98 protein-coding genes and 1 other RNA gene are annotated in these 99,273 nt (G+C 73.0%); 48 read left to right on the top strand and 51 right to left on the bottom strand.

The genetic code is table 11. The features are described from left to right. Nucleotides 1–246 precede the first annotated feature (246 nt). From G514_RS26230 to G514_RS0111130, 4 genes are all read left to right on the top strand, one after another. Nucleotides 247–1,623, top strand: a complete 1,377-nt coding sequence (locus tag G514_RS26230; RefSeq protein WP_051247343.1) for an MFS transporter — start codon at nucleotides 247–249, stop codon at nucleotides 1,621–1,623. Between the two features lie 82 nt (nucleotides 1,624–1,705). Beyond that, entirely contained in the window at nucleotides 1,706–2,311 is a 606-nt protein-coding gene (locus tag G514_RS0111140; protein ID WP_028651812.1) for a sulfite oxidase-like oxidoreductase, read from the top strand. 2 nt (nucleotides 2,312–2,313) lie between these two features. Then, on the top strand, nucleotides 2,314–3,027 hold the full coding sequence (locus G514_RS0111135) for an FAD-binding oxidoreductase (protein ID WP_245582173.1): 714 nt from the start codon (nucleotides 2,314–2,316) through the stop codon (nucleotides 3,025–3,027). Between the two features lie 29 nt (nucleotides 3,028–3,056). After that, nucleotides 3,057–4,259, top strand: a complete 1,203-nt coding sequence (locus G514_RS0111130; RefSeq protein WP_028651810.1) for a cysteine desulfurase-like protein — start codon at nucleotides 3,057–3,059, stop codon at nucleotides 4,257–4,259. Between the two features lie 45 nt (nucleotides 4,260–4,304). On the opposite strand, the gene G514_RS0111125 is transcribed toward G514_RS0111130, so the two are convergent. Further along, nucleotides 4,305–4,493, bottom strand: a complete 189-nt coding sequence (locus G514_RS0111125) for a hypothetical protein (RefSeq protein WP_028651809.1) — start codon at nucleotides 4,491–4,493, stop codon at nucleotides 4,305–4,307. A gap of 398 nt (nucleotides 4,494–4,891) precedes the next feature. Between G514_RS0111125 and G514_RS0111120 the strand changes: the two genes are divergently transcribed. After that, the gene (locus G514_RS0111120) at nucleotides 4,892–6,004 is read left to right on the top strand and encodes an LLM class flavin-dependent oxidoreductase (RefSeq protein ID WP_028651808.1); all 1,113 of its coding nucleotides are present in this window, start codon (nucleotides 4,892–4,894) and stop codon (nucleotides 6,002–6,004) included. Continuing rightward, complete coding sequence (locus tag G514_RS0111115; RefSeq protein ID WP_028651807.1) at nucleotides 6,001–6,594, top strand: CE1759 family FMN reductase; 594 nt, start codon at nucleotides 6,001–6,003, stop codon at nucleotides 6,592–6,594. The genes G514_RS0111120 and G514_RS0111115 overlap by 4 nt, the downstream gene beginning before the upstream one ends. Nucleotides 6,595–6,609: 15 nt before the next feature. Here G514_RS0111115 and G514_RS0111110 read toward each other — a convergent pair whose 3' ends face one another. Continuing rightward, nucleotides 6,610–7,131, bottom strand: coding sequence for a hemerythrin domain-containing protein (locus G514_RS0111110; RefSeq protein WP_028651806.1), 522 nt, complete (start codon nucleotides 7,129–7,131; stop codon nucleotides 6,610–6,612). 103 nt (nucleotides 7,132–7,234) lie between these two features. Here G514_RS0111110 and G514_RS0111105 point away from each other — a divergent pair, with 103 nt between their 5' ends. Continuing rightward, nucleotides 7,235–7,894, top strand: a complete 660-nt coding sequence (locus G514_RS0111105) for a cyclase family protein (RefSeq protein ID WP_028651805.1) — start codon at nucleotides 7,235–7,237, stop codon at nucleotides 7,892–7,894. Here G514_RS0111105 and G514_RS26225 read toward each other — a convergent pair. Continuing rightward, nucleotides 7,891–8,196 carry a MerR family transcriptional regulator gene (locus G514_RS26225; protein WP_036564585.1) on the bottom strand — a complete coding sequence of 102 codons (306 nt, stop codon included), beginning with the start codon at nucleotides 8,194–8,196 and terminating at the stop codon, nucleotides 7,891–7,893. The two genes, G514_RS0111105 and G514_RS26225, sit on opposite strands and share 4 nt — an antisense overlap. 127 nt (nucleotides 8,197–8,323) lie before the next feature. On the opposite strand from G514_RS26225, the gene G514_RS0111095 reads away from it, so the two are divergent. Next, the gene (locus G514_RS0111095; RefSeq protein WP_028651804.1) at nucleotides 8,324–8,773 is read left to right on the top strand and encodes an Hsp20/alpha crystallin family protein; all 450 of its coding nucleotides are present in this window, start codon (nucleotides 8,324–8,326) and stop codon (nucleotides 8,771–8,773) included. Nucleotides 8,774–8,994: 221 nt separating this feature from the next. Here the strand turns inward: G514_RS0111095 and ppsA are convergent, their stop codons facing one another. The 3 genes from ppsA to G514_RS26220 are packed head-to-tail and all read right to left on the bottom strand — an operon-like array spanning nucleotide 8,995 to nucleotide 13,423. Further along, a complete protein-coding gene (gene ppsA, locus G514_RS0111090) occupies nucleotides 8,995–11,412 on the bottom strand; it encodes a phosphoenolpyruvate synthase (RefSeq protein ID WP_028651803.1) in 2,418 nt (805 codons plus the stop codon). Further along, nucleotides 11,409–12,263, bottom strand: coding sequence for a pyruvate, water dikinase regulatory protein (locus G514_RS0111085; protein ID WP_036564581.1), 855 nt, complete (start codon nucleotides 12,261–12,263; stop codon nucleotides 11,409–11,411). Before G514_RS0111085 ends, ppsA begins: the two co-directional genes overlap by 4 nt. A gap of 53 nt (nucleotides 12,264–12,316) precedes the next feature. Next, nucleotides 12,317–13,423, bottom strand: coding sequence for a threonine aldolase family protein (locus G514_RS26220; RefSeq protein ID WP_051247341.1), 1,107 nt, complete (start codon nucleotides 13,421–13,423; stop codon nucleotides 12,317–12,319). A gap of 79 nt (nucleotides 13,424–13,502) precedes the next feature. Between G514_RS26220 and G514_RS29185 the strand changes: the two genes are divergently transcribed. Genes G514_RS29185 through G514_RS0111065 form a run of 3 tightly spaced genes read left to right on the top strand, consistent with a single transcriptional unit; the run spans nucleotide 13,503 to nucleotide 16,641 of the window. Next, nucleotides 13,503–14,291 carry a nitroreductase family protein gene (locus G514_RS29185; protein ID WP_157544739.1) on the top strand — a complete coding sequence of 263 codons (789 nt, stop codon included), beginning with the start codon at nucleotides 13,503–13,505 and terminating at the stop codon, nucleotides 14,289–14,291. Between the two features lie 53 nt (nucleotides 14,292–14,344). Continuing rightward, complete coding sequence (locus tag G514_RS0111070) at nucleotides 14,345–15,949, top strand: GAF domain-containing sensor histidine kinase (RefSeq protein ID WP_028651800.1); 1,605 nt, start codon at nucleotides 14,345–14,347, stop codon at nucleotides 15,947–15,949. Further along, a complete protein-coding gene (locus tag G514_RS0111065; RefSeq protein WP_028651799.1) occupies nucleotides 15,946–16,641 on the top strand; it encodes a response regulator in 696 nt (231 codons plus the stop codon). The genes G514_RS0111070 and G514_RS0111065 overlap by 4 nt, the downstream gene beginning before the upstream one ends. 28 nt (nucleotides 16,642–16,669) lie before the next feature. On the opposite strand, the gene G514_RS0111060 is transcribed toward G514_RS0111065, so the two are convergent. The 8 genes from G514_RS0111060 to G514_RS0111025 all read right to left on the bottom strand — a co-directional run bounded on the left by G514_RS0111060 (nucleotide 16,670) and on the right by G514_RS0111025 (nucleotide 25,265). Beyond that, nucleotides 16,670–17,464 carry a prepilin peptidase gene (locus G514_RS0111060; protein ID WP_211222118.1) on the bottom strand — a complete coding sequence of 265 codons (795 nt, stop codon included), beginning with the start codon at nucleotides 17,462–17,464 and terminating at the stop codon, nucleotides 16,670–16,672. Beyond that, nucleotides 17,461–19,674, bottom strand: coding sequence for a hypothetical protein (locus G514_RS0111055; RefSeq protein ID WP_028651797.1), 2,214 nt, complete (start codon nucleotides 19,672–19,674; stop codon nucleotides 17,461–17,463). Before G514_RS0111055 ends, G514_RS0111060 begins: the two co-directional genes overlap by 4 nt. Further along, complete coding sequence (locus G514_RS0111050) at nucleotides 19,671–20,303, bottom strand: PulJ/GspJ family protein (RefSeq protein WP_028651796.1); 633 nt, start codon at nucleotides 20,301–20,303, stop codon at nucleotides 19,671–19,673. Before G514_RS0111050 ends, G514_RS0111055 begins: the two co-directional genes overlap by 4 nt. After that, complete coding sequence (locus G514_RS30670) at nucleotides 20,294–20,779, bottom strand: type IV pilus modification PilV family protein (protein ID WP_051247339.1); 486 nt, start codon at nucleotides 20,777–20,779, stop codon at nucleotides 20,294–20,296. The genes G514_RS0111050 and G514_RS30670 overlap by 10 nt, the downstream gene beginning before the upstream one ends. Further along, nucleotides 20,779–21,984, bottom strand: coding sequence for a type II secretion system F family protein (locus G514_RS0111040; protein ID WP_028651794.1), 1,206 nt, complete (start codon nucleotides 21,982–21,984; stop codon nucleotides 20,779–20,781). The genes G514_RS30670 and G514_RS0111040 overlap by 1 nt, the downstream gene beginning before the upstream one ends. A 1-nt stretch (nucleotide 21,985) precedes the next feature. Beyond that, nucleotides 21,986–23,719, bottom strand: a complete 1,734-nt coding sequence (locus G514_RS0111035; protein ID WP_245582172.1) for a GspE/PulE family protein — start codon at nucleotides 23,717–23,719, stop codon at nucleotides 21,986–21,988. 24 nt (nucleotides 23,720–23,743) lie between these two features. Then, on the bottom strand, nucleotides 23,744–24,844 hold the full coding sequence (locus tag G514_RS0111030) for a type IV pilus twitching motility protein PilT (RefSeq protein WP_036564723.1): 1,101 nt from the start codon (nucleotides 24,842–24,844) through the stop codon (nucleotides 23,744–23,746). A 70-nt stretch (nucleotides 24,845–24,914) separates the two neighbouring features. Continuing rightward, nucleotides 24,915–25,265, bottom strand: a complete 351-nt coding sequence (locus G514_RS0111025; RefSeq protein WP_036564578.1) for a type II secretion system protein — start codon at nucleotides 25,263–25,265, stop codon at nucleotides 24,915–24,917. 292 nt (nucleotides 25,266–25,557) lie between these two features. Between G514_RS0111025 and G514_RS0111020 the strand changes: the two genes are divergently transcribed. Next, nucleotides 25,558–25,941, top strand: a complete 384-nt coding sequence (locus G514_RS0111020) for a cupin domain-containing protein (RefSeq protein ID WP_028651790.1) — start codon at nucleotides 25,558–25,560, stop codon at nucleotides 25,939–25,941. A gap of 23 nt (nucleotides 25,942–25,964) precedes the next feature. Beyond that, nucleotides 25,965–29,030 (top strand): ATP-binding protein, encoded by a 3,066-nt coding sequence (locus G514_RS0111015; RefSeq protein WP_169576401.1) that lies wholly within the window; start codon nucleotides 25,965–25,967, stop codon nucleotides 29,028–29,030. On the opposite strand, the gene G514_RS30665 is transcribed toward G514_RS0111015, so the two are convergent. From G514_RS30665 to G514_RS0110970, 9 genes are all read right to left on the bottom strand, one after another. Continuing rightward, a complete protein-coding gene (locus G514_RS30665) occupies nucleotides 29,031–29,795 on the bottom strand; it encodes a class I SAM-dependent methyltransferase (RefSeq protein WP_051247337.1) in 765 nt (254 codons plus the stop codon). Next, nucleotides 29,786–30,778 carry a hypothetical protein gene (locus G514_RS30660; protein WP_028651788.1) on the bottom strand — a complete coding sequence of 331 codons (993 nt, stop codon included), beginning with the start codon at nucleotides 30,776–30,778 and terminating at the stop codon, nucleotides 29,786–29,788. The genes G514_RS30665 and G514_RS30660 overlap by 10 nt, the downstream gene beginning before the upstream one ends. Further along, the gene (locus G514_RS0111000; RefSeq protein WP_028651787.1) at nucleotides 30,771–31,160 is read right to left on the bottom strand and encodes a sigma-70 family RNA polymerase sigma factor family protein; all 390 of its coding nucleotides are present in this window, start codon (nucleotides 31,158–31,160) and stop codon (nucleotides 30,771–30,773) included. Before G514_RS0111000 ends, G514_RS30660 begins: the two co-directional genes overlap by 8 nt. Before the next feature lie 61 nt (nucleotides 31,161–31,221). Further along, nucleotides 31,222–32,004, bottom strand: coding sequence for an isocitrate lyase/PEP mutase family protein (locus G514_RS0110995; protein ID WP_028651786.1), 783 nt, complete (start codon nucleotides 32,002–32,004; stop codon nucleotides 31,222–31,224). A 35-nt stretch (nucleotides 32,005–32,039) separates the two neighbouring features. Further along, nucleotides 32,040–34,925, bottom strand: coding sequence for a DEAD/DEAH box helicase family protein (locus tag G514_RS26205; protein ID WP_036564576.1), 2,886 nt, complete (start codon nucleotides 34,923–34,925; stop codon nucleotides 32,040–32,042). Then, entirely contained in the window at nucleotides 34,918–37,938 is a 3,021-nt protein-coding gene (locus G514_RS0110985; protein ID WP_028651785.1) for a bifunctional [glutamine synthetase] adenylyltransferase/[glutamine synthetase]-adenylyl-L-tyrosine phosphorylase, read from the bottom strand. Before G514_RS0110985 ends, G514_RS26205 begins: the two co-directional genes overlap by 8 nt. After that, entirely contained in the window at nucleotides 37,935–38,684 is a 750-nt protein-coding gene (locus G514_RS26200; RefSeq protein ID WP_051247335.1) for a type 1 glutamine amidotransferase, read from the bottom strand. Before G514_RS26200 ends, G514_RS0110985 begins: the two co-directional genes overlap by 4 nt. Before the next feature lie 16 nt (nucleotides 38,685–38,700). Next, nucleotides 38,701–40,038: a type I glutamate--ammonia ligase gene (glnA, locus tag G514_RS0110975; RefSeq protein WP_028651784.1), complete on the bottom strand. Its 1,338-nt coding sequence runs from the start codon at nucleotides 40,036–40,038 to the stop codon at nucleotides 38,701–38,703. Further along, the gene (locus G514_RS0110970) at nucleotides 39,992–40,549 is read right to left on the bottom strand and encodes a hypothetical protein (RefSeq protein ID WP_028651783.1); all 558 of its coding nucleotides are present in this window, start codon (nucleotides 40,547–40,549) and stop codon (nucleotides 39,992–39,994) included. Before G514_RS0110970 ends, glnA begins: the two co-directional genes overlap by 47 nt. A gap of 111 nt (nucleotides 40,550–40,660) precedes the next feature. Between G514_RS0110970 and G514_RS0110965 the strand changes: the two genes are divergently transcribed. Together G514_RS0110965 and G514_RS0110960 are read left to right on the top strand one after the other, a co-directional pair. After that, complete coding sequence (locus tag G514_RS0110965; protein ID WP_028651782.1) at nucleotides 40,661–41,347, top strand: response regulator transcription factor; 687 nt, start codon at nucleotides 40,661–40,663, stop codon at nucleotides 41,345–41,347. Between the two features lie 3 nt (nucleotides 41,348–41,350). After that, nucleotides 41,351–42,664: a sensor histidine kinase gene (locus tag G514_RS0110960; protein WP_028651781.1), complete on the top strand. Its 1,314-nt coding sequence runs from the start codon at nucleotides 41,351–41,353 to the stop codon at nucleotides 42,662–42,664. A 9-nt stretch (nucleotides 42,665–42,673) separates the two neighbouring features. Here the strand turns inward: G514_RS0110960 and G514_RS0110955 are convergent, their stop codons facing one another. The 4 genes from G514_RS0110955 to G514_RS0110940 all read right to left on the bottom strand — a co-directional run bounded on the left by G514_RS0110955 (nucleotide 42,674) and on the right by G514_RS0110940 (nucleotide 47,134). After that, a complete protein-coding gene (locus tag G514_RS0110955) occupies nucleotides 42,674–43,066 on the bottom strand; it encodes a hypothetical protein (RefSeq protein ID WP_028651780.1) in 393 nt (130 codons plus the stop codon). A gap of 23 nt (nucleotides 43,067–43,089) precedes the next feature. After that, nucleotides 43,090–43,473, bottom strand: a complete 384-nt coding sequence (locus G514_RS0110950; RefSeq protein ID WP_028651779.1) for a hypothetical protein — start codon at nucleotides 43,471–43,473, stop codon at nucleotides 43,090–43,092. 113 nt (nucleotides 43,474–43,586) lie between these two features. Continuing rightward, complete coding sequence (locus G514_RS0110945) at nucleotides 43,587–45,005, bottom strand: hypothetical protein (RefSeq protein ID WP_028651778.1); 1,419 nt, start codon at nucleotides 45,003–45,005, stop codon at nucleotides 43,587–43,589. A 95-nt stretch (nucleotides 45,006–45,100) separates the two neighbouring features. After that, on the bottom strand, nucleotides 45,101–47,134 hold the full coding sequence (locus G514_RS0110940) for an NAD(+) synthase (RefSeq protein ID WP_028651777.1): 2,034 nt from the start codon (nucleotides 47,132–47,134) through the stop codon (nucleotides 45,101–45,103). A gap of 76 nt (nucleotides 47,135–47,210) precedes the next feature. Here G514_RS0110940 and G514_RS0110935 point away from each other — a divergent pair, with 76 nt between their 5' ends. From G514_RS0110935 to G514_RS0110905, 7 genes are all read left to right on the top strand, one after another. Then, nucleotides 47,211–47,723, top strand: a complete 513-nt coding sequence (locus tag G514_RS0110935) for a VOC family protein (protein ID WP_028651776.1) — start codon at nucleotides 47,211–47,213, stop codon at nucleotides 47,721–47,723. After that, nucleotides 47,724–48,419 (top strand): hypothetical protein, encoded by a 696-nt coding sequence (locus G514_RS0110930; RefSeq protein WP_028651775.1) that lies wholly within the window; start codon nucleotides 47,724–47,726, stop codon nucleotides 48,417–48,419. 98 nt (nucleotides 48,420–48,517) lie between these two features. Continuing rightward, complete coding sequence (panB, locus tag G514_RS0110925; RefSeq protein WP_028651774.1) at nucleotides 48,518–49,387, top strand: 3-methyl-2-oxobutanoate hydroxymethyltransferase; 870 nt, start codon at nucleotides 48,518–48,520, stop codon at nucleotides 49,385–49,387. Between the two features lie 172 nt (nucleotides 49,388–49,559). After that, nucleotides 49,560–50,492, top strand: a complete 933-nt coding sequence (locus G514_RS0110920) for an ABC transporter ATP-binding protein (protein WP_028651773.1) — start codon at nucleotides 49,560–49,562, stop codon at nucleotides 50,490–50,492. Then, nucleotides 50,489–51,274 carry an ABC transporter permease gene (locus G514_RS0110915; RefSeq protein WP_028651772.1) on the top strand — a complete coding sequence of 262 codons (786 nt, stop codon included), beginning with the start codon at nucleotides 50,489–50,491 and terminating at the stop codon, nucleotides 51,272–51,274. Before G514_RS0110920 ends, G514_RS0110915 begins: the two co-directional genes overlap by 4 nt. A 14-nt stretch (nucleotides 51,275–51,288) precedes the next feature. Next, nucleotides 51,289–52,413, top strand: a complete 1,125-nt coding sequence (locus G514_RS0110910; RefSeq protein ID WP_211222117.1) for a sensor histidine kinase — start codon at nucleotides 51,289–51,291, stop codon at nucleotides 52,411–52,413. After that, nucleotides 52,410–53,018: a response regulator transcription factor gene (locus G514_RS0110905; protein WP_028651770.1), complete on the top strand. Its 609-nt coding sequence runs from the start codon at nucleotides 52,410–52,412 to the stop codon at nucleotides 53,016–53,018. The genes G514_RS0110910 and G514_RS0110905 overlap by 4 nt, the downstream gene beginning before the upstream one ends. An 87-nt stretch (nucleotides 53,019–53,105) precedes the next feature. Here G514_RS0110905 and G514_RS29175 read toward each other — a convergent pair whose 3' ends face one another. Next, the gene (locus tag G514_RS29175) at nucleotides 53,106–54,083 is read right to left on the bottom strand and encodes a hypothetical protein (protein ID WP_157544737.1); all 978 of its coding nucleotides are present in this window, start codon (nucleotides 54,081–54,083) and stop codon (nucleotides 53,106–53,108) included. Between the two features lie 167 nt (nucleotides 54,084–54,250). Here G514_RS29175 and G514_RS26190 point away from each other — a divergent pair, with 167 nt between their 5' ends. Then, nucleotides 54,251–55,420 (top strand): PQQ-dependent sugar dehydrogenase, encoded by a 1,170-nt coding sequence (locus G514_RS26190; protein ID WP_036564573.1) that lies wholly within the window; start codon nucleotides 54,251–54,253, stop codon nucleotides 55,418–55,420. 3 nt (nucleotides 55,421–55,423) lie between these two features. Here the strand turns inward: G514_RS26190 and G514_RS0110890 are convergent, their stop codons facing one another. The 3 genes from G514_RS0110890 to G514_RS30275 are packed head-to-tail and all read right to left on the bottom strand — an operon-like array spanning nucleotide 55,424 to nucleotide 56,035. Then, on the bottom strand, nucleotides 55,424–55,696 hold the full coding sequence (locus G514_RS0110890) for a hypothetical protein (RefSeq protein ID WP_051247331.1): 273 nt from the start codon (nucleotides 55,694–55,696) through the stop codon (nucleotides 55,424–55,426). A 1-nt stretch (nucleotide 55,697) separates the two neighbouring features. Further along, entirely contained in the window at nucleotides 55,698–55,877 is a 180-nt protein-coding gene (locus tag G514_RS0110885; protein ID WP_028651768.1) for a hypothetical protein, read from the bottom strand. Beyond that, a complete protein-coding gene (locus tag G514_RS30275; protein WP_157544735.1) occupies nucleotides 55,874–56,035 on the bottom strand; it encodes a hypothetical protein in 162 nt (53 codons plus the stop codon). The genes G514_RS0110885 and G514_RS30275 overlap by 4 nt, the downstream gene beginning before the upstream one ends. A gap of 66 nt (nucleotides 56,036–56,101) precedes the next feature. On the opposite strand from G514_RS30275, the gene rnpB reads away from it, so the two are divergent. Together rnpB and G514_RS0110875 are read left to right on the top strand one after the other, a co-directional pair. After that, nucleotides 56,102–56,527, top strand: an RNA gene (rnpB, locus tag G514_RS29325) — RNase P RNA component class A. A 136-nt stretch (nucleotides 56,528–56,663) separates the two neighbouring features. Beyond that, nucleotides 56,664–57,047 (top strand): DoxX family protein, encoded by a 384-nt coding sequence (locus G514_RS0110875; protein WP_028651767.1) that lies wholly within the window; start codon nucleotides 56,664–56,666, stop codon nucleotides 57,045–57,047. On the opposite strand, the gene G514_RS0110870 is transcribed toward G514_RS0110875, so the two are convergent. The 3 genes from G514_RS0110870 to G514_RS0110860 form a co-directional block, all read right to left on the bottom strand. Beyond that, on the bottom strand, nucleotides 57,037–57,960 hold the full coding sequence (locus G514_RS0110870; protein ID WP_028651766.1) for an RNA polymerase sigma-70 factor: 924 nt from the start codon (nucleotides 57,958–57,960) through the stop codon (nucleotides 57,037–57,039). The two genes, G514_RS0110875 and G514_RS0110870, sit on opposite strands and share 11 nt — an antisense overlap. Next, nucleotides 57,957–58,871, bottom strand: coding sequence for an NAD-dependent epimerase/dehydratase family protein (locus tag G514_RS0110865; protein WP_028651765.1), 915 nt, complete (start codon nucleotides 58,869–58,871; stop codon nucleotides 57,957–57,959). Before G514_RS0110865 ends, G514_RS0110870 begins: the two co-directional genes overlap by 4 nt. An 82-nt stretch (nucleotides 58,872–58,953) precedes the next feature. Next, nucleotides 58,954–59,157 (bottom strand): hypothetical protein, encoded by a 204-nt coding sequence (locus G514_RS0110860; RefSeq protein WP_028651764.1) that lies wholly within the window; start codon nucleotides 59,155–59,157, stop codon nucleotides 58,954–58,956. A gap of 120 nt (nucleotides 59,158–59,277) precedes the next feature. Between G514_RS0110860 and G514_RS26185 the strand changes: the two genes are divergently transcribed. Further along, nucleotides 59,278–60,039 (top strand): SDR family NAD(P)-dependent oxidoreductase, encoded by a 762-nt coding sequence (locus G514_RS26185; RefSeq protein ID WP_036564570.1) that lies wholly within the window; start codon nucleotides 59,278–59,280, stop codon nucleotides 60,037–60,039. Between the two features lie 18 nt (nucleotides 60,040–60,057). Here G514_RS26185 and G514_RS0110850 read toward each other — a convergent pair whose 3' ends face one another. The 6 genes from G514_RS0110850 to G514_RS29170 all read right to left on the bottom strand — a co-directional run bounded on the left by G514_RS0110850 (nucleotide 60,058) and on the right by G514_RS29170 (nucleotide 65,941). Beyond that, complete coding sequence (locus G514_RS0110850; RefSeq protein ID WP_028651763.1) at nucleotides 60,058–61,242, bottom strand: alcohol dehydrogenase catalytic domain-containing protein; 1,185 nt, start codon at nucleotides 61,240–61,242, stop codon at nucleotides 60,058–60,060. A 99-nt stretch (nucleotides 61,243–61,341) separates the two neighbouring features. Beyond that, on the bottom strand, nucleotides 61,342–61,803 hold the full coding sequence (locus G514_RS0110845; RefSeq protein WP_028651762.1) for a hypothetical protein: 462 nt from the start codon (nucleotides 61,801–61,803) through the stop codon (nucleotides 61,342–61,344). Continuing rightward, complete coding sequence (locus G514_RS0110840; protein WP_028651761.1) at nucleotides 61,803–64,145, bottom strand: molybdopterin oxidoreductase family protein; 2,343 nt, start codon at nucleotides 64,143–64,145, stop codon at nucleotides 61,803–61,805. Before G514_RS0110840 ends, G514_RS0110845 begins: the two co-directional genes overlap by 1 nt. Nucleotides 64,146–64,278: 133 nt before the next feature. Beyond that, a complete protein-coding gene (locus G514_RS0110835) occupies nucleotides 64,279–64,854 on the bottom strand; it encodes a DUF3618 domain-containing protein (RefSeq protein WP_028651760.1) in 576 nt (191 codons plus the stop codon). Further along, a complete protein-coding gene (locus G514_RS0110830) occupies nucleotides 64,830–65,240 on the bottom strand; it encodes a phage holin family protein (protein WP_028651759.1) in 411 nt (136 codons plus the stop codon). The genes G514_RS0110835 and G514_RS0110830 overlap by 25 nt, the downstream gene beginning before the upstream one ends. After that, entirely contained in the window at nucleotides 65,237–65,941 is a 705-nt protein-coding gene (locus G514_RS29170; RefSeq protein WP_051247325.1) for a hypothetical protein, read from the bottom strand. Before G514_RS29170 ends, G514_RS0110830 begins: the two co-directional genes overlap by 4 nt. Before the next feature lie 104 nt (nucleotides 65,942–66,045). Here G514_RS29170 and G514_RS0110820 point away from each other — a divergent pair, with 104 nt between their 5' ends. The 3 genes from G514_RS0110820 to G514_RS0110810 are packed head-to-tail and all read left to right on the top strand — an operon-like array spanning nucleotide 66,046 to nucleotide 69,046. Continuing rightward, on the top strand, nucleotides 66,046–66,993 hold the full coding sequence (locus G514_RS0110820; RefSeq protein ID WP_028651758.1) for a TIGR03557 family F420-dependent LLM class oxidoreductase: 948 nt from the start codon (nucleotides 66,046–66,048) through the stop codon (nucleotides 66,991–66,993). A gap of 23 nt (nucleotides 66,994–67,016) precedes the next feature. Continuing rightward, nucleotides 67,017–67,463 carry an SRPBCC family protein gene (locus G514_RS0110815; RefSeq protein ID WP_028651757.1) on the top strand — a complete coding sequence of 149 codons (447 nt, stop codon included), beginning with the start codon at nucleotides 67,017–67,019 and terminating at the stop codon, nucleotides 67,461–67,463. Continuing rightward, on the top strand, nucleotides 67,460–69,046 hold the full coding sequence (locus G514_RS0110810) for a phytoene desaturase family protein (RefSeq protein WP_028651756.1): 1,587 nt from the start codon (nucleotides 67,460–67,462) through the stop codon (nucleotides 69,044–69,046). Before G514_RS0110815 ends, G514_RS0110810 begins: the two co-directional genes overlap by 4 nt. Before the next feature lie 7 nt (nucleotides 69,047–69,053). Here G514_RS0110810 and treZ read toward each other — a convergent pair whose 3' ends face one another. The 3 genes from treZ to G514_RS0110795 are packed head-to-tail and all read right to left on the bottom strand — an operon-like array spanning nucleotide 69,054 to nucleotide 73,614. Next, nucleotides 69,054–70,844, bottom strand: coding sequence for a malto-oligosyltrehalose trehalohydrolase (gene treZ, locus G514_RS0110805; protein ID WP_028651755.1), 1,791 nt, complete (start codon nucleotides 70,842–70,844; stop codon nucleotides 69,054–69,056). Beyond that, nucleotides 70,841–73,045: a malto-oligosyltrehalose synthase gene (treY, locus tag G514_RS26175; RefSeq protein ID WP_036564567.1), complete on the bottom strand. Its 2,205-nt coding sequence runs from the start codon at nucleotides 73,043–73,045 to the stop codon at nucleotides 70,841–70,843. Before treY ends, treZ begins: the two co-directional genes overlap by 4 nt. Further along, nucleotides 73,042–73,614, bottom strand: a complete 573-nt coding sequence (locus G514_RS0110795) for a hypothetical protein (protein WP_028651754.1) — start codon at nucleotides 73,612–73,614, stop codon at nucleotides 73,042–73,044. The genes treY and G514_RS0110795 overlap by 4 nt, the downstream gene beginning before the upstream one ends. A gap of 155 nt (nucleotides 73,615–73,769) precedes the next feature. Between G514_RS0110795 and G514_RS26170 the strand changes: the two genes are divergently transcribed. The 3 genes from G514_RS26170 to G514_RS26165 all read left to right on the top strand — a co-directional run bounded on the left by G514_RS26170 (nucleotide 73,770) and on the right by G514_RS26165 (nucleotide 76,495). Then, nucleotides 73,770–75,062 (top strand): sensor histidine kinase, encoded by a 1,293-nt coding sequence (locus G514_RS26170; RefSeq protein WP_157544733.1) that lies wholly within the window; start codon nucleotides 73,770–73,772, stop codon nucleotides 75,060–75,062. Beyond that, nucleotides 75,059–75,712: a response regulator gene (locus G514_RS0110785; RefSeq protein ID WP_028651753.1), complete on the top strand. Its 654-nt coding sequence runs from the start codon at nucleotides 75,059–75,061 to the stop codon at nucleotides 75,710–75,712. The genes G514_RS26170 and G514_RS0110785 overlap by 4 nt, the downstream gene beginning before the upstream one ends. A gap of 228 nt (nucleotides 75,713–75,940) precedes the next feature. Next, a complete protein-coding gene (locus G514_RS26165) occupies nucleotides 75,941–76,495 on the top strand; it encodes a DUF6328 family protein (protein WP_051247321.1) in 555 nt (184 codons plus the stop codon). Here the strand turns inward: G514_RS26165 and G514_RS0110775 are convergent. Beyond that, nucleotides 76,480–77,112 (bottom strand): hypothetical protein, encoded by a 633-nt coding sequence (locus G514_RS0110775; RefSeq protein WP_157544731.1) that lies wholly within the window; start codon nucleotides 77,110–77,112, stop codon nucleotides 76,480–76,482. The genes G514_RS26165 and G514_RS0110775 overlap by 16 nt on opposite strands. A 408-nt stretch (nucleotides 77,113–77,520) precedes the next feature. Here G514_RS0110775 and G514_RS0110770 point away from each other — a divergent pair, with 408 nt between their 5' ends. From G514_RS0110770 to G514_RS0110760, 3 genes are all read left to right on the top strand, one after another. Then, a complete protein-coding gene (locus G514_RS0110770) occupies nucleotides 77,521–77,949 on the top strand; it encodes a DUF6069 family protein (protein WP_036564564.1) in 429 nt (142 codons plus the stop codon). 173 nt (nucleotides 77,950–78,122) lie between these two features. Further along, on the top strand, nucleotides 78,123–78,635 hold the full coding sequence (locus tag G514_RS0110765; protein ID WP_028651750.1) for a sigma-70 family RNA polymerase sigma factor: 513 nt from the start codon (nucleotides 78,123–78,125) through the stop codon (nucleotides 78,633–78,635). Then, entirely contained in the window at nucleotides 78,632–79,381 is a 750-nt protein-coding gene (locus G514_RS0110760) for an anti-sigma factor family protein (protein WP_028651749.1), read from the top strand. Before G514_RS0110765 ends, G514_RS0110760 begins: the two co-directional genes overlap by 4 nt. A gap of 150 nt (nucleotides 79,382–79,531) precedes the next feature. Here the strand turns inward: G514_RS0110760 and G514_RS26160 are convergent, their stop codons facing one another. Further along, the gene (locus tag G514_RS26160; RefSeq protein WP_084152024.1) at nucleotides 79,532–81,670 is read right to left on the bottom strand and encodes a CDP-alcohol phosphatidyltransferase family protein; all 2,139 of its coding nucleotides are present in this window, start codon (nucleotides 81,668–81,670) and stop codon (nucleotides 79,532–79,534) included. A 99-nt stretch (nucleotides 81,671–81,769) separates the two neighbouring features. On the opposite strand from G514_RS26160, the gene G514_RS0110750 reads away from it, so the two are divergent. The 8 genes from G514_RS0110750 to G514_RS26155 are packed head-to-tail and all read left to right on the top strand — an operon-like array spanning nucleotide 81,770 to nucleotide 87,576. Next, the gene (locus G514_RS0110750) at nucleotides 81,770–82,753 is read left to right on the top strand and encodes a zinc-dependent alcohol dehydrogenase (protein ID WP_028651748.1); all 984 of its coding nucleotides are present in this window, start codon (nucleotides 81,770–81,772) and stop codon (nucleotides 82,751–82,753) included. Further along, nucleotides 82,753–83,133 (top strand): 6-pyruvoyl trahydropterin synthase family protein, encoded by a 381-nt coding sequence (locus tag G514_RS0110745; RefSeq protein WP_028651747.1) that lies wholly within the window; start codon nucleotides 82,753–82,755, stop codon nucleotides 83,131–83,133. The genes G514_RS0110750 and G514_RS0110745 overlap by 1 nt, the downstream gene beginning before the upstream one ends. Nucleotides 83,134–83,144: 11 nt before the next feature. Next, a complete protein-coding gene (locus G514_RS0110740) occupies nucleotides 83,145–84,140 on the top strand; it encodes a glycosyltransferase (protein WP_036564711.1) in 996 nt (331 codons plus the stop codon). After that, nucleotides 84,137–84,997 (top strand): lysylphosphatidylglycerol synthase domain-containing protein, encoded by an 861-nt coding sequence (locus G514_RS0110735; RefSeq protein WP_245582170.1) that lies wholly within the window; start codon nucleotides 84,137–84,139, stop codon nucleotides 84,995–84,997. The genes G514_RS0110740 and G514_RS0110735 overlap by 4 nt, the downstream gene beginning before the upstream one ends. Then, a complete protein-coding gene (locus tag G514_RS0110730) occupies nucleotides 84,990–85,697 on the top strand; it encodes a RibD family protein (RefSeq protein ID WP_036564710.1) in 708 nt (235 codons plus the stop codon). Before G514_RS0110735 ends, G514_RS0110730 begins: the two co-directional genes overlap by 8 nt. Further along, nucleotides 85,694–86,308 (top strand): GTP cyclohydrolase II, encoded by a 615-nt coding sequence (locus G514_RS0110725; RefSeq protein ID WP_245582169.1) that lies wholly within the window; start codon nucleotides 85,694–85,696, stop codon nucleotides 86,306–86,308. Before G514_RS0110730 ends, G514_RS0110725 begins: the two co-directional genes overlap by 4 nt. Before the next feature lie 21 nt (nucleotides 86,309–86,329). Beyond that, a complete protein-coding gene (locus tag G514_RS0110720; protein WP_028651742.1) occupies nucleotides 86,330–87,127 on the top strand; it encodes an HAD-IIA family hydrolase in 798 nt (265 codons plus the stop codon). Beyond that, entirely contained in the window at nucleotides 87,124–87,576 is a 453-nt protein-coding gene (locus G514_RS26155; protein ID WP_051247319.1) for an NUDIX domain-containing protein, read from the top strand. Before G514_RS0110720 ends, G514_RS26155 begins: the two co-directional genes overlap by 4 nt. Here the strand turns inward: G514_RS26155 and G514_RS0110710 are convergent. Next, nucleotides 87,563–89,023, bottom strand: a complete 1,461-nt coding sequence (locus tag G514_RS0110710) for an RNB domain-containing ribonuclease (protein ID WP_028651741.1) — start codon at nucleotides 89,021–89,023, stop codon at nucleotides 87,563–87,565. The two genes, G514_RS26155 and G514_RS0110710, sit on opposite strands and share 14 nt — an antisense overlap. Here G514_RS0110710 and yaaA point away from each other — a divergent pair. Further along, nucleotides 89,022–89,822 carry a peroxide stress protein YaaA gene (gene yaaA, locus G514_RS0110705; RefSeq protein ID WP_245582168.1) on the top strand — a complete coding sequence of 267 codons (801 nt, stop codon included), beginning with the start codon at nucleotides 89,022–89,024 and terminating at the stop codon, nucleotides 89,820–89,822. The two genes, G514_RS0110710 and yaaA, sit on opposite strands and share 2 nt — an antisense overlap. Before the next feature lie 71 nt (nucleotides 89,823–89,893). On the opposite strand, the gene G514_RS0110700 is transcribed toward yaaA, so the two are convergent. After that, complete coding sequence (locus G514_RS0110700; RefSeq protein ID WP_028651739.1) at nucleotides 89,894–90,541, bottom strand: hypothetical protein; 648 nt, start codon at nucleotides 90,539–90,541, stop codon at nucleotides 89,894–89,896. Nucleotides 90,542–90,633: 92 nt separating this feature from the next. On the opposite strand from G514_RS0110700, the gene G514_RS26150 reads away from it, so the two are divergent. After that, entirely contained in the window at nucleotides 90,634–91,665 is a 1,032-nt protein-coding gene (locus G514_RS26150) for a DNA polymerase domain-containing protein (protein WP_157544729.1), read from the top strand. Here the strand turns inward: G514_RS26150 and G514_RS26145 are convergent. Genes G514_RS26145 through G514_RS0110675 form a run of 4 tightly spaced genes read right to left on the bottom strand, consistent with a single transcriptional unit; the run spans nucleotide 91,608 to nucleotide 96,289 of the window. Then, on the bottom strand, nucleotides 91,608–92,807 hold the full coding sequence (locus G514_RS26145; RefSeq protein ID WP_245582167.1) for a bifunctional RNase H/acid phosphatase: 1,200 nt from the start codon (nucleotides 92,805–92,807) through the stop codon (nucleotides 91,608–91,610). The genes G514_RS26150 and G514_RS26145 overlap by 58 nt on opposite strands. Further along, nucleotides 92,804–93,577, bottom strand: coding sequence for a zinc ribbon domain-containing protein (locus tag G514_RS30270; protein WP_245582166.1), 774 nt, complete (start codon nucleotides 93,575–93,577; stop codon nucleotides 92,804–92,806). The genes G514_RS26145 and G514_RS30270 overlap by 4 nt, the downstream gene beginning before the upstream one ends. After that, nucleotides 93,544–94,689: a Nif3-like dinuclear metal center hexameric protein gene (locus tag G514_RS0110680; protein WP_028651737.1), complete on the bottom strand. Its 1,146-nt coding sequence runs from the start codon at nucleotides 94,687–94,689 to the stop codon at nucleotides 93,544–93,546. The genes G514_RS30270 and G514_RS0110680 overlap by 34 nt, the downstream gene beginning before the upstream one ends. Before the next feature lie 22 nt (nucleotides 94,690–94,711). Continuing rightward, on the bottom strand, nucleotides 94,712–96,289 hold the full coding sequence (locus G514_RS0110675) for an AMP-binding protein (protein ID WP_028651736.1): 1,578 nt from the start codon (nucleotides 96,287–96,289) through the stop codon (nucleotides 94,712–94,714). Nucleotides 96,290–96,440: 151 nt separating this feature from the next. Here G514_RS0110675 and G514_RS31110 point away from each other — a divergent pair, with 151 nt between their 5' ends. From G514_RS31110 to G514_RS0110665, 3 genes are read left to right on the top strand one after another with little or no spacing between them, the layout of a single operon-like run. Next, on the top strand, nucleotides 96,441–96,845 hold the full coding sequence (locus G514_RS31110; protein ID WP_036564559.1) for a hypothetical protein: 405 nt from the start codon (nucleotides 96,441–96,443) through the stop codon (nucleotides 96,843–96,845). Continuing rightward, entirely contained in the window at nucleotides 96,832–98,319 is a 1,488-nt protein-coding gene (locus G514_RS26135; protein ID WP_051247316.1) for a sensor histidine kinase, read from the top strand. The genes G514_RS31110 and G514_RS26135 overlap by 14 nt, the downstream gene beginning before the upstream one ends. Then, nucleotides 98,304–98,972 carry a response regulator transcription factor gene (locus tag G514_RS0110665; protein WP_028651735.1) on the top strand — a complete coding sequence of 223 codons (669 nt, stop codon included), beginning with the start codon at nucleotides 98,304–98,306 and terminating at the stop codon, nucleotides 98,970–98,972. The genes G514_RS26135 and G514_RS0110665 overlap by 16 nt, the downstream gene beginning before the upstream one ends. Nucleotides 98,973–99,273 lie beyond the last annotated feature (301 nt).

Genomic DNA, 99,273 nt, shown 5'->3' with positions numbered 1-99,273 from the left:
CGGTCGGGTGCCTACCTTGCGGTGATCTCGACAGGCTCGATCAGCGGCGGGCCGGTCGGGTGCCTATCTTGCGGTGATCTCGACAAGCTCGATCAGCGGGGGGCAGGTCGGGCGCCTTCCTTGCGGTGATCTCGACAGGCTCGGTCAGCGGGGGCCGGTCGAGGGTATTCGGCGGGTGGCGAAAGGGTCTGCGTCCGCGGGAAATTGACGCGACTGCGTCGGTGGTGACTGGGAGACTCGGCGGCGATGTTCGCCACGATCGTGCGCCAGACGCGTCCTCCCTCCCCGCTCGCCGGCCGGCTCGCCACCCAGTCGCTGCTCTTCGCCCTGGGCGAGGGCACGTTCATGACCGGCTCGGCGGTGTTCTTCACCCAGCTCGTCGGGCTGAGCGCCGCTCAGGTGGGCCTCGGGCTTACGATCGCGGGCGTCGCGAGCTTCCTGGCCGCGTGGCCGGCCGGCAGGCTCGTCGACCGGTTCGGGCCGAAGCGGTGCTGGGCGGTCAGCGCGACCGGGCAGGCGGCGCTGTTCACGCTGTGGCCGTTCATCGACAGCTTCGCCGGCTACGTCGCCATGGCGGTGGCGATGGAGGTGGTCGGGTCGCTGGGTGGGGCGGCGCACCAGGCCTACACGATCGACGTGCTCCCGGCCGACGAGCGGGTCACCTCGCGCGCCTACATGTACTCCGCGCTCAACGTCGGCTTCACCCTCGGCTCGCTGCTCGGCGGGATCGCGCTGGCCTTCGACTCCAACACCGTGCTCCACGGGCTGCCGTGGTTCACCTCGCTGGCGTTCCTGGTCAACGGCGTGGCGATCCTGCGGCTGCCCAACGCCTCGCACGACAACCGCACCGCCGAGGACCGCAAGGTCAAGGTGCCGGGGCCGGGGCCGATGCGCAACGTCGGCTGGATGGTCAGCACGTTCTTCGTGGGCGTGCTGTGGACCAACCAGGTGCTGCTCAACATCGTGATCCCGCTGTGGCTGGTGCAGGAGACCGACGCACCGCGGGTGCTCCTGGCCTTCCTGTTCGGCACCAACACGGTGATGTGCATCTTCCTGCCGATGGCCGCGGCCCGCGGCGTCAAGGACGTCACCACCGCGCTCCGGGCGCTGCGGCTCTCCGCGGCGTTCTTCGTGGGCTCGTGCCTGATCACCGCCTACACCCACGACACCGTCGGCTGGGTCACGATCAGCCTCGTCTGGCTGGGCCACGTGACCGTGACGGGCGCCGAGCTCTACCTGTCCGCGGCCAGCTGGTCGTTCGAGGCCGAGCTGATGGACCCCAGGCGGCGCGGCGAGTACTCCGGCGCCGCCGGTCTCAGCGGCACCCTCGGCAAGGTCTGGGCGCCCGCGGTCTACACGTTCCTGGCGATGACCTGGGGCACGGCCGGCTGGCTGGTGATCGCCGGCATCATCGTGGCCGCGACCCTGGGCCTGCACCGCTCGGCCCGCTGGGCGCAGGACTTCCTGCACCGCCACGTGCCCGCGGAGGAGCTGGCCCGCGCCTCCTCCGGCACCCCGCCGGAGCCCGCCACCCCGGTGCCCGCACCGTCGGTGATCGAGGAGCCGCCCCTCCAGCCCACCACCGGCGGCACCGGTCCGACCTCCTCACCCAGCGGCACTTGATCCCTCCCCGCGCACCGATGCGTAACGATGGGGGCCTCCGGCGACACCAAGCCTCGGAGTCCGACCACCCAGGAGGTACGCCATGCCCGTGACCCGAGGCTTCATCGGGCGCCGCCGCAGCCACGAGGGAAGGCTGCCACCGGGCCAGTACGACACCGGCGCCGGCTGGCCGGTGCTCACCGCCGAGGCGACGCCCCGGCTCGACACCGACCGCTGGTCGCTCGCGGTCGACGGGCTGGTCGAGCGACCGACGTCGTGGACGTGGGACGAGATCCACGCGCTCCCCGAGTCGTCGTACCTCGGCGACATCCACTGCGTCACGACCTGGTCGAAGTTCGACGTCGCCTTCCGCGGCGTCAGCGTCGACACGCTGCTGGAGGCGGCCGGGCCGCTGCCCGACGCGGCGTTCGTCATGGCGCACTCGAGCACGGGCTACACCACCAACCTGCCCCTCTCCGACGTCGTCGACGGCAAGGCCTGGGTCGTCTGGGAGTACGGCGGCAAGCCGCTCCCCCGTGAGCACGGCGGCCCGGCGCGGTTCCTGGTGCCGCACCTCTACTTCTGGAAGTCCGCGAAGTGGGTCTCGCGCCTCGAGCTGATGGCGAGCGACCGGCCCGGGTTCTGGGAGCAGAACGGCTACCACGACCGCGGCGACCCGTGGCTCGAGCAGCGCTACCAGGGCGACTGACGGTGGGTGCGATCGACGACGTTCAGGCTGTCGAGACCGCCTGGACGACCGGACGGGTCATCGAGAAGACCCTGCCCACGCCCGACACGGTGCGGCTGCGGATGCACGTCGAGGACCGCCCGCGGCACCGGCCGGGCCAGCACTACCTGATCCGGCTCCGGGCGCCCGACGACTACGTCGCCCAGCGCTCCTACTCCGTCGCCTCCGACGACGACGACCCGCTCGTCGAGCTCCTCGTGGAGCGGCTCCCCGACGGAGAGGTGTCGGAGTTCCTGGCCGACGTCGTCGAGGTCGGCGACGAGCTCGAGATGCGCGGGCCGATCGGACGCTGGTTCACCTGGGACGTGACGACCCCGGCGCTCTGCCTGGTCGGCGGCACCGGCGTGGTCCCCGCCGTGTCGATGCTGCGCACCGCCCGGCGGCTCGGGCGCACCGACCTGCTGCGCGTGGTCGCGGTCGGTCGCGACCCGACGATGCTGCCCTACGCCGACGAGCTCGGCCGCGCCGGCGCCACCCTCGCCTACACCCGGCACGACGACGGCACGCGCCCCGCCGGCGCCCCGACCGTCGCCGAGGTCGCGCCGCTGCTCGCCGGCGTCGAGCGCGCCTACGTCTGCGGCTCGTCCCGCTTCGCGTCGTACGCCGAGGCGCTGCTGCTCGACTGCGGCGTCCCGGCCGGCGCGATCCGCGTCGAGCGGTTCGGGCCGACGGGCTGAGGTCGCACCGCCGTGTCTAGTCTCGGCCCATGAGTGACTACGACGTCGCGAAGGTCCGGGCCCACTTCCCCGCGCTCGAGAGCGGGCTGGCGTTCTTCGACGGGCCGGGCGGGTCGCAGACCCCCGACGCCGTCGCCGAGGCGGTGCGCAGCACCCTGGTCTCACCGATCAGCAACCGCGGCGACCTGACCGTCGCGCAGGACAACGCCGAGCGCGCGGTGGTCGGAGCCCGCGAGGCCCTGGCCGACCTGCTGGGAGCGGCGCCGGAGGGCGTGGTGTTCGGGCGGAGCTTCACCCAGCTCACCTTCGACCTGAGCCGGGCGATGGCGAAGGACTGGGGCTCCGGCGCCGAGGTCGTCGTCTCGAGGCTCGACCACGACGCCAACGTGCGGCCGTGGGTGATCGCCGCGGCCGCTGCGGGTGCGACCGTGCGGTGGGTCGACTTCGACCCGGAGACGGGCGAGCTGTCGACGGACTCGCTGGACGACGCCCTCAGCGACCGGACCCGGCTGGTCGCCGTCACCGGCGCGTCCAACCTGATCGGCACCCGGCCCGACCTCCCGGCCGTCGCGGAGCGGGCCCACGCGGTGGGGGCGTGGGTCTACGTCGACGCCGTGCACCTGACTCCGCACGCCAGCGTGTCGCTGGCGGAGTCGGGCGCGGACTTCGTCGGCTGCTCGACCTACAAGTTCCTCGGCCCGCACGCCGGCGTGGTGGCCGGCAGGGTCGAGCTGCTCGAGCGACTGGACCCGGACAAGCTGGTGCCCGCCACCGACCGGGTGCCGGAGCGGTTCGAGCTCGGCACGCTCCCCTACGAGCTGATGGCCGGCGCCACCGCGGCGGTGGAGTTCCTCGCCGACCTCGCCCCCGGCGCGGCCACCGACCGGCGCGCGCGGCTCGAGGCGTCGATGGCCGCGCTCGAGGCGCACGAGGACCGGCTGCGCGAGCGGGTCGAGGAGGGGCTCCGGGCCCTCGGTGGCGTCACGCTGCACTCCCGCGCGGCGACCCGCACGCCGACCGTGCTCGCGACGTTCGCGCACCACGACGCGGGCGACGTCTCGCGGCGCCTCGCCGCACAGGGGATCAACGCGCCGGCCGGCACCTTCTACGCCCACGAGCCCGCGAGGCGTCTCGAGCTCGGCGCGGGGGGCGGGCTGCGGATCGGGCTGGCGCCGTACACCGACGACAGCGACGTGGAGCGGCTCCTCGAGGCGCTCGCGGGCTGCCTCTGACGTCCTCGTCCGGGCCCGATCTCGGAGAGGTGTCTCGCGAGGGTGTCAGGCGTTGCAGTCCGCGGCCGCGCGGTTGAGGTCCCCGACCAGGTCGTTGTAGCCGGGGTCGTCGACGTCGGTGTCGGCCAGCTGCTCGGTGAGGTCGTCGACGTCGTCGCACGTCGGGTCGGAGCCGCACGCCGCGACGAGTGGCGACGCGACGAGGAGCAGGGCGGCGAGGCCGGCGCGCTTCACGGTCGAGAGCCTAGGACCCCGGCCGGCGCCGAGGGGCAGGTCGGCGCCGAGGGGCAGGTCGGCGCGTCACCGCACGGGGCGGTGACGCGCCTTCCAGATTCCGTGTCGCCACACGACGGGCACGAGCAGATGACTGCTCCTGACCGTCGCGCTCCCTCCCCAGGGGGCTCCACGTCCTCTAGTTCAAAATGTAAGCGGTTGCAGCCCCCGGCAAAAGGACCGCGCGCAGAACCACCCGGACGGACCACCCGGGCATGGCCCGGGCCGCCTCCGCAGGCTGGTGGCCGTCGCCCGGGTGGGACCCGCTGAACCGGCTGGGGGCGGCGCGCGGGCGGGAATGCGCCACCACCCCTGGGCGTTGGGCTGGTTGCATCTTGAACCACTTCTGAGGAGCGGACATGCAGTTCGGGATCTTCACCGTCGGCGACGTCACGGCCGACCCCACCACGGGTCGTACGCCGAGCGAGCACGAGCGCATCAAGGCCACCGTCGCGATCGCGAAGAAGGCCGAGGAGGTCGGTCTCGACGTGTTCGCGGTGGGCGAGCACCACAACCCGCCGTTCATCGCCTCCAACCCCACGGCGACGCTCGCCTACATCGGGGCGCAGACCGAGCGGATCATCCTCTCGACGTCGACCACGCTGATCACCACGACCGATCCCGTGCTCATCGCCGAGGACTACGCGAAGCTCCAGCACCTCGTCGACGGCCGCCTCGACCTGATGATGGGCCGCGGCAACACCGGCCCGGTCTACCCGTGGTTCGGCAAGGACATCCGCGACGGCATCCCGCTGGCGGTCGAGAACTACGCGCTGCTGCACCGGCTCTGGCGCGAGGACGTCGTCAACTGGGAGGGCAGGTTCCGCACCCCGCTGGAGGGCTACACCTCGACGCCGCGACCGCTGGACGGCGTGCCGCCGTTCGTCTGGCACGGCTCGATCCGCTCGCCCGAGATCGCCGAGCAGGCGGCCTACTACGGCGACGGGTTCTTCCACAACCACATCTTCTGGCCGCCCTTGCACAGCGCCCGGATGGTCGCGCTCTACCGCCAGCGGTTCGAGCACTACGGCCACGGCAGCGCCGACCAGGCCATCGTCGGTCTCGGCGGCCAGGTCTTCATGCGCAAGAACAGCCAGGACGCGATCGACGAGTTCCGGCCCTACTTCGACAACGCACCCGTCTACGGCCACGGCCCCTCGCTCGAGGACTTCACCGAGCAGACGCCACTCACGGTCGGGTCGCCGCAGCAGGTGATCGAGCGGACCCTCGGCTTCCGGGAGTACGTCGGCGACTACCAGCGCCAGCTGTTCCTCATGGACCACGCGGGCCTGCCGCTCAAGACCGTCCTCGAGCAGCTCGACCTGCTCGGCGAGGAGGTCGTGCCGGTGCTGCGCAAGGAGTTCGAGGCGCTGCGGCCCGCACACGTGCCGGAGGGGCCGACGCACGCCGCACGTGTCGCCGCGGCGTCGGACCCGGCCCAGCCCTCGACCTCCGAGGAGGTCTCCGCATGACCCGGCTCGTGGTCGTCACCGCGGGGCTGAGCAACCCCTCCTCGACGCGCATCCTCGCCGACCAGCTCGCGGCGGCCGCAGTGTCCTCGCTGGAGGCCGCCGGCCGGGCGGTGGACGTCGAGGTCGTCGAGCTGCGCGACCTCGCGCACGCGATCACCGACAACCTGCTGACCGGGTTCCCGGCGGGGGCGCTGGCCGACGCGGTGGCGTCGGTCGCCGCGGCCGACGCGGTGATCGCGGTGACGCCGGTGTTCAGCGCGTCGTACAGCGGGCTGTTCAAGTCGTTCTTCGACGTCCTCGACGCCGACGCCCTCGATGGCACGCCGGTGCTGATGGCGGGCACCGCGGGCACGCCGCGGCACTCGCTGGTGCTCGAGCACGCGCTGCGACCGCTGTTCTCCTACCTGCACGCCGCTCCCCTGCCCACCGCGGTCTTCGCGGCGTCGGAGGACTTCGGCTCCCGCGGGCTGTCCGACCGCGTCGAGCGCGCGGCCGGCGAGCTGACCGACGCCGTGCTCCGGCGCCGGCAGCTCCACGCGGTCGACCCCTACGAGGACGTCACGCCATTCGAGCAGCTGCTCAACGGCTGACGCCGATCGCCCCCGTCAGGAGACGACGGCGTCGATCGTCTTCTTGAGCGCGCTGGGCTGCGAGGGCCGGCGCGGCGCCTTCTTGCGCTTGGCGATCATCTCGGCACCGATCTCCTGGAGGCTCTTGCGCCCGAGGCCCTCGCGGACCTTCGGGAACCACTCCTTCTCCTCCTCCTCGATGTGGTGCCGGACGTTCTCGATGAGCACCGTCGTCTTGGCGTCGAAGCGCTCGTCGCCGGGCTTCATGGAGGAGAGCTCCATGACCAGCACGTCGGCGACGTGGTGCTCCTCGTAGGACTCGAGCACGTCGTCCTCGAGGTCGGGCAGCAGCTCGCGCACGCGCGGGTACATCACCTCGTTCTCGATGTAGGTGTGCACCGTGAGCAGCTCGATGATCTGGTCGACGAGCTTGCCCTTGGTCTTCTCGGCGCCGTCGCCGGCCTTCTCGAACTGGTCGAACAGCCGACGGATCTCCTTGTGGTCGTCCTTGAGGTGGACGATCGCGTCGGTGGACTTCGTCTTGGTGGTGGTGGCCATGCCGTGGGGGTACCCGCGGCCGCACGCCTTCAACGCGAGCCTTCGACGCGAGCCTGCAACGCGGACCTTCAGCGCGGCCGTTGCCGACTGGCACGATGCGGTGATGCGCCTGATCGACCTCAGCCACACCGTCTCGCACGGCCTGGTGACCTACCCGGGCCTCCCCGCGCCCGTGATCTCCGACCACCTCACGTTCGAGGCGTCGCACGAGGTCTACGCCGAGGGGACGGAGTTCGCGATCGCCCGGATCGAGATGATCGCCAACACCGGCACCTACCTCGACACCCCCGGGCACCGGCTCCGCGGCGGGCACGACCTCAGCGCGCTGCCGCTCGAGAAGTGCGCGCTGCTGCCCGCGCTGGTCGTCGCGGGAGAGGACACCGGCCCCACCGGCCTGGCGGCGTTCGAGGGCCTCGACGTCGCGGGGCACGCGGTGCTCGTGCACACCGGCTGGGACCTGCACTTCGGCACCGAGACGTACGGCGCGCCGGAGCACCCCTACCTCGCCACCGAGGCCGCGGAGTGGCTCGCCGACCAGGGCGCGGCGCTGGTCGGGATCGACTCGGTCAACATCGACGCCACCCCGCCGCGCGGCGAGCGGCCGGTGCACACGCTGCTGCTGGAGCGGGAGATCCCGGTCGTCGAGCACCTGACCGGGCTGTCCGCGCTGCCGCCGACCGGCGCGACGTTCAGCGCCGTGCCGGTCAAGGTGGCGGGCATGGCAACGTTCCCGGTGCGGGCCTTCGCGTCGCTGCCCGACTAGGCCATGTCCTGGGACGCGTCCCAGTTGCCGCGCAGGCGGGCGTTCTCCGCCTTCAGGCGCGCGACCGTGCGCTCGAGGTCGAGCACGCGCGCGATCCCGGCGAGGTTGAGCCCGTCGGCGAGGAGCTCGCCGATCCGGAGCAGGCGCGCGACGTCCGCCTCGCTGTAGAGGCGGGTGCCACCCGCGGTGCGATCGGGGTCGACCAGGCCACGGCGCTCGTAGACGCGGAGGTTCTGGATCTCCATGGACGCCATGCGGGCGGCCACCGAGATCGCGAAGACGGCCTCGTCGCGCGTCGCCATAGGGCCTCCAGGAATCTGACGTGGCAGGGTTGAAATCTTCGTCGTTCTGGAATACATATTACCTGTAACAAGCGTTATAGATCGTGAGCCGCTCGGCGGCCACCCGAAACCATGTCAGGAGGACACCATGTTGCTGCGCACCACCGACCCGTTCCGTGACTTCGACCGGCTGACCCAGCAGCTGCTCGGCACCACGAGCCGCCCGGCGGTGATGCCGATGGACGCCTGGCGCGAGGGCGACCGCTTCGTGATCGAGTTCGACCTGCCCGGCGTCAGCACCGAGACGATCGACCTTGACGTCGAGCGCAACGTGCTGACGGTCCGCGCCGAGCGGGTGGCCCGCAACGGCGACTGGGAGATGCTCGCCACCGAGCGCCCGCGCGGCGCGTTCAGCCGGCAGCTCGTGCTCGGCGACAACCTCGACCTCGACCGCATCGAGGCGTCGTACGACGCCGGCGTGCTGCGGCTGGTCGTGCCGGTCGCCGAGAAGGCCAAGCCGCGCAAGATCCAGATCAGCGGCGTCGGCGACCACGAGACGGTCCAGGGCTCGACCCAGCGCGAGGCGATCGAGGCCTGAGCACCTCCGGGCGACCGCCGGTCACGCACGCGGCGGCGTCCGACCTGTCGGGGCGGGATCCGATCTCTCGGATCCCGCCCCGTCGCTCGTCCTGGCTCGCGTCGGGCCTGGCAGAAGCGGACCGAATCGGCGCGATTGCGCTGGATTGGTCTTGTTTCACGCGTGAAACCAGACCAAACGAGCGCGAATGCGCTGATCTGGTCTCGAGAAGAGGGTGCGGCTCAGCCCTCCGCCGACGTCCCCGCCAGCCGCAGCCAGGTCTCGACCACCGTGTCGGGGTTGAGCGACATCGACTCGATGCCCTGGTCGAGCAGCCACTGGGCCAGGTCGGGGTGGTCGGAGGGGCCCTGGCCGCAGATGCCGACGTACTTGCCGGCCTTCTTGCAGGCCTGGATCGCCAGCTCGAGCATGTGCAGGACCGCCGGGTCGCGCTCGTCGAAGCCGGCCGACACCAGCGCCGAGTCGCGGTCGAGGCCGAGCGTCAGCTGGGTCATGTCGTTGGAGCCGATGGAGAAGCCGTCGAAGTGCTCCAGGAACTGGTCGGCGATCACGGCGTTCGACGGGATCTCGCACATCATCACGACCTTGAGGTCGTTGGTGCCCCGCTCCAGCCCGTGCTCGCCGAGCAGCCGGATCACGCCGCTCGCCTCGTCGAGGGTGCGCACGAAGGGGATCATCACCCACACGTTCGTCAGGCCCATGTCGTCGCGCACGTGGCGCAGCGCCTCGCACTCCATCGCGAAGCAGTCGGCGAACTCCTCCGACAGGTAGCGCGACGCCCCGCGGTAGCCGAGCATCGGGTTCTCCTCGTCGGGCTCGTAGGCCGGGCCGGCGAGGAGGTTGGCGTACTCGTTGGACTTGAAGTCCGACATCCGCACGATGACGGGGTACGGCGCGAACGCCGCCGCCAGCATCGAGACGCCCTCGGCGACGCGCTGCACGAAGAACTCGCGCGGCCCGGCGTACGCCGCGATCTTCTCCTCGATCTCCGCGCGCACCCCGTCGTCGAGCGAGGACGGGTCGCGCTCGAGGTCGAGCAACGCCTTGGGGTGGATGCCGATCTGGCGGTTGATCACGAACTCGAGCCGGGCCAGCCCGATGCCGCGGTGCGGGAGCTTGGCGAACGCGAAGGCCTGCTCGGGGGTGCCGACGTTCATCATGATCTTGACCGGGAGCTCGGGCATCTCGTCGAGCTCGGTGCGCTCGACGGTGAAGTCGAGCAGACCGTCGTAGACGAGCCCGGTGTCGCCCTCCGCGCACGAGACCGTCACCTCGCGGCCGTCGGTGAGCTCGCGGGTCGCCGAGCGCGTGCCGACCACGGCGGGGATGCCGAGCTCGCGGGCGATGATCGCAGCGTGGCAGGTGCGGCCACCGCGGTTGGTGACGATCGCGGCGGCGCGCTTCATGATCGGCTCCCAGTCGGGGTCGGTCATGTCGGCGACCAGCACCTCGCCCTCGACGAACTCGTGCATCTGCTCGACCGAGGTCAGCACCCGCGCGGCCCCGGCGCCGATCTTCTGCCCGATCGCCCGACCCTCCGCCAGCACCTCGGCGCCCGCGGCCGCGTCCTTCGGCATCGAGAACCGCTCGAGCGCACCGCCCCGCGACTGCACGGTCTCGGGCCGCGCCTGGAGCACGTAGAGCACCCCGTCGATGCCGTCCTTGCCCCACTCGATGTCCATCGGGCGGCCGTAGTGCTCCTCGATCACCAGCGCGTGCCGGGCCAGCTCCTCCACCTCGTCGTCGCTGAGGCTGAGCCGGCGCCGATCGGCGGGGTCGACGTCGACGAAGACCGTGGTGCGGCCCACCGTCGCGTCGTCGGTGTAGACCATCTTGGTCGCCTTGTCGCCGACGCCCCGCTTGAGCACGGCCGGCCGGCCCTCGCGCAGCGCCGGCTTGTAGACGTAGAACTCGTCGGGGTTGACCGCGCCCTGCACGACGCCCTCCCCCAGGCCGTAGGCCGAGGTGATGAAGACGGCGTCCTGGAAGCCCGACTCGGTGTCCATCGTGAACATCACGCCGGATGCGCCGACGTCGGAGCGCACCATCCGCTGCACGCCCGCCGAGAGCCCGACGTCGCCGTGCGCGAAGCCGTGGTGGACGCGGTAGGCGATCGCGCGGTCGTTGTAGAGCGAGGCGTAGACCTCGCGGATCGCCTGCAGGATCGCGTCGATCCCGCGCACGTTGAGGAAGGTCTCCTGCTGGCCGGCGAACGACGCGTCCGGCAGGTCCTCCGCCGTGGCGCTGGAGCGTACGGCGAACGACACCTCCTGCCCGCTCTCCTCCACGAGGCGGTCGTAGGCCTCGCGGATGTCGGCCTCGAGGTCGGCCGGGAACTCCTGCTCCACGACCGCGGACCGGATCTCGCGGCCGACCTCGGCGAGGCGGCGCACGTCGTCGGTGTCGAGCCCGTCGAGCAGCCCGCTGATCCGCTCGGCCAGGCCGCCCCTCCCGTCGACATCAGTGCCGATGAACCGGTGGTAGGCGTCGGAGGTGGTCGCGAAGCCGTCCGGCACCCGCACCCCGAGGTCGGCGAGCTGGGAGACCATCTCGCCCAGCGACGCGTTCTTGCCCCCGACCTGCTCGAGGTCCGCCATCCCGAGGTCGGAGAACCACCGCACGTTGACGCTCTCGCTCATCGGCCCGCTTTCTTGATCTTGTTGACGATCTGGACGATCAGGGTGGCCATCTCCTCGACCGACCTGCTGGAGGAGTCGATGACCGGGACGTGGTGCGCGGCGTACAGCTCGCCGGCGCGCCGCAGCTCCCAGCGGCACTGCTCGGCGGAGGCGTAGCGCGAGTCGGGGCGACGCTCGTTGCGGACGCGGCTGAGCCGCTCGACAGTGGTCGTGATGCCGACGCAGCGGCCGATGTGCTCGGTGAGCAGCCCGGGCAGCTCGGACGCCTCGAGGTCCTCGTCGACGAGCGGGTAGTTGGCGACGAACAGCCCGTGCTGGAGCGCGAGGTACATGCTCGTCGGCGTCTTGCCGCACCGCGACGGCGCCGTGAGGATGACGTCGGCCTTCTCGAGTCCGCGCACGCTCTGGCCGTCGTCGTGCTCGATCGTGAACTCCACCGCCGCCATCCGGGTGTTGTAGCTGCGGATGTCGCCGACGCCGTGCAGCCTGGCCGCCTCGTGGAGGCCGCGGGTCCCGAGGATCGCCTCCACCCGGCTCATGTGCATGTGGAAGAAGTCGAGCACCGGCGCGCGGGTCTTCGCGAGCTCGCTGCGCACGGTGTCGTCGGCGGCCGTGGTGAAGACCAGCGGCGTCACCGGCCCGTCCATGGCCTCGTCGAGGACCGCCACCACCCGCTGCGCCTCCTCGACCGTCGTGATGAAGGGGAACAGCGTGCGCTCGAACCGGGTGTCGGGGAACTGGATCAGCAGCGCGTTGCCCATCGTCTCGGCGCTGATGCCGGTGCTGTCGGAGAGGAAGAAGACAGGCACCACGGGCGCGTCGTCGTGCGCCGTCGCCGCCGGGTCCGCCATCCGCACCTCCTCCGGGCCGACACTATCCGCCGCGTGACCGGTGCCCATTCGGGTCACCGGTCGGCAGGCGCGACCAGGTCGGCGTACCAACCGGCGACCACGGCCGGGTCCTTGTCCAGGGCCGCGCCGTGGATGGTCACCTCGGTCATCGCGACGCCCGGCGCCTGAGCCGGGCGCCAGCCGCCGCACGGCATCACCCGCTCGCTCTCCATGAACGCCGCGACCCGCTCGGTGATCGCGTCGGGGTCGCCGTCCGCGAAGACGAGGAAGGTGTTGGTGTGGGGCGGGTCCGGCTGCACCCTGAGGCCCCGGGCGACCAGCTCGGCCGCGAGGGACCTCGCCCACGCCACGGACTCGCCGAGACGCGGCAGCTCCTCGCGCAGCCCGACCAGCGCGGAGAGGGCGTACGGCGTCATCCCGAACAGCGTCCCGCCCATCCGCTGGCGCCAGGCGCGCAGCTCGGTGGCGACGTCCTCGTCGCAGCCGACGGCCGCGCCCGCCACGGCCCGGAGCCCCTTGTAGAACGAGACGTAGACGCTGTCGAACAGGGCGCTGATGTCGGCGAGGTCGTGCCCGAGGAACGACTGCGACTCCCAGAGCCGCGCCCCGTCGACGTGCAACGGCACCCCGAGGTCGCGCGCGGCTGCGGAGAACGCCGTGAGCTCCTCCCACGTCGGCAGCAGGCACCCCGCCTCGCGCAGCGGCAGCTCGAGCTGCACGGCGCCGAGCCGGTCGTGACCGGCGATCGCACGGAGGTCGTCGGCGGTGGCCGTGTCCCAGCCGCGGGTGAGCGTCTCGAACCGGAAGCCCTGGAGCAGCCGTGGGCCGTCGGTCTCGTGACGCAGCTGGTGCGCGAGGTCCGGGACCGCCACCCGCTGCGACCCGCGCCGCTCGCACCAGACCCGAAGCGCGGCCATCTGCGCCATGCCGCCACTCACGAAGAACACCGCCGCCGGCTTCCCGAGCAGCTCTGCGACCTCCCCCTCGAGGCGGGCGACGGCCCCGCCGGCGCCGTACCGGTCCCACTCCTCGATGCCCAGGTCGTCGGCCGCCTGCGCCAGCAGGGCCATCGTCTCGGCGGGTCCGCGCCGGGCGTGCCAGACCACCGTGTCGTCGCACGCCTTGGCCGCGGCCCCGAACCGTTCCTCGAGCTCGCTCACGCCACCACGCTAGGCCGTACACCCGGACCGTGCCGTTCGGCCCTGTTCTCCGATCCGGCCCTCGGGCACCGTGGGAGCCGTGCACGTGGACCGGCGGCCGAGGGAGGACAGCTCCGTCGCGGCCAGCCGGGCACCCGTGCGTCGCGCCGCCGTGGCGGCGACGCTCGCCTACTCCACGCGCGACAGCGAGCCGTGGCGGATCGTGCTGCGGCCGGACGCGTGCGAGCTCCACGCGGACCCCGGTCGGTGGCTGGCCGCGCGCGACCCCTTCGGGCGCTCGCTGACCCTGAGCATCGGCGCCGCGCTCCTCAACGCTCGCGCCTCGCTCGCCGCCGACGGGATCACCCACGACGTCGTGCGGATCCCCGAGCCGGCGAACCCGTACCACCTGGCGACCCTCACCGTCGGCGCTCCGACGGGGCCCGGCGGACCCGCGACGGACGCGCGGCTGGCCGACTGGGGCCGACGGGGTCTCGCGCGGCACCGGCTCGACCCGGACCGGGTGCGGCCGATCGGCGACGACGAGCTCGAGCTGCTCGACCGTGCGGTGGCGACGACGGGCGCGAGCCTGCACCCGGTCGCCGCCGACGTCGTCGTGGTCTGCACGAAGGCCGACGGAGCGGTGCACTGGCTCACCGCCGGCGAGGCGGTGCAGATGTTGGTGCTCGAGGCGGCGACCCACGGGCTCGCGGTGGCGGAGGTGATCGACGACCGCGCCCTGTCGATGCCCCGGGGCCGGCTCGTGCAGCAGCTGCGCGGCGCGGGTCATCCCCAGGTCGTGCTCCGTCTCGGCGCGGGCACCGCGGGAGTCCGCGGCCGGCGCCGATCCCTCGCCGACGTCCTCGTGGCCCGTCCCCAGGATTGGTGATTCCCGGGACCCGGACGCCTCGTCCGGCGGGGGTCGAGACCTAGGTTCCCCTCGTGACCGGTCACGGGGAGCCGTCACTGCGGTTCGCCGACGGCCCGAAGACCGCGCTGGACGAGATGATCGACCAGCTGGTGGTGGGCGCCGACCGGGTTCGCAGGACGCAAGGACGACTACGAGAGCTGCTGCGCGCGTGTGCCCGCGTCTCCAGCGGGCTCGAGGTCGACACGGTGCTCCGCGACCTGGCGGCCGCCGCGGCCGAGCTGACCGGCGCCGCCACGGCCGCGGTCGTCGTGCACGGCACCGACGCGGTCCCGAGCCGGACCGTCGGCGCCGGCCTGTCCGACTGCGACCTCGACCTGGTGCTCGTGGGCTCGTCCGGACCGGACGGCGCGCTGCACCGCTCCCTCACGCTCGACGGGTCGCCGTACGGCGAGCTGCGGCTGTCCGACAGCGACCGCGGGGGGTTCTCGACCGAGGACCGTGAGTTCGTGGAGGCCCTGGTCTCCACCGCGGAGACCGCGATCAGCCACGCACGGCTCTACGACGCGTCCTGCCGGCAGGAGCGCTGGTTGCGAGCGAGCGCGCAGATCACGCAGCAGATCCTGTCCGCCGGCGGAGAGGACCCTCTGTCGGTCGTGGCCCAGGTGGCGGCCGAGGTGGCCGACGCCGACCTCGTCACGCTCTCGCTGCTCACCGACGACGGGGGCGAGCTCGTCGTGGAGGCGGGCTCCGGTGCTCACGCCGAGGACTTCGTCGGCGAGCGCTTCCCGATCGGGGGCAGCCTGTCCGAGGCGGCCCTGGCCCGCGGCACCGCACTGCAGGTGCCGGACTACCGGACCGCGCTCGGTCACGGCCGGTACGGCGACTCCGTCATCGACAGCGGTCCGGTGATGCTCGTGCCGCTCGTCGGCAGCTCGCGGACGTGGGGGATCCTGACCGTCATCCGCACCCGCGGACGCGAGGCGTTCTCGGCGGAGGACCTGACGACGGCCTCGGACTTCGCCAACCAGGCGACGATCTCGCTCGAGCTCGCCGAGGCGCGCGACGCCCAACAGCTCATCCGGGTCGCCGAGGACCGCGAACGCATCGCGATGGACCTGCACGACCACGTGATCCAGGAGCTGTTCGCCATCGGCATCGGCCTCACCAACACCGCCGAGTCGGCCGGCGTCCCCGACGTCGTGCGCCGGGGCGTGCACCGTCGCGTCGGCGAGCTCGACCGGACGATCCGCCGCATCCGCACCAGCATCTTCGCCCTGCGCGGGACCCTCGACCGCAGCAGGGACGAGCTGCGCGCGGCGTCGCTCGACGTCGCGTCCGAGCTCACACCGGTGCTCGGGTTCTCGCCGGACGTGCAGTTCTCGGGCGCTCCGGGCGCCGTCGCGGACGACCTCGTCGAGGACCTGACCGCGGTCGTGCGCGAGGCGCTGACCAACGTCGCCCGGCACGCGCACGCCGACAGCGCGTCGGTGGAGCTGGTGGCCACGACCGACCGGCTCAGGGTGGTCGTCACGGACGACGGTGTCGGGATCGACCACTGCCAGCGGCGCAGCGGCACCACGAACCTCCTCACCCGCGCCGAGCGCCGGGGCGGCACGTGCAGCGTGGTGCCGGGCGCCGTACGCGGGACCGTGCTGACCTGGGAGGTGGCGATGTGAACCCCGACGACACCGAGCAGGTCGTGCGGGTCTTCCTGGTGGACGACCACGCCGTGGTGCTCGACGGCCTGAGCGAGCTGCTGGGCTCGGTCCCGGGGTTCGAGGTGGTCGGGACGGCCACCTCGGCCAGCCAGGCGCTCGCCCGCATCCCCGCGGCCGCGCCCACCGTGGCGGTCCTCGACGTCCAGCTCGGAGACGCGAACGGCGTCGACGTCTGCCGCGAGGTGCGGTCCGTCATGCCGCAGACCTACTGCCTGATGCTCACGTCGCACGACGACCACGACGCGGTCGTGGCCTCCGTGCTCGCGGGCGCCTCCGGCTACGTGCTCAAGGAGGTGCAGACCTCGGGGCTCGTCGACGCGATCCGGCAGGTGGCGATGGGCCGCTCGCTGCTCGACCCCGCGGTGATCGCCCGGGTCATGGAGCGGGTCCGCCAGACCTCCGCGCCCAGCACCGCTCTCGGCGAGCTCACCCCGCGCGAGCGCGAGGTGCTCGACCTGGTCACCGACGGCCTGACGAACCGGCAGATCGGCGAGCGGATGTTCCTGTCCGAGCGGACCGTGAAGAACTACGTCTCCAGCATCCTGGGCAAGCTGGGCATCGAGCGGCGGGCGCAGGCGGCCGTGCTGCGGGCCGAGAGCCGGCGCCACGAGCTCGAGGCCGGTGCCTTGCGGGTGGGTCAGCGCCGCTGACCGCGGAGACCGGGTCGCGTCGGCGCCGCTACCTCGCGAGCAGCGCCAGGTAGGAGTCGCCGAGGTGACCCGCGCCCAGCAGGGCGGCCCACGCCCCGAGGAGCATGAACGGACCGAACGGGACCGCGCTGCGCCGACCGGCCCGGCGGGCGGCGATCAGCAGGAGGCCGGCGACGGCACCCAGGAGGAAGCCGAGGAACGCACCGCTCAGGAGCGTGCCCCAGGAGAGGTAGGCCGTCATGCCGCCGATCACCCCGGCCAGCTTCACGTCGCCCCAGCCCATCGCGCCCACGGCGACCAGCGCGATCACTAGGTAGATGGCGAACAGCAGGGCCGCGCCGAGTGCCGCCCGCAGCAGGGCTGAGGCGTCGCCGGGCAGCGCCAGCAGCACGCCGAGGACCGGGTAGGCCGGCAGCACGATGGAGTTGGGCAGCCTGCGCACGTCGAGGTCGATGAGCGCCAGGGCCCCCGCGATGCCCGCGAACGCAAGGTAGGCCGGCAGCTGGCGCGGCTCGTCGCCGAAGCGCAGCGCGGCGAGCACGAACAGCACCGCGACCCCGGCCTCCACCAGCGGGTAGCGGACGCTGATGGCCGAGCCGCAGTCGTAGCACCGGCCGCGGAGCACCAGCCACCCGACGACAGGCAGGTTGTGGCGCGAGCGGATCGCGGTGCCGCAGTCGGGGCAGGCCGACGGCGGGTTGACCACCGACAGACCCCTCGGCACGCGGTGCGCGACGACGTTGAGGAACGACCCGACGGCCGACCCGAGGACGCCGACGAGGATCGCCATCGCGACGACCACCGGCAGCTCGGCCTCGATCATCTCGAGTGACTCCAGCTCAGGACGGAGATCTTGCGGGCGTTGCTCGGGGTCCCGCCCTCGTCGAAGATCTTCACCCTGGCCGTGAGCGCGAGCTCGCCGGTTCCGGGCGTGCAGCCGCTCGCCAGGCCGGCGCACAGGAAGATCTCGAGCTGGACGATGGTCGTCTCGAACCCGAAGCCCGGTGAGTTGTCGGGTAGCTCGATGACCGCACCGGGATAGTCGAACGAGCCCGTCTCGAAGACGACCAGCGAGCGGGCGATGACCCCGAACCGGAAGACCGACTCGTCGATGTTGTTGAGCGAGAGGTCGATCTTCGACAACGGGGTGTAGGTCGTGCCCTGGATGTAGAGCGTCGTGGAGTTGCCCGACGCCTGGACGACGGGTGCGCCACCGGGCGTCGCGACCGTGTTGCCCGCGATCGCGCTCGTCGTCTGGCCGCGCAGGGTCGGGACGTAGTAGGTGAGCTCGAGCCGGACCGCGTCGAGCTGCGAGACCTGGGTCTTGTTGAGGTCGGCCTTGAACGCCACCGACGCGCCCGTGAACCCCTGGTCGTGCACGGCCTTCTGGAAGGCTGCCCACCCGGTGCGCAGCGACAGGTCGACGTCCTCGGTCCCGAGACTGCTCCGCGTCGGCAGCGTGTACTCGGCCATCGCCGGCCCGAGGTCCGGGCTGAAGGTGATCTTGTTCTGCGCGCCGGTCGACCGGTGGGTGACCTTGAGCCGAGCGCCGGTCAGCACGGTCCCGACGGGGAGCGCGGCCGCCGGGGCGAAGCCCGTCATCGTGACGGTCCGTGTCGCGTTGCCGGTGCCGCTGCCCGTGAAGCCGTTCGTCCAGGCGGCCAGGTTGGCGTTCGTGGCCTGGTTGCCGTCGGCGGTCTGCAGGTTCGCGATCGTGGCGCCGGTGAAGGTGCCGGTCCCGCTCGGCCCGGTGCCAGTGGGGGTGACGGTGGGCGCGACGTCGGTGGTCAGCGCGTCGGCGGGCGCGATGACGGTCTGGGTCGCGGTGCCGGTCTTCTGGCCGTAGATCGCGATCGGCGGCCGGTTCGGATGGTAGGAGCCGCAGATCTCCACCGCGGTGGCCTGGCCGCTGGCGGCGATGCTCATCCGGCTGTCGCCGCCGAAGATGAGCTGGACGCCGTGGGCGTTGACGTCCTCGATGGGGCTGATGCACCGTCCGGGCACCGTGGTGTCGCTGGTGTCGCGGGTGCCGGCGACCAACGTCTTGCGCGACCCGATCGTCCACACGTCGCCGCTGCCCGAGGCGATGTCGGCGTCGTAGAGCGGGTCCGCGGCGTTGTTGTGGAAGTCGAAGTAGTAGGTGCCGGGGTCCATGAAGATCGTGCAGGTGGTGTTGGTGCCGGTGAGCGCGTTGAGCTTGGTGGCGTCGTCGTAGTAGCCCGGTGTCAGCGTCACCGTTCCGCCGTTCGGGCAGCTGGTGGGCGGCGTCTGGAGCGCGGGGATGCCGATGCCGGCGATGTCGAGGTCGCTCTGGTAGTCGGGGTCGGCCACGGTGCTCGCGCTGCAGTTCACGACGGGAGCGTTCATCGCCGCCACCGGAGAGCAGCCGGTGTGGGCACGGATGTACTGCGTGGACTCGAGCGTCCCGTTGTTGTTGCGGACGATGTTGCTGTTCGACCAGACGCCACCGCGGACGCGGAACGCACCGCCGGACCCGTTGGTCTTGAAGGTGAACCCGTTCTCGGCTCCCGAGGTGCCCAGGGTGAGGATCGCGTTGCCGGGCTTGTTGCCGTTGCTGATCGGTACGGCGGATCCTTGCGCTCCGGTGGCGTCCTCCGGCGTGCACCGCACCGCGGCGGACATCACGCTCTGGGTGTCGCTTCCCTGCTTCGGGATCAGTCCGTCGAGCGTGAGGGTGTTCTTCGCCACCGAGGTCGCCCCTGAGCCGTCGAAGCCGAAGCAGCCGGTGCCGATCTCGTTGACGTAGTACCAGGGGTCCGGCTCCCCGAGGCCGACGTTGTAGCCGGTCCGCAGGTCGTTGATGGCGACCTGCGCCGAGGCGTCGGCGGCGTACGACGCACGGGCGACGTCGCGCAGCGCGACGGTCGCCCGCAGGCTCCCGTCGCCCCTCGTGAGGACGAAGCCGGTCACCAGGGCGACCACGGTGATGATGATGATCGCGATGATGAGCAGCGCGCCCCTGTCGTCCGTGCGGCGGACCTGAAGGATGCGCCCGCGCAGTCGGCCAGTCATGTCTGCCTCCGTTCGCCCGAGAGGGTCGCGGTGAGCGCCGCGCCGCCGTGGCCGTCGGGGTCGAGGACCGACACGTTGAGCGACACGGCGCTCGGCACGGTCGCGCTGGTGCAGCTGATGTCGCAGGTGACGGTCGGGAGTGCGTTGAGGCTGTGCATCACCTCGAGCTCGGAGTCCTTCGTCGCGCCGGTGCACCGCGTCCGGACCAGGTTGTAGCCCCCGGTGTCGGGCTCGGCGACATAGGACACCGTGACGGTGGTCGGCGGGGCCGTCGAGTCGGTCGAGGTGTAGGTGCTCCAGGCGAGAGTCACGATCGGCGTGCCGGCCGGGAGGCTGCACGCCGGCGCGACGTCCACCGACTGCTGGAGCGGGAAGCTCTTGCTGCCGGCGTCGTAGCTGCGAACGCCGATGCTGGCGACGTCGCGCTGCCAGTACGCCGCGACGAACTGCACGTCGTGGGACTCGGTGAGCCGCGCCTGGGTGTCGGTCGTCGTCTTCAGGTAGCTGATGACGACCCCGGTCAGGCCCACGGCGACGATCCCGATGATCGCAACGGTGATGATCAGCTCAGGCAGGGTGAATCCCTCGTCACGGCTCGCGAGCGCCCGCCAGCGTCGAATCAGTCGCACGACGACCCCGATCCACAGGAGCGGCGCACCACCACGGTGAGCGTCTCGACGGCACGCCCGTCGGCACTGCTCACGGTGAGGCGGAGCCGCTGCACGCCCTGGTCCCGCGTCGGGCAGGTGCCGCTCGTCGCGACGGACCCGTCGCCGCTCAGTGGCTGGGCGGCGGCCTGCTGGGCGGTGTGCCCGGCCGGGACCGGGTAGCCCACGACTGCGGGGCTGTAGGCGTTGGCCCCGGCGCACCTCACGTAGTTGGCCGTGACGTCGAGGTGCTGCTCGATCGCCTCGGCGTAGCCCCGGACCAGGGCGCCGTCCGAGGTCTGCTTGCGGTGGATGTCGGACGCCATCACGCTGAGCTGCAGCCCGCCGAGGATCGCCACCGCGGCGATGCCGAGGATCACCACCGCCACCAGCGTCTCGACCAGCGTCGCCCCGTCGTCGGAGCGGCCGGCGGAGCGCAGGCGGGCGAGCCGACGCATCAGACGTCCACCTGGTTGAAGATGTCGTACATCGCGGAGACCAGGGCGACGGCCACGAAGCCGACGATGCCGCCCATCACGACGATCACCAGCGGCTCGAAGATCGACGTGAGCTTCTTGATCTTGTAGTCGAGCTCGACCTCGTAGTACTCCGCCGTCACCTGGAGCTGGTCGTCCAGCGACCCCGTCTCCTCGCCGACCCGCAGCATCTGGGTGGCGGTGCCCGGGAAGAGCCTCGTCCGGGCCAGCGGACCCGAGATGCCCTCGCCCTCGAGCATCGCGTCGGAGACGGTGCCCAACTGCTTGATGAACACCCTGTTGCGCAGCGCCTCGGTGGTCACCGAGAGGGCCTCGGTGAGGTTGACGCCGGCGCCGACCATGGAGGCCAGGACGCGGCAGAACCGCTCGACCAGGGCGTAGCGGATCGTTTCCCCGAGCACCGGGATCCTGAGGAGGAACGCGTCGCGCGCGTACTTGCCGAACTCGAACCGGGTGACCAGGAAGCCGAGCAGCAGCACGGCGCCGAGCCCTGCGGCCAGCGCCCACCAGTAGCTGCCGATGAAGTCGGTGAACCCGAGCAGCATCCGGGTCGGCAACGGCAGCGTCGCGTCGAGGTCCTCGAAGAACAGCTCGAACTTCGGCAGCACCCAGACCGCGAGGATCACCACGGTCACCACGGACATGATCGCGACGGCGGTCGGGTAGATCAGCGCCGACTTGATCTTGCGCCGCGCCTCGAGGTCGCGCTCGATGTAGATGGCGAGGCGGGCGAGCACGGTGTCGAGCTCGCCGGTGAGCTCGGCGGAGCGGACCATGCCTCGGTAGAACCCGGGGAACACCTTGGGATACCGCTCGAGACAGTCGGAGAACCGCTCGCCCGAGCGGAGCCCGTCCTCGATCTCGTTCATCATCCGCCGCACCGAGGAGCTCTCGCTCTCGGCGCCGATGGTGTGCACCGCCTCGAGGATCGGCAGACCGGCCCGGAGGAAGGCCGCGATCTGGCGCGACAGGTGCATCACGTCGGCCTTCTTGATGCGCGGCCCGCTGATCTCGTACTGCAGGATGCTCTTCCTCTCCTTGACCCGCAGGTCGCGGAGCTCCTTGCCGTAGAGCGTGATCTCGGCGTCGCCGCGGCTGGTCGCCCGGGTCTTGCCCTTGACCTGCTGCCCGTCCGGCGTGACGGCGACGTAGGCGAACTTCGGCATCTCAGACCCCTGCCACGTAGATGGAGCGCATGACCTCGGCGGCGGTGGTGGTGCCCGCCAGCACGAGCTGGACGGCCTGCTCCTGCAGGGTCCGCATCCCCTGGTGCTGCGCCACCTTGCGCATCTGGTCCTGAGGGGCGCGGTCGACGATCAGCTCGCGCACCTCGTTGGTGACCGTGAGGAGCTCGTAGACGCCGATCCGCTCGAGGAAGCCGGTCTGCGCACAGAGCTGGCAGCCCACGCCGTGCACGAAGCCGCCCTCGGGCTCGGTGCCACCGAAGCTGCGCAGGAACCCCAGCTCCTCCGGGGTCGGCTGATAGGCCTCGAGGCAGCTGGTGCAGCTGCGCCGGACCAGCCGCTGGGCGACGACGGCGGTGATCGACGAGGCGATCAGGAAGGACTCGATGCCCATGTCGAGCAGGCGGTAGAGCGCCGAGACCGCCTCGGTCGCGTGCAGCGAGGAGAGCACGAAGTGGCCGGTGAGCGCCGACTGCACGGCGATGCGGGCCGTGTCCACGTCCCGGATCTCGCCGACCAGGATGATGTCCGGGTCCTGGCGGAGGATCGACTTCAGGCCGCCGGCGAAGGTGATGCCGGCCTGCTCGTTGATCTGGATCTGGTTGATCGAGTCGAAGGTGTACTCGACCGGGTCCTCGATCGTCATGATGTTGCGCTCGGGGCTGTCGAGCTCGCCGAGGGAGGCGTAGAGCGTGGTGGTCTTACCTCCGCCGGTCGGGCCGGCGCAGATCACCATGCCGTACGGCGAGTGGATGAGGCTGGAGTAGCGGTCGGCCACATCGGGTGCCATGCCGAGCTGCTCGAGCCTGAAGAGCGGGCGGCTCTTGTCGAGCAGCCGCATCACCACCTTCTCGCCACCGACCACCGCGGTCGTCGCGACCCGGATGTCGACCTCCCGGCCCTCGACGTCCATGCTGATCTGGCCGTCCTGCGGCCGGCGCCGCTCGACGATGTTCATGCCGCCGAGGATCTTCACCCGGCTCACGACCGCGGGGCCGATGGAACCCGGGAGGTCCAGCACGTCGGTCAGCGCACCGTCGATCCGGTAGCGGACCCGGACCCGTTCGCCCGACGGCTCGATGTGGATGTCGGAGGCCCGGTCGCGCAGCCCCTGGGTGATGATCATCTGCACGACGCGGACGACGGGGGCGTCCTCGCTGCCGGCGCCATCGAGCTGGGCGGCCTCGCGCCGGAGCTGGTCGCGGGCCTCGTAGACCTGCACGTGGCTGCCGACGTCGCGAGTGGCGGGATAAGCCGAGTCGAGCGCCCGCTCGAGGTTGCGCTGGGTCGCGACGGCCGCGACGACGGGCCGGCCGACGACGCCGCGGATCGCCTCGATGCGCTGCGGGGACGGGTCGACGACGGCGACCCTGACGCCGTCGTCGTCCGTCGTCAGCGGCAGGGCACCGAGCGTGCGTGCCTGCTCCGGCGTCAGCAGGGCGAGCGCCTCGGGCTCCGGCCGGACGGCGCGGAAGTCGAGCAGCTCGCACCCGTAGTGGTCGGCGAGGGTGCGGGCCAGCGACTCCTCCGTCACCACGCCGGCGGCGACCAGCTGCTCGGCGAGGTTCCCGGAGTCCTGAGCGGCCCGGGCGGCGTCGAGCTGGTAGGGCTCCACGACCCGGGCCGCGACCAGGACGCCGGCCAGCCGCTCGTCGTCCTCGTCGCCCGGCGCGACGACCTGCACGGACTCGGCGCGGCGCCGTCCACGCATCTTCATCTGCTTCCCCCTCGTGTCGATCGGCTATCGGGCGACGGCGGCGCTCATCCGGGGGCGGACCTCGATGTCCTTCGGGTACAGGCTCCGCGCCAGCGCGTCGTCCAGGGTGACGACGCCCTGCTGGACCAGCTGAGACAGCGAGTGCTCCAGCGTGTTCATCCCGTCGCGGGCGCCGGTCACCAGCGAGTTGCGCAGCTGGTGGGTCTTGCCCTCCTTGATCAGGTTGCGGACCGCGGGCGTCGCGACCAGCACCTCGTAGGCGGCGATCATGCCGCCGCCGATCCGGGGGATCAGCCGCTGGTAGACCACGCAGCTGAGCGCCGCGGCGAGCTGGACCCGGATCTGGGCCTGCTGCTCGGCGGGGAAGACGTCGATCATCCGCCCGAGCGACTGGGCGGTGTCGTTGGTGTGCACCGTGGCGAAGACGAGGTGCCCGGTCTCCGCCACGGTGAGCGCGAAGGCGATCGACTCGAGGTCACGCATCTCTCCCACGAGCAGCACGTCGGGGTCCTCGCGGAGCACCGACCGCAGTGCGTCGCTGAAGCTGCTCGTGTCCGTGCCGACCTCGCGCTGGTTGACCGCCGCCTGCTTGTGGTCGTGGACGTACTCGATCGGGTCCTCGATCGTGATGATGTGGCAGCCGCGGTTGCGGTTGATGAGGTCGACCAGCGAGGCGAGCGTGGTGGACTTCCCCGAGCCGGTCGGGCCGGTCATGAGGATGAGTCCCTGGTGACGAAGCGACAGCTCCTGCAGCCCGAGCGGCAGGCCGAGGTCGTCGGGGGTCGGGATGTCGCGCGGGATCATCCGCAGCGCCACCGCGGTCAGGCCGCGCTGGGTGAACGCGTTGCCGCGAATCCGGGCGTGCTCGCGCCAGGAGAACGAGAAGTCGAACTCGCGCGCGGCCCCCCACGCGTCCTGCTGGCCGGGGGTGAGCACCTCGGTCAGCAGCGCGTTCGTGTCGTCGGCCGTCAACGCGCTCTCTCCGTCGACCGGCACCAGGGTGCCGTCGACGCGGACCATCGGCGGCAGGCCCGTGGTCAGCATCAGGTCGGTGCCGCCCGCCTCCCAGAGGACGTTCAGCAGCCGGTCGACCCGGTCGCCGATGCGGTGCAGGTGCTCGTGCATGAGGTCCTCCATCGAGTGGCCGGACAGAGGGCCGCCGCCTCACGGGCGACGGCCCCCCGCACGTGAGGCGTCAGTCGCAGGCAGTGCCGGGCGTGACCACACCAGCGGCGTAGGTCACACGCTGCTGGGCGTCGACCGTTGCGGCGCTCGGGTCCGACTTGAGGAAGTCGGGAACGAGCGCGGCCAGCGTCGCCGGGTTGGCGCCGTTCTTGGCGTAGTACGCCTCCACGGCGACCTCGGCGGTCTTCTGGTTCGTCTTGCAGGCCGCGACGTCGCCGCGGTCGGTGATGCCCCGGACCGAGAACACGACGATGCCGGCGAGGACGCCGAGGATGACGATGACGATCAGGAGCTCGATGAGCGTGAAGCCGCCATCGCTCTTGCGCTCCTTGCGGAGCGCCTCCAGGTAGGTGTGCAGCATGTGGGTCCCCCCAGTTGAGGTCGGCGACCCCCTGTCGCCGGTCTGCCAGGAACCTAGGAACCACCGACGGTCGACGCAGGCGCCGTTCGGCCCGACTTGGCCGGGGTGCCGCCGGGGCCGGCCCCGGGCCCTTCGGCACGGGGCGGCACCACCCGAAGTGACCACCTCCGGGTGGCCCAGCCACGCACCCGCGCGCCGGCGTCGTCGGCTGCAAGGTCGTTGCAACCCCCGCAGGCGAGTCTCGGCGTACGGCGCACCGACCGCGCCGGACCACCACCTCGAGGAGACCTCCATGACCACCACCGCAGCGAAGACCGAGAAGGCGAACGCGGAGACCAAGTCCTTCGCCTCCCCCGACGAGACCCGCACCTTCGAGTGCGGCCAGGTCGACCTGGTCGACATCGCCGGCACCCAGATCGGGCGCCTCACCCTCCAGCCGGGCTGGCGCTGGTCGGAGCACGTGAAGCCGATCGCCGGCACCGACCTGTGCGAGGCCCCCCACTTCCAGTACCACGTGCAGGGCACGCTGCGCGTCCAGATGGCCGACGGCACCGAGCTCGACGCCCACCCCGGCGACGTCACCGCCCTCCCCCACGGCCACGACGCCTGGGTCGTCGGCGACGAGCCCGTCGTGGTCGTGGACTGGTGGGGCGCCTCGAGCTACGCCAAGGACTGACGCCGAGCGGCACAATGTCGCGGGTGAACGACCGGCTCGGCGTGCGGCTGCTCGGCGAGTTCCGCCTCGACGGCGCCGAGCTCGACGCGCTGCGCAGCCGGCAGGCCCGCACGCTGCTCAAGCGGCTGGCGCTCGAGCGCGGCGCGACGGTCAGCGCGGACAGCCTGGTCGAGGCCGTCTGGCCGGTGCGGCGCCCGGCCCAGCCCGACCGCGACCTGCACGTGCTCGTCAGCCGGGCCCGGTCCGCGATCGGCGCGGACAGGGTCGAGCGCCGCGACGGCGGCTACGCGCTGCTGGCCGACTGGTGGGACGTGGCTGAGCTCGACGTCCTCACCCGCGAGGCCGGCCGGCGGGCCGACACCGGCGACGCGGTCGGCGCCCGGACCGCCGCCGAGGCCGCCCTCGCGCTCGTGCGCGGCCCTCTCTTGGCCGACGAGCCGGACGCCGAGTGGGCGGCCGAGGCGCGGACGGTTGCGCGCGCCGCGGTGGCCGACGTACGCCGGGTCGCGGCGAGCGCGGCCCTGGCCACCGGCCAGGTCGGCGACGCTGCGGCCCACGCGGCCGAGGCGCTGCGGGCCGACCCGTACGACGAGGCGGCGCTGCGCACCCTGATGCGCGCCCACGCCGCCGCCGGCCGACCCGCGTCGGCGCTCGCCGAGTTCGCCCGGGTCAGGGAGCTGCTCGCCGAGGAGCTCGGCGTCGACCCGTCGGCCGAGACCCGCGCGCTCCACGAGGAGCTGCTGCGAGAGGACCGGTCGCTCGCCCCATCACCCACCGTCAGCGGGCCGACCGGCTCGACCGGGCTGGTGGGCCGGGTCGAGGAGCTGCACGCCCTCGACGTCGAGCTCGGGGCCGCGCGGGCGGGGGCGCGGATCGTCGTGGTCAGCGGCGAGCCCGGCGTCGGCAAGACCGCGCTCCTCGACCGCTGGGCAGCCGTGGCCGGGGCCCGCGGTGCGGTCGTGCTCCGAGGACGGGCCGAGGAGGGTGAGCTCGCCCTGCAGCCGGTGCTCGACGCGCTGGCCGACCGGCTCGCCGACGTGGCACCGGACCGGTGGTCGACCGCGAGCGCCCTGCCCGGGCCTGGCGCCACGACCGACGCCCTCAGCCTCGCGGTGTTCGCGCACCTCGACGACGCCGTGCGGTCGCTGCCCGACGGCGTCGCCACGGCCCTGGTGCTCGACGACGCCGACGGCGCGGACCCGGTGACGTGGGCCTGGCTAGCACACGTGCGCCGGCGCCGCGAGCTGTCCCTGCTCGTGGTCGTGGCGGTGCGCGACCCCGCCGCGGTGGGACTCGACGCGGACAGCTCGATCGCCGTCGGCCCGCTGGACGCCGCCGAGGCGGCGGAGCTCGTGGGCCCCGACCGGGCGGCCGACCTGCTCGCCCGCAGCGGCGGCAACCCGCTCCTGCTCACCGAGCTCGCCCGCGCCGAGGGCGGCCAGGCCGAGGTCCCGGGCTCGCTGCGCGAGGCGGTCGCCACCCGGCTTCGGCGTACCGGCCCGGCCGAGGCCACGCTGCGCGCCGCCGCCGTGCTCGGCGCCACGATCGACCTCGACCTGCTCGCCGCGGTGCTCGGCTCCGCGCCGATGGACGTGCTCGAGGCGCTCGACGTCGGCACCGGCCAGGCGTTCCTCGTCGAGCGTGAGGGGGTGCTGGCGTTCCGCCACGAGCTGGTCCGCCTCGCGGTGGCCGCGGGGGCCACGCCGGCACGCCGGGCGTGGCTGCATCGGCGGGCGGCCGAGGTGCTCCGCGCGCGCCCGGACACCCACCCCCTCGAGCTCGCGCGGCACGCCCGGGAGGGCGGCGACCGGGCGGTGGCCGCCGAGGGGCTCGCGCTCGCCGCCGACGTCGCCCTGAGCAGGCTGGACCTGGCCGGTGCCGAGCGGCTCCTCGACGAGGCGGTCGGGCTGCACGACACGGTGGGCCTGCGGCTGCGGCGGAGCCGGGTTCGGATGTCGCGCGGCGACCTCGACGGCGCCGATGCCGACGCCGTGGCCGCGATGGCGACCGACGCGACCGGGGAGGCGCTCGAGCTGCGGGCCTGGGCGGCGCGCAACCGGCACGACCTCGACGGCGCCGTCCGGCTCGGCCGGGCAGCGGCCGGTGCGTCCTCCGATCCGACCATCCGCGGGAGCAGCCTCATCGCGGTCGCCTTCGGCCACCGCGGGAACGGCGACCTGCGCGCGGCCGAGGCCGTGCTCGGCGAGGCCGAGGGCGCTCCGCCGGAGCTCGGCCTGGCGGCGTGGACGGGCGTGCTGCGGGTCCACCAGGGCCGACCCGCAGAGGGCTTGGCCGCCCTCGAGCCGATGCTCGGGGCGGAGGCGCGCCGCGGCGGGCAGGGGTTCTGGGTCGAGCACACCCTGCAGATGACCGCGCACGCCTACGGGCTGCTGGGCCGGAGCGCCGATGCGCTGCGGGTGCTCCTCCGGCTGGAGGAGGAGATCGAGCGCCGCGGCACCGGCGTGAGGTACGCCGGCGTCCAGCACACCTACCGCAGCTGGGTCCTGCGCAACCTCGGCGACCCGTCCGCCGAGGAGCTCGCGCTGACCGGGCTCGACCTGGCGGGGTCGCAGGAGATCCTCGCCCAGTGCCACCTCGACGTCGCGGACTGCCTCCTGCGCGCCGGCGACCTCGCGGGGGCGGCCGACCGGCTCGCGGTCGCGGAGGTCGAGTCCGGGGCGCGCTGGTTCCACAACAAGTGGCGCTTCGACCAGCGCCGTGGCCTGCTGCTGGCGCGCCTGGCGCTCGCCGAGCACGACGCCGGGGCGGCGCTCGACGCGGCGGACGAGGTGGTCGTCGCTGCGGAGGAGAGGGGCGACGCGCGGTACGCCGCGCTCGGCCGGCTCGTCCGTGCGGTCGCGCAGGCCCGGTCGCGCACGGCGTACGACGACGCGACACTCACCGCCGACCTCGACGCGCTTGCGGCGGTGGCCGCGCTCGAGGGCTGGTGGCTCGCGGCCGACGTCGCCGAAGCGACCGGGTCGGAGCACGCGCGCGCGACGGCCGCACGGCTGGCCGAGCACGTCGCCCGCGAGGCCGCGGAGCGCGGCCCGGCGTTCCGGGCGGTGGCGTCGGCCCGGCTCGGCTGATCAGGCGATCGCGACCGCCTCGACCACGACCGGTGCGAACGTCTCACCCGTGGCCCGCACCGCCTCGACGGCCTCGGCCTCGAGGTCCTGGGCCTCGCGCACGGGCAGCGCGCGGACGAACCGGTGCAGGTGTGGCATCGACAGGCGGTAGCGGACCACGTCCGCTGGCTCGTCCAGGCCGAGGTCGACCGGCTCCTCCACGACCGTCCAGCGCACGAAGCCGGCCTCGGCCAGCGCCGCCTCGACCACCCGGGCACCGCCCACGGCGTGCGCGCAGGCCTGCAGGTCGGCGTACCAGGCGGGCGCCACGAAGCCGTGCCGCGCGGCGACCTGGTCGACCGCGCCCTTCGCCGGCGCCCGGTGCACCGAGAACGTCGACGCCAGGACCGCGCCCCCCGACCGGGTGACCCGGCGCAGCTCGGCCAGCCCGCGCACCGGGTCGGGGAGGTGGTTGACGACGAACGCCGCGACCACGAGGTCGAAGGCACCGTCACGGAACGGCAGCGCGGTGACGTCGGCGGCGACCGCCGGGCCGGCGACCCAGCGCGCCATGTCGGGCTCGCGGTCGGCCGAGACGAGCTGGGCTCCGGCCGCCCGCAGCGCGTCACCCGCGGCGCCCGACCCGGCGCCGGCGTCGAGGGCGCGCACGCCGGCGACCTCGAACGGCGAGCGCGCCACCAGGTGCCGGGCCAGGGGCCCGTAGGCGAGCGCGGCGCCGTCGGCCCAGGCCTCGGCCTGGCCGGCGTACGGACGGGTCAGAGCCACCTCGCGCCGTCCAGCGCGGCCCGCTCCCACCAGTCGAGCTCGGCCTGGTCGCCGACGGCCTTCTCCCACGCGATGACGGCGGCCATGCCGACCAGGCTCAGGCCCAGCTGGCGCTCCCACCAGTCGCCGGTCGCGACTCCGTGCGCCTCGAGCCGGCCGCGGTAGCGCTCGATGGTCGCCTCCTTGCTCTCGGGGAGCCGGGCGCGGTTGAGCGCGAGGTACCACGCGAGGTCCCAGCACGGCGGGGCCTCGCCGGGGTAGGCCCAGTCGAGCAGGATCGTGCGCCGGTCGGGGCGGTGCCCGACGTTGCCGAGCTTCCAGTCGCCGCCGACGAAGGTGAGCGGCGTGGCGCGCAGCGCGTCGCTGAGCGGGACGGGGTCGCGGTGCACGGCGGTGACCAGGTCGTGCAGGCGCGGCGCCCGCTCGGGCAGCAGCCCCCAGCCCTGGTGTGCGACCGCGATCGGGCCCGGCACGTCGGGCGCGGCCAGCTCGGGAGCGATCGTCCCGGGCGCGAAGAACAGCCAACGGCGCGACAGGTCGTAGAGGCCGAGCTCGTCGTGCCAGCCGAGGAAGTGGGCGTGCATCGCCGCCATGGCGTCGAGGAAGTCGGCGTGGTGCGTGCCGGGGACCGGGTCGTCGCCGGGCGGCACCAGGTCGTCGCCGCAGTCCGTCATGAGGATCGACAGCCGGTCGCCGTCGAGCGCCATGCCGCGGATCGTGTGGTCGATGACGCGTGGGGTGTCGGCGTAGAGCCCGGCCTGCCAGACCCTCAGCTCCCAGTGGGAGGTGTTGCCGGTGACCCGCATGATCCAGTCGTCCGCGGCCGAGAGGGACTTGAGGAAGAGCCGCTCGCCGTCGACGACGAGCCGCTCGAAGCGGGCTCCGGATTTGGCGTCGCTCGGGCGGACCTCGACCCGCTCGGTGGCGCCGGCCACGAGCTCCTCGAGGCTCCCGGCGACCCACGGGACGACGGTCTCAGGCACGGGCGGCCTCCATCTCGGCCAGCAGTCCGGCCGGCCACCGGCCGCCGCAGAAGACAGTGTCGTGGCTGAGCCGGTCGCCGTCCACGGTGAGCAGGTGGACCTGGTGCGCGGCGTGCGGGACGCCGCCCTCCACCCAGCTCAGGTCGAGCTCGACGGCCTCGCCTCCGGGGATGGGCCGGCGCACCACGGACTCGAGGGCGGTCGGTGCGTCGTACCACCCGGAGAGCTGCGCCGCGACCGCGTGGGCGCCCGCGCACTCGAACCGCCAGTGCGGCACGGTCGCGTCGAGTGTCGCCTCGTCGCTCCAGGTGTCGGTGCTGATGCCCTGCCCGGCGGCGATCTCGGCCAAGAGGCGGTCGACGGGGTGCGCTGCGGAGGTCATGCGAGCACCGTCGCGCGCGGCGGTTGCAGCGTCCTTGCAGCGGGCCGCCGCCCGGCGGGACTCAGGCGAGGATGCGCAGGTCGGCCGGCGTACCGCCCCCGCGATGCACCTCCTCGACCAGCTCCCGCAGCGCGGTGAGCGCGACGTTGAGCGACAACGGGCCGTACGACGTGCGCGCCACCCCGTGGGCCTGCTGCCAGTCGCGGGGCGGGTTGCCGGGGATGCCGATCGTCGTGAGCCGCTGCGGCCCGAACGCATCGACCAGCGCCAGGATCTGCTCCTCGCTGAGGACCGCGGGCACGAAGACCACCGGCGCCCCCGCGTCGAGGTAGGCCCTGCCGCGCTCGATGGCGTTCGCGAGGTTCTCGGCCGGGTCTCCGTCGCGGTTGAGCGCGAACGCGTCGGTGCGCGCGTTGAGCACGAAGTCGACACCCTCCTCCTCGGCGACCTTCATGACGTCCTCGACCTGCCGGGCGGCCTCGGAGAGCGGCTTGAGCTGGTCCTCGATGTTTGCTCCCACCACGCCCAGCCCGATCGCCCGCCGGATCGTCTCGGGTGCGTTGCCGTAGCCGCCCTCCAGGTCGGCCGTGACCGGGAGGTCGGTCGAGGCCACGATCCGCCCGACCTGCTCGAGCATGAGGTCGAGCGGGATGTTCTCGCCGTCCTCGTAGCCGAAGCTCGCCGCGATCGAGTGGCTCGCCGTCGCCAGCGCCGTGGTGCCGTCGGTGCTCGCGACCACCTTCGCGGTGACGACGTCCCAGACGTTGACCACCGTCAGCAGCGTCTCGTCCCGGTGGAGGCGGAGCAGCTCGGCTCCCTTGGCCTTCGTGGCGTCGGCGGTCATGGGCCCATCCTGCCCGGTGCCTCGAAGGCTGCTTCTCAGCCCCACTGCCTCCGCATGACGGTGCTGGCCGCGAACGGGTCGGTGCCCTGCTGGCCGGCCAGGATGCCCTGGCCCTCGGGCGAGCCGGTGTAGACGGGGTCGCCGCCGCCGACCCAGTGGTCCCAGGCCTTCGCGTACGCCGCGGCGCGCTCGGCGTTGAGGCCGAGCACGGACGGCACGGCGTGCCAGACGACGCCGTCGGGCCTCAGGCGACCGAAGCCCGCCCACAGGGAGCGCCACCACGTCACCTCGCGGCGGGTCCGGACCCAACGCGGGAGGAGGTAGCGCGGCAGGTTGATCGGCGAGACCGCCTCGTCGAGCGCGGTCGCGAACACCTCGGCCTCGACCTCGTCGACGCCGTGCAGGACGCAGCGGTACTCGCCGTCGGCGTCGAGCGCCACCTCGACCGAGTCGGCGCCGCGGCGGACCAGCCCGGCGGCGAGCAGTCCGTCGGCGACGGCGGACGCGATGCGGATGACCGACGGGGCCTCCGCGGCGCCGTGCAGCAGCTCCTCGCCGTGGCGCAAGTGGCTGCGCACCCTGATGGCTCCGAACCCGAGGGCGGCCAGCACTCCCCCGGCCAGCACCAGCGGTGCGCCGGCGACACCGGCGACGAGCGCCGTGAGCACGCCGGCGCCCACGAGCAGCGAGCTGGCGCGGTCGCGGGCCGCGTGCCGGCGCAGGCCGCGCAGCTCGGCGGCGTCGGGCCGCAGCACGACGTCCGCCGGGCCGCTGCCGAGCCCGAAGCCGCCCGCCCTCAGCCCGTCGGGGGCCCGCTCCTTGATCCGGATGCCGTAGACCGCGGTGTCGACGTACGGCTGCCCGACCTGCCACTGCTCGCGGATCCTCGCGCGCTGCTCGCTGCGCACGGTCGCGCGTGCGTTGACCGCGTCGAGCTCGGCGACCAGCGGCGGCACGAACGGCGAGAACAGCGGGTCGAGGTGCGCGACACCGTCGACGACCTGGCCCTCGGGGTCGATGCCGAAGTAGCCCGTGTGCTTGCGGACCAGCCGGTCCCAGTCGTTGCCGCCCTTGGGGTGCTGGTCGGAGATGCAGACAAGCGACCAGTTCACCGCGACCTTCTCCGGCCACAGCGGGTCGGTGCGCAGCGCGCGGCCCCGGGTCTGCACGACCGAGGTGATCGTCGTGACCGCGGTGACGTCGGCGAGCCCGGTGATCCGCTTGGCGTCCCAGCCCTCGCCGAGCAGGGCCCGGGTGCCGACCATCACCTGGCAGTGGCCGTCCTGGAAGTACGACGTCAGCAGCCCGACCCACTGCCGCGGCTGCCACGGCCCGACGAGCTGCTGCAGGGTGGAGTCCTCGGAGAGCGGCTCGATCCGCAGTGACCCGGCGAGCGCGCGGTCGGGGAGCCACGCGAGGAAGGCCTGCAGCGTCGCGGCCGCCCCGGCCACGGTCCTGCCGGTGACCAGCACCGGGTGGAGACCGCTGGTCTCGGGTGCGGCGGCCAATGCCTCGAGCATGGCGTGAGCGGACCCGGCCTGCTGGTCGATGACACCGGTCAGGTCGGCCGGCAGCGTCGCCCCGGCGCGCTCGTGGTCGCAGAGCACCAGCATCCGCATCCGCTCGGCGAGGTTGAGGTGCTCGTGCGCGCAGATCTCGACCACGGCGGTGGTCTTCGACGCCGACCGCGCCAGCACCCGGTCGACCGGGCTGCGCCCGCGGCGGATGCCGCGCTTGGTCCACTGGTAGCCCACCGACGGCAGCGCGCGGCGTACGGCCTCGACGACCTGCTCGTCCTCGGGCAGCCCCGTCTTCGTGAGCCGGCCCGTCAGCCAGTCGTCGACGAGCAGCACCCAGTCGTCGGCCGTCGGCGCCGACCGGTGCTCCTCCTGCATCCGGGCGCCCGAGGGCAGGCCGATCATGCCGACGTGGTGGAGGCGCAGCACCGCGCGGCAGACGTCCGGCTGCTCCTTGACCAGCGTCAGCCACGGCGACCGGCTGGCCACGAACCGCGCGTCGAGCCACTGCAGGAACGGCATCGAGCCGAACGTCGGGTCGGTGAGCTGGGTGACCAGCTCGCGGAACCGCTCGGCCTCCTGCTTGAGCCAGTCGTCCTCACTCGGCGTGGGCGTGGTCAGCCAGGCCAGCTCGACGAACGGCGCCAGGTCGCCGGCCTTGACCACGGCCGGGATGGAGACGCGGTAGAGGGGCGTGCCGAACAGCTCGGCGACCAGGAGGGCCTGGTCGGCGGTGAGCGCCTCGGGCGGGGTCGCCGTGAGCCCGAGGACCATCGCGTGGGGCAGCTGGTCGAGCAGCTCGCCGATCAGCCGCCCCCAGACCTCGAGCAGGTGGTGGCACTCGTCGAGCACGAGCAGCAGCGGTCCGGCGCCCTTCAGCTGCTCGACGAACACCCGGCCGTTCGGGTGCAGCCGGTCGAGCAGCGAGCCGCCACCGGACGCCGAGTCGGCGCTACTGCTCATCGGTAACGCCGACTCGGCATCATCCGATAGCTCGTTCGTCGTCGACGACATGTCGTTCGACGGCGAGTCGTCGTTACTGCTCATCAGTAGCGCCGACTCGGCGCCGTCGTCGTCGACCTCGTCGTCGGGGTCGAAGACGGCCAGCGCCTGGTAGGTCAGCGCCGTGAGCGGGTGGTCGAGGGACCGGTCGGTGCTGACGTCGATGCCCAGCGCGGCTCCCTGGGCGGCCCACTGGCCCTGGATCGCGGTGTTCGGGCCGAGCACGACGGCCTTGCCGACGGCGCCGGCGGCGATCCGGTCGCGCACGGTCATCAGCCCGACCAGCGTCTTGCCGGCACCGGGCGGGAGCGCCACCCACGCGCGGGTCCGACCGGCGGCCCAGGCCGTGCCGAGCGCGGCGAGCGCCTCCTGCTGGTGGACCCGCAGCGTGGGTTCAGTCATCCCAGAAGACCCGGTCGACCACCGTGCGCGAGACCCGCATGGTCCGCAGGTGGTCGTTGACCATCTCGTCCGTGGCGCCGGCCGGGTAGCCCAGCACGTTCGCGACCGCGGCCCGCTCGCGGATGTCACGGGGCAGCTGGTCGCTGCCGCGACCGCGCACCAGCGTGATCGCGTTGCGCACCCGGCTGACCCAGCGCCAGCCGCGCACGAGCGTCTCGGCGTCGGACGCCGACAGCAGCTCGGCGTCGCGCGCCGCGACGAGCGCGTCGAGGGTCCGCGAGGTGCGCAGGCCCGGCACCGTCGCGGCGTACTGCATCTGCAGCAGCTGCACGGTCCACTCGATGTCGGCGAGACCGCCGCGGCCCAGCTTGAGGTGACTGGCGGGGTCGGCGCCGCGCGGCAGGCGCTCCTGGTCGACGCGGGCCTTGATGCGGCGCACCTCGATGACGTCGTCGTCGCTCAGCCCCGTGCCCGAGGCCCCCGGCTCGGGGTAGCGCAGCGGGTCGACGAGCTCGACGAACCGCTGCCGCAGCCCCGGGTCGCCCACGACCGCGTCGGCGCGCAGCAGTGCCTGGGCCTCCCACACCTTCGACCACTTGGCGTAGTAGGCCGCGTGCGACTCCAGGCTCCGCGAGAGCGGTCCTTGCTTGCCCTCGGGCCGCAGCCCGGCGTCGACCTCGAGCGGCGGGTCGCCGCCCGGCAGCGCGAGGAGGCGGCGCAGCTCGTTGGCCACCGCGAGGGCGTACGACGACGCCTCGTGCTGGTCGACCCCCTCGGCCGCCTCGTGCACGAACAGCACGTCGGCGTCGCTGCCGTAGGACAGCTCGAAGCCGCCGTAGCGGCCCATCGCGATCAGTGCCATCCGGGCCGGCGGCTCGTCGTGGCCCTTGGCCCGGGCGACCGAGGCGAGCACCACCTGCAGCGTGGCCTCGAGCGTCGCGTCGGTGATCCGGGACAGCGCGGCGCCCACGTCGGCCACGTCGACGAGCCCGAGGGCGTCGCCGGCCGCGACGCGGAACAGCTCGCGGCGGCGGACGGCGCGGACCGCGCGCACCGCCTCCTCGGCGTCCTCGCGCCGGCCGCCGGCCGAGCGCATCTCGTCGACGACGAGCTGGTTGTACTGCTCGGCACCGAGCGGGGTGAGGTCCTCCCCCAGCATCCGGACGCCGGCCGGCTCCTTCTCGAGCAGGTCGGACACGTAGCGGGAGGTGGCCAGCAGCTTCGCGAGCCGCTCGGCGACCTCACCCTCGTCGCGCAGCGTCTTGAGGTACCACGGCGTCCGGCCGAGGGCCTCGCTGAGGCGGCGGAAGCCCGACAGCCCGGCGTCGGGGTCGGGCGCCTCGGCGAACCAGTCGAGCATGGCCGGCAGCAGCTGCCGCTGGATGTTGGAGGTGCGGGTGACCCCTGACGTCAGCGCCTCGAGGTGGCGCAGCGCTGCGCCGGGGTCCGCGAAGCCGAGGGCCGCGAGCCGCTGCGAGGCGGCCTCGGGCGTGAGCCGCGCCTCGTCGCCGGCCAGCCGGGCGACCGCGGTGAGCAGCGGACGGTAGAAGAGCTTCTCGTGCAGCCGGCGCACCTCGCGCCGGTGGTGCTGCCACTCGCGGTCGAGGGTCTCGACCGGCTCCTTGGCGTAGCCCATGCTCCGCCCCAGCCGGCGCAGCGACCGCTCGTCCTCCGGTACGACGTGGGTGCGGCGCAGCTGGAAGAGCTGGATCCGGTGCTCGAGCGTGCGGAGGAACGCGTAGGCGTCGCGCAGCGCCTCGCCGTCCTCGCGGCCGACGTAGCCGAGGCGGGTGAGCGCGGCCAGCGCGCTGAGCGTCGTGGGCTGGCGGATCTCGGGGTCGGCCCGGCCGTGCACCAGCTGGAGCAGCTGCACGGCGAACTCGACGTCGCGCAGCCCGCCGGAGCCGAGCTTGAGCTGCCGCTCGGCGTGGTGGGCCGGGATGTGCTCGATCACCCGGCGGCGCATGGCCTGGGTGTCCTCGACGAACCCCTCGCGCTCGACCGCGCTCCACACCAGGGGCTGGACCATGTCGACGTAGGCCCGCCCGAGCGCGAGGTCGCCGGCCACCGCGCGGGCCTTGAGCAGCGCCTGGAACTCCCACGTGCTCGCCCAGCGCTCGTAGTAGCCCCGGTGGCTGGCGAGCGTGCGGGTCAGGGGGCCGGCCTTGCCCTCGGGCCGCAGCGCCGCGTCCACCGGCCAGATCGTGCCCTCGCCGGTCTGCTCCGAGCAGATCCGCATGAGGTGGCTGGCCAGCTGGGTGGCGACCTTGAGCGCGACGTCCGGGTCGGCACCGCCCTCCCCCGCCTGGCTGGGCTCGTGCACGAAGATCACGTCCACGTCGGAGACGTAGTTGAGCTCGTGGCCCCCGCACTTGCCCATCGCGACGACCGCGAGCCGGGCCTGCGCCGCGTCGGCACCCACCCGCTGCCGCGCCACGGCGAGGGCCGCGTCGAGGGTGCCGGCGGCCAGGTCGGACAGCTCGGCCGCGGCGTCGTCGACCCCGAGGTGGTGGGTCAGGTCGCGGGAGGCGAGGCGGAGCAGCTGGCGTCGGTAGTCGACCCGCAGGGCGTCCACCGCCTCGTCGTCGGGCCGGGTCGCGACCGGTTGGTCGTCGTGCGGATCGGCGCCGACGCTGCGCAGCAGGCTCTCGCGGACGGCGTACGCCGCGGGGCGGGTCGAGCCCATCGTCGGGTCGGTGAGCTCGCGCCAGTGCTCGGGGTGGCGGCAGAGGTGGTCGGCGAGCGCCTCGCTCGCCCCGAGCACCGACAGCAGCCGCATCGCGGTGCCCTCGTCGTCGACCACCGCCCGGAGCATCGGCGCGGCGTCGTCCTGCGCCTCGACGAGGTCGACCAGCCGGTGCAGCGCCAGGTCGGGCTCGGCAGTCCTGGCGATCAGGGCCACCAGGGGCTCCGCGACGTCCTCCCCGAGCTCGCGGAGGCGCGCCTCCGCGGCCTCGGTGTCCACGAACCCCAGCCGCGCCAGCCGGCCCTTGTCCGTGGTGGGGTGGCTCATCCCGCCCGGCCAGGCACCGGGCGGGCGGGGGGCGCGCCCAGCGCGATGTCCGCGAACCCCGCGGCCAGCGGCGCCCAGGCGTGGTCGAGCTCCTCCCTGGCCTCCTTGATCTCGCCGAGCAGCTCGTCGGCGTCGAGGCCGCGGCCGGCGAGCTCGCCGCGCTCGGAGTCGGTGACCCAGGTGCCGACGATGCTCTCGTCGACCTCGGGATGCAGCTGGACGCCCCAGGCGGCCGGGCCGTAGCGGGCGACCTGGATCTCGCCGCCCGCAGTCTGCGCCAGGATCACCGCGCCCGGCGGCGGCTCGACGACCACGTCGTAGTTCCACTGGACGCCGCGCCGCGGCGTCGCGAGCCCGGCGAAGAGCCGGTCGTCCTGCGCCGCGTCGGTCCAGCCGACCGGGATCAGCCCGACCTGCTGCCCCGCGGGGTTGGGCGTGACCCGGCCGCCGAGGGCGCTGCCGATCAGCTGGTGTCCCAGGCAGATCCCGAGGGTGGGCACCTCCTCGGCGACGGCGTCGCGGACCAGCTCCTTGACCGGGGCGATCCACTCGAGGACCTCGTCGTCGTTGGCGCTCATCGCGCCGCCCATCACGAGCAGGCCGGCGTAGCCGTCCAGCGTGGGCACCGCCTCGCCGGCGTACGGGTGGACGACGTCGAGCACGCACCCGGCCTCCTCCAGCCAGGCGCCGAACAGGTGCGGAGGGTCGTCGAGCTCGGGCTGCACGACCAGGATGCGCGCGTTCACGGTGCGATGCCGGCGCTCAGACGACCGGGAGCATGCGGTCGCGCTCGAAGGCGGAGACCTGGCCGCGGTACTCGTCCCACTCGGCGCGCTTGTTGCGGAGGAAGAAGTCGAAGACGTGCTCGCCGAGGGTCTCGGCCAGCAGCTCGGAGCCCTCGGCGATCTCGATCGCCTCGTAGAGGCTCTTGGGCAGCGGCTCGATGCCGAGGCTGCGGCGCTCCCTGTCGGTGAGCGACCACACGTCGTCCTCGGCCTCGCGCGGCAGGTCGAGGCCCTGGTCGATGCCCTTCATCCCGGCCGCGAGGGTGACGGCGTACGCGAGGTAGGGGTTGCAGGCGGCGTCGACGGTGCGCAGCTCGATGCGGGTCGACTGGCCCTTGAGGGGCTTGTACATCGGCACCCGGATCATCGCGCTGCGGTTGTTGTGGCCCCAGCAGACGTAGGACGGCGCCTCGCCGCCGAACATCATCCGCTTGTAGCTGTTGACCCACTGGTTGGTGATCACGCTGATCTCCTGGGCGTGCGCCAGGATGCCGGCGATGAACTGGCGGCCGACCTTCGAGAGCTGGTACTCCGAGCCCGCCTCGTAGAACGCGTTCTGGTCGCCCTCGAAGAGGCTGACGTGGGTGTGCATGCCCGAGCCGGGGTGGGTGGTGAACGGCTTGGGCATGAACGTCGCCCAGATGCCCTGGCTCAGCGCCACCTCCCGGATCACGGTGCGGAAGGTCATGATGTTGTCGGCCGTGCTGAGCGCGTCGGCGTACCTCAGGTCGATCTCCTGCTGGCCGGGCCCGCCCTCGTGGTGGCTGAACTCCACCGAGATCCCCATCGACTCGAGCATGGTGATGGCCTCGCGCCGGAAGTCCGACCCCTTGCTCTGCGCGGTGTGGTCGAAGAAGCCGCTGCGGTCGACCGGCACGGGCTCCGCGCCCGCCTCGGGCACGTTCTTGAACAGGTAGAACTCGATCTCGGGGTGGGTGTAGAACGTGAACCCCTTGTCGGCGGCGGTGGCCAGGGTGCGCTTGAGGACGAACCGCGGGTCGGCGTACGACGGCGAGCCGTCGGGCATCGCGATGTCGCAGAACATCCGGGCCGTCGTCGGACCCTCGCCGCGCCACGGCAGGATCTGGAACGTCGACGGGTCGGGCTTGAGCAGCATGTCGGACTCGTAGACGCGGGCCAAGCCCTCGATCGCGGACCCGTCGAAGCCGATGCCCTCCGCGAAGGCGCCCTCGAGCTCGGCCGGCGCCACGGCCACCGACTTGAGGAACCCGAGCACGTCGGTGAACCACAGCCTCACGAACCGGACGTCACGCTCCTCGAGCGCCCGGAGCACGAAGTCTTCCTGCTTGCCCATGGCGCCAGCCTATGGGTCCGGGCGGCTGCCGGGCGCGGGTGGAGGGTTCTGCACAGTCGTCCTCGGGCAGCTCGTTGCGCTCGATGTCGGCAACGGTCGGCTCGCCGCGGTTGCAGAACACCTCGACGTCGATCGAGCGGGCCTGCTGGGCGAAGACGGCGTCGACGTCGTCGTCCGGGCCGCGCTCGAAGCTGACAGTCCGCCAGCCGGCTGCCTCGTCCGGGCGCGCCTCCACGCCGAACGCGTAGATCCCGCGGCACTCGACCACGAAGGCGCCGAACTCCTCCTCGATCGTGCGGCGGACGACCTGGGCGTCCAGGTCGGGGGTCGCCGACCCCTCGGTGAGCTCGGCCTGCCTGATCAGCTCGTTGTCCCCGATCGGCCCACGGTCGCGGTTGCTGGCGCCGAGGCGGTCCATCACGACCACGCCGACGGCCACCGAGGCCGCAGCCGCGAGCAGCCACGCGAGGGTCCACACCAGGCCGCGGCGCAGGGACGACGGCGGGGGCACCCGGACATCGTCGCGGACGAACACCCCCGGAGGGCTATGGCAGTGCTAAGGCGCGGCTAAGGCATGGCCGGGCGGGCCTCGCGCCGGGCTGGCCCGGCTAGGTTCACCAGCGTGGTGCAGGTGCTGATCATCGAGGACGACGACCGGATCCGGCCGTTGCTGATGCGCTCCCTGGACCAGCGCGGGTACGCCGTCGACTCCGCCGTGACGGGCATGCAGGGCCTCCAGCGCGCGGTCGAGACCCGGCCCGACCTCGTGATCCTCGACCTCGGGCTGCCCGACCTCGACGGCACCCAGGTGCTGTCGATGCTGCGCGCGGTGAGCGAGGTCCCGGTCATCGTGGCCAGCGCCCGCGACGACGACCCGTCGCTGGTGGGCTGCCTGGACGCGGGAGCCGACGACTACGTCGTGAAGCCCTACACGACCACCCAGCTCGAGGCCAGGATCCGCGCGGTGCTGCGGCGCACCGCCGGCGGCCGCAGGCCCCGGCACAACCTCGTCGTGGGTGGGCTGGAGCTCGACGTGGCCGCCCGGCGCACCACCCTCGACGGCACACCGGTCGAGCTCACCCCACGCGAGTTCGACCTGCTCCGCCACCTCGCCGAGCGGGCCGGCGAGGTCGTGACGAAGAAGGAGCTGCTCGCGGAGGTCTGGCAGCAGGCCTGGGGCGGGTCGGACAAGACGGTCGACGTGCACCTGTCCTGGCTGCGCCGCAAGCTCGGTGAGACGGCCGCCGAGCCGCGCTACGTCCACACCGTGCGCGGCGTCGGCGTGCGCCTGGCCGCGCCGGAGGACTGAGCCGTGCGCCGCAGCCTGATCACCACGGTCGCCGCGGCGGTGGCGATGGTGCTGCTGGCGATGCTGGTGCCGATGGCGCTGCTGCTGCGCGGCTACGCCCTCGAGGACCGGATCTCGCGCGCCGCGCTCGAGGTGCAGGCCACCGAGACCGTGGTCTCCGGCGCCGGTGACGACCGGGGCACCGTCGAGGTGTACCTCTCGCGGATCAACCGCGGCACTGGCATCGACACGACGGTCCTCTACCCCGGCGAGGACCACGCGACCGACCTCGGGCCCGACCCGGGCGAGGACCACCGCGTGGCGGACGCGCGTACGACCGGTCGGGCTCGGCTCGACGACGCCGACGGCGGCGCGGAGATCCTGGTTCCGGTCTCCCTGGGAGGCAGCTCGGCGCGCCCCGAGAACACCCCCGTGATCCGGGTGGTCGTGCACGAGCCCGGGTGGACGGAGTCCGGGATCCTGCGCAGCTGGCTGGTGCTGCTGGCCCTGGGCCTGGCGCTGCTCGCCGGCGCACTGGTGCTCGCCGACCGGCTGGGCCGCTCGTTCGTGCAGCCGATCCGGGCGCTAGCGACCTACGCCGGTGCGCTCGGCCACCGCCCGACCCGGCCGGTCGAGCCGACCGGGCCCGCGGAGGTCCGCGAGCTGTCCGCCGCCCTCACCCGGCTGGTCGCCCGGATCGAGGTGCTGCTCGAGCGGGAGCGAGCGGGCGTGGCGGACCTCTCGCACCGGTTGCGGACGCCGATCACCACGCTGCGGCTGCGCGCAGAGGGGCTGCCCGACGCCGACGACCGAGCCCGGCTCTCCGCGGACCTCGACGAGCTCGAGGCGATGGTCGACCACGTGGTGCGCGAGGCGAGACGGTCCGAGCGCGAGGGCCTGGTGGCCGCCGTCGACGGACGAGCGGTGCTCTCGGACCGGGTGCGGTACTGGGAGCCGCTGGCCGAGGAGCAGGACCGCAGCTTCCGCTTCGGATCGACGGTGCCGGGGCCGGTGCCGGTCCGCGCGGCGGAGGAGGACCTCGTCGCCCTGGTCGACGCGCTGCTCGACAACGTCTTCACCCATACCGCGGACGGGACCGGTGTGGCCGTCTCCCTGGCGCCGCGCGACGGCGGGGGCCTGCTCCTCACCGTCGAGGACGGCGGACCCGGGTTCCCCGACGGCCTCGACGTCGTGCGCCGCGGCACGTCCGGGGCCGGCTCGACCGGGCTGGGGCTCTCCATAGTCGACAGGACCGCCACCGAGTCCGGTGGCGGCCTGTCGCTGGGTCGGTCCGCTCTCGGCGGGGCCCGGGTGGTCGTCGAGCTGGGTGCGCCCTGAAAACGTGTCCTAGCCGACCGTGATGGTGGCGGCGCACCTCGCGCCGCCGGCAGACACGGCCTTGAAGCGGAAGGTGTCCCGGCCCCGGGTGTCGGGCCGGTGCACGTCGACATCGATCTCGCCCTCCCGGTCGGCGGTCCGGGTCACCTTGCCGACCCGGGCGCCGTCGTGCTTGACCACGACGGTCCAGCGCGAGCCCGGCGCGAGCCGGTCGAGGTCGGCACTGACCTCGAAGCCGCCCCCGTCCTCGCGGTCCTCGCGGTCGACCTGGAGCTCGTAGCTCCCCTGGCCGCACGCACCGCGCTTGGTGGTGTCGGCGGACGCCGGCGTGGCGACGAGCAGGGTGGACAGCGGAGCGGCCACGAGCGTGGCGGCGCTGATCAGTGCGGTGGTGCGGTTCATGTCTTCTCCTCGGATCGGCTGGATCAGCGGGTGAGGGTGGCGGTGCAGGGCTCCCCGCCGGCGGATGGCGTGGCGGTGGCCGTGAACTCGTCGCTGCCGTCGTCGGCGGCGGGTGCGTCGAGGTCGAGCTCGCCGTCCTCGTCGGTCTGGCGCTGGCCCTCGAGGAGGGTCGTCTCGCCCTGGGCGAGCACGACGTCCCAGGTCTCACCGGCCGCGGTCGACTGCAGCTCGAAGGAGACCTCCACGCCGCCCTCGTCACGCTCGACCGACAGCTCGGTCGACCTGCCCTCGCAGGTCCCGCGCTGCGTGGTCTCGTCGTCGTTCTCGGCGCCGAACGCCGCCCAGGCGCCCACTCCGAGAGCGGTCGCCACGATCACCGCGGCGAGCGCCAGCAGTGCCTTCTTCATGAGTCCTCCGTGCGATCGACTGATCTGACACGGAGACGTTGTCGCGGGCGCCGCTAAGGCCGCACCTGCAGCGGGCTAAGGCGAGGCAAACGGCGGGATGGTCGGTGCGGGCGTCAGTTCGACGCGGCGACCGCCGTCCCGTCGTCCCAAATGTTGCCGGACCAGGCGTTGCCGCTGCGGGACTTGTCGAAGTTCGTCACCGGTCCGTAGGAGCCGCACTTGCGGTTGGCGCCGCGCTGGAAGACGTTGTTGGTGAACTTCTGGTTGGTGGCGTTGGTCGGGTCACCTGAGTAGGGCTTGTCGGGCGTGGCGCCGCCGTAGGCGCAGAATCCGCTTCGCGGGCTGGCCACGAACAGGTTGGCGTCGATCGTGTTGTTCTTGATCGCGGTGAAGTCCGGGTAGCCGGTCAGGTCCGCCGAGCAGCCGATGTCACCGTTGGTGAACGGTCCGGTGAACGAGCAGTGGATCGAGCTGTGCCGCAGCGTGAGCCCCTGCTCCATGCGCACCGAGGAGGCGTGCGCGCCGTTGCTCGGGTCCGGCCACAGGTTCGTGCCGTGGAAGTAGCTGTCCTGGATCAGGCAGTTGCGCTCGCAGTACGCCGCCCGGTTGGTGTTGATGATCTCCGTGCGCAGGATCGTGAAGTTCGACCCGTTGACGCCGCAGTCCGAGGTCGTGTTGCCGAGGTCACCGCAGGCGTACTTGCCGGCCGGGCAGCTCCCGTCGCTGCAGGCGGGGAACTGGACGCCGCTGTCGATGAACGAGTCCTGGACGGTGTACGGCGCGGCGCCCCCGGACTGGACGATCGAGCCGTTGAGGTAGGAGTTCCTCAGCACGAAGCCGCTGCCGCCGCTGGTGATGTTCAGGGTGCGGCAGTTGACCACCTTGGAGTCGATCACGACGTTGGGCGTGCTGATGGTGCACGAGCCCGAGTAGGTCGCCATGGCGGTCGCCGCCTTGGTCGGACCGGTGTTGGCCGTGCCGGGGAAGCAGCCGCCGCTGCCGTCGGGCCCGTCGGGCGAGTACGGCGTGGACGAGGCACAGCCGGCCGCTCCGCCACCACCGCCGCCGCCGGCACCGACGACCCTGAGGGTGCGGATCTTCGACTTGGCCCGGCCGAGCAGCTGGTTGCCGAGGAACCTGGCGCGCACCTTGTAGATGCCCGGCCTCAGCTTCGGGAGGCGGACCACGTCCTTGCCCTTGACGAGGGTGCCGCCGATCGTCCTCGGCTTGCCCTTCTTCCCCACGACCACGACCGCGACCTTGCCCGAGCCGAGGGCCGCCCGCTGCAGCGCACCGGGGGCGTGCGAGCGGGCGCTGCGGGTGCCCAGCGCGATCTTCACGCGCGCCCGCTGCTTCGCCGTCACCTGCTGCTTGACGAGCTTCATGTACACCGTGGGCGTCCGGCTCGATCGGTGAGAGTCGGCGCCGGGCGGCGCGTTCTGGGCGGAACCCGGCAGCGGCGCGAGGACCAGCGGCAGGAGCAGGGCGAGGACGTTGAGGGCGCGACGGCGCGAGGGGATGTTGGGGGACATTGGCATCCACCATGACGAGTCGCGGCGCGGCGGGCAACCGGCGTCCCCCAGTTTGGGTAGCCCAGAGCCGTTGCTGCGCCGGGCCTGCGCGGGCCCTACTTCTTCGGCACGTTCTCCAGCTCGGCCAGCCACGCCGTCGGGTGCGCGTCCGAGGGCATCCGCCAGTCGCCGCGCGGGCTCATCGTGCCGCCGGCGCTGACCTTGGGGCCGTTGGGCAGCGCGGACCGCTTGAACTGGCTGGCGAAGAACCGCGTGATGAACACCTCGAGCCAGCGCCGGATGTCGGCGAGGTCGTAGTCGACGCGCCGCTGCTCCGGGAAGCCGGCCGGCCACTCCCCGGCGTCCATGTCGTGCCAGGCGTGCCACGCCAGGAACGCGATCTTGCTGGGGCGGAAGCCGTAGCGAAGCACCTGGAAGAGCGTGAAGTCCTGCAGCGAGTAGGGCCCGATGGCGTCCTCGGTGCTCTGGGCGGGCTCGTCCTCGCGGGCCGGGACCAGCTCGGGCGAGATCTCCTGGTCGAGGATCGCCTCGAGGATGGCGTCGGTGTCCTCGTCGAACTGGCTGGTCGTGACCACCCAGCGGATGAGGTGCTGCATGAGGGTCTTGGGCACGCCGGCGTTGACGTTGTAGTGCGACATCTGGTCGCCGACGCCGTAGGTGCACCACCCCAGGGCGAGCTCGGAGAGGTCGCCCGTGCCGAGCACGATGCCGCCGCGCTGGTTGGCGGCGCGGAACAGGTAGTCGGTGCGGAGGCCGGCCTGGACGTTCTCGAACGTGACGTCGTAGACCTCCTCGCCCCTGGCGAAGGGGTGGCCGAGGTCCTCGAACATCTGCCGTGCGGCCGGCGTGATGTCGATCGTCTCGTGCGTGGTGCCGAGTGCCTCCATGAGGCGCACGGCGTTGCTCTTGGTGCCCTCGGTCGTCGCGAAGCCGGGCAGCGTGAACGCGAGGATGTCGCTGCGCGGCCGCCCGAGGCGGTCCATCGCGTTGGCGGCGACGATGAGCGCGTGGGTGGAGTCGAGGCCGCCCGAGATGCCGACGACGACCTTCGGGTCGCCTATGGCGCGCAGCCGCTGCTCGAGCCCGCTGACCTGGATGTTGTAGGCCTCGTAGCAGTCCTGGGCCAGGCGCTCCTCGTCGGCCGGCACGAACGGGAACCGCTGGACCGTCCGCCGCAGCCCGAGGTCGCCGCGCGGCGGGTCGAGCTCGAAGCCGACGCGCCGGAACGTCGTGCGCGCGGCGTGGGTGCGCCGGTTGTCGTCGAAGGTCCCCGTCCGCAGCCGCTCCTGGCGCAGCCGGTCGAGGTCGACGTCGGCCACGGCCCGGCGCGGCCCGTCGGGGAACCGGTCGGTCTCGGCGAGCAGCTCCCCGAGCTCGTAGACCATGGTCTGGCCGTCCCAGCTGAGGTCGGTCGTCGACTCGCCCTGCCCTGCGGCGGCGTACAGGTACGCCGCCAGGCATCGGGACGACGCGCTGCGCGCGAGCAACCTCCGATCCTCGGCGCGGCCGATGGTGATGGGGCTGCCGGAGATGTTCGCGAGCACGGTCGCCCCCGCCAGCGCGGCCTCGGCGCTCGGCGGCACCGGGACCCACATGTCCTCGCAGACCTCGACGTGCAGGCTCAGGCCGGGCACGTCGGAAGCCTCGAAGATCAGGTCCGGCCCGATCGGCACCTCCTGACCGGCCAGCACGATGGTGCCGCGGACGTCGTCGCCGGGCTGGAACCAGCGGCGCTCGTAGAACTCCCGGTAGGTCGGCAGGTAGGACTTCGGCGCCACCCCGAGGACCCGGCCGCGGTGGATGACCACCGCCGTGTTGAGCACCCGGTTGCCGTGGGCCAGCGGCGCTCCGACGACGAGGACCGCCAGGAGCGCCTCCGACGCCGCGACGATCTCGGCGATCGCCTCGTGGACGGCGTCGAGCAGCGTGTCCTGGAGGAACAGGTCCTCGACGGAGTAGCCGGTCAGGCACAGCTCGGGGAACGTCGCGACCGCGACGCCCTCCCCGTCGCAGGCCTGCGCCTCGGCCACGACGGCGCGGGCGTTGGCCAGCGGGTCGGCCATCGTGACGCCCAGCGTGCAGGCGGCGACGCGGGCGAAGCCGTGGGCGTAGGCCGAGTAGAAGTCCACGGTTCGAGTCTAGGGAAAGGAGCGGCGCCACCCCTGCTGGCGATGAGTCGGCGTACGCCGCGCGGTCTGACCTCGCATGACTCTCGCCGCCGGCACCGCCATCAGCCCCTGTCTCTGGTTCGACCACGAGCTCGAGGAGGCCGCGGAGTTCTACACCGCGGTCTTCCCCAACTCGCGGGTCGGCCACCTGGCCCGCTACACCGTTGCGGGCCCGGGCGAGCCGGGCACGGTCATGGCGGGCGAGTTCACGCTCGACGGGCTGACCTTCCGGGGCATCAACGGCGGGCCCGAGCACGCCGGCTTCACCGAGACGGTGTCGTTCTCGGTGACCTGCGCCGACCAGGCCGAGGTCGACCACTACTGGAGCGCCCTGACCGCCGACGGCGGCGAGGAGTCGGTGTGCGGCTGGCTCCGCGACCGGTTCGGGCTGTCGTGGCAGATCGTGCCGCGACGCCTCTACGAGCTTATGGGAGACCCCGACCCGGCCCGCGCCACCGCCGCCACCGAGGCGATGCTGCGGATGCGCAAGATCGTGGTCAGCGAGCTCGAGGCCGCGGCCGACGCCGCCGGTGCACGTCAGACTGGCTGAGTGCTCGTCGTCGCGACCGCCAACGTCCTCGGGACCCTCGGCCGGCGCGACGCCCGGGCGGCGGTCGCGGCGGTGCTCGACCACGAGCCCGACCTGGTGGCGCTCCAGGAGTGGCACCCGTGGCGGGCCGGGCTGCTGCGGGGCTTCCGCGACTACGCGTGGCACCAACCGGCGCTCGGCGGCTGTGCGACCGGGGCGCGACGCACCCGGTTCGAGCGGGTCGTGCGCGGGAGCGGGCGACTCAGCCCGCCGGGCCGGGCCGACCGCTCCGGGCGGCTGCTGGGGCTGGAGCCGCCACGGCGCGCCGGGCTCACCGTGCAGCGCGACTTCGTGGACGGCACCCTCGTCTCGCTCATCGCCTTCCACCTCGCCTCGCAGGTGCAGGGCCCCGACCACGCCTTCCGCGCCGACCGGCCCCGCCTCGTCGCACGGCACCAGCTGGAGACGGCCGCGCTGCTCCGGCTCGTCGACGAGTCGCTGGCGGCGGGGCTCGCGACGTACGCCTGCGGCGACTCGAACTTCCACGGCTTCCGGATCCCCGGGCTGGTCTCGGCCTGGGACGCGCGTCCGGACGCGGGCGGCACCCTCGGGCCCGCCCGGCGGGTCGACGACGTGCACGGGCCGACGGCGCCGAGCGACGTGGTGACGGTGCGGACCGCCAGCGACCACCTCGCGGTGGTGGCGACGTACGCGTGACGACAAACACAGCCCGCTACCGGCGCGTACGTCGCTAGCCTCTTCAGTAGTCCGTGGACTCCACTCGGGAGCCGCGAGACGACGATGGGAGCTCGACGATGAGCGAGGAGACCGCCCCCTACGGCACCGGTCCGGCCAAGGCCGACGCCCCCGCGCCGGCCCCCAGGTCGGGTCCGGCGAAGGTGCGCACGCACCACCTCCGGGAGATGAAGGAGCGCGGCGAGAAGTTCACGATGCTCACGGCCTACGAGCAGTACGCCGCACAAACGTTCGACGAGGCCGGGATCGACGTGCTGCTGGTCGGCGACAGCGCCTCCAACAACGTCTACGGCAACGAGACGTCCCTGCCGGTGACCGTCGACGAGCTGATCCCGCTCACCCGGGCGGTATCGCGGTCGGTGCGCCGCGCGCTGGTCGTCGGCGACCTGCCCTTCGGCTCCTACCAGGCCTCGCCCGAGCAGGCCTACCTCACCGCCGTGCGGTTCATGAAGGAGGGCGGCGCGCACTGCGTGAAGCTCGAGGGAGGCGTCGAGATGGCGCCCCAGATCGAGCGCCTCACCCGGGGCGGCATCCCGGTCATGGCGCACATCGGCTTCACCCCGCAGTCCGAGCACGCGCTGGGCGGCTACCGCGTGCAGGGCCGCGGCGAGACCTCGGCCCGTGTGCTCGCCGACGCCGAGGCCGTCCAGGACGCCGGTGCCTTCGCCGTCGTGATGGAGATGGTCCCCGGCGACGTCGCCGGCGAGGTCACCCGCAAGCTGCGCATCCCCACGATCGGCATCGGCGCCGGCAACGAGACCGACGGCCAGGTGCTGGTCTGGCAGGACGCCTTCGGCCTGCGCACCGGCCGGATGGCGAAGTTCGTGAAGCAGTACGCCGACGTGCACGGCGTGCTGCTCGAGGCGGCCAAGGCGTACGCCGACGACGTGCGGGCCGGGACGTTCCCGGGGCCCGAGCACACGTTCTGAGGCAGTTTCACCGGGTACCCGGTGAAACTGCCGCTGACCGTAAGGAACTCCATGCGGTCAGCGCCAGTTTCGTGCGGGCAGGCACCACTGAACCTGGGGCATGACAGATGTCACGACCAGTTCGTGACGGTGAGCGGAAGCACCGAACGGCCGACGCCACGACGCTGGAGGCATGACTCAGACCCAGCTCGTCGAGACCGGCGCACGACCGGCCGCCGTTCCCGCGGTGTCGCTCTCGGGGGTGACCAAGTCGTTCGGTGACGTCAAGGCCGTGCGCGGCATCGACCTCGAGCTCCAGCAGGGCGAGGTCGTCGCCTTCCTCGGGCCGAACGGCGCCGGCAAGACGACGACGATCGACATGGTGCTCGGGCTGTCACGGCCGACGACCGGCGACGTGCGCGTGCTGGGTCTCGAGCCGCGGCAGGCGATCGCTCGCGGCCTGGTCAGCGCCGTGATGCAGACCGGCGGCCTGATCAAGGACCTGAGCGTGCGGGAGACGGTGGAGTACACCGCCAGCCTGTTCGCCGACACCAAGCCCGTCGACGAGGTGCTCGCGAACGCCGGCATCACCGGCATCGCCGACCGCAAGGTCGCCAAGTGCTCCGGCGGTGAGCAGCAGCGGCTGCGGTTCGCGATGGCGCTGCTGCCCGACCCCGCGCTGCTGCTCCTCGACGAGCCCACGACCGGCATGGACGTCGAGGGACGGCGGACGTTCTGGTCGGCGATCCGCCGCGACGCGCAGCAGGGCCGCACGGTGCTGTTCGCGACGCACTACCTCGAGGAGGCCGACCAGTACGCCGACCGGATCGTGCTCATCAGCAACGGCCGGATCGTCGCCGACGGCAGCGGCTCCGAGATCCGCGCGCTGGCGGCGGGCAGGTCGGTCCGGGCGACGCTCGCGAACGCCGACACCGACCGGATCGCGGCCATCGGCGGCGTCGACGCGATCGAGGTCCGCGGCGAGACCGTGCTGGTCCACACCAAGGACAGCGACGCCGTCGCGCGCTACCTGCTGACCGAGACCGACGCCCGCGACCTGGAGATCACGTCGAAGGGCCTCGAGGACGCGTTCCTGAGCCTGACCCACGAGGGAGACCACCGATGAGCACCGCCACCGTCGACCCGACCACGCGCAAGGTCCCGCCGTACGGCGGCCTCAACGCGACGATCCTGCGCATCGAGATCAAGCGGATGCTGCGCAATCGCCGCACCATCATCTTCACCCTGGTCCTCCCCGCCGGGCTGTTCTTCGCCTTCGGCGGCGTCAAGGGGTGGAACGACGACGTCGGCCACGGCAACGCCGCGGCGTACATCCTGGTGTCGATGGCGCTGTACGGCGCTGCGCTGACCGCCGCGGCGGCCGGCGCCATGGTCGCCATGGAACGCGCGATGGGCTGGTCGCGGCAGCTGCGGCTGACCCCGCTCAGCCCGGTCGTCTACATCGGCATCAAGGCCATGGTCGCGCTCGTGATGGGCGCGATCGCCGTGCTGGTCGTGAACGTCGCGGGGCTCGTCCAGGGCAAGCCCGACATGCCCGCCGGGAGGTGGCTCGCGTGCGCCGTGCTCGCGATCCTCTGCACGCTCGTCTTCGCGGCGCTCGGGGTCTTCGTCGGCTACCTCGTGCCCGGCGAGAACGCCATGCAGGTCCTCGGTCCCGGCCTGGCGCTGATGTCGTTCCTCGGCGACGTGTTCATCCCGATCGACGACCACAGCAGCCTGATCTGGCACGTCGCGCAGTGGACGCCCATGTTCGGGGTCGCCGAGGTCACGCGCGCCCCGCTGACCGGGGAGCTGCCGTGGTACGCCGTGGTCAACGCCGTCGGGTGGCTCGCCGTCTTCGTCCTCGGCGCGGCGTGGCGGATGAGCAAGGACACCGCCCGCGTGTGACTACCTTGATGCCTGTGAGCAAGACCGAGCCGGTCACGCCGGTGCCGGGGGTGTCGACCCCCGGCTCGACGGGCCGGATGGGTCCGCTGTTCGCAGCCATCTGGCTGTTCTTCCTCCTCAACCCGCTGCTCGAGGGCTGGCAGCACCGCGACGAGGCACGCGGCCTCCTGGGCATCGCGAGCACGCTGGCGTTCGCCGGCGCCTACATGTCGCTGTGGGTCAGGGCCCGGGCCGACCGGCAGCGCCTGGTCGACACCCCGCCCCTGAGCTGGTCGTTGCCCTACCTCGGCGTGCTGGTGGGCCTCGCCGCCGTGACCATCGCCAGCGTGGGCGAGCCCGGGCTGGCGTGCGTGGTCTACGTCAGCGTCGCGTGCGTGATGGTCTTCCCGTTCCGGGTGGCCGCCCCCATCGCGGTGGGCCTGGTCGTGGGAACCATCGCCCTCGGCGCCCGGGAGGACTGGGGCAGCCAGGTCGGCACGGCGTTCGGCATCATGGCCGCCTCCGTGGCCGTCTTCGGCATGCGGGCCGTGATGACCCGCAACATCGACCTCGTCAACGCACAGCTCGAGAATGCCCGACTCGCCGTCGACAACGAGCGCACCCGCTTCGCCCGCGACCTCCACGACATCCTCGGTCACTCGCTGACCGTCATCACCGTGAAGGCCGAGCTCGCGCAGAAGCTCCTCGACGTCGACCTCGACCGTGCTCGCACCGAGCTCGCCGACCTCGAGCGGCTCAGCCGCGACGCGCTGCACGACGTACGCCGTGCGGTCGAGGGCTACCGCGACATCACCCTGCCCGGCGAGCTGGTGCGCGCCCGGGTCGCGCTGCGCGCCGCCGAGATCGAGGCCGAGCTGCCCAACTCGACCGACGACGTCCCGACCGAGCTGCGCGAGCTGTTCGCCTGGACCGTGCGGGAGGGCGTCACCAACGTGATCCGGCACTCCGGCGCCCGGCGCTGCGAGGTCGTGCTGACGCCGACCAGCGCTGAGGTCCGCGACGACGGGTCCGCCACGGCGTCGCCCGAGCAGGGCGGCTCCGGGCTGGCGGGGCTGCGCGAGCGGGCCGCCGAGGTGGGCGCCTCGGTCGTCACGCGCGACCTCTCCCCCGGGTTCTCCCTCTCGGTCGTCCGGCCATGACGATCCGGCTGCTGCTCGCCGACGACCAGGCACTGGTCCGCGGTGCGCTGGCCGCGCTGCTCAACCTCGAGTCCGACCTCGAGGTGGTGACCGAGGTCGGGGCCGGCGACGCCGTCGTACCGGCCGTCCTCGAGCACCACCCCGACGTGGCGCTGCTCGACGTGGAGATGCCGGGTCTCGACGGGATCGCGGCGACGGCGGAGGTGCGTCGCGTCTCGCCGTCCACGAAGGTGCTCATCGTGACGACGTTCGGCCGGCCGGGCTACCTGAGGCGGGCTCTTCAGGCCGGCGCGGCCGGGTTCGTCGTGAAGGACACACCCGCCGCCCAGCTGGCCGACGCCGTACGCCGCGTGCACGCCGGCCTCCGCGTGGTCGACCCCGCCCTGGCCACCGACTCGCTCGTCGCCGGCGAGTCACCGCTGACCCAGCGGGAGACCGAGGTGCTGCGCGCCGCGCGCGACGGCTCGTCGGTCGCGACCATCGCGCGCAAGCTGTTCCTGTCGGAGGGCACCGTGCGCAACCACCTGTCCTCGGCGATCGGCAAGACCGGTGCGGCGAACCGCACCGAGGCCGTCATCACCGCTGACGGGTACGGCTGGCTCTGAGTCGTCCCTCCGACTGCACCACAAATGGGGGCGCAGGGTGGCTCTGTTGTGGTGCAGTCCCTGAATCGCACGCGCCCCCCGCGCGACTCAATCGCTTTGTGCCACATCTGAGTCGTCAGGTGTCTCAAATGCGGTGCACATCGGCGAACACGGGAACGGTCGGCCGGTCCAACCCCGCTGGTGCAGCAGTGCGCCGACCGCCGCGGCAAGGCGACACGGGTCCAGGACCTGTCCCCATCCGATGCGCACGCTGACAATGCGATCGATGGCCCCGGCGAGATCCGCCTCGAAGTCTGACCACCTGTCGAGCGAGTCGGCGTGGCCGACGCGACCGTCGAGATGCACCAGCACGTTCTGGTCCTCGTACTCGACATCGGGATACTTCTTCTTGCCGCCCAGGACCCATGGCTGCTGTCGCTCGGCACGCGGTAGCCCGTGGGCGTGCTCGACGTACTTCTTGTAGCGGTACTCGAGGACCGAGCGCACACCTTCGTCGACGTCTCCCAAGAGCTGTCGGAGGAGAGCCCGGTGCCTGAGCTTGGGTCGATCGGCGAGGGCCGACCTCAACCGCTTCGCCGTCGTGCGGCCGTCCTGCACGGCATCCGCGACCGTCGCGACGCAGGAGTCCAGCCTCTTCTTGCGCGACGCGACGCTCAGGAGAGCATGCTCGACCGATTGGCGAGGCGGTGAGAGCACCATGTTGCACTGAGACTCAGCACGGGCCACCTGGTAGACGGTGATCCCCACACGCCTCCTGATCGTGCGAGTCCGGTCGACGCATACGCGGATGGGCGCCCCGCGCCGAGGTTCGTAACCACGCACGTTGTGGGCGTGCAGCGCCGACGCTCCCTCGAGGGCCGCGGGCCAGTAGAACAGCACGGCCGCCCAGGCCAGCTGGTTCCATGTCGGCGGCCCTGTGTGGTTGACGTAGACCCCTGGATGAACTGGTTTCCACTCGCGACGTCGCAAGCGTCGTCTGATGTCGCACGGACGGTCGCCGGCCTCGAGGACCTGCCGTCGAGAGATGACGCCGTCTTGCGCGAGCAGGATGTCCGGGATGGTCACGTCCGGAACCCTGCCCGGATGTGGGTCCGTCGTTCGGTCGCTCACGCGTCCCTGTGGATGCCGACCTCGATGTTCTCGACTGTGCAGACTTCGGGGACACATAGAGCACGGATGTGTCACTGTCTGGTCGACGGCACTTCGCAACCCGTCGGAGTACGGTCGCGGGCATGCGCTCGGTGCTGCTCGCAGTCGTCCTGGTCCTGCTCGCTCCGGCAACTCCGGTAGCCGCGGCTGGCCCGCCGGCGGCGGAGGCAGAGCCGGCACCGGTCGAGCGCGCCGAGCGCAAGCCCCTGCCCAAGCTCAAGGTCACCACCGTCGTCCGGCACCTCGACCACCCGTGGGACGTGAAGACGCTGCCGGGCGGGGCCTTGATCTTCACCCAGCGCGACCGGGCCACGCTGTCGGTCTTCAAGCGCGGCAAGGTACGCCGGGTCGCGTTCCCGCGGCGTTCGGTCTGGGTCTCGGGCGAGACCGGCCTGCTGGGGCTCGAGGTCGATCCTGACTTCAGGACCAACCACCGCATCTACGTCTGCCAGGGCGGCTTCACCGGCAACGGCGGCCACGACGTGCACGTCACCGCCTGGACGCTCGACAAGCGGCTGCGCAAGGCGAGGATGGACAAGGTGCTGGTCGGCGGCTTCCCGACCAGCAGCGGGCGGCACGGCGGGTGCCGGCTGCTCGTGACGAGCGACGGGTCGCTGCTCGTCGGCACCGGTGACGCCGCCCAGGGCACCAACCCCGAGGACCTCGACTCGCTCGGCGGCAAGACGCTGCGGCTCGACAGGTTCACCGGGGCGCCGTGGCCGGAGAACCCGTTCGCGGCGGAGAGCGGCCCTCGGCGCTACGTGCACACCTACGGCCACCGCAACGTCCAGGGCGTCGCGGAGCGCGCCGACGGCACGCTCTGGAGCATCGAGCAGGGCACGTTCCGCGACGACGAGGTCAACCTGCTCGTCAACGGCGGTGACTACGGCTACAACCCGGTGCCGGGCTACAACGAGTCCGTCCCGATGACCGACCAGTCGCTGCCCGGCAAGCAGGTCAGGGCCCGCTGGCGCTCCGGCAACCCGACGCTCGCGACCTCCGGCGGCGGGTTCGTGGACGGCGCCAAGTGGGGCGCCCTCGACGGCGCGCTCGCGGTGGCGTGCCTCAAGGCCAGCCGGGTGCTGTTCCTGACCTTCGACGACCCGGGGAAGCTGAAGCGGGTGCGCGCGCCGCGGGTGCTGCGCCACTACGGCCGGATCCGTCAGGTCACCAGCGCCGAGAACGGCGACCTGCTCGTCACCACCGACAACGGCGGACGGCGCGACGTGATCCTGCGCGTCAGCCCTCGGTGAGGCTCACGCCGTCCAGTCGAAGAGCACCTCACCGGCAGTGATCACGCCGAACCACACGACGATCGCGACCAGCGGCAGCAGCAGCGTCCGCTTCGGGTGCGGGGTCCACCAGCGGGTGGTGACCACGAACAGCACCACCCAGATCACCAGCAGCAGCACCACGCCGTACCACGGGGCGAGCAGCCCGCTGGCGGCGTAGACGAAGAAGCAGCCGGCCATGCCGATCATGGCCACGAACGGCCAGGGCGAGGCCTTGTGACCCTGCGGGATCGCCACCTCAGTCGGCGGGCTTGTCGTTCCAGCGTGGGTCGTTGTCCCACTCCTCGTTGCGCTCCTTGACCTTCTCGAGCGCGCGCGCGGCCTCGGCCTCGGTGTCGTAGGGCCCCAGGCGGTCCTTGTAGGCGCAGCCGTCCTGGCCCTCGACCGCGTGGTGGTTGAGACAGAACCAGTAGCTCATGGCAGGAACGTACTGCCCACCGGCACGACGTAGGGATCGTCGCCCGTGTCGCCCTGGTCGGCGTCGCCGCCCTGGACGATGCCGACGATCACCATGATGGCCAGGACCGCGAGGATCAGGGTCACCACGCCGAAGAACAGCAGCCTCTTGTGTTGCATGCCCTCCGGTACCCCGACCAGGGGCCCTGACTCGGTGCGGCCGGTCCCCTACGCTGTGCATGCGGATGGGCTGGCCGGGCGACCGCGTCACCACGCCTCTCGAGGTGCGGTGCCGAGGAAAGTCCGGGCTCCACAGGGCAAGGTGGTGGGCAACACCCACCCGGGGTGACCCGCGGGACAGTGCCACAGAGAACAGACCGCCACTGCGGCCTCCGGGCCGCAGCGGCAAGGGTGAAACGGTGGTGCAAGAGACCACCAGCGGCCCGGGCGACCGGGCCGGCTAGGCAAACCCCACCTGGAGCAAGGTCAAGAAGTCCGGCGCCTTCGGGCACCGGGCGCGCGTACGCGCCAGAGATGGCACAGGGCGGCCCGCCCGAGTACGCGGGTAGACCGCTGGAGGGTGCCGGCAACGGCACCCGTAGATGGATGGTCGCCGATCGGGAACCGCGAGGGACCCGGGAACAGAACCCGGCTTACAGGCCAGCCCGTCCGCACCTCTCGGCCTCCTCCCGCGCCCCCGTGGGCTCGGTCACAACCGGCCTTCCCGGTGTCACTCCTCGACGCCGCGCCCTCGTCTCGTGGGAAGCAGGTCGCCCGTCCGGGGCGACCGCTTCCGAGGAGGAGACCGATGAACGTCGCACTGTGGATCACCGCCGGGCTGCTGGCCCTGGTCGCCCTGACCGGTGGCCTGACCAAGACCTTGGTGTCGAAGGACAAGCTGGCCGTGCACGAGGGTGCCGCGTGGACGCGCGGGGTCAGTCCCGCGTTCGTGAAGACGCTGGGGGTGCTCGAGCTGCTGGCCGCGGTCGGCCTGATCCTGCCGGCCGTGACCGACGTGGCGCCCGTGCTGGTGCCGATCACGGCGGTGGTCTGGGTGGGCCTCATGGTCGGGGCGATGATCACCCACGGCCGGCTGGGTCAGGTCAAGCTCGTGCTGGTCAACGTCGTGTACGTCGCGCTCGCGGTCTTCATCGCGGTGGGCCGCTTCGGCCCCGAGTCGTTCACCGCGTGACCGGCCGAGTCTTCCTGAACTGGCTGAGCAGGGCCCAGACGTCCGCCACCGGACCGACGTGCCGGAGCTTGTCGGGGTTGCCGACGGAGCGGACGGTCTGGATCCTGCCGTCCAGCACGTCGAGCGCCCACGTGCTGACCACGTTGCCGTCGCGGTCGCGCAGGATCGCTCCGGGCTGGCCGTTGACCTCGTGCTCCTCGAACGTCACCCGCAGCGTGGCGAGCCTCGGGAAGAACGCCGCCAGCACCCGCGCGACCTTGTCGTCGCCGACGACCTGGCGGGCCAGCGCCGGGGCCTTGCCGCCGCCGTCGCCGACCAGGCGGACGTCGGCCGCGAGCAGCTCCTTGAGCCCGTCGACGTCGCCGTCGCGGACGGCGTCGAAGAACCGGGCGGCGAGCTCCGCGCGCTCGCGACGGTCGGCCTCGAAGCGGGGCCGACCGCTCTCCATGTGTCGTCGCGCCCGGGCGGCGAGCTGGCGGCAGGCCGCCTCCGAGCGCCCAACCGCCGACGCCACGTCGGCGAAGTCGAAGGCGAACACCTCGCGCAGCACGAACACCGCGCGCTCGAGCGGCGAGAGCCGCTCGAGGAGCAGCAGCGCCGCCATCGAGACGGAGTCGGCGAGCTCGGCCGCGCGGGCCGGGTCCTCGTAGGGATCGGCCAGCAGCGGCTCCGGCAGCCAGTCGCCGACGTACTGCTCGCGCCGGACCCGTGCCGAGCGGAGCACGTCGATCGAGATCCTCGTGACCACGGCGGACAGGAAGGCCTTGGGCGAGCGCGGCACCGTCGGCGTCGACTCGTAGCGCAGCCACGACTCCTGGACGGCGTCCTCGGCCTCCGCCACGCTGCCGAGCAGCCGGTAGGCGATCGAGAACAGCAGCGGCCGCAGCTCCTCGAACTCCTCGGTGCGCGTCATGACAGCGCCTCCGCGAACCCCTCGCGCCACGAGGGGTGCTCGAGCACCCAGCCCAGCTCCCGCTTGGCCTTGGCGTTGGAGAAGCCCCGGCCCTCGGTCATCATGCCCACCACCATCTCTCCGGCGATCAGCCGTGCCAACCAGGTTTGGAGCCGCCGCGGCGGCTTCGCCCCGACCGACCGCGCCAGGTGCGGCAGCCACTCGCTCACCGGGGCGGGCTCGTCGTCGACGATGTTGAACACGCCGGTGGCGTGCTGCTCCACGGCCAGCACGGTGGCGGCCGCCGCGTCGTCCACGTGCACCCACGAGGAGTAGCCGGTCCCGCCACCGACGATCGGCAGCATCCGCCTGCGCACGAGCGCGACCTGCTCGTCGTTGGCGCCGCCGCCGTAGAAGGCGCCGTAGCGGAGGACCGCGCCACCCGCCTTGACCACCACGTCCTCGAGGTGGGTGACCGCCTTCGTGCCCTCGGTGACCTCGAGCGGGTCCTCCTCGGTCTTGACCCACCCGCCCGTGCGCTCGCCGTTGAAGCTGGCGTGGCTCTGCGACACCACGTGCGAGACGCCGACCGCCTCGGCCGCGGCCAGGAGGTGGTCGATCCCGTCGGTGCGCAGCCGGTTGGTGGCCGCGAAGAAGCGTCCGACGTTCCACGGCGTCGCTCTGCCCGCGTGCCTGCTGGACAGCCCGGTCATCTGGTTGACGACGGTGTCGGGTGCGGCTGCGGCCACGACCTCGCCGACCGAGGCGGCGTCCAGCCCGTCCATGACCACGGCCTCGGCGCCGAGCCGCCGGAGGACGTCGAGGCGGCTCGCGTCGGTGGTGGTCGCCGTGACCTCGTGGTCACGCGCCACCAGCTGCCTCACCAGGGAGCGTCCGAGTACGCCGCTCCCGCCTGCCACGAACACCCGCATGATCCACGTCCCTCCAGTCGTCTGGTCCCACCCACGAGACGAGACGACTGCCGGGCACGTGACATCGGCGCCCCGGCCGGACCTACTTCGAGGGCTCCGGGGTCTTGCACTTCACCTTCGGGTTGACGCCGGCGTAGTTGAGCGGCCCGGCCACGATCGTCAGGGCCGTGTCGCTGAACTCCTTGCAGCTGACGTCGTCGTCGCCGCCGAAGTAGCCGCGTTGGGCAGCGGCGACGGCCCCGACCACCAGCCAGATGACCACCAGCAAGGCAATGAGTGTTCTCATGGATCCCCCTCCTCAGGTGACTGCGGGGTACCCGACGTGAGAAGCCGGCACACGGGTACCTCCGGGCGTGTCCACCGCCGATGCCCCTCCCAGAGTCCCGCAGCCCGGCCCCTCGCGCTCGTGACGGGAGCCTCGACCGGCATCGGACGGGCGCTCGCCCACGAGCTCGCTGCGCGTGGCCACGACCTGGTCGTCGCGGCCGACGAGACCAGGATCGAGGGCGTCCGGGGCGAGCTCGCCGAGGAGACGGAGGCGGTCGCCGTCCAGGTGGACCTCTCGACCCACGAGGGCGTCGAGGAGCTGCACCGCCGCACGCTCGCGCTCGGCCGCCCGATCGCGGTCGCCGCGCTCAACGCCGGCATCGGCACCAACGGCTCCTTCGACCAGACCTCGCTCGAGGACGACCTGCGCGTGGTGGACCTGAACGTCCGCTCCACCGTGCACCTCGCCAAGCTAGTGGTCCGCGACATCCTGGACGCCGGCGAGGGACGGCTGCTCATCACCTCGTCGATCGCCGCCGTGTCACCCGGCCCCTACCAGGCGACGTACAACGCGTCGAAGGCGTTCGTGCACTCCTTCGCCGAGGCGATCCGCCACGAGCTCAAGGACACCGGCGTCAGCGTCACGTCACTCATGCCGGGGCCGACCGACACCGACTTCTTCGCCCGGGCGGGCATGGAGGACGACACCCGGCTGGGCCGCACCGACCTGAAGGACGACCCTGCCGAGGTGGCCAAGGACGCGATCGACGGCCTCCTCGCGGGCAAGGCGAGCGTGGTGTCGGGGTCGTTCCTCAACCGGCTCCAGGCCGAGCTCGGCACGCACCTGCCGGACGCGCTGGCCGCACCCATCCTGGCCCGGATGGTGAAGCCCCAGGACTGACCCAGGGGGCCGCCGCCGCTACGGACGGAAGACGACCTTGATCGCGCCGTCCTCCTTCTTCTGGAAGGTCTCGTAGGCCTGCGGCGCCTCCTCGAGCGGGAGGTGGTGGGTCGCGAAGCTCTCCACGCCGAGCACGTCCTCGTCCTGCTCGAGCAGGGCGAGGATGTCGTCGGTCCAGGCGCGCACGTTGGCCTGGCCCATGCGGATCTGCACCTGCTTGTCGAAGAGCTGCATCATGTTGATCGGGTCGGCCGCGCCGCCGTAGACGCCGGAGATCGAGACGGTCCCGCCGCGGCGGACCGAGTCGAAGGCGCTGTAGAGCGCGGTCAGCCGGTCCATGCCGCCGTGCTTGAGCAGCGGCTCGGCGAGGGCGTCCGGGAGCAGCCCCACCATCTTGTGCATGATCTTGACGTTCGATCCGTGCGCCTCCATGCCGACGGCGTCGATGACCGCGTCGGGTCCGCGGCCACCGGTCCGGGAGCGGATCTCGTCGGCGAGGCTCTCGTCGCCGAGCGCCTCGATGTCGATGATGTCGGCGCCGCGGTTGGCGACGCGCGCCAGCCGCTCCGGGACCAGCTCGGCGACCGTGACCTGGAGCCCGCGGTGCATCGCGATGCGGCTGGCCATGTCGCCGATCGGCCCGGCACCGAGCACCAGCAGCGAACCGCCCTCGGGGACGTCGGCGTACTCAACGGCCTGCCACGCGGTGGGCAGCACGTCGCTCATGAAGAGGAAGCGGTCGTCCGGCGGGCCGTGGGGCACCTTGACGGCACCGAAGGCGCCGTGGGGCACGCGGAGGTACTCGGCCTGGCCGCCGGGCACCTGGCCGTAGAGCTTGCTGTAGCCCAGGAAGCTGGCGCCCGTGCCGTGCTCGTGGTTCTGGGTCGTCTCGCACTGGCTGAAGAGCTTGCGCTCGCACATCCAGCAGTGGCCGCAGCTCACGTTGAACGGGATCACCACCCGGTCGCCGACGTCGAGGTGGTGGACGTCACTGCCGACCTCCTCGACCACACCCATGGGCTCGTGGCCCACGATGTCGCCGGGCTCCATGAACGCCGCCAGGGTCTCGTAGAGGTGCAGGTCCGAGCCGCAGAGGCCGCTCGAGGTGACCCTGATCAGGACGTCGGTCGGCTCCTCGATCTTGGGGTCGGGGACCTGCTCGACCCGCATGTCGTGGACGCCGTGCCAGGTGACTGCTCGCATGTGTGACCGGTGTCCGCCCGCTTCGTCGCACATGCCCACCCCCAGGGGTGTTTCGCGGGTGCGGGTCACCGTCGCGGCGAGGCAGGAACGGGCGAGCGGTCAGGGAGCGACGATCAGCGCCTGCGGCGCTGCGGCCTTCATCCGGGTGTTGAGCCACGTCAGCTGGCGGTCGGTCTCCTGCTGGCTGGACTGCGCGACCTCCAGCAGATCCCGGTCGCGCAGCCCCTGGGCGCCCTGGGCGATGACGACCCACGTGCTCTTGACCAGGGACGCCAGGAGGTGGAGGTCCTGGAGGTCGCGCAGCAGGCCGATCTCCCCCTCCCTCGCCTGCAGGAGGGCGTCGGCGCGGAGCCGCTCGGGCTCGTCGAGGTCCTCCTCGCCGTAGCGCTCGACCACCGGCGCGAGCTGCTCGCGGTGCCGGTCGCACATGCCGGCCAGCGTCAGGCAGAGGTGGTGGACGTCCGCCACGTGGGCGTGCCCGTCGGCGACCGTCCGGAACGAGTCCGCGAGCACCTGCTCGCTGTGGTCGACCAGGCCGACGTATGTCGCGAGGTGCGGCATCACGCACCTCCTCCCGGGCCGGCCTTCGCGACCCGGCAGGCCGCGGTCTTGAACGTCGGCTGCTTCGAGACCGGGTCCCACACGGTCATCGTGAGCACGTTGGCCTGGCCCTCCCCCGCGTAGTGGAACGGGACGAACGCCGTGCCGGGCTCCTGCTCGCGGACCCGCAGCGGTGCCCGGATCGAGCCGCGCGGAGTGGTCACCTCGGCCTCGTCGCCGTCGGCGAGGCCGAGCGCGCCGGCGTCGGCCGCGCAGAGCTCGACCCACGGACCCGGAGCCGCGGCGTCGAGCGGCCGGGCGCGACCGGTCTTGGTGCGCGTGTGGAACTGGTAGACCGTGCGCCCCGTGGTCAGCCGCAACGGGAACTCGTCGCTGACCTGCTCGTGGGGCGGGGTCCAGTGCTCGGCCTTCAGGAACGCCCGGCCGGCCGGCGCCTTCGCGCGGTGCTGCTCCTCGGTGACGGTCCCGCCGGTGAGCAGGTCGTGCCCGTAGGTCTCGCAGTAGTCGGTGTCGCTCGGGAAGTGCGCGTCGGCGTAGAGCCGCGCGGTCCCGTCCGGCTGCTCCTCGGTCACCGGCCACTGGATGCCCTCGCTGCTGCGCAGCGTGTCGTAGGACAGCGCGCTGTAGTCGCACGGACGGCCGGCGCTCGCCTCCCGCCACGCGTCGAACCACTCCTCGGGGGTGCGCCACTTCACCAGCGGCGCGCCGTCCTTGTCCTCGAAGCCCATCGCGTCGGCGTAGGCCATCCAGATGTCGAGGTCGCTGCGCGCCTCCCCCGGCGGGTCGACGGCCTGCTCCGAGAGGTGCACGGTGCGGTCGGCGTTGGTGAACGTCCCGGTCTTCTCGCCCCACCCCGCGGCCGGCAGCACCACGTCGGCCAGCGCCGCGGTCTCGGTGAAGAACAGGTCCTGCACGACCACGAAGCACTGCTCGCCGCCGAGGATGCGCTTGATCCGCGCGGACTCCGGCATCGACACCGCCGGGTTGGTCGCCGAGACCCAGAGCAGCCCGATCGTGCCCGCCTCGGCGTAGGAGAAGATCTGCATCGCGTGCGTCGGGTCCGACCAGTGCGGGATCGTCATCGGGTCGACGTTCCAGAGCTCCGCCAGCCGCTGCACGTGCTGGGGGTTCTGCCAGTTGCGGAACCCGGTCAGGTCGCCGTCGGCCCCGGTCTCCCGGTTGTTCTGGGCGGTCGGCTGGCCGTTCATCTGCAGGATCCCGCAGCCGGGCCGGCCGAGCATCCCGCGCAGCAGGTGGAGGTTGTTCACGCCGACGGACGCGGCGGTGGCCTGGTGCGACTGGTAGAAGCCCTGCAGCACGGTGGAGAGCACCCGGTCGGTGGTGCCGAAGATCTCGGCCGCGCGGCGTACGTCGTCCGGCTCGACGCCGCAGATGTGGCCCACCCGCTCGGGGTCGTAGTCGGCCACGGTCGCCTCGAGGTCCTCGCGGCCGAGCGTGTGCGCAGCGACCCACGCGTCGTCGGTCCAGCCGCGGGTGAGCAGCTCGCGGACCAGGCCGTTGACCAGGGCGACGTTGGTGCCGACCCGGACCGGCAGGTGCACGCCGCCCGTCCTGCCGCACGCCCGCGCCACGTCGGTCTCGCGCGGGTCGACGCACACGACGGCCGGCGGGTCCGTGCCCTCGATGCGGTCGAGCATCCGCCGCCACAGCACGGTCTGCGTCTCCGCCACGTTGTGGCCGTACAGGAAGATCGCCTCGGCGTGCTCCACGTCGTCGTAGGAGCCGGGCTGGCCGTCGGCACCGAAGGACTCCTTGAGCGAGGCGGCGGCGGTCGCCGTGCACAGCCGCGTGTTGCCGTCCATGTGGGGGGTGCCGATCCCGGCCTTCCCGACGACGGCCTGGGCGTAGTACTCCTCGAGGAAGAGCTGCCCGCTGGTGTAGAACCCGTGGCTCAGCGGGCCCTTCTCGTCCAGCAACCGGCGCGACTCGGCCACGATGCGGCCCATCGCGGTGTCCCAGTCGGTCTCGACCAGGTCGCCGCCCTCGCGCACGAGCGGCCGGGTGAGCCGGTCGGGAGAGTGCGACCACGGGGTGCTGCCGTAGAGGCCCTTCGGGCCGAGCCGGCCCCGGTTGACGCGGTCGTCCGCGCGCCCGCGCACGCCGACCATCCGGCCGTCCTTCACCGCGATGTCGCAGCCGCACCCGTTGCTGCACAGGACGCAGGCCGAGCGGACCCAGTGGTCCACCTCGGCCTCTGCGAGGCCGTCCTCCAGGTGGAGGTCGACGCGCGGCTCCCACGCCGACCCGGACGGGTGCGGTCGGGCCGGTCCCGGCACGTCGACGATGCGGTCGTCCTGGTCGGCTCCGGCAGCGCGGGTCACCCTGCTGCGGTAACCGAGCCGCATCCGCGCAAGCCGGCCGTCGCCATGGTGGCAGGTGGCGTGCAGCCTGCCGGCGAGGCGACGCCGCGGCCCCCGCTGGGGGGCCGCGGCGTGCGGCGGTCGTGCCCTCAGGTCAGCCCTGCGCCTGGTCCCGCACGGCCTCGGTCGACGACTGAGCCTCCTCGGCGACGGTCTGCGCGGAGTCCTGCGCGGACTCCTTGACCTGCTGCGCCGAGTCCATGGCCGACTGCTTCACGCGGTCGACGGCCTCCTCGCCCGCGGACCGGGCCTCGTCGAGCAGCGGCTGCCCGTGCTCCTTGGCCGTCTCCACCACCCAGTGCGCGGCCTCGGCCTCGAGTCGGCTGGCGGGCATGAGCGAGGCGAGCACGACGCCCGCGCCGAACGCGACGAGGCCCGCGGCCAGCGGGGTCCCCTCGAAGCGCTCCTGCGCCGTCGACGACATGCTCGCGCCGGTCGACGACAGGCTCTCGCCGCTCGACGACACGGCTCCGGACACCGAGGACGTGGCGCCCTGGGCGGTGCCCATCACCTGGTCCTTCATCGACGCGAACCGTCCTCGCACCGCCTGCTTGCGGCGCTCCACGATCGCCGCCGGGCTCACGCGGTCCTGCAGGGTGTCGAGGTCCGACGCCATCCGCTGCCGGGTGTCCTCGATCTGGCTGGTCAGCTCTTCTGTGCCTTGGCCCATTGCACGTCCTCCTTCAAGGTCTGTTGGGTCTGGGGTAGTTGCGGGTTCGCCGTCTTGAGCTCCTTGCGGCCGATCGAGGCGAGCACGGCGGCGGCGATCGCCCACACGCCCGCGGTGATCAGCGCGGCCACCTCGACGGGCAGCCAGTTGTCGAGCAGGAAGGTCAGGGCAAGGCTGAGGAACAGCAGCACGAACCACCCTGCGAAGCCGGCGCCACCGAGCATCCCGGCGCCCTTGCCGACCTTGGTCACCTCTTCCTTGAGCTCGACCTTGGCCAGCTGCACCTCCTGCTTCATCAGCGTGGACAGGTCGGTGCTGAGGTCGCCGACGACCTCGCCGAGGCTGCGCTCGTCGCCCTGACCCGGTGTCCGCGTCGTCTGGGTCATGGCAGCGACCCGTCCGGCTCGCCGGCCGCCGGAGCCGTGGGCAGGCCGTTGCCGACCGGCGGCGAGGAGTAGCCCATCGCCGAGGCCGGCAGGTCGGTCGTCGGCGCCGAGGTCACGGGGGTGGCCTGGGTGGCCGGGGTCGGCGGCTGGGTGGGCTGACCGTGGCCGGCGGACACCTCGGTGGTGTTCGGCGCGCCCGGTGTGGCGCGAGGCGTGTCCGCGCCCTCGGCGGCTTCGGCCGCGTCCTTGGTGCCGCGCGCCAGGCGGCCCACGACCACGCCGGCCGCGAGCGCCCCGAGGAGGAAGGTCCCCGGCCGCTGACGGGCGAAGCGGCGTACGTCGTCGAGGAGCTCGCGCGGCTCGCGGGACTCGAGGTGCCGCGAGATGGTCTGCGCTCGGTCCGCGGCCTCGTGGGCCAGCGTGGCCGCGAGGCCGGCTCCGCCCTGCGCCATCTGTCCGAGGTCGTCGGCGAACGTCGCCAGGGTGCCCGCGACCCTGTCCTTCTGCTGGCGGCCCTGGTCGTCGAGCTGTCCCTGGAGCTTGCTCATCGCGTCGGTCACGACGCCCCTGGCCTGCTGCGTCGCCTCCGCGGCGAGGTCCCTGGCCTCGCTCGCGGCGGTGCCCGCCACGTGCTTGCCCTGGTCGGCGGCCGTGGCGGCCGTCTCCTGGGCTCGTTGGGTGGTGCTGGTGTCCGTGGTCATCGAACCTCCCGATCTGGTGTGGGAGTTCCAGTGACCCGCCGGGGCCCAGCCACCCTCACCCCGGCGGGTGACGTCCGACCGACGCGGGTGGGTACCCGTCGTGCATGCGCTTCGGATACTTCCTGTCCTGCGAGGAGTACTCGCCCGCCGAGCTGGTCGAGCAGGCGGTCGCTGCCGAGAAGGCCGGCTTCGAGGCCCTCTGGATCAGCGACCACTACCACCCGTGGAACAACGAGCAGGGCCAGAGCCCGTTCGTCTGGGGCATGATCGGCGCGATCTCGCAGGCCACGTCGCTGCCGGTCACGACCGCCGTCACCTGCCCCACGACGCGCATCCATCCGGCCGTGGTCGCGCAGGCCGCCGCGACCGCCGCGGTGCAGCTCGAGGGCCGGTTCGTCCTCGGGGTCGGCACCGGCGAGGCGCTCAACGAGCACGTCCTCGGCGACCCGTGGCCCTCCGCCGACGTCCGGCTCGAGATGCTGGAGGAGGCCGTCGAGCTGATGCGCCGGCTCTGGACCGGTGAGGTCGTGACGACCCAGGGCACGCACTACGACGTCGACACCGCGCGGATCTACACGCTGCCCGACGAGCCCCCGCCGGTCTACGTCTCGGCGTTCGGGCCCAAGGCCCTCGACCTGGCCGCCCGCATCGGCGACGGCTTCATCAACACCGCCGACGACGCCGACGCCGTGGCGTCGTTCAAGGAGAAGTCGGGCGGCAAGCCCTGCCAGGGCGGCGTGAAGGTGGCCTGGGCGGACACCGACGACGAGGGCGTCGACCACGCCCACAGGCTCTGGGCGAACGCCGGGCTGCCGGGCGAGCTCGCGCAGGTGCTGCCGAGCCCGCAGCACTTCGAGCAGGCCTCGCAGCTGGTGACCCGCGAGTCGACGGCGCAGAGCATCGTCGCGGGCAGCGACACCGACCGGCACGTCCAGCAGCTGCGCGACTACGTCGACGCGGGGTACGACGAGGTGTACGTCGCCAACATGGGGCCGAACTACCTCGCGATGATCGAGGCCTACGGCCGCGACGTCCTGCCCGCGCTGAGATAGCACCGGGCGGGTACCAGCCAGCCATGAGTACGACCACGCGCGTGATGCAGGCGACCCCCGACCAGGTCTGGGCGGTGCTGTCCGACGGCTGGCTCTATCCCCTGTGGGTGGTGGGGGCCACGCGGATGCGCGACGTCGACGACCTCTGGCCGGACCCGGGCGCACGGCTGCACCACTCCGTCGGCACGTGGCCGCTGACGCTCGACGACATCACGGAGGTGGAGGAGTGCGTCCCCGGTTCGCGGCTGGTGCTGCAGGCGCACGCGTGGCCGGCCGGGCGTGCCAAGGTCACCATCACCCTGCGCCCGCAGGGTGCCGAGACCGAGGTGGTCATGGAGGAGCACGCGAGCGCCGGGCCGGGAGCCATGGTGCCGAAGGCGATGCAGGACCCGCTGCTCATGTGGCGCAACGTCGAGAGCCTGCGCCGGCTCGCCTTCCTCGTCGAACGCCGGCAACAGCAGGTCGCATGACCGCGTCGGCTGCGGCGTACGACGCCGTGGTCGTCGGCGCCGGCCCCAACGGGCTGGTGGCCGCGAACCTCCTGGCCGACCGCGGCTGGTCGGTGCTGGTCCTGGAGGCGCAGCCCACCATCGGCGGCGCCGTGGCCAGCGCCGAGGACGTGCACCCCGGGTTCGTCCACGACACCTTCAGCGCGTTCTACCCGCTCGCGGCGGCGTCTCGCACCATCCGGTCGCTGCGGCTCGAGGACCACGGCCTCGTGTGGCGCCACGCCCCCGCCGTGCTCGGGCACCCGTTCGCCGACGGGAGCTGGGCCCTCCTCCACCGCGACCGCGAGGTCACCGCCCGGCTCGCGGACGCCCAGCACGCCGGTGACGGCGACGCGTGGCTGGAGATGTGTGCCGAGTGGGACGCGGTGGGGTCGCACCTCGTCGACGCCCTGCTGACACCGTTCCCGCCCGTCCGCCCGACGCTGGGGCTGCTCACCCGGATCCGCCGGGCCGGTGGGCTGCGCTTCGTGCGCACCCTGCTCACCCCGGCTGCCGAGCTCGGACGGCACCGCTTCGGCGGCGACGGCCTCGAGATCCTGATGGCGGGCAACGCGGGCCACGCCGACATCCCGCTCGACGCGCCGGGGTCGGGCCTGATGGGGCTGCTCATGACCATGCTCGGCCAGACGGTCGGCTTCCCGGTGCCCGAGGGCGGCGCCGGGCGGCTCGCCCACGCGCTCGCGGACCGGTTCACGAGTCGGGGCGGCGAGATCAGGTGCGACGCCGAGGTCATCGGGATCGACGTGGCCGACCGCCGGGCGCGGAGCGTCCGCACCGCGACCGAGCGGTTCCGCGCCCGTCGTGCGGTGATCGCGGACGTGGCCGCGCCGCACCTCTACGGCCGGCTGGTCGATCCCGACGACGTGCCGGTCAAGGTGGCCCGCGGCATGCGCCAGTTCGAGATGGACCCCGGCACCGTGAAGGTCGACTGGGCGCTGGGCGGGCCCATCCCGTGGCTCACCGAGCCGGCGTACTCGCCCGGCACGGTGCACGTCGCCGACTCGCTGCCGCAGATGCAGGAGGCGCTCAACCAGGTGTGGGCCGGGTCGATCCCGGCGGCGCCGTTCATGCTCACCGGGCAGATGACCACCAGCGACGCCACGCGGTCGCCGGCCGGCACCGAGTCGTTCTGGGCCTACACGCACGTGCCCCAGCACGCCCGCTCCGACGCGGGCGACGACGGGCTCACGGGCCGGTGGGACCACGACGAGTGCGAGCGGTTCGCCGACCGGATGCAGGCCCGGCTGGAGCGGCTGGCGCCGGGCTTCGGCAGCCGCGTCCTGCAGCGCCGGGTGCTCGGTCCCCGGGAGCTGGAGGCCCGCAACGCCAACCTCATCGGCGGCGCGGTGGGCGGTGGCACCGCGCAGCTCCACCAGGACCTGATCTTCCGGCCGGTGCCCGGGCTCGGGCGCGCCGAGACCGGCATCAGCGGCCTCTATCTCGGGTCGGCGTCCGCGCACCCGGGCGGGGGCGTCCACGGCGCGGCCGGCAGCAACGCCGCGAGGGCCGCCGTCCTGCACGACCGGCTGCGACTGGGCCGCTGACCGCGCCTCAGGCGGGGGGCACCACGCTCGCCCCGCCGGCCCTGCTCACCCGGACCAGCGCCCCGGCATGTCCGGGCAGCCGGACGACGGCGCCGTCGACGTCCACTCCCGACTCGGTCTCGAAGAGCAGCTCGGCCCCGTCGACCTCGGCCGCCATCGGCCGGTCGCCGAAGTTGACCAGCACCAGCAGGTCGCCGCGGCTCATCGTGAAGAACCTGGCTGCCTCGTCGGCCCGGCACGATACCCGGGCGAACGACGGGTCGGTGAGCTCGGGGAGCTCCCGGCGCAGCCGCGCCAGGTCGCGGTAGACACCGAGCATCCGCGCACCGCGCTCCGACCCGAGCTCGGACCAGTCGAGCTTCGAGCGCTCGAAGGTGTCCGGGTCCTGCGGGTCCGGCACGGCGTCGGGGTCCCAGCCGTGCCGGGCGAACTCCGAGATCCGGCCCTCGGCGGTGAGCCGGCCCAGCTCCTCCTCGGGATGGGAGGTGAAGAACTGGAACGGCGTCGACGCAGCCCACTCCTCGCCCTGGAACAGCATCGGGGTGAACGGCCCGCAGAGCGTGAGCAGCGCGGCGCACGCGAGCTGGTCGTCGTCGAGAGCCTCGGTGATCCGGTCGCCCACCGCCCGGTTGCCGACCTGGTCGTGGTTCTGGCTGGCCACCACGAGCCGCCACGCCGGCATCGCCCGCGTGTCGATCGGGACGCCGTGCTCCTTCTCGCGGAACGACGAGTAGGTCCCGTCGTGGAAGAAGCCCCGCTCGCACACCTTCGCGAGCGCGCCGAGCGGCTCGAAGTCGGCGTAGTAGCCGTGCGTCTCGCCGGTGAGCGCGACGTGCAGCGCGTGGTGGAAGTCGTCGCTCCACTGCGCGTCGAGGCCGTAGCCGCCCGCCTCGCGCGGGGTCACCATCACCGGGTCGTTGAGGTCGGACTCCGCGATCAGCGTCAGGGGCCGGCCCTGGTGGGCCGACCAGGCCGCGACCTCGACCGCGAGCTCCTCCAGCAGGTGGGGGTCGGAGGTGTCCTCGAGGGCGTGCACCGCGTCGAGCCGCAGCCCGTCGACGTGGTAGTCCTCCAGCCACATCCGGGCGTTGTCGAGGATGTAGCGCCGCACCTCGTGCGACCCCTCGCCGTCGAGGTTGACCAGGTCGCCCCAGGTGTTGGCCCCCTCCTTGAGATACGGCCCGAACTCGGGCAGGTAGTTGCCCGAGGGACCGAGGTGGTTGTAGACGACGTCCTGGATGACCCCGAGCCCCGCGGCGTGACAGCCGTCGACGAAGCGCTGGTAGGCCTCCGGACCGCCGTAGGGCTCGTGCACGGCGTACCAGAGCACGCCGTCGTAGCCCCAGTTGTGGGTGCCGCTGACCGCGTTGACGGGCATCAGCTCGACGAGGTCGACGCCGATCTCGCGCAGGTGGTCGAGCCTGGTCAGCGCCGCGTCGAGGGTGCCCTCGGGGGTGAACGTCCCGACGTGCAGCTCGTAGATCACCGAGCCGGCCAGCTGGCGACCCGTCCAGCCGTCGTCGGTCCACGGGAACCGGCTCGCGTCGTAGGTCCGCGAGCGCTCGTGGACACCGTGGGGCTGCCACCGCGACCGCGGGTCGGGGCGCGGCACGTCCGCGTCGTCGACGAGATAGCCGTAGTCGACCTCCGGGCGCAGGCTGTCCGGGTCGAGCCCCACCGGCGTCCACCAGCCGTCGTCACGCCGGACCATGTCGACGGCCGCGCTGTCCACGGAGAGGCGCAGGCTCGTGGCCCGCGGCGCCCACACGTCGAACGGGCCGCGTCGTGGCGCGCTCATGCCAGGTCCCCGGGGGTCAGCAGCGCCGCCGGGGCGCCGCGGAGCAGGTCCGCGACGCGCCGCTCGGTGCCGTCGGACAGGGTCAGCGTGGTCTCTCCCCAGCCACCGCGGCGCGCCAAGCCGTAGGGCAGCCGCGTGACGACGGTGACCGCCCCTCCGCGGTCGAAGGCGAGCACGTGATCGGCGGCCTGGCCACGGGCGCGCAGCGGTGTGTACGTCGTGAACAGGTCGGGCCGGTCGCGGCGCGGCCGCAGCGCGCGGGCGGTGAGCGCCTGCTTGGCGTTGTCGCCGGTCTCCAGCAGCTTCTCGGCGGCGTCGAAGTCGACCGGCCGCCGGTTGTCGGGGTCGACGAGGCTCTGATCGCCGAGCTCGCTGCCCTGGTAGACGTCGGGCACGCCGGGCACGGTGAGCGAGAGCAGCTTGGCCGACAGGGAGTTGGCGCGACCGGCCTCGGACAGCTCCGCGTCGAGGCTCTCGAGGGCGCCGCGGACCCGCTCGTCGTCGTATGCCGCATCGACCGCCGCGTGCACCGCCCGCTCGTAGTCCTCGTCGGGGTCGGTCCAGGTCGTGCGGTCGCCGGCCTCGCGCATCGCCTTCTCGGCGTAGGCGTGCAGCCGCTCCCGCTCGATCGGCCACGCGCCGTACGCCGCCTGCCAGAGCAGGTTGGCGAAGCCGCGGTCGGGCAGCGGCGCGGCCTCGAGGGCCGTCTCGAGGGTCTGGACCCACAGGTCGGGAGCCTCGGCGAGCGCGGTGATCCGTGCCCGGACGTCCTCGCTCCGCTTGGTGTCGTGGGTCGACAGGGTGGTCATCGCGTCGGGCCAGTCCGCCTGCCGGCGCGACATGAAGTCGTGGAACTCCGCGACCGGGATCGAGAACACCGCGGGGTCGCCGCCCACCTCGTTGAGCGAGGTCAGCCGGGAGTAGCGGTAGAAGGCGCAGTCCTCGACGCCTTTTGCCATCACCATCCCGCTCGTCTGCTGGAACCGCAGCGCGGCCGGCTGGGCCGGGTCCGACAGCACCGGCTCGAGCGCGTCGAGCGCCGGCAGCAGGTCGGGGCGCCGGGCCCGGGCGGTCGAGAAGGCCAGCACGACGTGGGCGAGGCCCAGCGGCAGGTAGGACCGGTAGACCGGGAAGCAGGTGAGCAGCTCCGCCACGGCGTCGCGCAGCACCTCGTCGTCGAGGTCGAGGCCGACCGGTGCGAGCTCGCGGACGATGCGGCGCACCTCGGCCTGCAGCGAGCCGTCGGCGACCGCCCGCTTGGTCTCGTGCACCAGCTCGCCGTAGTCGACCGGAGCGACGGCGGAGAGCGGCGCCTCGCCGTCGGGGTCGGTGAGCACGCGGTCGACCAGGGCCAGGGCGTCGTAGCCGGTCGTCCCCGCGGTGTTCCAGGACGGCGGCAGCGACTCGCCGGGCTCGAGGATCTTCTCGACCACGACGTAGGACCCGTGGGTCAGCTTGGCGAGCCGGTCGAGGTAGTCGGCCGGGTCGCGCAGCCCGTCGGGGTGGTCGACGCGGAGCCCGTCGACCAGGCCGACCTCGAACCAGCGCCCGATCTCGCGGTGGGAGTCATCGAAGACCTCGTCCTCCTCCACGCGGATGCCGGCGAGCGTGGTCACGGTGAAGAAGCGACGGTAGTTGAGGTCGGTGTCGCCGCGCCGCCAGCCGACCAGCTCGTAGTGCTGCTCGTCGAGGCGGGTGGTTCCGGGCGCCATCGGGAGCCGGAGGTCGTGGTAGGTCACCGCGTGCTCGTCGGGCAGCACCTCGATCGAGCCCTCGTCGCCGTCGCCCACGACCGGCAGCAGGAGCCGCCCTCCCCCGGCGTCCCAGTCGATGTCGAAGTACGTCGCGTAGCGCGACTCCTGCCCGTGCTCCAGCACGTCCCACCACCAGGTGGCCGGCCGTGGGCTGGCCACGCCGACGTGGTTGGGGACGATGTCGACGAGGACGCCCATGTCGAGGCCGTGGGCGACCGCCGACAGGACCTCCAGGCCGGTGGCGCCACCGCGCTCGGGGTCCTCCCGGGTGTGCACCGCGACGTCGTAGCCGTGCTCGCTGCCCGCCTCGGCCGCGAGCAGCGGCGAGAGGTAGACCCAGTCGACGCCGAGGGCGTTGAGGTAGGGCAGGCGGCGGGCCGCCTCGAAGAGGTCGAAGTCGGAGGTGAGCTGGAGGCGGTAGGTGCTGCGCGGCGTACGAGGGGTCACAGCCGGGCAGGTACCCGCTCACGCCTCGCGGACGCGGCTCGACGGCGGTGGTAGAGCCATGTCACATGCAGCAGCAGCGGGCCCCAGGCCAGGGCCGGCAGGTAGCACGCCACGGCCACCGCGTGCCACGCGCCGCTGGAGATCTCGTCGAGCCCGTCGTTGAGCAGCGCGTTGCGCAGCGCGAAGGTCCACATGGCGGTGAGGGCCAGCCCGCCGGTGGTGGCGAGCGCCACGACCGGTGTCGCCGGCACCCGGCGACCGCCGACGAGCGGCAGCCACCGCGGGAAGGTCTCGCCCCAGGGCCGGACCAGGCCGAGGGTGAGCAAGGCGAGCGCCTCGGTGAGGAGCGTGAGGCCGACGACCATGACCGTGCCCCGGCCGGGGAAGCCCTCCGCCTCGAGCGTCGCGCGGTTGAACCCCATGCTCACGCCGCAGCCGAGGAGGACCCGCCAGACGCCGGACGGCAGCACCACGAGCGGGACCAGGTGGGCGGCGACCACGGCCGAGCGCGGGGCGACCCGCTCCGTCCGGCCGGTGGTGGGGCTGACGTCGTACGGCGGTGTGGTCATGGGCGTCCTCCTGGGTCGTGAACGGGCTCCCTTCGACGTTCGCGCGAAGCGAGCCGCGAATCGTCGGCCCGGAGGCTGATCGCGTCACCCTGGAGGCGTACGCACGCCGCAGAAACCCGCGTGATCACCGGTCGCGGCCGACCTACGATGACGCGGTGGGCTCAGGTCTCGGGTGGTCCGCGGTGGACCGCTGGGTGCGACACCACGGCGGTGTCGTCGATGCCTGCTTCGCCCTCGCCGTGGCCGTGCTGCTGCTGCCCGTGAGCCTGCGCACCGTGTGGAGCACCTCGTGGCCGAGGTCGCTCGCGGCAGCGGTGGTCGTCGCGCTGGTCCTCGGTCACGCCGGGCTGGCGGCCCGGCGGTCGGCGCCGCGGCTGGCCTACGGGGTCGCGGGAGCGCTCGTGCTCCTCCTCGTGCTCGTCCCCGAGCTCGACCCCGGCGGGCGCACGCCGCCGTTCTCCGCCGTCCTGCTCCCGAGCGTGCTGGTCTTCCCGATCGCCCTCTACTCCGTGGCGGCCTGGTGCTCCCACCGCACCTCGATGCTCGCCCTCGCGGCCTCGGCGGCCGGCGGTGCCGCCGTCGTCGCTCGGCTGTGGAGCGCGGACTACCTCACGGTGGCGCAGCCCGGCGTCGCCTCTGCCCAGGACCCGGTGGAGAGCTGGCCGCTGTTCCTGCTGCTCGGTGCGCTCGCGATGGTGGCGGCGCCGTGGTGCGCCGGGCGCTACCGGCGGCTGCGCGCCCTCTACGTCGCCGCGCTCGAGGAGCGCGCCCGGCACGAGCACGAGGCGCGCGTCGCGGAGGCGCGCCGCGCGGCCGAGGACGAGCGCCGCCGGATCGCCCGGGAGATGCACGACGTGGTCGCACACTCGCTGGCGGTCATGGTCAGCCAGGCCGAGGGCGGGCGGCTGATGGCCGCGCGCGACCCGGCGGCGACCGCGCCGGTGCTCGACAACATCGCGCGCGCCGGACGGGAGGCGATGCAGGACATGCGCGGCGTGCTGCGCGTGCTCGACGGGGACGACCGCGGTCCCGCCGGCGTCGAGCCCCGGCCCGCGCTGGCGGACCTCCCCGGCCTGGTCGCGACCGCGCGCCGCTCCGGGCTGCCGGTCCACCTGGACGAGCAGGGGCCGCGGCAGCCGATGAGCGCCGCCGCGGAGCTCGCGGCGTACCGCGTCACCCAGGAGGCGCTGACCAACGTGCTCAAGCACGCCGGGCTCGACGCCGCCACCCAGGTGCACCTGAGGTGGCGGCCGGACGCGCTCGAGCTCACCGTGTCCAACAGCACCGGCCCGCGTCGCCGCGCGACGCCCGGGTCGGGTCGAGGACTGCCCGGGATGGACGAGCGGCTGGCCGCCCTGGGTGGCGACCTGCGGGTGACGGACCGCGACGACCGGTTCTCGGTGGTCGCGCACCTCCCCACGACCCGCGAGGTGGCGGGGCGGCCGTGACCATCCGGGTCTTCCTCGCCGACGACCAGGACCTGGTGCGCGACGGCCTGGCCATGATCGTCTCGTCCCAGGACGACCTGGTCGTCGTGGGCCAGGCGGGCGACGGTGCGACCGCGGTGGCCGAGGTGCGGCGTACCTCCCCCGACGTCGTCCTGATGGACGTGCAGATGCCGGTGCTCGACGGGATCCAGGCCGCCGCCCGGATCCTCGCCGGGCCGGCCCCGCCGCGGGTGCTGATGCTCACCACCTTCGACGTCGACGAGCACGCCTTCGCGGCGCTGCGGGCCGGCGCGAGCGGGTTCCTGCTCAAGAGCGCCCGCGGCGAGGAGGTCGCGCAGGCCGTCCGCGCCGTTCACCGCGGCGACGCCGTCATCGCACCCGAGCTCACCCGCCGCCTCCTCGACCAGGTCGAGCTGCCCGGGCCGCGACCGGTCCCGACCGCGGTCCGCGGGCTCACGCCGCGCGAGCGCGAGATCGTCCGCGAGGTCGCGAGCGGTGCGTCCAACGCCGAGATCGCGGCCCGGCTGTTCGTCTCCGAGGCGACGGTGAAGACCCACGTCGGCCGGGTGCTGTCGAAGCTGGGGCTGCGCGACCGGGTGCAGATCGCGGTGCTCGCCTACGAGGCCGGGCTCGTGCGCCCGGGCGCCTGACCTGAGCGAACAACCGGGCCACGGACGGGCCCACTGACCGGCCACTGACCGAGCTCCGGACGATTCCACCTGTTGGGGTGAGAGTCGTGTCAAGGCTCCCGGGGCACCTGTGGTCAGGCCTCGATCCCGGAGCACGTCGAGGAGACCAGAGAACGCCCCGCCCCTTGCGCAGTGCGGCGGGGCGTTCTCCCTGTCCGGAGGCGGGTACCTCGCCTGCCAGGAGGGGACATGAACCAAGAATCATCCGCGCCGGACACCGATCGCGACACTGAGCGCAAGGACACCGAGCGCGAGGACGCCGAGCGCGACGAGACCCGGGCCGAGCGCGAGGACCGGAAGTACGCCGACCTCCTGCAGGAGCTCCGCGTCATCCAGACCAGCGCCCAGCTCACCGCGGGCTTCCTGCTCACCCTGCCGTTCCAGCAGCGCTTCTCCGACCTGACCACCGGGCAGGAGCGCTTCTACCTGGTGCTCGTGGCGCTCGCCGCGCTGGTCACCGCCGTGGTGCTCAGCCCGGTCGCCACGCACCGGCAGCTCTCCGGACGCAAGGTCAAGGGCGTCCTCGTGAAGGCGGCGCACACGTTCGTGTCCATCGCGATCGTGCTGCTGGCGCTGCTCGCCACCGGCATCGTGGTGTTCATCTTCGACGTGATCGTCGACCTGACGACCTCGCTCGTGGTCGGCGCCGGGCTGCTGGCGCTCCTGACCGTGCTGATGCTGGTGCTGCCCCGGGTGCTGCTCGCGAGGTACGACCGCGCCGACGCGGATCAGGCGGCGCGGTAGACCCGTCGCGAGAACTCGAACGTGTTCTTGTTGAGCGGCGTCCGGCTGTCGGTGCGGAACTTGTCGAAGTAGCCCTCGAACCTGGCGTCGTCGTCGAGGTCACCGGTGAAGATCACGCGCATGTAGCCACTCCAGCGGATCCAGTCCGGCGAGTGCACGCACCGCGACGGCATCACCAGCTTGATCTTGTTGCCGACGATCCTCGGCGTAGCCGCACCGCAGCTGACGGGCACGCCGTGGGGGTTGCGGATGACGACGGTCGGCGTACGGCCGGGTGAGAACTGGGCGATGACGCCGTAGTAGCGGCCGACCAGCTCGTTCTTCTTCAGGATGCTCGAGAGCGCGAACGCCGCCGAGGTGTCGACCTTGCGCAGCGTGATGGTGATCCGGATGGTGTCGTGGCGGTAGGTCACGACCTGCCGGACCATGTCGGCGCTGGCGTTGCGGGGCGCGGCCTTCCAGTGGCACGGCCCCGGCTTGCAGCTGTACGCCGCGGCGTCGCCCGCCGGGTCGACGCCGACCCACTGACCCGCCTGGGCGGGCACGGCCAGCCCCAGCACGGCCACGGTCATGCCGGCCAGTGCTGCAGCGGCCCTGGTGATGGCCCGAGCATTCATGACGTTCCCCCGATTTCGATGGCGTGCGGGGACGTGCGCGTCCGCCGCAGGACCACGCAACGGTACCCGTATCGAGCGGCCCCGGTGGACGAACCGGCACGGCTCCGGACACCGCCCCGCGACCGTGCCGTCGGCCCCGCCGTGGACCCGGCCGTCGCCGGTGGCGGTCCAGACCGGGGTGAATCGAAGGAGGACACTCCTCGTTAGGAGGGACGAGCGTCGGTGCGCGCATTCCCCCCGCGCGGCATCGGCTGGCGGCGCCCCGCCCCACAGACGGGGCGCCGTCCTCGGGCTCCGCACGACGTCGAGAAGCTATCTTCCTCCGACCTGTCGTATCGGCGCGGGTGCCTTCGTGGAGTGAGTACAGAGCGGCAACGAGCCGCTCCCCTCTCACCCAGGAGCAACGACATGAGCGCCACCGCCACCACCTTCGTCACCACCGCCGCCGCCACCTCCTCGGCCACGTCGGCTCCCGCCGCCGACCGCACCGCCGGTCGGGTCACGTGGAAGCGCGGGCTCGCCACCGGCTTCGTCGCCGCCGTGGCCGCCACGGCCGTCGCCGCCGTCTTCCAGGCCGCGGGCCACGCCCTCTCGGTCACCGACGGAGCGATCCCCGTCCTGGCCTTCGCCCAGATGGTCCTCCTGTCGACGGTCGTCGGCATCGTCATCGCCCGGCACACCAGCCGGACCACGTTCTACCGCGTCACCGTCGCGCTGACCGTCCTCTCGTGCGTCCCCGACGTCACGCTGGGCGACGGCGCGCTGAGCAAGGCGGGCCTGATGCTCACCCACGTCGTGGCGGCCGCGATCATCGTGCCCCGCCTCGCCCGCCGCTGAGGCCACCGCCCGCCCCTCACTCCCCGTGCCCCGGAGACCTGGTCTCCGGGGCACGGCCGCGCGGCGACACCCGCCTGCTCGGGCGGATCATCGGCGCGCGGCCGGCGGCGCGAGCAGACTGAACCGGATCGGTCCCTCGTCCGTACGTCGGTTGGAGGTGTGACAGAGACGCCATGGCCGAGAACCCGACCGCGCTGATGCAGCAGCTGCACGACGAGCACGCCGCTGCGCTGTGGGGGTTCTGCCTGCACCTGACCGGCGACCCGATCCGGGCCGAGGACGTCGCCCAGGAGACCCTGCTGCGCGCGTGGCAGCACTACGAGCGGCTCGACGAGGCGCGCGGCTCGGTGCGGTCGTGGCTGTTCACGGTCGCGCGCAACATCGTGATCGACGAGTGGCGCAGCAAGCGCTTCCAGAACGAGCGGCCAACCGACCAGGTGCCCGAGCCCGGCAACCCCGTCGACCAGACCGACACCCTCCTGCAGTCGTGGGTGGTCGCCGAGGCGATCACCCAGCTCTCCAGCGAGCACCGCGCCGTGCTGCTCGAGTGCTACTACCGGGGTCGCTCGGTCGCCGAGGCCGCGCGCCGGCTCGGCGTACCCGAGGGCACGGTGAAGAGCCGGACCCACTACGCGCTGCGCGCCCTGCGGCTCGCCCTGGAGGAGATGGGGGTGGGCGCGGCATGACCACGTGTGGACACGACCACGAGGACGGCGCCTACGTGCTCGGTGCCCTCTCCCCCGAGGAGCGCGTCGCCTTCGAGCGGCACCTGCCCGGCTGCGCCGAGTGCGCCCAGTCGGTGCGCGAGCTCGCCGGCCTGCCCGGACTGCTCGCGCGGGTGCCGGTGGAGATCCTCGACCCCGAGCAGCTGCCGACACCGGTGCCCGACACGCTCCTGCCCGCGCTGGTGCGCGAGGTACGCCGTTCGCACCGCCGCCGCACCTGGCTCACCGCCGGCCTGGTCGCCGCCGCGGCCGCGGTCGCGATCTGCGCCGTGGGGGTCGCCACCCTCGGCGGCGACGACGACGGCCGACGCGAGGCCGGCCCGACGATCGCTCCGACGATCGCCCAGACGGCCACCCCGACGGTGCCCACCACCGCTCCGACCACCGCCGCGCCGGTGCTGATGTCGCCCGTGGGCGACGAGCCGATCTCCGGCTGGCTCTCGCTCACCCAGGTCGGGTGGGGCACCCGCCTCGAGCTCGAGTGCAGCTACGCCGAGGAGAGCGAGGACTACCACGACCCCGCCTGGTCGACGTACACGATGGTCGTGCGGACCGGCGACGGCGCCAGCGAGCAGGTCGCCTCGTGGAAGGCCGTGCCGGGCAAGACCATGCGCCTCGCCGCGGCCACCGCCTCCGACGTCGACGACATCGCCCGCGTGGAGGTCCGCACGGCCGCCGGCGAGACGGTGCTCGAGTACGACGCGTAGCGCACGTCCTACGGTGGCTGAGGTGCTCTGGCGTGCTGCGCCTGAGCCTCGGAGCCGGGTGCCTTCGCTGCGGTGATCTCGACAAGCTCGATCAGCGGTGGTGCGGCAGGTGCCTACCGTGTGCTGCGCGACCTCCTCAACCAGCTGTGGTCACTGCGACCCGAACGCCGCCAGGAAGCGGTCGCGGAAGGTGTCCATGCGCCAGACCTCGGCGTCGGGCGAGGGGCGCAGGCCGTCCTGCCAGCCCCAGGGGGCGATGCGCTGCAGCACCGCTGGGTCCTGGGCGATGACGCTGACGGGGACGTCGTGGCCGGCGTGCTCGCCGCTGACGTAGGTGTGGGGCTGGTGGTCGCCGAGGACGACCACGACGAGGTCGGGGTCGGCGTAGGTGGTGAGGAAGGAGGTCAGCGCCTGCCACGAGTACTCGACGGACCGGCCGTAGGCTCGCTTGACCGCCTCGGGGTCGTGGAAGACCTCCGTGGAGCTCTCGCCCTGCTCGGGCATGCCGTCGTAGACCGAGCCGTCGCCGACCTCGTCCCAGCCGATCATCCGTGGGAGGGGTGTCCACGGGTGGTGGCTGGAGATGAGGTCGATCTCGGCCATCACAGGAGGCCGGTCGGTGGGGGCGAGCTCGCGGCGGTGGAGCTCGGAGAGCGTGAACTGGTCGGGCATCGGCGCGTAGCCGAACTTCGGTCCCTCGTAGCCGACGTTGCGGGAGTCGTAGTACTGCTCGAAGTCGTAGAACTCGCGGCCCTCGGGCCAGTCCTCGGTGTCGGCCGGGACGTCGAAGACCGTCCGCCAGCCGGCGTCCCGGAACAGCGACGTGAGGGTCATCCGGTCGGCGCCGAGCAGCTGGCGGTAGCGGCGCTGGCTGTCGACCCACAGCCCCGACTGGAGCGACGAGTGCGCGAGCCACGAGCCCGCTCCGAACGTCGGCGAGGTGAGGAACGCGCTCTGCGACCGGTAGCCCGCGGCCGCCAGCTCACGCGTGCTCTCGTCGAGCACGCGGGTGACCCCGACGGAGTACGACGTGTCCTGCACCGCCACCCGCCCGTAGCTCTCGACGAAGACGAGCAGCACGTCCTTGCCGGCCAGCCCGGCGAGCAGCGCCTGCGGGTCGGCGGCGGCGCGCGCGGCGTAGGGGTCCGTGCGGATCTCGCGGGAGAACGCGCGGGTGTCCGCCAGGTCGGCACGCACCAGGCGGACCTCGTCGACGGTGAGGTTCGCGGCGCTGGTGGTCACGCCGGGCAGGCCCGTCGCGAGCCCCACCATCCATGCCGTCACCAGGGCGGTGGCCGCGCCCAGCGAGGGCCGCCGATGCCGGCGAGCCGTGACGACCAGCCGCACCATCGCGAGGGGTACGCCGACCAGCAGCGCCAGCGTCGCCAGGCCGGCCAGGGCCGCGACCACCCGGGCCCAGCCGGCGCCGATCGAGTCGCCGAGCACCCCGACCCCCGGCCCGAGGTAGGACCAGTCCCCCACCGGGTCGAAGTCGCGGTCGAAGACGGTGTTGAAGGACAGGTCGAGCACCTTCACGAGCAGCAGCAGCGCCACCAGCAGGCCGGCCGCCAGCGCCAGGGCGACACGGACTCGCGACCACGGCACCAGCGCGAGCCCGACGACCACGAGCACCTCGAGGGGCTGCCGCAGCAGCGCATCGAGCGTGAGGTGGTCGCGCTCGGTCGGGGCCACCAGCGCCAGCCACACCACCACGAACGCGAGCACCGTGCCGTAGGGCACCACCAGCGGCGGACCCGGGGCACGCCAGCGGTCGACCGCCTCGTGCAGGAACGACTCCGCGAGCAGCACGGCCACCACGCCGACGGCGAGGGTCGCCACGAGGTCCGGCAGCGGCAGCACCGCCGCAACGCCCAGCACGACACCGACGAGAGCAGCGACGGTCTTGCACCACCACCGCGGCCGCGTCGGCGGGCTCCGCAGCGGACCCACCAGCGCGAACACCGCACCGAACACGTAGCGCGCCAGCCCGATCGACAGCACCCACCAGCCGAGCTCGGCGCCGACGACCGCGCTGAGCACCAGGATCAGCACGGCGTCGGCCTCCTGGTCGAGCCGGGCGCCGAGCGCCGAGGTCGTGCGCGTGGCGCGCGCCAGCCGGCCGTCGACGAGGTCGCTCAGGAGCGCACCCGTGACGAGCACGCCGAGCAGCCACCGCGGCCCGTCGGCGACCGCCACGACCGCCACCGCCGCCGCGAGGGCGAAGCGCCCGCCGGTGACGGCGTTGGCGGCGTTCGCGGCGTAGGCCCGCCGGGTCTGAACCTGAAGCACCCTGCCTCCGTGTCTGTGAGTACGAGGAGGACACGGACCGCACGGCGCCGGGGTTCAGACCGGCGCCGACGACGACCAGGAGCACGAGGGGGTGACGCGGTGCAGGAGCTGGCCTTCTGGGTGAGCCCCGGGCGCGGCGAGATCCGCCCGGTGACCGTCGCCGAGCCCGGCCCCGGCGAGGTCCGGGTGCGCACCCTGCGCTCCGGGGTGAGCCGCGGCACGGAGACGCTCGTCTTCCGCGGGGCCGTCCCCGCCGACCAGCACGAGCGGATGCGGGCGCCACACCAGGACGGCGACTTCCCCGGCCCGGTGAAGTACGGCTACCTCAACGTCGGCCTCGTCGAGGCCGGCCCGCCCGCCCTCCTGGGCCGGACGGTCTTCTGCCTGCACCCCCACCAGACGGCGTACGTCGTCCCGGCCTCCGACGTCACCGTCGTCCCCGACGACGTGCCCGCCGACCGGGCGGTGCTCGCCGGCACCGTCGAGACCGCCGTCAACGCGCTCTGGGACGCGGCCCCGATGATCGGCGACCGTGTCACGGTCGTCGGGGCCGGCATGGTCGGCTGCTGCGTGGCCCGGCTGCTGGCGGCGATCCCCGGCGTGGAGGTCACGCTGGTCGACGTCGACCCGACCCGGGCCGAGGTCGCGGAGGCGCTCGAGGTCGCGTTCGCGCACCCCGACGACGCCGCCGACGGGCGCGACCTCGTCGTGCACGCCAGCGCCACCGAGGGCGGCCTGCGCCGGTCCCTCGACCTGCTGGCGCCCGACGGGGAGGTCGTCGACCTCAGTTGGTACGGCGACACCCCGGTCCGGCTCGACCTCGGCGGCGCCTTCCACTCGGGTCGGCTGCGCCTGCGGGCGAGCCAGGTCGGTGAGGTGGCGCTCCCCCTGCGGCACCGACGCACCCGGGCCGAGCGGCTCGCCCTGGCCCTCGACCTGCTCCGTGACCCGGCGTTCGACGCGCTGTTCACCGGCGCCTCCGCGTTCGCGGACCTCCCCGAGCTGATGGCCGACCTGACCACCGGCCGCCGGGCCGCCCTCTGCCACACGATCACCTACCCCGTCCCCACCAGGGAGGCCTGATGTACGCCGTGACCGTCCGCGACCACGTGATGATCGCCCACAGCTTCGACGGCGAGGTCTTCGGACCCGCCCAGCGGCTGCACGGCGCGACGTACGTCGTCGACGCGACCTTCCGTGGCCCCGACCTCGGCCCCGACGGGATCCTGGTGGACATCGGCCGGGCCGCCGACGAGCTGAGGAGCGTGCTGGCGGACCTCAACTACCGCAACCTCGACGACGAGGACGAGTTCAAGGGCACCAACACCTCCACCGAGGCGCTCGCCCGCTGGGTCGCCGACCGGCTTGCCGAGCGCCTCGCGACCGAGGAGCAGCTCACCGCGCTGGTCGTGACGCTGCACGAGTCGCACGTCGCCTGGGCGAGCTTCGAGAGGCCGCTGTGACGCCCGAACCGGTGACCGTCCACCTCCTCGTGCCGGCGGGCTTCGCCGACCGCCCGAGCGGCGGCAACGTCTACGACCGGCGGCTGCGCACCGGGCTGATCGGCCTGGGCCGGCCGGTCGTGACCCATGAGGCGGCCTCGGCCGGCGACGTCGCCCGGCTGCTGCCGTCGCTGCCCGACGGCGCCGTGGTGCTCGTCGACAGCCTCGTCGCGTCGTGGGCCGCGGCGGAGCTGACGGCGGCCGTCACGCGGCTGCGGTGCGTGCCGCTCGTGCACATGGCGTTCGAGAAGCCCGGCGAGCGCGAGCTGCTCGTGGCATCGGCCGCGGTGGTGACCACCAGCGCGTGGACCCGCCGCTGGCTGCACGAGGCCTACGGGGTCGACGCCGCCCGCGTCCACGTCGCGGTCCCCGGCGTCGAGGTCGCCGACCCCGCGGCCGGGTCGGAGGCGGGTGGCGAGCTCCTCTGCGTCGCCTCGGTGGTGCGAGCCAAGGGTCACGACCTGCTGCTCCACGCGCTCGCCGGCCTCACCGACCTCGACTGGCGCTGCACGCTGGTCGGCCCGCTGGACCTCGACCCCGACTTCGTCGACGAGCTGCACAAGACCGCCGCGGACGCCGGCATCGCCGATCGGGTCGTGCTCGCCGGGCCGCTCGCGCACGACGCGCTGCCGTCGGCGTACGCCGCCGCGGACCTGCTGGTCCTGCCCTCGCGGGCCGAGAGCTACGGGATGGTCGTCACCGAGGCGCTGGCCCACGCCGTCCCGGTGGTCGCCAGCGCGGTCGGCGGCGTGCCGGAGGCGCTGGGGCACGGCGACGACGGGAGCACGCCCGGGCTGCTGGTGCGCCCCGGCGACCCCGCGGCGCTGGCCGGGGCGCTGCGCCGGTGGCTGGAGGACCCGCGGCGGCGGCGCCGGCTGCGGCGCTCGGCGGGGCTGCGCCGGCTGACCCTGCCGACGTGGTCGCGGACCGCGGCGCAGGTGGACGCGGCGCTGGAGGCTGCGCGATGAGCATGCAGACGCAGATGGTCACCCGGGCCCAGCGCCGCTGGTCGAGCTTGTCGAGACCACCGCAGCGAGGGGCCGACCCTGCGGGCATCTCGACAAGCTCGAAAAGCGGTGGTCGAGTCCTGCGCATCGCCGCGGGTGCCGCGGTCCTGGGCTTCCTCGCCTGGCGGCTCGGCGCCGGCCCGTTCGTCGAGGGGCTGCGGGCGACGAGCGCGTGGGCGGTGCTGGTGGCGCTGGCCGTGACCGCCGGGACGACGTGGTGCTGCGCCCTGCGATGGTCGCTGGTGTCGGGCCGGTTCGCGCGTCGCGGCGAGGCACGGGTGCCGCTCCGCGCGGCGTACGCCGCCTACTACCGCTCGCAGCTGATCAACGCGACGGTGCCGGGCGGCGTCGTTGGCGACGTCGACCGGGCCGTGCGGCACGGATGGCGCGGCGTCGTCTGGGAGCGGGTGCTCGGGCAGGTGGTGCAGGCGGCGCTCGTCGGGGCGCTGCTCCTGCCGGGCCCGTGGCGCTGGGCCGGGCTCGCGGCCGTCGCCCTCCTGGTCGTGGCCGGCGGCGCCGTGGTCCTCCTCTCCGCGGTCGCCTCGGCCGGCCACCTCGTGGTCTTCCTGGTCGCCGCCGCGTCAGTGGGCGTGGACCTGACGCCGCTCCAGCTCGTGCCGATCGGCGCGCTGGTGCTGCTCGGCGCCGCGGTCCCGCTCAACGTCGCCGGCTGGGGCCCCCGCGAGGGGGTCGCGGCCTGGGCGTTCTCGGCGTTCGGATCGACGGCGGCGGTCGGGCTCACGGTGGCGGTCACGTTCGGGGTGCTCGCCCTGGTCGCCACCCTGCCGGGGTTGCTGGTGGGTGGTCGCCGTGGCTGAGGCCGGTCGGCGTCCCTACACGCTGCTGTCGTGCGGCATGTCGCTCGACGGGTTCCTCGACGACGCCAGCGACCAGCGCCTGCTGCTCTCGAACGACGCCGACTTCGACCGCGTCGACGAGCTCCGGGCCGGCAGCGACGCGATCCTGGTCGGCGCCGCGACCGTCCGCAACGACGACCCTCGGCTGCTGGTCCGCTGCCCCGAGCGGGTCGCGCGCCGCCGGGCGGCGGGGCTGCCGGCCCAGCCGCTCAAGATCACCGTGACCAGCCGCGCCAAGCTCGACCCCGAGGCGCGGTTCTTCTCCGCCGGCACCGGCCCCAAGCTCGTCTACTGCGCCAGCGACACCGTCGACATGGCCTCCGCGCACCTGTCGCCGGTCGCCACCGTCGTCGACGGCGGCCGTCCGGTCGAGCTGCGCCGGGTCAGCGAGGACCTGCACGTGCGTGGCGTCCGCCGCCTCATGGTCGAGGGCGGCGGCGAGGTGCACACCCAGCTCCTCACCGAGGGCCTGGCCGACGAGCTGCGGCTCGTGGTGGCACCACTGTTCGTGGGGCACCCCGACGCCACCCGCTTCGTCGGCGCCGGCCGGTTCCCGTTCTCGGGCGCTCGCCGGGCGCGCCTGGTCGAGACCCGCCCGATCGGCGACGTGGTGCTGCTGCGCTACGCCCTGTCCCCGCGGTTCCGGGAGTCGGCGTGGTGAGCCACGCGACCGTGCGCACCCGGGTGACGCTGCCGATCCGGCTCGGCGAGGTCGAGACCGTCGCCGAGGTGGTGACCTTCGACGGGCTGGCAGACGGGCTCGAGCACCTCGCCATCGTGCTCGGCCGGCCGGAGGAGGCCCCGGGCGGCGTACCCCTCGTGCGCCTGCACAGCGAGTGCCTCACCGGCGACGTGCTCGGCTCGCGGCGCTGCGACTGCGGCCCGCAGCTGCACGAGGCGGTCGACCGGATCGAGGCGCGCGGCGGCTACCTGCTCTACCTGCGGCAGGAGGGCCGCGGCATCGGCCTCTACGCCAAGCTCGACGCCTACCGGCTGCAGGAGGCCGGGCTCGACACCTACGACGCCAACCTCGCCCTCGGGTACGCCGCCGACGCGCGCGACTACACCGCCGCCGCCCAGATGCTGCGGGCGCTCGGCGTGCAGCGGCTCGCGCTGCTGACCAACAACCCCGACAAGGCCGCGCAGCTGGCCGCCCACGGCCTCGACGTCGCCGAGCGGGTGCCGACCGCGGTGCACCTGACGGCGTCCAACCGGCGCTACCTCACGGCCAAGGCCGACCGCGGCTCGCACGCGCTGGAGCTCGGCGCGTAGGTCTTCGGCACAATCGGTGCCATGGCCGACGACGTCCGACCGGTGCACACCTGGCTCACCGACATGGACGGCGTGCTCGTCCACGAGGACGAGCCGATCGCGGGCGGGCCGGAGTTCATCGACGCGCTGAAGTCCAGCGGGCTGAAGTTCCTCGTCCTCACCAACAACTCCATCTACACCCCGCGTGACCTGCGCGCCCGGCTGCTGGGCAGCGGTATCGACGTGCCGGAGGACGCGATCTGGACCTCCGCGCTCGCGACCGCGCAGTTCCTCTCCGAGCAGCGGCCGCAGGGGTCGGCGTACGTCGTGGGCGAGGCGGGGCTCACCAACGCCCTGCACGACATCGGCTACGTGATGACCGAGCGCGACCCCGACTACGTCGTGCTGGGCGAGACCCGCACCTACTCCTTCGAGGCGATCACGCGCGCGATCCGGCTCATCGAGGCGGGCGCCCGTTTCATCGCCACCAACCCCGACGTCTCGGGACCGTCGCCGGCCGGCTCGCTGCCCGCCACCGGCTCGGTCGCCGCGCTGATCAGCACCGCGACCGGGCGGTCGCCGTACTTCATCGGCAAGCCGAACCCGCTCATGATGCGCTCGGCCCTCAACCGCCTCGAGGCGCACTCCGAGACCACCGTGATGGTCGGCGACCGGATGGACACCGACATCATCAGCGGCCTCGAGGCCGGGCTCCGCACGGTCCTGGTCACCACCGGCTCGACGAGGAGGGAGGACGTCGCGCGGTTCCCCTACCGCCCGACCCGGGTGGTCGACTCGATCGCGGACCTCGTCGAGCTGGTGCAGCCGGTGGCCGGATGAGCTGGGCCACGTGCGCGCACGGCCACGCGCACTGGGGCCGGCGCGGGGCGGCGGGGCTGCTGCTCGCCGACCGCGGCACGGTGCTGCTCCAGCTGCGGGCCGGCTGGGCGCACCAGGGCGGCACCTGGTCGATCCCGGGCGGTGCCCGCGAGCACGGCGAGACGGCGGTCGACGCGGCACTGCGCGAGGCGCTCGAGGAGATGTCGATCCGCGCCCGCGACGTGGCCGTGCGGTCGGCGTACGTCGCCACGTGCGGCGGCTGGGAGTACGAGACCGTGCTCGCCCATGCCACCGGACCGGTGCGGCTCCGGCACCTGTCGGAGTCCGTCGACCACGTCTGGGCCGAGCCCGACGAGGTCGGCGACCTGCCGCTGCACAGCGGGTTCCGTGCGGCGTGGGAGGCGCCGGACGGGGAGCTGCGCCGTTTCGTGGGGGCTACTCGAGTGTGAACTCGACCCTGCGCTGCCCGACGTCGGCGGTGGTGAGCCGGACCCGGACGTCGGTGCCGAGCGGGATCTCGTGCGGGGAGACCACCGGCGCCTCGACCGCGGGGTCGGCCACCGTGACGATGCCGCGGGTCGGGTCCTTCTCGTTGACCTCGACGACGACGGCCGCGAAGCTCTCCCCCACCCGGTGCTGGAGCAGGCCGGCCTCGACCAGGTCGAGGACCATGCGCTCGTAGCGGTTCGCACGCTGCGAGGACTCCTGCATCTCCTGCGCGAGGGCGGGCAGCGCCGCGAGCACCCACTCCGGCACCTCGGTGCCGGCGCAGAGGGCGACGCAGACCTCGGACGCGTAGCGGTCGCCGAGGCGACGCAGGGGCGCGGTGACGTGGGCGTACTCCGTGTTGAGCGCGCTGTGCAGCGGCTGGCCCGGGGTCTCGCCGTCGAAGGCGACGTAGCCGCTGCCGCGGAGCAGGAGGGTGCAGGCCGAGATCATCGCGGCGTGCTGCGGCTTGGCCGGGTCGAGGTCGCGGATGAAGTCGGGGAACAGCAGCTCGGCCGGCCACTCGATCCCCAGCGCATGGGCGGTGCGGTGCAGTCGCTGAACGTCGCGCGGGTCGGGGGGCGGGAGCGTGCGAAGGAAGCCCACCCGCGCGTACATCATCAGCGACGCCGCCGCGAAGCCGGTGAGCAGCGACATCTGCGCGTTCCACTCCTCGACCGGCAGCAGGTCGCGGTAGGTCAGCTCCCACTCCGAGCGGCCGGTGTCGACCTCCTGCTCGGGCAGCGGCAGCGAGACCCCGCCGCGGGCGCGCTCGCGCTTGAGCCGGAGCTCCCCGACCTCCTTGAGCAGCATCAGCGACTCGTCGGCGGTGCCGGCGTCGATCTGCTCCTGGACGCCGGCGTAGTCGAGCTGGGCGCGGCTGCGCACCCGAGCCCGCTCGACCTGCACGTCGGTGCGGGCGCCCTCGCCGTCGAGCGTGACCGTCCAGAGCAGCGAGGGGCGGACCTGGTCGGGCAGCAGCGAGCCGCCGTCCTCGGAGATCACGGTCGGGTGCAGCGGGACCCTGCTGTCCGCGCCGTAGAGCGTCTGGCCCCGGCGGTGGGCCTCGAGGTCGACCGGGTCGCCGGGGGTGATGAACGCCGCGAGGTCGGCGATCGCGTAGTGCAGCACGTAGCCACCGCGGTCGGTGCGCTCGAGGTGGAGGGCCTGGTCGAGGTCCTTCGCGCCGGGCGGGTCGATGGTGACCAGCGGCAGGTCGGTGCGGTCGAGGTCGGGCAGCCGCGGTGCGGCCACCGCGGCGGCCGCCGCCGCCTCGACCTCCTCCGGGAACTCGGGCGTGACCTCGAGCTCCTGCTGGATCTCGGCGATGCCGTCGCGCAGCGCCTGCACCGCGACCTCGCCGTCGCGGCCGTCGGTCGGCCGGACGTGGACCACGCGGCTGCTCGACATGCTCTTCAACCTATCGTTCTGGCTCGTGCTGATCCTGTTGCCGCCCAGCGAGGGGAAGACCGCTCCTCGGCGCGGCAGTCCCCTCGACCTAGCGGCGCTCTCCGCGCCGGCGCTCACCGCCGCCCGCGAGCGGGTGCTCCACGCGCTGGTGACGCTGTGCTCCGGCGACCCCGTCGCGGCGGCCGCCGTGCTGGAGGTACCCAAGACCCAGCTCGACCTCGTCGAGCTCAACGCCTCGCTGCGCAGCGCGCCGACGGCACGGGCCGACGCGGTCTACGCCGGCGTCCTCTACGACGCCCTCGAGCTCGGCACCCTCTCCGCGGCAGCGCGCCGGCGGGCCACCGGCCGGGTGCGGGTCACCTCCAGCCTGTTCGGGTTGGTCTCCCCCGCCGACCGCATCCCGGCGTACCGCCTCTCGGGTGACGCCACCCTCCCCGGTCTGGGCACGGTCGCCGGTGTGTGGCGCGAGGCGCTCGGCCCGGAGATCACCGAGCTGGTCGGCGACGGGCTGCTGGTCGACCTGCGCAGCGGCACGTACGCCGCGTTCTGGCGGCCGGCGGGGCTGCGCCGGGTCGCCACCGTGCGCGTCCTGCACGAGGTCGCCGGTCGACGCCAGGTGGTCAGCCACTTCAACAAGGCCACGAAGGGGCGCATCGTCCGCGCGCTGCTCGAGGACGGCGCCAACCCGCGCACCCCGGCGCGGCTGGCCGAGGCGCTGCGCGACCTGGGCTGGGTCGTCGAGGTGACCGAGGGTGCCCGCGGCGCCCAGCAGCTCGACGTGGTGGTCAGTGAGCTCTGAGCCGTCGCCGGTGGCCGGGGACGGTAGCCGGATCGGTGGCCGGGGTCGGTAGCCGGGGTCAGTAGTCGGGGTCAGTAGTCGGTGACCCGGACGGCCTTCGACGTCGCCGCGCCCCACTTCTTGCCGCCGCGGACCAGCAGCCGCCACTTCGAGGTCGTGTCCGCCGGGATCTCGGCCCGGAAGACGTGCTCGCCGTCCTCGGCGACGTCCTTGCCGATCTTCTTCCACCGCTTGCCGACCAGGCGCTGGAGCACGACGGGGACGCCGTCGGCGGGCTGGACGGTCGCGGTGAAGTGGTAGACGGGCCCGATGACCCGCGTCGCGGTCAGCTTGAGCAGCGGTGCGACCACGACCGGCACGGACGCCGACTGCGCGGCGACGACGCCGGCGACGGTCAGGACCGCCCAGTAGGTGGCGGTCCGGTTGACGGTGACCGACAGCCTGGCCTCCCCGCCGCCGCCGGGGGTGGCCGTGCCGACCGAGCGGGTCGCGCCGTCGGACCTCGCGAAGACGTCGAGCCGGCTGTCGGGTTGCGGGCTCGCCACGGTGGCGGTGAGCACCACGCTCCTGCCGAACGGCACCGAGGTCGCCGAGGGCACCAGGTCGACGGGGTCGGTCCGCTGCGCCGGCGCGGTGGCCGCGGTGCTCGGGGCGCCCAGCAGCTGGGCGCCGGCGAGCACGAGCGCGAGCGCCGCGAGCACGCGGGGCAGTCGGTCCACCCGCCGAGTGTCCCGCCCGGGCAGGCGGTCCACCGGCGAAATGCGCAAATGCCTCGCCCACGCGGCCCGCCCGGTCGCGGCAGACTGGGGGCATGGCGAAGCGCTCGGAGGGGCCCACCCTGGCGGGGGTCTCGCTCTCGAGCCTCGACCAGCCCGTCTTCGACGGCGCCGGCGCGACCAAGGGCGACCTGGTCGCCTACCTCGACGCCGTGCACGAGCGGATGCTGCCGGGCCTGCGCGACCGGGCGCTCTCGGTGGTCCGCGCCCGGCTGGGCCAGCAGGCCTTCATGCAGAAGAACCTCCCGGCGTACGCGCCCGACTGGATCCGCACCACCTCGGTGTGGGCGCAGGCCTCCAAGCGCGACGTGCGCTACCCGGTATGCGACGATCGGCGGACGCTGATGTGGCTGGCCAACCAGCGGGCCGTCGAGTACCACCCCGCGCTCCTGCCGGTCGACAGCGACCGGCAGACGCACCTCGTCCTCGACCTCGACCCGCCCGACGACGTGGAGCCGCTCGACGGCTTCCGGATGGCGGTGGCGGCGACGCTGCTGGTCCGGCAGGCGCTCGACGACGCCGGGCTGACGGGCGGGGTCAAGACCAGCGGCGCCAAGGGGGTGCACGTGTTCGTGCCGCTCACCGAGGACGCCACCGTCCCGGACGTCGCGGCGGCGACCCGGGCGCTCGCGGCTCGTGCGGCCCGGCTCGACCCGGCGGTCGCGACCACGGAGTTCGTCCGCGAGGAGCGGGGCGGCAAGGTGTTCGTGGACTCCACCCGCGCCGGCGGCGCGACCGTCGTGGCGGCGTACAGCCCTCGGGTGCGGCCCGGGGTGCCGGTGTCGTTCCCGCTCGCCTGGGACGAGCTCGAGGAGGCGCGGCCCGGGGACTTCACGATCCTGGACGCCGCCGAGCGGCTCGCCTCCCGCCGCGACGACCCGTGGGCGGCCGCCACCTCGTCACCGCAGCGGCTCCCGGCCGACCTGGTGGCCGAGGGCCACGAGATCCCGATCGCGCGGGTGGTCGCGATGCACGAGGGGAAGCGGAGGAAGCGTCAGGGACTTTCGGATCACCAGGCCGAAGCAGCGGGCGAGAAGCCGTCCTCGCCCGGCGGGCGCGCGTTGTAGAGCCGCATCGAGCTCTGCGCGCGGCCGTCGACCTCGGGCCAGAACGACACCACGGTGACCGACGCCGGGCTCAGCTGCATCCGGAACACCGCCTCCAGCGGCGCCCCGATGGCGCGGGCCACCAGCGTCTTGATCGGGGTCACGTGGCTGACCACGACGACAGTCCGGCCAGCGTGGGTGTCGAGCACGCGGTCGAGACCCGCCAGCACCCGCTCCTCGACGTCGCGGAACGACTCGCCACCGTGCGGCGCGGTGTCGAGCTTCCCGAACCAGCCCTCGAGGCCCGCCTGGTCGCGCTCGGTCACCTCGGCGAGGGTCAGCCCGTCCCAGCTGCCGAACTCCATCTCCGCGAAGCCGGGCTCGGTCTCGACCTCACGCCCGAGCCGGGCGGCGATGATCTCGGCGGACTCGAGCGTCCGGCGCACCGGCGACGCGATGACGGCGTCGACCCCCTCGGCGATCGGCGCCAGCCAGTCGGCGGTGGCGCGGACCTGGGCGCGGCCCTCGTCGCTGAGACCGGGGTTGGAGCTCGCGAGGCCACCGGAGAACCTCTTGGCAGCGGTGTGCGGCGTGACACCGTGCCGGACGAGCACCAGCGTGGTGGGCGAGCCCTGCGGCGCGAAGAACCCGCGGTTGGGCGCCGGCGCGGCGTCCTCCTCCTGGGCCTCCCCCGTCTCCGGCTCGTCGACCAGGGCCGCGCCCACGGCGGTCACCCCCGACCGGGTGCCGTCGAGGGCCTCGTTGGCGAGCCGGTCGGCGTGCTTGTTCTGCTCGCGCGGGACCCACGTGTAGGTCGTGCCCGCCGGCGCCAGGCGCTTCGCCTCGGTCGCGAGCGGCCGCATGTCGGGGTGCTTGATCTTCCAGCGGCCCGACATCTGCTCCACGACGAGCTGGGAGTCCATGCGGACCTCGACCGCTGCCCCGGGCGCGAACTCCTCGGCCAGCCGGAGCCCGGCGATCAGCCCGGAGTACTCCGCGACGTTGTTGGTCGCGACACCGATCGTGGTGCCGTCCTCGGCGATGACCTCACCGGTCGCTGCGTCCTTGAGCACGGCGCCGTACGCCGCGGGCCCGGGGTTGCCGCGCGAGCCCCCGTCTGCCTCGATGACGACCACGGTCGGTCCGGTGGCAGCGCCCGTCACAGCCCCGACTCGGGCGTCCGGACCAGGATGCGCTGGCACTCCTCGTGCCGGATCACCTCGTCGGGCGGCGCCGACCGGATCGCGGAGAGCTCGGCCGGGTCGAGGGAGAGGCGGCAGCCTCCGCACTCGCGCGCTCGCAGCGCGCCGACCGCCACGCCGCCCTTGGACGCGCGCAGGCGTTCGTAGAGCGCCAGGAGGTCCTCGGGGATGCCCGCCGCAGCGGGCTCGCGGTCTGCCGCGACGGTCCGCAGCTCCTCGTCGAGCTCCCGGGTGCGGGTGTCGCGCGCCTCGCTGAGCTCGGCCAGGCGCTCGTCGGCGTCGCCGACCTGCACGGTCAGCGCGTCGAGGTCCTTCTGCGCGTCCTCGAGCCGGGCCATCACCTCGAGCTCGTCGTCCTCGAGGCTGGTGATGCGGCGCTGCAGCGACTGGAGCTCGCCCTGCATGCGCTCGAGGTCCTTGGGGTTGGCGATCAGCCCCTGGTCCATGCGGTCCTGGTCGCGCTTGCGCCGGGCCTTGACCTGCTCGACGTCGGCGTCGACCTTGACCTGCTCGGCCGTGAGGTCGTCGACGGCGATCTGGGCGTCGCGGCGCCGGCCGTCGAGCTCGGACCTCGTGGCGGTGAGCTCGGCGATCTGGGCGAGCTCGGGGAGGTGCGCGCGCTGGTGGCGCAGCACGTCGGCGCGTGAGTCGAGCTCCTGGAGGTCCAGCAGTGCGAGCTGGGCGGCGGGGTCGGCTTTCAGCGCTCTTCTCCTGTGTGTAGTGCTGTCCACGGGTCGGTGCGGATGGTGCTGACCCGGGTGTCCACCGTAGCGCCCAGCGTGTCGGCCACCCGCCGGGCCACGACCGGCAGCCACGTCCACTCGGCCGCCCAGTGCGAGACGTCGACCAGTGCGGGGCCGTCGCCGCCCGCTGCGTGCTCGAGGAACTCGCTCGCCGGGTGGTGGCGCAGGTCGCTGGTGACGTAGACGTCGGCGTCGCCGCGGCGTACGTCGTCGAGCAGGAAGTCGCCCGCTCCGCCGCACACCGCCACCCGGCGCACCGGCCGGTCGGGATCGCCCGCCACGCGGACGCCCTGCGCCGTCGCCGGGAGGGTGCGCGCCACGTGCTGCGCGAACCGGCCGAGGGTGGTCTCCTCGACGGTGCCGATGCGGCCGCTGCCGGTCTGCGCCGTGCCCGGGTCGGCCAGCTCGACGACGTCGTAGGCCGGCTCCTCGTAGGGGTGGGCGTCCAGGAGGGCGGCGACGACCCGCGGCCGGGCGGCGCGCGGCAGCACGCACTCGATCCGCACCTCGTCGACCACCTCGAGCTCGCCGACCTCGCCGATGGTCGGGTTCGCCCCGGCGAGCGGCCGGAACCGCCCCTCACCCGCGCTCGAGAACGACGCGCTGTCGTAGTCGCCGATCACGCCGGCCCCGGCGCGGCCCAGCGCCTGTCGCACCGGATCGGCGTCGGCCGCGGGGACGTAGGTCGTCAGCTTGTCCAGCCGCGCGTTGCTGCGCGCGGCGATGGGCCGCAGGTCGGAGAGCCCGAGCGACGTGGCGAGCGCCTCCGACACCCCGCCGACCGCCTGGTCGGCGTTGGTGTGCGCCGCCAGGAGCGCGCAGCCGGCGTCCTGCAGCACGCCGAGGGTGCGGCCCTTCGGCGTCGTCCGCGGCACGCCGTGCACGGCCTTGAGGAACAGCGGGTGGTGCACCACGAGCAGCTCGGCGCCCCACTCCGCCGCCTCCCGGGCCACGGGCAGCACCGGGTCGACCGCGAACAGGACCTTGGTGACCTCCTGGCCCGGGTCGCCCGCGACGAGCCCGACGGCGTCCCACGAGTCGGCGGTCGCGGGCGGGTACCAGCCGTGCAGCAGGTCGACCAGCTCGCTCAGGGTGGGCACGGGGCGAGGCTAGTGGAGTGCGCTAGTTGACCTGGCGCTCGCGACCCTCCCAGTACGGCGCGCGGAGCTTGAACTTCTGGAGCTTGCCGGTGGCGGTGCGGGCGAGCTCGTCGCGGAACTCGATCGAGGTCGGCGCCTTGTAGCCCGCGGCGCGGTCCTTGCACCAGCGGATCAGCTCCTGCTCGGAGACCTCCTCACCCTCGGCGAGCACCACCAGCGCCTTGATCGTCTCGCCCCACTTCTCGTCGGGGACGCCGATCACCGCGACCTCGGCGACCGCGGGGTGGGAGAACAGCACGTCCTCGACCTCGATGCTCGAGACGTTCTCGCCGCCGGTGATGATCACGTCCTTCTTGCGGTCCTTGATCGTGAGGTAGCCGTCCGCGCCGATCTCGCCGCCGTCGCCGGTGTGGAACCACCCGTCCTTCAGCGCCCGCTCGGTCTCCTCCGGCTGCTGCCAGTAGCCCTCGAGGACGACGTTGGAGCGGGCCAGCACCTCGCCGGTCGCGTGGCCCGCCTCGTCACCGTCGTCGTCAGGGGTCTCGATCCTGAGGCTGACCCCGATCGCCGGCATCCCGGCGCGGGTGAGCCGCTCGGCCCGCTCCTGGGTGCCCAGGTCGTCCCACTCCGCGCGGGTGCGGTTGACGGTGAGCAGCGGGCTGGTCTCGGTGAGGCCGTAGATCTGGATGAACTCCCAGCCGAGCTCCTCCTCGACCCGGACCACGGTCTTCGTCGGCGGCGGGGCGCCCGCCATGATGATCCGCACCCGGTCGCGGCCGGGGATCTCGCCCTCCCACGTCTGCGCGGCGTCGAGGACGGCGGCCGCCACCGCCGGCGCGGCGCACATGACCGTGACGCCGTGCCGCTCGACCCGGCGCAGGATCTCCGCGCCGTCGACCTTGCGGAGCACGATGTTGGGGACGCCCATCCCGGTCATCGCGAACGGCATCCCCCAGCCGTTGGCGTGGAACATCGGCAGCGTGTGGAGGTAGACGTCGCGGTCGGTGACGCCCGCGTGCAGGGCGAAGGTGACCGCGTTGGTCCAGATGTTGCGGTGGGTGATCTGCACGCCCTTGGGCCTGGCGGTGGTGCCGGAGGTGTAGTTGATCGTGGCGGTGGCGTTCTCGCGCTCCAGGCCGGGCGGCGCCCACGGCTCGGGGACCGCGCCGTCCGCGGCGAACAGGTGCTCGTCGTCGCCCAGCACGAACCGGTGCTCGGCCTGCACGTCCTTCAGCGCGTCGTCGAGCTCGGGGTCGACGTAGAGCACCCTGGCCCCGGAGTGCTCGACGATGTAGCGCACCTCGTCGGGGCGGAGCCGGAAGTTCACCGGCACCAGCACCCGCCCGAAGCCCGCGACGCCGAAGAACGAGGTGAAGAGGCGCGCGCTGTTGTGGCTGACGACGGCGACCCGGTCGCCGAAGCCGACGCCGAGGCTGTCGAGGTGCGCGGCCTGCCTGCGGGCGAGGCCGGCCACCTCGTCGTAGGTGAGGTCGCCGAGCGACGCGGCCGGCTGGTCGGGCTCGTCGACCACCCCGACGCGCTCGCCGTAGACCTGCTCGGCACGGTCGATGAAGTCGGCGACGCTGAACGGGACGAGCACGGTGGCCTCCTCGATGCCCCTCGATGCGCAACTGCCTTCCACCCTAGTTTCCCGGGGTTGGGCGGACGTTGCCGCGCAGCGGCCCGACGGGATGAGAGACCTCTCATGGTGGTCTCACGGGCCGCCCACGTTGGGGGATGATGGTGGGGCCATGGGCAGCTTCTGGAAGGTCTTCGTCGCGCTCGCGCTGGTGCTCCCGCTCGGCGCGTTCGTCGCGGGCAACCTCGTCGCGGCGGCGGAGGACGACCCGGCCCCGCGCGACACGATCATCATCGACCAGCAGGGCGGCACGCCCTCCGGCGAGGCGTCCACGAGCCCCTCTGCGGACACCACGCCCGGCTCGGGCGCCACGCCGCGCGGCAACGAGCACGGCGACGACGGCCTCGTCACCGAGGTCACTCCCCCGCCCGACGAGTGGGACGACGACCACGGCGACCACGGGGGCGGCCACGGGGACGACGACAGCTCCGGTCACGACTCCGGTCACGACAGCTCCGGGCACGGCGGCTCGGGCTCCTCGGGCGGCGGCGACGACGGCCACGGTGGCGACGACTGACGCGACGGCGAATGGCGCCCGGCCCGAGCGGTCGGGCCTCTCGGTGCGGGTCCGCATCACCGCCGTCGTCGCCCTCCTGACCTTCCTGGCCCTCACGAGCGCCGGCCTGATCGTCTACGCCATCGAGTCGCAGCGCATCGACCAGGAGATCTCCGACCGGGTGGCCAACCAGCTCGACGAGTTCACCAAGTTCCAGGAGGAGGACGGCTCGGCGTACGCGACCGTCGGCCAGCTGCTCGACGCGTTCCTCCGAGGCGAGGTGCCGGCCGACGACACGGCCCTGGTGACGTGGTACGACGGCGGGCTGCGCGAGAAGTCGTTCGGCGGCTACATCGGCGAGGACGAGGACGCCTTCCAGCGGGCCGCGAACGAGATCGTGGAGAGCAACGGCACCACGCGCATCGACGACCCCAAGGACGACCTGATCCTCACTGCGCAGACGGTCGAGATGGGCGGCGAGACCGGCGCGCTGATCGTGGTGACCTACTACGGCGACGCCCGCGCGGGGCTGCGCGACACCATGCAGACCTACCTCGTCGTGGCACTGCTCTCGCTGCTGGTGATCACGGCGTTCGCCGGCGCCCAGTCCGGACGGCTGCTGGCGCCGTTGCGGACGCTGCGCGAGACCGCCGACGAGATCAACGACTCCGACCTGTCGCGGCGGCTGCCCGAGACCGGGAACGACGACATCACCGCGCTCACCCGCACCTTCAACCGGATGCTCGAGCGCCTCGAGTCGGCGTTCGTGGGCCAGCGGCAGTTCCTCGACGACGCCGGTCACGAGCTCAAGACCCCGCTGACCGTCCTGCGCGGCCACCTCGAGCTGCTCGACGTCGGCAGCCCGGCCGAGATCGCCGAGACGCGCGAGCTGCTCCTCGACGAGGTCGACCGGATGTCGCGGCTGGTCGGCGAGCTGATCCTGCTGGCCAAGAGCGACCGGCCCGACTTCGTCACCCCCCGGCCGGTCGACCTGACCGGCATCACCGTCGACACCCTCGCCAAGGCCCGCGGTCTCGGCGACCGGGTCTGGACGCTCGACGAGACCGCCAGCGTCACCGTCCCGCTCGACGAGCAGCGCGTCACCCAGGCGCTGCTGCAGCTGTGCGACAACGCGGTCAAGCACACCGGCCCCGACGACGTGGTCGCCCTCGGGTCGTCGTACGACGGCGCGACCGCGCGGCTCTGGGTCCGCGACTCCGGGCCCGGCATCGCTCCCGAGGACCGCGACACGATCTTCGAGCGGTTCGGCCGCAGCGTCGTCCCCGACGACGACGAGGGGTTCGGCCTCGGCCTCTCCATCGTCCGGGCGATCGCGCGGGCGCACGGCGGCACGCTCACGCTGGAGGACGAGCGGCCGCACGGCGCGCGCTTCGTGATCGCGCTGCCGATCGCCCCCGTTGAACCGTCCGACCCCGGCACTCGTACCCAGGACGAGCCCGAGGACGAGGAGAGCGCTCTGTGGCCCGCATCCTGATCGTCGAGGACGAGGAGCGCATCGCGTCCTTCGTCTCGAAGGGGCTCGCCGCGGACGGCCACCGCACCACCGCCGTCGCCGACGGCCGGGTGGGCCTCGACCACGCCCTCAGCGGCGACTTCGACCTCATGGTCCTCGACATCGGCCTGCCGGGCATGGACGGCTTCGAGGTGCTCGACCAGCTCCGCTCACAGGGCTCCAGGCTGCCAGTGATCGTGCTGACCGCGCGCGACTCGGTCACCGACACCGTCTCCGCCCTCGAGGGCGGCGCCGACGACTACATGCCCAAGCCGTTCCGCTTCGCCGAGCTGCTCGCCCGCATCCGGCTGCGCCTGCGCACCGCCCCCGACGGCGGCCCCGCCCGCGACGACGTCCTCGAGGCCGGCGGCGTCCGCCTCGACGTCCGCACCCGCCGCGCGAAGATCGGCGAGCGCGAGCTCGAGCTCTCCGCCCGCGAGTTCGCGCTGGCCGAGACCCTGATGGTCAACGCCGGCCAGGTCCTCTCCCGCGAGCAGCTCCTCGACAAGGTCTGGGGCTTCGACTTCGACCCCGGCTCCAACGTCGTCGACGTCTACGTCGGCTACCTCCGCAAGAAGTTCGGCCCCGACGTCATCGCCACCGTGCGCGGCATGGGCTACCGCTTCAACAACTGACGCGGCTGCTCGCCGGCCCACCGCTGGTTGAGGAGGTCGCGCTAGCGACCGTCTCGAAACCTCTGAAGCGAAGGCACCCGCTTGCGTGGGTGCGGCAACCCGATCGCCGAGGATCTGCGCTCCGCCTGGTCCGTCAAGGCAGTCTGAAGCGCTCCGCGTCCTTGACGGACCAGGTGGAGCGCAAAGGCTTGGCTGGCTATCGGGTCGCCGCCGGAGGCATGGCTGCGGTCCGGCGGCGGTACGGCGACCGCGACTGACGGTGGCTGAGGTGCGAGGAGCGCTAGCGACGAGCCTCGAAGCC

It is taken from the genome of Nocardioides halotolerans DSM 19273 (assembly GCF_000422805.1).
In the GTDB taxonomy this organism is placed as follows: domain Bacteria; phylum Actinomycetota; class Actinomycetes; order Propionibacteriales; family Nocardioidaceae; genus Nocardioides; species Nocardioides halotolerans.
The sequence above is the reverse complement of the archived record's forward strand: the minus strand, read 5'-3'. Positions and strand labels throughout refer to the sequence as shown.

Bases quoted from the DNA above. Each gene is read 5' to 3' on its own strand.
- G514_RS26230 (WP_051247343.1), top strand. From the start codon at position 247: ATGTTCGCCACGATCGTGCGCCAGACGCGTCCTCCCTCCCCGCTCGCC.
- G514_RS0111140 (WP_028651812.1), top strand. From the start codon at position 1,706: ATGCCCGTGACCCGAGGCTTCATCGGGCGCCGCCGCAGCCACGAGGGA.
- G514_RS0111130 (WP_028651810.1), top strand. From the start codon at position 3,057: ATGAGTGACTACGACGTCGCGAAGGTCCGGGCCCACTTCCCCGCGCTC.
- G514_RS0111120 (WP_028651808.1), top strand. From the start codon at position 4,892: ATGCAGTTCGGGATCTTCACCGTCGGCGACGTCACGGCCGACCCCACC.
- G514_RS0111115 (WP_028651807.1), top strand. From the start codon at position 6,001: ATGACCCGGCTCGTGGTCGTCACCGCGGGGCTGAGCAACCCCTCCTCG.
- G514_RS0111110 (WP_028651806.1), bottom strand. From the start codon at position 7,131: ATGGCCACCACCACCAAGACGAAGTCCACCGACGCGATCGTCCACCTC.
- G514_RS0111105 (WP_028651805.1), top strand. From the start codon at position 7,235: ATGCGCCTGATCGACCTCAGCCACACCGTCTCGCACGGCCTGGTGACC.
- G514_RS26225 (WP_036564585.1), bottom strand. From the start codon at position 8,196: ATGGCGACGCGCGACGAGGCCGTCTTCGCGATCTCGGTGGCCGCCCGC.
- G514_RS0111095 (WP_028651804.1), top strand. From the start codon at position 8,324: ATGTTGCTGCGCACCACCGACCCGTTCCGTGACTTCGACCGGCTGACC.
- ppsA (WP_028651803.1), bottom strand. From the start codon at position 11,412: ATGAGCGAGAGCGTCAACGTGCGGTGGTTCTCCGACCTCGGGATGGCG.
- G514_RS0111085 (WP_036564581.1), bottom strand. From the start codon at position 12,263: ATGGCGGACCCGGCGGCGACGGCGCACGACGACGCGCCCGTGGTGCCT.
- G514_RS0111060 (WP_211222118.1), bottom strand. From the start codon at position 17,464: ATGATCGAGGCCGAGCTGCCGGTGGTCGTCGCGATGGCGATCCTCGTC.
- G514_RS0111055 (WP_028651797.1), bottom strand. From the start codon at position 19,674: ATGACTGGCCGACTGCGCGGGCGCATCCTTCAGGTCCGCCGCACGGAC.
- G514_RS30670 (WP_051247339.1), bottom strand. From the start codon at position 20,779: ATGCGTCGGCTCGCCCGCCTGCGCTCCGCCGGCCGCTCCGACGACGGG.
- G514_RS0111040 (WP_028651794.1), bottom strand. From the start codon at position 21,984: ATGCCGAAGTTCGCCTACGTCGCCGTCACGCCGGACGGGCAGCAGGTC.
- G514_RS0111035 (WP_245582172.1), bottom strand. From the start codon at position 23,719: ATGAAGATGCGTGGACGGCGCCGCGCCGAGTCCGTGCAGGTCGTCGCG.
- G514_RS0111030 (WP_036564723.1), bottom strand. From the start codon at position 24,844: ATGCACGAGCACCTGCACCGCATCGGCGACCGGGTCGACCGGCTGCTG.
- G514_RS0111025 (WP_036564578.1), bottom strand. From the start codon at position 25,265: ATGCTGCACACCTACCTGGAGGCGCTCCGCAAGGAGCGCAAGAGCGAT.
- G514_RS0111020 (WP_028651790.1), top strand. From the start codon at position 25,558: ATGACCACCACCGCAGCGAAGACCGAGAAGGCGAACGCGGAGACCAAG.
- G514_RS0111000 (WP_028651787.1), bottom strand. From the start codon at position 31,160: ATGACCTCCGCAGCGCACCCCGTCGACCGCCTCTTGGCCGAGATCGCC.
- G514_RS0110995 (WP_028651786.1), bottom strand. From the start codon at position 32,004: ATGACCGCCGACGCCACGAAGGCCAAGGGAGCCGAGCTGCTCCGCCTC.
- G514_RS26205 (WP_036564576.1), bottom strand. From the start codon at position 34,925: ATGACTGAACCCACGCTGCGGGTCCACCAGCAGGAGGCGCTCGCCGCG.
- G514_RS0110985 (WP_028651785.1), bottom strand. From the start codon at position 37,938: ATGAGCCACCCCACCACGGACAAGGGCCGGCTGGCGCGGCTGGGGTTC.
- glnA (WP_028651784.1), bottom strand. From the start codon at position 40,038: ATGGGCAAGCAGGAAGACTTCGTGCTCCGGGCGCTCGAGGAGCGTGAC.
- G514_RS0110955 (WP_028651780.1), bottom strand. From the start codon at position 43,066: ATGAACCGCACCACCGCACTGATCAGCGCCGCCACGCTCGTGGCCGCT.
- G514_RS0110950 (WP_028651779.1), bottom strand. From the start codon at position 43,473: ATGAAGAAGGCACTGCTGGCGCTCGCCGCGGTGATCGTGGCGACCGCT.
- G514_RS0110945 (WP_028651778.1), bottom strand. From the start codon at position 45,005: ATGTCCCCCAACATCCCCTCGCGCCGTCGCGCCCTCAACGTCCTCGCC.
- G514_RS0110935 (WP_028651776.1), top strand. From the start codon at position 47,211: ATGACTCTCGCCGCCGGCACCGCCATCAGCCCCTGTCTCTGGTTCGAC.
- panB (WP_028651774.1), top strand. From the start codon at position 48,518: ATGAGCGAGGAGACCGCCCCCTACGGCACCGGTCCGGCCAAGGCCGAC.
- G514_RS0110920 (WP_028651773.1), top strand. From the start codon at position 49,560: ATGACTCAGACCCAGCTCGTCGAGACCGGCGCACGACCGGCCGCCGTT.
- G514_RS0110915 (WP_028651772.1), top strand. From the start codon at position 50,489: ATGAGCACCGCCACCGTCGACCCGACCACGCGCAAGGTCCCGCCGTAC.
- G514_RS0110905 (WP_028651770.1), top strand. From the start codon at position 52,410: ATGACGATCCGGCTGCTGCTCGCCGACGACCAGGCACTGGTCCGCGGT.
- G514_RS26190 (WP_036564573.1), top strand. From the start codon at position 54,251: ATGCGCTCGGTGCTGCTCGCAGTCGTCCTGGTCCTGCTCGCTCCGGCA.
- G514_RS0110885 (WP_028651768.1), bottom strand. From the start codon at position 55,877: ATGAGCTACTGGTTCTGTCTCAACCACCACGCGGTCGAGGGCCAGGAC.
- G514_RS30275 (WP_157544735.1), bottom strand. From the start codon at position 56,035: ATGCAACACAAGAGGCTGCTGTTCTTCGGCGTGGTGACCCTGATCCTC.
- G514_RS0110875 (WP_028651767.1), top strand. From the start codon at position 56,664: ATGAACGTCGCACTGTGGATCACCGCCGGGCTGCTGGCCCTGGTCGCC.
- G514_RS0110870 (WP_028651766.1), bottom strand. From the start codon at position 57,960: ATGACGCGCACCGAGGAGTTCGAGGAGCTGCGGCCGCTGCTGTTCTCG.
- G514_RS0110865 (WP_028651765.1), bottom strand. From the start codon at position 58,871: ATGCGGGTGTTCGTGGCAGGCGGGAGCGGCGTACTCGGACGCTCCCTG.
- G514_RS0110860 (WP_028651764.1), bottom strand. From the start codon at position 59,157: ATGAGAACACTCATTGCCTTGCTGGTGGTCATCTGGCTGGTGGTCGGG.
- G514_RS0110850 (WP_028651763.1), bottom strand. From the start codon at position 61,242: ATGCGAGCAGTCACCTGGCACGGCGTCCACGACATGCGGGTCGAGCAG.
- G514_RS0110845 (WP_028651762.1), bottom strand. From the start codon at position 61,803: ATGCCGCACCTCGCGACATACGTCGGCCTGGTCGACCACAGCGAGCAG.
- G514_RS0110835 (WP_028651760.1), bottom strand. From the start codon at position 64,854: ATGGGCCAAGGCACAGAAGAGCTGACCAGCCAGATCGAGGACACCCGG.
- G514_RS0110830 (WP_028651759.1), bottom strand. From the start codon at position 65,240: ATGACCCAGACGACGCGGACACCGGGTCAGGGCGACGAGCGCAGCCTC.
- G514_RS29170 (WP_051247325.1), bottom strand. From the start codon at position 65,941: ATGACCACGGACACCAGCACCACCCAACGAGCCCAGGAGACGGCCGCC.
- G514_RS0110820 (WP_028651758.1), top strand. From the start codon at position 66,046: ATGCGCTTCGGATACTTCCTGTCCTGCGAGGAGTACTCGCCCGCCGAG.
- G514_RS0110815 (WP_028651757.1), top strand. From the start codon at position 67,017: ATGAGTACGACCACGCGCGTGATGCAGGCGACCCCCGACCAGGTCTGG.
- G514_RS0110810 (WP_028651756.1), top strand. From the start codon at position 67,460: ATGACCGCGTCGGCTGCGGCGTACGACGCCGTGGTCGTCGGCGCCGGC.
- treZ (WP_028651755.1), bottom strand. From the start codon at position 70,844: ATGAGCGCGCCACGACGCGGCCCGTTCGACGTGTGGGCGCCGCGGGCC.
- G514_RS0110795 (WP_028651754.1), bottom strand. From the start codon at position 73,614: ATGACCACACCGCCGTACGACGTCAGCCCCACCACCGGCCGGACGGAG.
- G514_RS26165 (WP_051247321.1), top strand. From the start codon at position 75,941: ATGAACCAAGAATCATCCGCGCCGGACACCGATCGCGACACTGAGCGC.
- G514_RS0110775 (WP_157544731.1), bottom strand. From the start codon at position 77,112: ATGAATGCTCGGGCCATCACCAGGGCCGCTGCAGCACTGGCCGGCATG.
- G514_RS0110770 (WP_036564564.1), top strand. From the start codon at position 77,521: ATGAGCGCCACCGCCACCACCTTCGTCACCACCGCCGCCGCCACCTCC.
- G514_RS0110765 (WP_028651750.1), top strand. From the start codon at position 78,123: ATGGCCGAGAACCCGACCGCGCTGATGCAGCAGCTGCACGACGAGCAC.
- G514_RS0110760 (WP_028651749.1), top strand. From the start codon at position 78,632: ATGACCACGTGTGGACACGACCACGAGGACGGCGCCTACGTGCTCGGT.
- G514_RS0110745 (WP_028651747.1), top strand. From the start codon at position 82,753: ATGTACGCCGTGACCGTCCGCGACCACGTGATGATCGCCCACAGCTTC.
- G514_RS0110735 (WP_245582170.1), top strand. From the start codon at position 84,137: ATGAGCATGCAGACGCAGATGGTCACCCGGGCCCAGCGCCGCTGGTCG.
- G514_RS0110720 (WP_028651742.1), top strand. From the start codon at position 86,330: ATGGCCGACGACGTCCGACCGGTGCACACCTGGCTCACCGACATGGAC.
- G514_RS26155 (WP_051247319.1), top strand. From the start codon at position 87,124: ATGAGCTGGGCCACGTGCGCGCACGGCCACGCGCACTGGGGCCGGCGC.
- yaaA (WP_245582168.1), top strand. From the start codon at position 89,022: ATGCTCTTCAACCTATCGTTCTGGCTCGTGCTGATCCTGTTGCCGCCC.
- G514_RS0110710 (WP_028651741.1), bottom strand. From the start codon at position 89,023: ATGTCGAGCAGCCGCGTGGTCCACGTCCGGCCGACCGACGGCCGCGAC.
- G514_RS26150 (WP_157544729.1), top strand. From the start codon at position 90,634: ATGGCGAAGCGCTCGGAGGGGCCCACCCTGGCGGGGGTCTCGCTCTCG.
- G514_RS31110 (WP_036564559.1), top strand. From the start codon at position 96,441: ATGGGCAGCTTCTGGAAGGTCTTCGTCGCGCTCGCGCTGGTGCTCCCG.